116 protein-coding genes and 1 pseudogene (2 of these 117 cut by a window edge) are annotated in these 115,343 nt (G+C 47.2%); 7 read left to right on the top strand and 110 right to left on the bottom strand.

Going from position 1 to position 115,343, the window contains the following annotated elements:
• The 10 genes and pseudogenes from KNO86_RS01195 to KNO86_RS01150 form a co-directional block, all read right to left on the bottom strand.
• Positions 1–459: the 5' portion of a 5-bromo-4-chloroindolyl phosphate hydrolysis family protein gene (locus tag KNO86_RS01195; protein WP_214691961.1), read on the bottom strand. The gene continues 264 nt to the left of window position 1, outside the view; 459 of the gene's 723 nt are visible here — the first part of the coding sequence; its start codon is at positions 457–459; its stop codon lies off the left edge, out of view.
• Between the two features lie 197 nt (positions 460–656).
• Entirely contained in the window at positions 657–2,009 is a 1,353-nt protein-coding gene (locus KNO86_RS01190; RefSeq protein WP_214691959.1) for a sodium-dependent transporter, read from the bottom strand.
• A 122-nt stretch (positions 2,010–2,131) separates the two neighbouring features.
• Positions 2,132–3,004, bottom strand: coding sequence for a diacylglycerol/lipid kinase family protein (locus KNO86_RS01185; protein ID WP_214691957.1), 873 nt, complete (start codon positions 3,002–3,004; stop codon positions 2,132–2,134).
• On the bottom strand, positions 3,001–4,506 hold the full coding sequence (locus KNO86_RS01180) for an ABC transporter permease/substrate-binding protein (RefSeq protein WP_214691955.1): 1,506 nt from the start codon (positions 4,504–4,506) through the stop codon (positions 3,001–3,003). Before KNO86_RS01180 ends, KNO86_RS01185 begins: the two co-directional genes overlap by 4 nt.
• Before the next feature lie 10 nt (positions 4,507–4,516).
• Positions 4,517–5,233, bottom strand: a pseudogene (locus KNO86_RS01175) (ABC transporter ATP-binding protein); the annotation flags it as partial.
• A gap of 106 nt (positions 5,234–5,339) precedes the next feature.
• On the bottom strand, positions 5,340–6,065 hold the full coding sequence (locus KNO86_RS14725) for a 3D domain-containing protein (protein ID WP_285800655.1): 726 nt from the start codon (positions 6,063–6,065) through the stop codon (positions 5,340–5,342).
• A gap of 238 nt (positions 6,066–6,303) precedes the next feature.
• Positions 6,304–6,756: a GDYXXLXY domain-containing protein gene (locus KNO86_RS01165; RefSeq protein ID WP_214691951.1), complete on the bottom strand. Its 453-nt coding sequence runs from the start codon at positions 6,754–6,756 to the stop codon at positions 6,304–6,306.
• Positions 6,753–7,937, bottom strand: coding sequence for a DUF2157 domain-containing protein (locus KNO86_RS01160; protein WP_214691950.1), 1,185 nt, complete (start codon positions 7,935–7,937; stop codon positions 6,753–6,755). Before KNO86_RS01160 ends, KNO86_RS01165 begins: the two co-directional genes overlap by 4 nt.
• A gap of 17 nt (positions 7,938–7,954) precedes the next feature.
• On the bottom strand, positions 7,955–8,155 hold the full coding sequence (locus tag KNO86_RS01155) for a DUF2187 family protein (protein WP_012726121.1): 201 nt from the start codon (positions 8,153–8,155) through the stop codon (positions 7,955–7,957).
• 40 nt (positions 8,156–8,195) lie between these two features.
• Positions 8,196–8,819: an NUDIX hydrolase gene (locus KNO86_RS01150; protein ID WP_353047389.1), complete on the bottom strand. Its 624-nt coding sequence runs from the start codon at positions 8,817–8,819 to the stop codon at positions 8,196–8,198.
• A gap of 112 nt (positions 8,820–8,931) precedes the next feature.
• On the opposite strand from KNO86_RS01150, the gene KNO86_RS01145 reads away from it, so the two are divergent.
• Positions 8,932–10,470 (top strand): FAD-dependent monooxygenase, encoded by a 1,539-nt coding sequence (locus KNO86_RS01145; RefSeq protein WP_214691946.1) that lies wholly within the window; start codon positions 8,932–8,934, stop codon positions 10,468–10,470.
• Between the two features lie 50 nt (positions 10,471–10,520).
• Here KNO86_RS01145 and KNO86_RS01140 read toward each other — a convergent pair whose 3' ends face one another.
• Positions 10,521–10,772, bottom strand: a complete 252-nt coding sequence (locus KNO86_RS01140) for a hypothetical protein (protein ID WP_214691944.1) — start codon at positions 10,770–10,772, stop codon at positions 10,521–10,523.
• A 95-nt stretch (positions 10,773–10,867) separates the two neighbouring features.
• Here KNO86_RS01140 and KNO86_RS01135 point away from each other — a divergent pair, with 95 nt between their 5' ends.
• Positions 10,868–11,155: a hypothetical protein gene (locus tag KNO86_RS01135; protein ID WP_214691937.1), complete on the top strand. Its 288-nt coding sequence runs from the start codon at positions 10,868–10,870 to the stop codon at positions 11,153–11,155.
• 33 nt (positions 11,156–11,188) lie between these two features.
• Here KNO86_RS01135 and KNO86_RS01130 read toward each other — a convergent pair whose 3' ends face one another.
• From KNO86_RS01130 to recU, 8 genes are all read right to left on the bottom strand, one after another.
• Positions 11,189–11,764, bottom strand: coding sequence for an NERD domain-containing protein (locus KNO86_RS01130; protein ID WP_214691935.1), 576 nt, complete (start codon positions 11,762–11,764; stop codon positions 11,189–11,191).
• A 19-nt stretch (positions 11,765–11,783) separates the two neighbouring features.
• On the bottom strand, positions 11,784–12,080 hold the full coding sequence (gene gpsB / locus KNO86_RS01125) for a cell division regulator GpsB (RefSeq protein WP_214691933.1): 297 nt from the start codon (positions 12,078–12,080) through the stop codon (positions 11,784–11,786).
• A gap of 4 nt (positions 12,081–12,084) precedes the next feature.
• Positions 12,085–12,630: an SLOG family protein gene (locus KNO86_RS01120; RefSeq protein WP_214691931.1), complete on the bottom strand. Its 546-nt coding sequence runs from the start codon at positions 12,628–12,630 to the stop codon at positions 12,085–12,087.
• Positions 12,627–13,790, bottom strand: a complete 1,164-nt coding sequence (locus KNO86_RS01115; RefSeq protein ID WP_214691929.1) for a ribonuclease H-like domain-containing protein — start codon at positions 13,788–13,790, stop codon at positions 12,627–12,629. Before KNO86_RS01115 ends, KNO86_RS01120 begins: the two co-directional genes overlap by 4 nt.
• Positions 13,787–16,036, bottom strand: a complete 2,250-nt coding sequence (locus tag KNO86_RS01110; protein ID WP_214691927.1) for a DEAD/DEAH box helicase — start codon at positions 16,034–16,036, stop codon at positions 13,787–13,789. The genes KNO86_RS01115 and KNO86_RS01110 overlap by 4 nt, the downstream gene beginning before the upstream one ends.
• A gap of 16 nt (positions 16,037–16,052) precedes the next feature.
• Positions 16,053–16,613 (bottom strand): hypothetical protein, encoded by a 561-nt coding sequence (locus KNO86_RS01105; RefSeq protein ID WP_214691926.1) that lies wholly within the window; start codon positions 16,611–16,613, stop codon positions 16,053–16,055.
• Positions 16,614–16,693: 80 nt separating this feature from the next.
• On the bottom strand, positions 16,694–19,339 hold the full coding sequence (locus KNO86_RS01100; RefSeq protein WP_214691923.1) for a transglycosylase domain-containing protein: 2,646 nt from the start codon (positions 19,337–19,339) through the stop codon (positions 16,694–16,696).
• 20 nt (positions 19,340–19,359) lie between these two features.
• Complete coding sequence (recU, locus tag KNO86_RS01095) at positions 19,360–19,986, bottom strand: Holliday junction resolvase RecU (protein ID WP_214691921.1); 627 nt, start codon at positions 19,984–19,986, stop codon at positions 19,360–19,362.
• 357 nt (positions 19,987–20,343) lie between these two features.
• Here recU and KNO86_RS01090 point away from each other — a divergent pair, with 357 nt between their 5' ends.
• Complete coding sequence (locus KNO86_RS01090) at positions 20,344–21,195, top strand: DUF3800 domain-containing protein (RefSeq protein WP_198930015.1); 852 nt, start codon at positions 20,344–20,346, stop codon at positions 21,193–21,195.
• Positions 21,196–21,233: 38 nt separating this feature from the next.
• On the opposite strand, the gene nth is transcribed toward KNO86_RS01090, so the two are convergent.
• The 14 genes from nth to bshB1 all read right to left on the bottom strand — a co-directional run bounded on the left by nth (position 21,234) and on the right by bshB1 (position 34,867).
• Positions 21,234–21,893 carry an endonuclease III gene (gene nth / locus KNO86_RS01085; protein ID WP_214691920.1) on the bottom strand — a complete coding sequence of 220 codons (660 nt, stop codon included), beginning with the start codon at positions 21,891–21,893 and terminating at the stop codon, positions 21,234–21,236.
• Positions 21,893–22,477 carry a DnaD domain-containing protein gene (locus KNO86_RS01080; protein WP_074034606.1) on the bottom strand — a complete coding sequence of 195 codons (585 nt, stop codon included), beginning with the start codon at positions 22,475–22,477 and terminating at the stop codon, positions 21,893–21,895. The genes nth and KNO86_RS01080 overlap by 1 nt, the downstream gene beginning before the upstream one ends.
• A gap of 62 nt (positions 22,478–22,539) precedes the next feature.
• Complete coding sequence (asnS, locus tag KNO86_RS01075; protein WP_214691918.1) at positions 22,540–23,841, bottom strand: asparagine--tRNA ligase; 1,302 nt, start codon at positions 23,839–23,841, stop codon at positions 22,540–22,542.
• A gap of 20 nt (positions 23,842–23,861) precedes the next feature.
• Positions 23,862–25,049, bottom strand: coding sequence for a pyridoxal phosphate-dependent aminotransferase (locus KNO86_RS01070; RefSeq protein WP_214691916.1), 1,188 nt, complete (start codon positions 25,047–25,049; stop codon positions 23,862–23,864).
• A 20-nt stretch (positions 25,050–25,069) separates the two neighbouring features.
• A complete protein-coding gene (locus KNO86_RS01065; protein ID WP_214691914.1) occupies positions 25,070–25,555 on the bottom strand; it encodes a hypothetical protein in 486 nt (161 codons plus the stop codon).
• Complete coding sequence (locus KNO86_RS01060) at positions 25,552–25,737, bottom strand: YpmA family protein (RefSeq protein ID WP_015881492.1); 186 nt, start codon at positions 25,735–25,737, stop codon at positions 25,552–25,554. The genes KNO86_RS01065 and KNO86_RS01060 overlap by 4 nt, the downstream gene beginning before the upstream one ends.
• A 63-nt stretch (positions 25,738–25,800) precedes the next feature.
• Positions 25,801–28,611 (bottom strand): ATP-dependent DNA helicase DinG, encoded by a 2,811-nt coding sequence (gene dinG / locus KNO86_RS01055; RefSeq protein ID WP_214691912.1) that lies wholly within the window; start codon positions 28,609–28,611, stop codon positions 25,801–25,803.
• A 106-nt stretch (positions 28,612–28,717) separates the two neighbouring features.
• Complete coding sequence (panD, locus tag KNO86_RS01050) at positions 28,718–29,101, bottom strand: aspartate 1-decarboxylase (protein ID WP_015881490.1); 384 nt, start codon at positions 29,099–29,101, stop codon at positions 28,718–28,720.
• A gap of 5 nt (positions 29,102–29,106) precedes the next feature.
• Positions 29,107–29,937 carry a pantoate--beta-alanine ligase gene (gene panC, locus KNO86_RS01045; protein ID WP_214691910.1) on the bottom strand — a complete coding sequence of 277 codons (831 nt, stop codon included), beginning with the start codon at positions 29,935–29,937 and terminating at the stop codon, positions 29,107–29,109.
• Complete coding sequence (gene panB, locus KNO86_RS01040; protein ID WP_214691902.1) at positions 29,937–30,770, bottom strand: 3-methyl-2-oxobutanoate hydroxymethyltransferase; 834 nt, start codon at positions 30,768–30,770, stop codon at positions 29,937–29,939. Before panB ends, panC begins: the two co-directional genes overlap by 1 nt.
• A gap of 224 nt (positions 30,771–30,994) precedes the next feature.
• Entirely contained in the window at positions 30,995–31,957 is a 963-nt protein-coding gene (locus KNO86_RS01035; RefSeq protein WP_214691900.1) for a biotin--[acetyl-CoA-carboxylase] ligase, read from the bottom strand.
• Complete coding sequence (locus KNO86_RS01030) at positions 31,930–33,069, bottom strand: CCA tRNA nucleotidyltransferase (protein ID WP_214691899.1); 1,140 nt, start codon at positions 33,067–33,069, stop codon at positions 31,930–31,932. Before KNO86_RS01030 ends, KNO86_RS01035 begins: the two co-directional genes overlap by 28 nt.
• On the bottom strand, positions 33,066–34,187 hold the full coding sequence (bshA, locus tag KNO86_RS01025; protein ID WP_214691897.1) for an N-acetyl-alpha-D-glucosaminyl L-malate synthase BshA: 1,122 nt from the start codon (positions 34,185–34,187) through the stop codon (positions 33,066–33,068). Before bshA ends, KNO86_RS01030 begins: the two co-directional genes overlap by 4 nt.
• Positions 34,184–34,867, bottom strand: a complete 684-nt coding sequence (gene bshB1, locus KNO86_RS01020) for a bacillithiol biosynthesis deacetylase BshB1 (RefSeq protein ID WP_214691895.1) — start codon at positions 34,865–34,867, stop codon at positions 34,184–34,186. Before bshB1 ends, bshA begins: the two co-directional genes overlap by 4 nt.
• Before the next feature lie 112 nt (positions 34,868–34,979).
• On the opposite strand from bshB1, the gene KNO86_RS01015 reads away from it, so the two are divergent.
• Entirely contained in the window at positions 34,980–35,855 is an 876-nt protein-coding gene (locus KNO86_RS01015; protein WP_074034617.1) for a YitT family protein, read from the top strand.
• A gap of 41 nt (positions 35,856–35,896) precedes the next feature.
• Here the strand turns inward: KNO86_RS01015 and KNO86_RS01010 are convergent, their stop codons facing one another.
• The 27 genes from KNO86_RS01010 to prsW form a co-directional block, all read right to left on the bottom strand.
• Positions 35,897–36,352: a GreA/GreB family elongation factor gene (locus tag KNO86_RS01010; protein WP_214691893.1), complete on the bottom strand. Its 456-nt coding sequence runs from the start codon at positions 36,350–36,352 to the stop codon at positions 35,897–35,899.
• Positions 36,353–36,413: 61 nt separating this feature from the next.
• Positions 36,414–37,097 carry a zinc metallopeptidase gene (locus KNO86_RS01005; RefSeq protein WP_214691886.1) on the bottom strand — a complete coding sequence of 228 codons (684 nt, stop codon included), beginning with the start codon at positions 37,095–37,097 and terminating at the stop codon, positions 36,414–36,416.
• A gap of 38 nt (positions 37,098–37,135) precedes the next feature.
• Positions 37,136–37,753 carry a DUF1405 domain-containing protein gene (locus KNO86_RS01000; RefSeq protein ID WP_214691884.1) on the bottom strand — a complete coding sequence of 206 codons (618 nt, stop codon included), beginning with the start codon at positions 37,751–37,753 and terminating at the stop codon, positions 37,136–37,138.
• An 88-nt stretch (positions 37,754–37,841) separates the two neighbouring features.
• Positions 37,842–38,636 carry a menaquinol-cytochrome c reductase cytochrome b/c subunit gene (locus tag KNO86_RS00995; protein ID WP_074034621.1) on the bottom strand — a complete coding sequence of 265 codons (795 nt, stop codon included), beginning with the start codon at positions 38,634–38,636 and terminating at the stop codon, positions 37,842–37,844.
• A 33-nt stretch (positions 38,637–38,669) separates the two neighbouring features.
• Positions 38,670–39,341, bottom strand: a complete 672-nt coding sequence (qcrB, locus tag KNO86_RS00990) for a menaquinol-cytochrome c reductase cytochrome b subunit (protein WP_015881478.1) — start codon at positions 39,339–39,341, stop codon at positions 38,670–38,672.
• A gap of 15 nt (positions 39,342–39,356) precedes the next feature.
• On the bottom strand, positions 39,357–39,860 hold the full coding sequence (locus KNO86_RS00985; RefSeq protein ID WP_214691882.1) for a QcrA and Rieske domain-containing protein: 504 nt from the start codon (positions 39,858–39,860) through the stop codon (positions 39,357–39,359).
• Between the two features lie 110 nt (positions 39,861–39,970).
• Positions 39,971–40,411, bottom strand: a complete 441-nt coding sequence (locus KNO86_RS00980; RefSeq protein WP_214691880.1) for a DUF2487 family protein — start codon at positions 40,409–40,411, stop codon at positions 39,971–39,973.
• 160 nt (positions 40,412–40,571) lie between these two features.
• Entirely contained in the window at positions 40,572–41,105 is a 534-nt protein-coding gene (locus tag KNO86_RS00975) for a ReoY family proteolytic degradation factor (RefSeq protein WP_214691878.1), read from the bottom strand.
• Between the two features lie 23 nt (positions 41,106–41,128).
• Entirely contained in the window at positions 41,129–42,403 is a 1,275-nt protein-coding gene (locus tag KNO86_RS00970; protein ID WP_214691876.1) for a tetratricopeptide repeat protein, read from the bottom strand.
• Positions 42,404–42,432: 29 nt separating this feature from the next.
• Positions 42,433–43,683 (bottom strand): 3-phosphoshikimate 1-carboxyvinyltransferase, encoded by a 1,251-nt coding sequence (gene aroA / locus KNO86_RS00965; RefSeq protein WP_214691874.1) that lies wholly within the window; start codon positions 43,681–43,683, stop codon positions 42,433–42,435.
• Positions 43,683–44,735 carry a 3-dehydroquinate synthase gene (locus tag KNO86_RS00960; RefSeq protein WP_214691872.1) on the bottom strand — a complete coding sequence of 351 codons (1,053 nt, stop codon included), beginning with the start codon at positions 44,733–44,735 and terminating at the stop codon, positions 43,683–43,685. Before KNO86_RS00960 ends, aroA begins: the two co-directional genes overlap by 1 nt.
• The gene (aroC, locus tag KNO86_RS00955; protein WP_214691870.1) at positions 44,729–45,892 is read right to left on the bottom strand and encodes a chorismate synthase; all 1,164 of its coding nucleotides are present in this window, start codon (positions 45,890–45,892) and stop codon (positions 44,729–44,731) included. The genes KNO86_RS00960 and aroC overlap by 7 nt, the downstream gene beginning before the upstream one ends.
• Positions 45,893–45,901: 9 nt before the next feature.
• Positions 45,902–46,681, bottom strand: a complete 780-nt coding sequence (locus tag KNO86_RS00950) for a CheR family methyltransferase (protein ID WP_214691869.1) — start codon at positions 46,679–46,681, stop codon at positions 45,902–45,904.
• A gap of 103 nt (positions 46,682–46,784) precedes the next feature.
• The gene (ndk, locus tag KNO86_RS00945; protein WP_214691868.1) at positions 46,785–47,204 is read right to left on the bottom strand and encodes a nucleoside-diphosphate kinase; all 420 of its coding nucleotides are present in this window, start codon (positions 47,202–47,204) and stop codon (positions 46,785–46,787) included.
• Between the two features lie 91 nt (positions 47,205–47,295).
• Complete coding sequence (locus KNO86_RS00940) at positions 47,296–48,258, bottom strand: polyprenyl synthetase family protein (protein ID WP_214691867.1); 963 nt, start codon at positions 48,256–48,258, stop codon at positions 47,296–47,298.
• Between the two features lie 3 nt (positions 48,259–48,261).
• A complete protein-coding gene (locus KNO86_RS00935; protein ID WP_214691866.1) occupies positions 48,262–48,963 on the bottom strand; it encodes a demethylmenaquinone methyltransferase in 702 nt (233 codons plus the stop codon).
• A gap of 20 nt (positions 48,964–48,983) precedes the next feature.
• The gene (locus tag KNO86_RS00930; RefSeq protein ID WP_214691865.1) at positions 48,984–49,556 is read right to left on the bottom strand and encodes a heptaprenyl diphosphate synthase component 1; all 573 of its coding nucleotides are present in this window, start codon (positions 49,554–49,556) and stop codon (positions 48,984–48,986) included.
• A gap of 125 nt (positions 49,557–49,681) precedes the next feature.
• On the bottom strand, positions 49,682–49,954 hold the full coding sequence (locus KNO86_RS00925; RefSeq protein ID WP_074034634.1) for an HU family DNA-binding protein: 273 nt from the start codon (positions 49,952–49,954) through the stop codon (positions 49,682–49,684).
• Positions 49,955–50,063: 109 nt separating this feature from the next.
• Positions 50,064–50,774, bottom strand: a complete 711-nt coding sequence (locus KNO86_RS00920; protein WP_214691864.1) for a hypothetical protein — start codon at positions 50,772–50,774, stop codon at positions 50,064–50,066.
• Positions 50,775–50,777: 3 nt separating this feature from the next.
• Positions 50,778–50,978, bottom strand: a complete 201-nt coding sequence (locus tag KNO86_RS00915) for a DUF2768 family protein (RefSeq protein ID WP_074034636.1) — start codon at positions 50,976–50,978, stop codon at positions 50,778–50,780.
• Positions 50,979–51,071: 93 nt separating this feature from the next.
• Complete coding sequence (locus KNO86_RS00910; RefSeq protein ID WP_074034637.1) at positions 51,072–52,097, bottom strand: NAD(P)H-dependent glycerol-3-phosphate dehydrogenase; 1,026 nt, start codon at positions 52,095–52,097, stop codon at positions 51,072–51,074.
• 17 nt (positions 52,098–52,114) lie between these two features.
• A complete protein-coding gene (der, locus tag KNO86_RS00905; protein ID WP_214691863.1) occupies positions 52,115–53,425 on the bottom strand; it encodes a ribosome biogenesis GTPase Der in 1,311 nt (436 codons plus the stop codon).
• 138 nt (positions 53,426–53,563) lie between these two features.
• Positions 53,564–54,712: a 30S ribosomal protein S1 gene (gene rpsA, locus KNO86_RS00900; protein ID WP_214691862.1), complete on the bottom strand. Its 1,149-nt coding sequence runs from the start codon at positions 54,710–54,712 to the stop codon at positions 53,564–53,566.
• A gap of 155 nt (positions 54,713–54,867) precedes the next feature.
• Complete coding sequence (locus KNO86_RS00895) at positions 54,868–55,491, bottom strand: lysophospholipid acyltransferase family protein (RefSeq protein ID WP_251126859.1); 624 nt, start codon at positions 55,489–55,491, stop codon at positions 54,868–54,870.
• Positions 55,488–56,162, bottom strand: coding sequence for a (d)CMP kinase (gene cmk, locus KNO86_RS00890; RefSeq protein WP_214691861.1), 675 nt, complete (start codon positions 56,160–56,162; stop codon positions 55,488–55,490). Before cmk ends, KNO86_RS00895 begins: the two co-directional genes overlap by 4 nt.
• Positions 56,163–56,236: 74 nt before the next feature.
• The gene (locus tag KNO86_RS00885) at positions 56,237–56,902 is read right to left on the bottom strand and encodes a flagellar brake protein (protein ID WP_214691860.1); all 666 of its coding nucleotides are present in this window, start codon (positions 56,900–56,902) and stop codon (positions 56,237–56,239) included.
• Positions 56,903–56,916: 14 nt separating this feature from the next.
• The gene (prsW, locus tag KNO86_RS00880) at positions 56,917–57,573 is read right to left on the bottom strand and encodes a glutamic-type intramembrane protease PrsW (protein WP_214691859.1); all 657 of its coding nucleotides are present in this window, start codon (positions 57,571–57,573) and stop codon (positions 56,917–56,919) included.
• Positions 57,574–57,680: 107 nt separating this feature from the next.
• Between prsW and KNO86_RS00875 the strand changes: the two genes are divergently transcribed.
• Positions 57,681–58,652 (top strand): asparaginase, encoded by a 972-nt coding sequence (locus KNO86_RS00875; RefSeq protein ID WP_214691858.1) that lies wholly within the window; start codon positions 57,681–57,683, stop codon positions 58,650–58,652.
• Between the two features lie 51 nt (positions 58,653–58,703).
• The gene (locus KNO86_RS00870; protein WP_214691857.1) at positions 58,704–59,684 is read left to right on the top strand and encodes a YpdA family putative bacillithiol disulfide reductase; all 981 of its coding nucleotides are present in this window, start codon (positions 58,704–58,706) and stop codon (positions 59,682–59,684) included.
• Positions 59,685–59,722: 38 nt separating this feature from the next.
• Here the strand turns inward: KNO86_RS00870 and KNO86_RS00865 are convergent, their stop codons facing one another.
• The 7 genes from KNO86_RS00865 to KNO86_RS00835 form a co-directional block, all read right to left on the bottom strand.
• A complete protein-coding gene (locus KNO86_RS00865) occupies positions 59,723–60,991 on the bottom strand; it encodes a Glu/Leu/Phe/Val family dehydrogenase (protein WP_015881453.1) in 1,269 nt (422 codons plus the stop codon).
• Positions 60,992–61,137: 146 nt separating this feature from the next.
• On the bottom strand, positions 61,138–62,064 hold the full coding sequence (locus tag KNO86_RS00860; RefSeq protein ID WP_214691856.1) for a D-alanine--D-alanine ligase: 927 nt from the start codon (positions 62,062–62,064) through the stop codon (positions 61,138–61,140).
• A gap of 96 nt (positions 62,065–62,160) precedes the next feature.
• On the bottom strand, positions 62,161–62,739 hold the full coding sequence (locus KNO86_RS00855; RefSeq protein WP_074034646.1) for an adaptor protein MecA: 579 nt from the start codon (positions 62,737–62,739) through the stop codon (positions 62,161–62,163).
• Positions 62,740–62,799: 60 nt separating this feature from the next.
• A complete protein-coding gene (locus KNO86_RS00850; RefSeq protein WP_214691855.1) occupies positions 62,800–63,663 on the bottom strand; it encodes a MerR family transcriptional regulator in 864 nt (287 codons plus the stop codon).
• A 128-nt stretch (positions 63,664–63,791) separates the two neighbouring features.
• A complete protein-coding gene (locus KNO86_RS00845; protein WP_074034648.1) occupies positions 63,792–63,992 on the bottom strand; it encodes a hypothetical protein in 201 nt (66 codons plus the stop codon).
• A 41-nt stretch (positions 63,993–64,033) separates the two neighbouring features.
• Positions 64,034–65,461, bottom strand: coding sequence for a RecQ family ATP-dependent DNA helicase (locus tag KNO86_RS00840; protein ID WP_353047670.1), 1,428 nt, complete (start codon positions 65,459–65,461; stop codon positions 64,034–64,036).
• Positions 65,445–66,467 carry a YpbB family protein gene (locus tag KNO86_RS00835; RefSeq protein ID WP_214691854.1) on the bottom strand — a complete coding sequence of 341 codons (1,023 nt, stop codon included), beginning with the start codon at positions 66,465–66,467 and terminating at the stop codon, positions 65,445–65,447. The genes KNO86_RS00840 and KNO86_RS00835 overlap by 17 nt, the downstream gene beginning before the upstream one ends.
• Before the next feature lie 142 nt (positions 66,468–66,609).
• Between KNO86_RS00835 and KNO86_RS00830 the strand changes: the two genes are divergently transcribed.
• Positions 66,610–66,858, top strand: coding sequence for a ferredoxin (locus KNO86_RS00830; RefSeq protein WP_074034651.1), 249 nt, complete (start codon positions 66,610–66,612; stop codon positions 66,856–66,858).
• A 159-nt stretch (positions 66,859–67,017) separates the two neighbouring features.
• Here the strand turns inward: KNO86_RS00830 and KNO86_RS00825 are convergent, their stop codons facing one another.
• From KNO86_RS00825 to fliQ, 43 genes are all read right to left on the bottom strand, one after another.
• Entirely contained in the window at positions 67,018–67,977 is a 960-nt protein-coding gene (locus KNO86_RS00825) for an ABC transporter permease (RefSeq protein ID WP_074034652.1), read from the bottom strand.
• On the bottom strand, positions 67,974–69,038 hold the full coding sequence (locus tag KNO86_RS00820) for an ABC transporter permease (RefSeq protein ID WP_214691853.1): 1,065 nt from the start codon (positions 69,036–69,038) through the stop codon (positions 67,974–67,976). The genes KNO86_RS00825 and KNO86_RS00820 overlap by 4 nt, the downstream gene beginning before the upstream one ends.
• Positions 69,035–70,561, bottom strand: a complete 1,527-nt coding sequence (locus KNO86_RS00815; RefSeq protein ID WP_214691852.1) for an ABC transporter ATP-binding protein — start codon at positions 70,559–70,561, stop codon at positions 69,035–69,037. Before KNO86_RS00815 ends, KNO86_RS00820 begins: the two co-directional genes overlap by 4 nt.
• A 63-nt stretch (positions 70,562–70,624) precedes the next feature.
• The gene (locus KNO86_RS00810) at positions 70,625–71,713 is read right to left on the bottom strand and encodes a BMP family lipoprotein (RefSeq protein WP_214693960.1); all 1,089 of its coding nucleotides are present in this window, start codon (positions 71,711–71,713) and stop codon (positions 70,625–70,627) included.
• A gap of 130 nt (positions 71,714–71,843) precedes the next feature.
• The gene (locus KNO86_RS00805; protein ID WP_074034655.1) at positions 71,844–72,563 is read right to left on the bottom strand and encodes a GntR family transcriptional regulator; all 720 of its coding nucleotides are present in this window, start codon (positions 72,561–72,563) and stop codon (positions 71,844–71,846) included.
• A 402-nt stretch (positions 72,564–72,965) separates the two neighbouring features.
• Positions 72,966–75,170, bottom strand: coding sequence for an FtsK/SpoIIIE family DNA translocase (locus KNO86_RS00800; protein ID WP_214691851.1), 2,205 nt, complete (start codon positions 75,168–75,170; stop codon positions 72,966–72,968).
• 62 nt (positions 75,171–75,232) lie between these two features.
• A complete protein-coding gene (locus KNO86_RS00795) occupies positions 75,233–76,900 on the bottom strand; it encodes a ribonuclease J (RefSeq protein ID WP_074034657.1) in 1,668 nt (555 codons plus the stop codon).
• A gap of 94 nt (positions 76,901–76,994) precedes the next feature.
• Positions 76,995–77,633 carry a M15 family metallopeptidase gene (locus tag KNO86_RS00790; RefSeq protein ID WP_353047391.1) on the bottom strand — a complete coding sequence of 213 codons (639 nt, stop codon included), beginning with the start codon at positions 77,631–77,633 and terminating at the stop codon, positions 76,995–76,997.
• 11 nt (positions 77,634–77,644) lie between these two features.
• Positions 77,645–78,898: a lipid II:glycine glycyltransferase FemX gene (locus tag KNO86_RS00785; protein ID WP_214691849.1), complete on the bottom strand. Its 1,254-nt coding sequence runs from the start codon at positions 78,896–78,898 to the stop codon at positions 77,645–77,647.
• Between the two features lie 3 nt (positions 78,899–78,901).
• The gene (locus KNO86_RS00780) at positions 78,902–80,395 is read right to left on the bottom strand and encodes a UDP-N-acetylmuramoyl-L-alanyl-D-glutamate--2,6-diaminopimelate ligase (RefSeq protein ID WP_251126858.1); all 1,494 of its coding nucleotides are present in this window, start codon (positions 80,393–80,395) and stop codon (positions 78,902–78,904) included.
• 51 nt (positions 80,396–80,446) lie between these two features.
• Positions 80,447–81,664 carry a M16 family metallopeptidase gene (locus tag KNO86_RS00775; protein ID WP_214691848.1) on the bottom strand — a complete coding sequence of 406 codons (1,218 nt, stop codon included), beginning with the start codon at positions 81,662–81,664 and terminating at the stop codon, positions 80,447–80,449.
• Between the two features lie 51 nt (positions 81,665–81,715).
• On the bottom strand, positions 81,716–83,932 hold the full coding sequence (gene pnp / locus KNO86_RS00770; protein WP_214691847.1) for a polyribonucleotide nucleotidyltransferase: 2,217 nt from the start codon (positions 83,930–83,932) through the stop codon (positions 81,716–81,718).
• A gap of 130 nt (positions 83,933–84,062) precedes the next feature.
• Positions 84,063–84,332 (bottom strand): 30S ribosomal protein S15, encoded by a 270-nt coding sequence (gene rpsO / locus KNO86_RS00765; RefSeq protein ID WP_074034662.1) that lies wholly within the window; start codon positions 84,330–84,332, stop codon positions 84,063–84,065.
• A 124-nt stretch (positions 84,333–84,456) separates the two neighbouring features.
• Positions 84,457–85,383, bottom strand: coding sequence for a bifunctional riboflavin kinase/FAD synthetase (locus KNO86_RS00760; protein ID WP_214691846.1), 927 nt, complete (start codon positions 85,381–85,383; stop codon positions 84,457–84,459).
• A gap of 16 nt (positions 85,384–85,399) precedes the next feature.
• Positions 85,400–86,314, bottom strand: coding sequence for a tRNA pseudouridine(55) synthase TruB (truB, locus tag KNO86_RS00755; RefSeq protein WP_251126857.1), 915 nt, complete (start codon positions 86,312–86,314; stop codon positions 85,400–85,402).
• A 42-nt stretch (positions 86,315–86,356) separates the two neighbouring features.
• Positions 86,357–86,704: a 30S ribosome-binding factor RbfA gene (rbfA, locus tag KNO86_RS00750; RefSeq protein ID WP_015881430.1), complete on the bottom strand. Its 348-nt coding sequence runs from the start codon at positions 86,702–86,704 to the stop codon at positions 86,357–86,359.
• Positions 86,705–86,722: 18 nt separating this feature from the next.
• Entirely contained in the window at positions 86,723–88,924 is a 2,202-nt protein-coding gene (infB, locus tag KNO86_RS00745; protein WP_214691844.1) for a translation initiation factor IF-2, read from the bottom strand.
• Between the two features lie 21 nt (positions 88,925–88,945).
• Positions 88,946–89,242, bottom strand: a complete 297-nt coding sequence (locus KNO86_RS00740; protein WP_015881428.1) for a YlxQ family RNA-binding protein — start codon at positions 89,240–89,242, stop codon at positions 88,946–88,948.
• On the bottom strand, positions 89,239–89,514 hold the full coding sequence (rnpM, locus tag KNO86_RS00735; RefSeq protein ID WP_198930016.1) for an RNase P modulator RnpM: 276 nt from the start codon (positions 89,512–89,514) through the stop codon (positions 89,239–89,241). The genes KNO86_RS00740 and rnpM overlap by 4 nt, the downstream gene beginning before the upstream one ends.
• On the bottom strand, positions 89,511–90,674 hold the full coding sequence (gene nusA / locus KNO86_RS00730; protein ID WP_214691843.1) for a transcription termination factor NusA: 1,164 nt from the start codon (positions 90,672–90,674) through the stop codon (positions 89,511–89,513). The genes rnpM and nusA overlap by 4 nt, the downstream gene beginning before the upstream one ends.
• 14 nt (positions 90,675–90,688) lie before the next feature.
• Positions 90,689–91,165, bottom strand: coding sequence for a ribosome maturation factor RimP (gene rimP, locus KNO86_RS00725; protein WP_193343250.1), 477 nt, complete (start codon positions 91,163–91,165; stop codon positions 90,689–90,691).
• A gap of 113 nt (positions 91,166–91,278) precedes the next feature.
• Positions 91,279–95,553 (bottom strand): PolC-type DNA polymerase III, encoded by a 4,275-nt coding sequence (locus KNO86_RS00720; RefSeq protein ID WP_251126907.1) that lies wholly within the window; start codon positions 95,551–95,553, stop codon positions 91,279–91,281.
• 92 nt (positions 95,554–95,645) lie between these two features.
• The gene (locus KNO86_RS00715) at positions 95,646–97,346 is read right to left on the bottom strand and encodes a proline--tRNA ligase (RefSeq protein ID WP_214691841.1); all 1,701 of its coding nucleotides are present in this window, start codon (positions 97,344–97,346) and stop codon (positions 95,646–95,648) included.
• Positions 97,347–97,378: 32 nt separating this feature from the next.
• A complete protein-coding gene (gene rseP, locus KNO86_RS00710) occupies positions 97,379–98,629 on the bottom strand; it encodes an RIP metalloprotease RseP (RefSeq protein WP_214691840.1) in 1,251 nt (416 codons plus the stop codon).
• Between the two features lie 3 nt (positions 98,630–98,632).
• Positions 98,633–99,790: a 1-deoxy-D-xylulose-5-phosphate reductoisomerase gene (gene dxr / locus KNO86_RS00705; RefSeq protein ID WP_214691839.1), complete on the bottom strand. Its 1,158-nt coding sequence runs from the start codon at positions 99,788–99,790 to the stop codon at positions 98,633–98,635.
• Between the two features lie 14 nt (positions 99,791–99,804).
• A complete protein-coding gene (locus KNO86_RS00700) occupies positions 99,805–100,602 on the bottom strand; it encodes a phosphatidate cytidylyltransferase (protein WP_214691838.1) in 798 nt (265 codons plus the stop codon).
• 1 nt (position 100,603) lies between these two features.
• Positions 100,604–101,341, bottom strand: coding sequence for an undecaprenyl pyrophosphate synthase (locus KNO86_RS00695; protein WP_214691837.1), 738 nt, complete (start codon positions 101,339–101,341; stop codon positions 100,604–100,606).
• Positions 101,342–101,425: 84 nt separating this feature from the next.
• Positions 101,426–101,986, bottom strand: coding sequence for a ribosome recycling factor (gene frr / locus KNO86_RS00690; protein ID WP_074034674.1), 561 nt, complete (start codon positions 101,984–101,986; stop codon positions 101,426–101,428).
• Entirely contained in the window at positions 101,983–102,708 is a 726-nt protein-coding gene (gene pyrH / locus KNO86_RS00685) for a UMP kinase (protein ID WP_214691836.1), read from the bottom strand. The genes frr and pyrH overlap by 4 nt, the downstream gene beginning before the upstream one ends.
• Positions 102,709–102,818: 110 nt before the next feature.
• Entirely contained in the window at positions 102,819–103,700 is an 882-nt protein-coding gene (tsf, locus tag KNO86_RS00680) for a translation elongation factor Ts (protein WP_074034676.1), read from the bottom strand.
• A gap of 117 nt (positions 103,701–103,817) precedes the next feature.
• Complete coding sequence (gene rpsB, locus KNO86_RS00675) at positions 103,818–104,558, bottom strand: 30S ribosomal protein S2 (protein WP_015881415.1); 741 nt, start codon at positions 104,556–104,558, stop codon at positions 103,818–103,820.
• A gap of 152 nt (positions 104,559–104,710) precedes the next feature.
• A complete protein-coding gene (locus tag KNO86_RS00670) occupies positions 104,711–105,097 on the bottom strand; it encodes a hypothetical protein (RefSeq protein WP_214691835.1) in 387 nt (128 codons plus the stop codon).
• Between the two features lie 12 nt (positions 105,098–105,109).
• Positions 105,110–105,880 (bottom strand): FliA/WhiG family RNA polymerase sigma factor, encoded by a 771-nt coding sequence (locus KNO86_RS00665; protein WP_074034678.1) that lies wholly within the window; start codon positions 105,878–105,880, stop codon positions 105,110–105,112.
• 12 nt (positions 105,881–105,892) lie between these two features.
• Positions 105,893–106,378, bottom strand: a complete 486-nt coding sequence (locus KNO86_RS00660) for a chemotaxis protein CheD (protein WP_074034679.1) — start codon at positions 106,376–106,378, stop codon at positions 105,893–105,895.
• On the bottom strand, positions 106,371–106,970 hold the full coding sequence (locus KNO86_RS00655) for a chemotaxis protein CheC (RefSeq protein WP_214691834.1): 600 nt from the start codon (positions 106,968–106,970) through the stop codon (positions 106,371–106,373). Before KNO86_RS00655 ends, KNO86_RS00660 begins: the two co-directional genes overlap by 8 nt.
• Positions 106,960–107,391 (bottom strand): chemotaxis protein CheW, encoded by a 432-nt coding sequence (locus KNO86_RS00650; protein ID WP_214691833.1) that lies wholly within the window; start codon positions 107,389–107,391, stop codon positions 106,960–106,962. Before KNO86_RS00650 ends, KNO86_RS00655 begins: the two co-directional genes overlap by 11 nt.
• Positions 107,392–107,403: 12 nt before the next feature.
• A complete protein-coding gene (locus tag KNO86_RS00645; RefSeq protein ID WP_214691832.1) occupies positions 107,404–109,392 on the bottom strand; it encodes a chemotaxis protein CheA in 1,989 nt (662 codons plus the stop codon).
• A 19-nt stretch (positions 109,393–109,411) separates the two neighbouring features.
• Complete coding sequence (locus KNO86_RS00640) at positions 109,412–110,251, bottom strand: MinD/ParA family protein (RefSeq protein ID WP_214691831.1); 840 nt, start codon at positions 110,249–110,251, stop codon at positions 109,412–109,414.
• Positions 110,230–111,294, bottom strand: coding sequence for a flagellar biosynthesis protein FlhF (locus KNO86_RS00635; RefSeq protein WP_214691830.1), 1,065 nt, complete (start codon positions 111,292–111,294; stop codon positions 110,230–110,232). Before KNO86_RS00635 ends, KNO86_RS00640 begins: the two co-directional genes overlap by 22 nt.
• Complete coding sequence (flhA, locus tag KNO86_RS00630) at positions 111,295–113,316, bottom strand: flagellar biosynthesis protein FlhA (protein WP_285800654.1); 2,022 nt, start codon at positions 113,314–113,316, stop codon at positions 111,295–111,297.
• A gap of 13 nt (positions 113,317–113,329) precedes the next feature.
• A complete protein-coding gene (flhB, locus tag KNO86_RS00625) occupies positions 113,330–114,424 on the bottom strand; it encodes a flagellar biosynthesis protein FlhB (RefSeq protein ID WP_214691828.1) in 1,095 nt (364 codons plus the stop codon).
• Entirely contained in the window at positions 114,421–115,191 is a 771-nt protein-coding gene (gene fliR / locus KNO86_RS00620; RefSeq protein ID WP_214691827.1) for a flagellar biosynthetic protein FliR, read from the bottom strand. The genes flhB and fliR overlap by 4 nt, the downstream gene beginning before the upstream one ends.
• A protein-coding gene (gene fliQ / locus KNO86_RS00615) for a flagellar biosynthesis protein FliQ (protein WP_015881403.1) crosses the window boundary here: on the bottom strand, positions 115,188–115,343 show its 3' portion. 117 nt of this gene lie beyond the right edge of the window; the window shows 156 of its 273 coding nt (coding positions 118–273); its start codon lies beyond the right edge, outside the window — the gene reads right to left on this strand; its stop codon occupies positions 115,188–115,190. The genes fliR and fliQ overlap by 4 nt, the downstream gene beginning before the upstream one ends.

The following is a 115,343-nucleotide window of genomic DNA, read 5'->3' as shown; positions in this document are numbered from 1 at the left end:
AACATGTTTTGCGTCTTGTGGATTTTCGAAAAGTTCTTCGAACAATTCGTGTGCTTCTTTGGAGACAGCTTTCATCTCACGCCTTACTTCCACATCTTTGATTTCAGGAAGGACGCGGTCAATCTGTTGTAGCTTTTCATATCCTTGTTCAATCGTCCGTTGCAAAAATTGTAGTTCTAAATCGTCCGTTGCCTCGAATTGACGTGCCGGGACGGGTTCCTCAATCGGCTTGAGGATTCTTGAACCTGAGAACGGTTCGTCCTCATCGAGCAACAGTTTTTTCTTGGCACGTTTCGCGACCATTGTCGGTGTTCGTTGACGGTTTTTGCGCTTGTTCGTCGACCAGACTTCATTCAAGACGAGCGCCCCTACTATAATGAATAACCAGGAGAAATCGAATACGTTGATGGCAAAGTATATGACTGCCCCTGTCAGGGCCCATTTCATCCATGTTTTCATTCTTTTCACCTCATCTCATGTTACTTCTATTGTACATTACGAAACCTATCAAAAAAAGTTTCGTCATCCCTATCATTTTAGCATAATAAAATTCGTTGTTTCCTCCGTCCACAGGTGTAAAAACGAATATCTATATCGACTTCTTTCCCGTTGTGCGATGAAAAAAACCGTAGACCTATAAGCCTACGGTTTGTCCATTATGTTGTGACCCACGTTGAAACCATTACAATGGCTACTGTCACAGGAATGACGTAGCGAATGAGCGCATGCCAAATCGGATAAAGTTTCTTACCCGGTTCTGACGTTTGAATCTCATCTTTCAAAATACGTTGATCGACGACGTATCCGACAAAAATCGATGTTAAGAGTGCCCCGACCGGCATCAAAATATAGCTGACGAGGTAATCCATCGTATCGAAGAACGTCCGACCATTCCAAATCTGTAAATCACTCAATAGTCCGAATGACAAGGCAGATGGAACGCCTACGACAAACACGAGAATGGCTGCCGTCACGGTTACTTGCTTCTTCGTCCAAGTTGATTTCTTTTCGTTCAACCGATCTGTCACACCCGCGACAACTACTTCTAACATCGCGATTGACGACGTGATCGATGCGAACGCGAATAATAGGAAGAACAACACCATGAAGAAGCCGCCTAGTGGTACTTGATTAAAGACAGCCGGTAATACGACGAACAGTAACGCCGGACCTTCAGCCGGATCAAGTCCTGAAGCGAAAACTGCCGGGAAAATAGCAAGTCCAGCTAAGAGTGAAACCGTAATGTTCAACAAAACAATCATGTTCGCAGAACGGTTCAACGTTCCTTTCGTCTTTATATAAGACGCATATGTCAACATCGCCGCTACCCCTAACGATAAGGAGAAGAAAGCTTGTCCTAGGGCAAATAGTACCGACTCACCCGTCAATGCAGAGAAGTCAGGTTGTAAGAAGAAGCGAACCCCTTCCATCGCCCCATCGAGTGTCAATGAACGGACGACGAGTACAATGAAGCTGATGAACAAAAGCGGCATTAAAATCTTGCTCATCCGTTCAATCCCTGCTTCGACTCCGCGTAAGACAATCAATAGCGTGATCAACAAGAATAAGAATTGTCCGAGTACCGCGATGCCAGGTGTTGACACAACATTTCCAAATACATCTCCGAACTCGTCAGCTGTACGACCACTTAATGTCCCACTTAAACCGAGCCCGATATAAATAAGGACCCATCCTCCAATAACACTATAGAAGGAAAGCAACAAGAAACATGCGATGACACCTAAGTAACCGATAATGCTCCAACGACCATGTCCTAATTTTTTGAAGGCAAGAAGTGCCGTCTTTTGAGTTGAACGTCCAACGATGAATTCACCAATCAATAGTGGCAGACCAAGTAATAATGTGAACGCCAAAAACATGAGTAAAAAGGCACCGCCCCCACTAGTTCCAGTGACGTATGGAAATTTCCATATCGCACCTAAACCGATTGCCGACCCTGCGGCAGCTAGAATGAATCCAATTTTTGAGGCGAATGAGTTTTGCGCCATGATTACCCCTACTTCCTGTTTTTCATTTCATTTTCATAATAATAGTGAAATACTAACACGGTTCAAGGGTCAGAACAACATAAAAACAGAGAAAAGTCTGAATACTTTTCTCTGTTGATGCTTTATGGCGTTAAAAACGTGAGAGCCCGCTCTCGAATCTGGATTGCTAAGTGATCTGTTTCAAAATGTTCACCGTCGATATCGATGACTTGTGGCTCATTCAACTCAACTTCGACATATGAAATTTGAAAGTGATTCCACTCCTCTGATTTTTGATCGAGACCGAGCTGTTGGGCCAACAATTGTCGAATCATCGGAAGTCCAATTGACGAACTGTGAACGACTTCTAACATGCCATCCGAAAACGATTGCGTCTCCAATTTCGTCGGTACGGTTCCGAGATAACTCCCGTTCCCTACATATAAGAAGCTGACGTCTCCATCGTAAAGAAGTTCATCTCCTCGACGTAAGCGAATCTGAAACGGGTCAGCTTCACGAAATTGGCGGATAGTTGCAAGAAAGTAGCCGATTGAACCTAAAGATTCTTTCTCATCCGGGTCGATTTGGCGTGACGTATCTGCAATCAATCCGACTCCAACGAAATTGAGGGCATACATCTCATCTACTTGAATCACGTCCACATGTTGCTCATGATTCGATTTGATGATGCTCGCGGCTTGTGTTGGTTGAATGGGAAGTTCGAGCGCTCGTGCGAAGTCATTACACGTCCCTGCAGGAATGATTCCTACTGTCGGTCGCTCCTCAAGCTCTAACGTCATCAACCCATTGACTACTTCATTGAGTGTACCGTCTCCCCCGATGACAATCAGATGGTCGAACGATCCACTTTCTTTCGCAAATCGGAGTGCGTCGCCAATTTCTTGCGTTTTCTTGATGATGATTTCTTCATAGAGCGATTCAATCGTACCGATGACTTCCCCGAGCATCGTTTCGCTCGTACCAGACTTCGGATTCGAAATAATCAATGCTCTCATAATAACCCTTCCTGTTCTAAGAAGTCTTTCGCTACATCATAGGCGCGTTCATTTCCGTACGCGACACGACGGTTCAATTCAGACATTTGTTCGTCTGTGATTTTACCTGCGAGCTGATTGAGCGCATCCTCAATTTCTGGATACTCTTCAAGCGTCTCTTCTTTCAAGAGCGGTGCCCCTTGGTATGGCGGGAAAAACTGTCGATCGTCTTCTAGAACGACAAGGTCGTTCTCGGCGATATCAGGGTCTGTTGCATATGCGTCTACTAAATTGACATCTCCTCGTGAAATGGCACGATAGCGTAATTTTTGCTCCATCGAGACGACAGAAGGGAAATCAAATCCGTACTCGTTTTGAAGTCCTGGATATCCGTCTTCACGGTCGGTGAATTCAAGTGTAAAGCCTGCTTTAATATCTGACTGAACGTTTCGTAAATCTGAGATGGCCGAAATACCTTCTGCCTCGGCATAGTCACGTGGAATCGCGAGTGCGTACGTATTGTTAAACTGCATCGGTTCGAGCATGACGTACCCGTCTTCGGCAAGCGCCTCTCTCGCTTGTTCATAGACTTCACGGGCATCGTTTGATTCTGGCGTCTCCTTGACGAGACTCGCGAGTGCCGTTCCGGTGAATTCTGGATAAATGTCAACATCACCAGATTGGAGTGCGCCCCATACAAATGTCGTCTCCCCAAAGTTCGGCTTCACCGATACAGTCAAATCTGTTTCTTCTTCAATCAACAACTTATACATATTCATAAGAATTTCTGGCTCTGGACCGAGTTTCCCAGCTACGACAAGGTCTGTCTCTTGCGAGCGACCAAATGCGAGCGGTGTGATGATGATGAGTGCGAGTACAGTAGAGACTGCAATCAATTTCGTCTTATTACGGGTCGCTGTCGCACCTTCCATCTGACGTAACAAGAAGTCAAACAGGAGAGCTAAAATGGCGGCCGGGATGGCACCCAGTAGAATTAAGTAATTATCGTTACGGTTAATCCCGAGCAAGATCAGCGTACCGAGTCCGCCTGCCCCGACGAGTGCGGCAAGTGTCGCCGTACCGACGATGAGGACCATCGCTGTACGGATACCTGCCATGATAACAGGTAGGGCGAGCGGAAGTTCGACTTTCATCAAACTTTGATTCGGTTTCATCCCACAAGCTCGAGCTGCTTCAAGTAACGATTTGTCCACTTCGTTTAAACCAGTGAATGTGTTTCGTAAAATCGGTAGGAGCGCATATAAAACAAGCGCAATGATGGCAGGTAATGCCCCGATCCCGACGAGCGGAATCATCAATCCAAGCAAGGCAAGCGAAGGAATTGTTTGAATAATCGCAGTGACACCAATGGCGGTTTCGGCGATTTTCTTGCGACGCGTCAGCCAAATCCCTAATGGTACGGCAATTAAGACGGCAATCAAAAGTGATACGACAGAGAGCTGTAAGTGCTCAATCAGTGCCTCGACAAGCTGTCCTTGTCTATTTTGGAACGTCTCAAGCATCCAGCTCACCTCTTCCGCGTTGTGTAAATTCTAAGACGAATGGATCTTCACTCGCTAATATCTCTTCAGGTGTACCAACTAACATTAATTCACCATCCCTCATCAATGCGATGCGATCCCCGAGCTTCATCGCTTCTTGCATGTCGTGTGTGACAAACAGAATCGTCTTTCCGAGTTCGTCATTTAATCGTTTGATGTCATCTTGCAATTGGCCACGGCTAATCGGGTCAAGTGCAGAGAAAGGTTCATCCATGAGGATGACGTCCGGGTCAGCCGCTAAGGCGCGCAATACACCCACACGTTGCTGTTGACCCCCAGATAGTTCCGAAGGCTTCTTCGAACGTAGTTTTGGATCGAGACCGGCAATTTTCATCAATTCCGTCACCCGGTCTTTTGTTCGTTCTTTTTTCCATTTTAATAGTTCAGGTACGACAGAAATGTTTTCTTCCACTGTCAAATGGGGGAATAAAGCAATTTGTTGGAGCACGTAACCGATGTTACGACGCAATTCGAAAATATTGAACTGGTAGATTTCTTTTCCATCGATTAGAATCTTTCCATCCGTATGATCAATTAAACGATTCACCATTTTCATTGTTGTAGTCTTTCCACAACCGGAAGGTCCGATCAATACAAAGATTTCTCCTTTTTCCACTGTTAAGCTTAATTCTTTGACGGCTAACGTCCCGTCCTCATAACGTTTTGACACATCCCGAAACTCAATCAACCTGATCCCTCCTCGACTATTTCCAAAATGGAAATTCAAATAGTATTTTGCCCTATTTTCTGCTTTGTTAAACAAAAAAAGGCTCTCCTTCCGGAGAACCTCATCATTAATAAAGCGTAACTTGAATATGTCGACGCCCCCACTGGATGGCATCCTGTTTTGAATCGACGAGTAAATCGACGATATGTCCTTTGATTCTGCCGCCTGTATCAAGGGCAATCGCGTCACCGACACCTTGAATATGGACTTTAGAACCTAATGGAATAATGGCCGGATCGACGGCGATAATTCGCATCCCATTATAATAGATTGAATCTGTGACATCATGACCGGTTGCCGTTAAGACACGACCGCCATACGCCTTGTTATCAGCCACATCATTCGAGTATGCTGTCGATTCGACTGTAATGACTTTCTTATTCGGCGACGTAGACACCGGTGTTGCCGTTGTTTTCTTGCTCGAAGAAGCCGCTGCTTGTTGTGCTGCCGCACGTTCTGCTTCTTTACGCGCTTCTTCCGCTTTACGCTCTGCTTCGAGTTTAGCAAGTCTTGCTTTCTCTGCTTCCGCTTCTGCTTTCGCTTTTTCAGCAGCGAGACGTTCTGCTTCTAAACGCTTTTCTTCAGCGATGCGTTTTTCTTCAGCAATTTTCTTTTGACGAGCGATTTCTTTTTGTCGTTCTTCTTCGATCGCTTGTCGTTCAAGTTCAAGAGGATTTTGGACGATTTTCTGTTCTGTCCCGATTCCGATCTGAGCAGCATCTGCTTGATCGACAAATGTGAACATCCCCATCATCGCGGTTCCAAATAGAATCATATATTTAATGAATTTCATCGTAGTAAGGTCATCACCTTTCTCGTTATGTAACGAACAGATGTTAATTTACCACGACCCGTCACATTCGAGTAGCCATTTCAACGAAGTGAAACATTCCTGACATATGACTTCAAAAGTGGTTACAGATTGTAACAATTGCAAAAAACGTTGCTATTACTAGGTTTCACAAAAAAATTACAGATTCGTTACAATAAGTCTTGTAACAAACCTGTAATCTCCCTGTCATGCGGTTTACTTATTCAATTGGCTTTAAATCATGCAATCTGAGCATTCCCCACGGTGCAACATCGACTTCGACTATGAACGATTTTTCACCCTCGACCCTATCCACTTCATCTAGAGGGACACGATACGATCCCATTTCTTCTATATAAAGGTTTCGGTCATAATAGTTCGCGCGCACTCCTCCGAAAAATGGTTTTGACTCGACTCGGTCGATGACAGCAAATCCATCATCCCCTTGTTCGAACGAGACATAAACGGTGCCCGTCTCCACATTATGACGTCCTTCGAATTCATCGTATTCAAGGTAAATCGAGTCCCCAAAATACGGATCATACGGTTCGAACGAGGTACCCTTGAACGTGTATGTCTCCCCCACCCACGAGATGGCATAAACAAGGATGACAAACAAAATCGCAATCATAACTTGGACGGCAGGAATGATCCACGTAGACAACCGTTTCATGTCGTCACATCCCTTCTCGTACGATTACGCCACCATAATCCGAGTGACAAAGCAAAGACGATCAGTGCACCAATCAAGAAGAAGAGAGATATATCGAGACGGTCCCAAACGTAAATGAAATAAATCGTCATCTGGACGACTAAGAAATAGATGAAGGCAAAGATGGTTCGTTGTCTCGTCATGTCTTGACGAACGAGATAAGCCAATGCAATCACTTCAATTAATACCGCCAAAAGAACTCCAGAGTCCTCGAACAACGCGAAAGGGATGACTGCGAGCAAACTTACCCACATCAAATCGCTTCGACGATGAATCAAGTAGACGGAAACGAGCGCAATGGATAAAAGCGTAGCCTCTATAATCGAAGGCGGTCTTTGAGAGAGCCAGCTTTCCGTGACGTTCACTAAATAACCGATGGAGAGGATGGCTGCGACGAACAAATATACAGCTTGCCATGCAGCTTGTTTTCGATAAATGAGAAGCAGCACATGTAGAATAACAAGAGACCAAAGTGGCCATAGTCTACCTTCATAGTCGACATATTGTCCAAAGATATTAAGAATGCCGTAAAAGGTAAGCCAAGCGAACGTCCGGTCTAACGATTCCTCCACAAAATGGAACCATACCCAAGTCACGATGAGTGCAAATCCGATCAACGTCAATCCGAGACTTTCGAAACTGTTCGTAACGGCCATAAATGCGGTGATAGCGGAGATCACCGAAAAGATAATGTGCTCATATATGATTCGGTGAATGACTGCCATTGTGAACAGAATCCAAAATAGAAACGTCAACTGTCCGGACAGATTATACGTTGTAAAGATGACCGCCATGGTCGCCACAAAAAAGACGAATCCTAGTACTCGTAATAATGTCACGTACCTTGGGGTTTTCAATCTGACCCGTTCGGCAAACACATAAAATCCAACCATAAAAATAAGAAATAATCCAATCTTCAAAAGGTCGGGAATCGCCTGCCAATTGGCTGCGACGAAGCTGAATAGACTGAGTGCCAGTAAAATTGAACCGACAATGACCAAAACAGGCGGCTTGTGATCATGTTGCTCACTAGCCGCCCGTTGTTTATGTTCATAGTCGACTAGTCTTTTACCGGTCGCTTCATCTAACAAACCCGCCTCTTGCCATTCACGTACTTTTTTGTCAATGGACACCTGAATCATCCCTTTCGGAAAAAAGGTCAGCTGGCGCGTTCAATCAATTCTAATTCTGATTTTAGTAAAACTTGTTTCTCAAACTCGAGTCCAAGCTGTTGGAACTCTTCCATAATCGATACGTCTCCGATTACAGTATTGGTCAGTACGGCGGTCACTTCTGCGACCCATCCTTCACGAGTCGACTTCACGATATCACCTACGAGGAACTCTTCAGACACACCCATTCACTTCCAATCTAAATTTGTTTCTATCATTATAACGAAATTATGTCGGTTTGAATACGTTTTCTTTTATGCGTTGAATAAATTGTGTCAAAAATTTTCCAGTAAGTCCCCAAATGATGTAGTCATCATGTTCATAGAAAGGTTCTTTCATTTTAATTACCCGTTTTTTGTACGCTTTAGCATTCGCCAATCGGTCTAACGGAATATTTTGATCTGGGTTCATCGTCCACTCCATCTCCCCATGAAACGGGTCAATCATGAGCAAGGTGGATACCGGTACCGTAAACAAATGATCGACCTCATCTGTCTCTTTTACGGTCGGTAACTCCGACAACATGCCTACAAAGGGATAAATCAATTGTCGATGGGGCGTGGCGAGCGGCCTCAATTTACCGATGACTTCGACTTGATTGGAGTCAAGCTCGAGCTCCTCACATGTTTCTCGAACGGCTGCTTCGACAGGCGTCTCCCCTTTTTCAAGTCGTCCACCGGGAAATGAAATCTCTCCAGGTTGCTGTCGCATCGTATGAGCACGTACTTCAAAGACGACGTGCCATTCATTCTCTATTTCAACGAGCGGTATCAAAACCGCTGCCGTCTGCTCATAATCTTCTTCCATTGTAAAGCTATCTCGAATTTGCTTTTCTTTGATCCATGGCTGCACACTGTTCACTCACCTTCCGTCATCGAATTTCCTATACCGTTCTATACCCCACTTTTCGTTTAATCGCTGCCAATGTCGGAAATATCATTATTAATGATAGGAGTTGATCACTTTGGACGAACAAGTGGATGTACTAATCGTTGGAGCCGGACCGACCGGCCTAACACTCGGCCTCACCTTAGCCAGATATGGCGTATCATTTCAAATCATCGATCGAAAAACGACCCCGTCGGATAATTCTCGAGCCATCGGAATCCAACCGCGGACAATTGAAGTGTTTTCTCGTTTGGATGTCGCTCAAGAAGTGCTCGAACGGGCACGGACGATTGAGCGAGGGAATCTCTACTTCTCAGGTCAATGGACGGCAAAGCTCGAGTTTTCAAAACTTGTCACCCCATATCCGTTCGTGACATTACTTCGTCAAAATGAAACAGAAGAAATTTTAGAACGTGCCTTAAAAAAACATGGTCACTCGGTGAAGCGTGGAGAATCACTCTCTTCCATCACTCAATATCCGTCGCGTACAATCGCCCATTTGACTGCTGAAGGCGGAACTCATCGTTCGGTCGAAGCGAAGTATGTCGTTGCCGCTGATGGCGCCAATAGTTCGATTCGTCGAATGCTCGCCCTCCCATTCAGTGGGAAGTCGTTCAAAGAGGCGTGGGTATTGGCAGATTTGAAAGCCGATTGGCCGATTTCTCGCGAAGAGGTTCACATTTTCTTCTCGGACCAAGGGGTGCTCGAAGTATTTCCACTTACGGATGAAACGATTCGAATCACAGGAAACCTACGGACCGATGAGTCGTTCGTCGAATCAGACCTCCAACAATTCGTGGAGCAACGTAGTCATATGCCCGTTCACATACACAATGTCGAATGGTTCTCGCTCTTTCGGGTCCATAACCGGATGGTCGATACGTTCATCCATAATCGCGTCATTCTAATGGGTGATGCCGCCCATATCAATTCACCGGTCGGGGGGCAAGGAATGAATACCGGGATTGCGGATGCATTCAACTTGGGCTGGAAACTATGGCTCCATTTGAAGACGGGGGCACCGCATCAAGTCGTCTCGACGTATCGGAATGAGCGTGAACATGTTGCCAGAAATGTACTTCAGACGACAAATGTCGCGACTGTGATGCTTCAGACGACGTTGCCGATGCTATTACCGTTCCAAGCGATTGGGGCAGATGTCTTCACTCGCGTCAATCTCGTCAATCAAAAAATCACGGAACGGATCTCTCAGCTTCATCTATCCTATCCAAAAACGCTACGCATGCCGTTTCGCCGCGTCGCAGAAGGGAAGATTTTCCCAGAGACAGAAATTTTACGAACAGATGATGGATTCCGGACGAAGATTTCAGAGATTGCCGACGGTCGCTTCCAAGTACTCGTTTTCGACGATGGCAAACGTGATTTGACGTCAATCTATGAGTACTTAAATCAGCATCATCCGTTCATTCAGACCATCACCTTGTCGAAGACGAGTCGTCCATTTTTCGACCAAGGGAATGAACTCGCCAAGTCCCTGTTTATGAAACGTGGTATCCTAGTCATTCGTCCGGACGGTTATTTATTGCACAAGCAACATCACGTCCGTCTAAAACCGCTGCAAGAGAAGTTGGCCGTCTGGCTTCCATCATCTTAAAAGTTTATAAATGGAGAGCCTCACCGAATTGGTGAAGCTCTCCATGTCATTTACTCTTCAACATTTACATACAGAATACCTGGTTTTGAGAGCGTCAAGTCATAGAATGCTTCGAACGCTTCGATATCTTCTAGCTTGCGAAAGTCAATCTTGTCCGTCTCTTCGTTCGGGATGGCAACGATAATCCCTTCCTCTGTCGACTTGATCATGCCCGTTTGTCCATTGTGAATGCGAATATAGAGAACTTGTTGATCTTCAAGAAGCGAGATAGCCTCTCGTCTTGATTGAATCGGTTTTTTCATATAATCCCCTCTTTTCCATTTTAGTATAACGTTCAGTTCGTATTGCTTTCAACTCGCCACCCTATTAAACTTGTGTAAAGAAGGGGTTGAATGCGTTGGAAACATTATTCATCATTGTGCTTGCCATCTTGTTCGTCATTTTAGTGACGATTCGGACGATTCGGAACTTAAAATGGATTCGCTTCGGTGAAGCGTTCGGGAAACAAGGGGAAGAACTTCTAGGTGACTATCATTACCTGACAGAACAGGGAATCACTTGTCGCATCGAGCAAGGACTTCCGACCGGAAAGTTATTAAAGCCGCTCGCGAAAAACTTAGACGACCGTGTCGCACTATTCGTTCATCGAGATGATGCGGCAAAGGCAAGAGAACTCTTAAAATAAGAAGAAGGCCAAATCAAATATTTGGCCTTCTTCTTATTTATGTACTTGTCGTTCAGAACAATAGTAGGCAATTTGTTTAACGAGCGGTTCTGTCAACGTCTCAAGATTTGTTTTGCTGATGACCTGATTGACGAATGCGAATGAGTCACCACAATTTGCCTTGACCCGCTTAAGCTTCAACTGTTCCGTCTCGGGGAAGATCAAGAAAGAATAGACCGGAATCGCTTGCCCACACTCCTTTTTCAATCTTGCCCGCACTTGTTTCGTCATTCGCTCTAGCTCCGTGAGAGGATGTGGGTAGATATGCTTCCATCCCATAGACGTCTCCGTCCGACACTCGCGATTCGTTAAATGGACAGGGGCTGGAGTTCGATTTAATTGAATCAAGAATACACCTTTCGGCCCGACGAGCACGTAATGAACGAGGTCCTCGCCAAATTCGACTTGTTCAATCATCATCCAATCAAATCGACAGGTGTGCCTGATGTTTTCGACGAGATGATCTGTATAGCTTGTCGGTGCTTTCATCACTTCTTCTTTCGTTCGAAACAGCTTTCTTGTCTGTTGTTTAACGGGTTGTTTCTCCGTAGCCGTTAACACTTGCAACATTCACTCCACCCCCTATTCCTTATTCGCTTGGCCCCACTTGCTTTCCGAAGACTGCTTTTTCAAGATTTGAAATACGACGCAACATATCATAGTTCGACGCAACGGGTTGCGCTGGTTTTGTAGGTTCTGCCACTGGTGCCGATTCGCGACGCAATGAATCATTTTCTTTCTGAAGCCGTTCGATTTCTTTCGCCATCTTTTCATAATCGCGGATGACGACATCTAAAAATTGATCGACTTCTTCTTGCGAGTAGCCTCGTAATGCCGTTTTAAATTCTTGTTTATAAATTGCTTCTGCCGTTAATTCGGTTTGCATTGTATCACTCCCATTGTTGTTCCCATTGTTTTTCTTCCTCAATGACACGTAAATCTTCCTGTGTGATGAGGAAGACCTCCATATTCGGCTTTCGCCGAGCCCCTTCGACTAGAAAACGGGGACTTCCCTCCGTTTCTTCGTCATACAAGGTAATCAATCCTTCTGCTTTATCTAAAAAGAATGCAGTTTTTGCGCGTAATTGACTCGGATCCTCATATGGACGTTGCGTCAACGGTTCAAAGAAATCTGCTTCGAGTTGAAGTTGAACAAACAATTCTTGTTCGAACGGTTTATAGCGTTCGTCCATATTTAAGAACGGAGGAAATACCGCAATTTTAATCGGATATGTTTCTCTTAACTCTAACAATACTTGTCCGGCCCATAATTCACAACCGTTCGTTCCACTAAAGATGAACCATTCAGCACCTAATTCAATGACTTCCAGGATTTTTTTTCGGTAAGCTTCTTGAATGATGTCGATCCCCGGATGGTCCGCTTTGAAAATTCCAAGTTCATGGGGACGATATCCTGTGACGGCTACAACTTTCATAATCGCTTCCTTTCTAGACGGGCAAGCCGATGTTCGAGCTCTGCCTTCTCGCGATTAACGGTTTGACGCAAAACGGTGCGCTTTTGCTCGAGCAGTTCGATCGCACGTTCCGTGTAATCAATCGCAAGTGCGACGTCCTTCTGCTTATGCTCTGCGTACTTGGCGAGCTCCACGTACCCTTCAATCGTATGCAACGATTCAAAGAGCGGGATTGCTTGCTCCATACGACCTGTTCGTTTCAATAAGAGCGCTTGCCGCATGACCGCTCGCTTCGAAGGGTCAGATAGCTGTTCGAATTCTTTAAGCGCCTGCTCCTGCTCCCCTAGGTCATGCAACCAATGCGCACGCTCTTCTCCGAAATCGGTCTCAGGAGTCATGACGAGTTGACTGAGTCGCGTGTAAAGAGAGACGAGGCTCAAACAATCCGCATGATGGTGCTCAAGGACCGGCATGAGAATCTCAGGGTTGCGCTCTTTGACGTACTGAAAATAATGCATCGGAGCTAAAAATCCAGGTAGATCGTCCGTCCGTCCGTGACCGAAATACGTTTCGACCGCTTTGAGCGACACCGATTCTAACCTCGGTTTCAACAATCGTCTTGCCGCATGCAATAGATCGACATGACCGACGGAAGGCAATGCTCTTACCCGTGATTTGACAAACGTATGTCTCGTTTTGATTTGTGGCCAGTCAAAAGACTTTCCATTATAGGTGACGAACCGTACCTCATCCCCGATGTCCTGTAGAAAATGATAGTAAAAAGCAGTCTCAAAGGCAGGATGAGGCAAGACATACTGAATCATTTCAAGCTGTTCCGCACGAATCCGTGCAAATCCGATTAAGAAAATCGACGTCCCGGACCCACGTAATCCGGTCGTCTCTGTATCCATAAATAAGACTTGATCCGGTTTTAAGTCGACCGCGAAAAACGGATGTTCCGTTTTCTGCATCATTCGTCTGGCGTCTCCGAACGCATAGTCGTGATAAATCTCATCAAGCGGATAGGTGTTTCGGATTCGTACACACCATTCTCCTTCGAACGTTAAAATTTCCCCACCTTGTTCAGTCCATTTCTGTTGTTCCACTTCATCAGGTGAGGTGACGCGCGGGCGTTCGACAGGTTCTTTCGTTTTAATCAATCTTGATAATTTTGCTTTCATAACGATCCTTTCAAAGCTTGTAACTGACGGATGACTTGATGCTTGAAGTCTCCATATCCAATCATACCGACACAGCGAGGGCATCCACTCTCACAAGGACAATCCGATACCGTCCGCTCTGCTGCCTCGAGCACCATGTCTGCATCTTTATAGAGCGCCTCACTGAGACCGATGCCACCCGGATAACGGTCATATAAATAGACGGTCGGTTTATTCGTATGAGTCGACTTCATTTGAATGGTTGTAAATAAATCGAGCGTATCACACATGAGATAGAGTGGGGCAAGCCGTCTGAATAAGTCACTGACCGCTTCGAGTTGGTCTTCAAGATCTGCCTCTGAATAAGCAAAACGTTCATCTAATGTGAACCATGTCGCCGTCGTATGCAGTTCTCGTTCCGGAAGATGAATCGGGCCTGACCCAATATTCTCATGCGTACCGAATTTGATTTTTTTAAAGAGCGTGGCCATCGCTATGACCGACACTTCACCAAACGTTTTTGCACCATCCGTTTTGTTCTCTTCGAGCACTTTTAATTCTACTGCCAGATTCGCATCCGTATAGTAGTCGACATCGACGCGACGGACGAACGCCTTCTTCTCTTCAAAGTCTAATTTCTCGACTTGATACTGTTCAGCTCCGTGTAAATAAATGGCTTCATCGTGTAACAAAGTCATCGCGCTGAACGTATCCATTTCACCGATTACTTGATGCTTAGCGGTTTGGTCGACGATGACGACATTCTCTTGGTCGCTCGTCCGAAGGGAGATATCATGCGCCGGGAATGAATCGGTCATCCAATAGTATTTATTCGCTCGTTCGTGTAGCACTTGTGCGTCTGTCAGGAAATCTAAAATATCCTCCGTGTCGACCGTTCCGAAGCGCTCTCCTTTTTGAAAAGGTAGTTCAAATGCAGCACACTTCATGTGATCGACTAAAATGATCAAGTTGTTCGGGTCAAGACGAGCTGCTTCTGGCGAACGGTCTAAAATCATGTCCGGCTGTTCGACGACGAGCTGATCAAGAGAGGAAGACGATGCGACGAATACGACAAGTGATTCGGAATGACGACGACCGGCACGACCTGCTTGTTGCCAGAGTGAAGCGACGGTTCCAGGATATCCATTGAGGACACATGCTTGCAATTGACCGATATCGACGCCGAGTTCTAACGCGTTCGTCGATACGACTGCTTTGATTTCGCCATTTCGTAAGCGCCGTTCAATCTCGCGACGTTCAGACGGAAGATAACCTCCTCGATAACCGACGATTGACTTTGGTCCGAGTTCTCGTCGTGTCAGTTCTTGTAAATACGTCAGAAGCACCTCGACTCGGACACGTGAACGTGCGAAGACGATGGTCTGGATGTTCGCTTCCACGAGCTTCGACGCGATTCGTTTCGTCTCAAGCGTTGCACTTCTTCGGATTCCGAGCGCCTCATTGACGACAGGAGGATTGTAGAAGACGAGGTGTTTCTTCCCTTGTGGCGCCCCGTTCCGGTCAATCAACACGACTTCTTCTTCCGTCAATAACTCGGCGAGTTCTCGCGGGTTGGCAATCGTCGCAGAAGTCATAATCCATTTTGGGTGACTCCCATAATAGGCACAAATTCGTTTCAAGCGACGAAATACGTTGGCCACGTGACTGCCAAACACGCCACGATACGTGTGCAGCTCATCGACGACGATGTATTCTAAGTTTTCAAATAGACGAATCCATTTCGTATGGTGCGGTAAAATACCGGAATGTAACATATCCGGATTGGTGATGACGATATTCCCCGCATCCCTGACTTTCGTTCGGGCAGCGGGAGACGTATCCCCATCATACGTGAAGCATCGTAAATTCCCTTCAAGTGCCTCGACCATCTCCATCAAGTCACTATTTTGGTCCTGGGCGAGCGCTTTTGTCGGGTATAGATAAAGTGCACGAGCTGTCGGTTTTTCAATCATTTTTGAAAGTACCGGTAAGTTATAACACAATGTTTTCCCTGATGCGGTAGGGGTCACAATGACGGTCGAATGACCGGCAGCCGTTTGTTTCACAGCCTCAGCTTGGTGCGTATACAGTTGCTCAATTCCCCGATTTTTCAACACGTTCGTCAACTGTTCCGGTACTTGCTCTGGAATGGGTGCATATTGTGCCGGACGTGCATCGACTGTATGCCAGTGACGAACGTTTTTGGCAAAGCTCGGGTCTTCTTTTAATTCTTGAATCATCTCTTCGACGGAGCGTGATTTTCGCATCAGTTCACCTTCTTTTTTATGAGTTCGAAGGTGCAAGTTCGACTACGGTTTGTCGGATCGATTGAATCCGTTCATCTCGTATCATTCTCGATACAGCGGGCATTTTTAAAATGGTCATGTGTTGAAACGTATCAGCCACATGTGCATTCTCTTCTTCGAGGCGGATGAGCGCGTCTGAAAATAGACGTTGTGTCGATCGACCGAATAAGACAATGGTATGTAGCTTCGTACATTTCGAATGAACCGCTAATAGATGTTTGGCGTAGCGTTGCACCGTTTTATAATAATCTTCGTCTGTCGATAACTGTTGACGGTTGCCACGAAGTAAGTCTGGATAGTAGGATTCTTCACCCGTGAACATCGTTTCGACTCCGATTCGTTTTAAGTAAGAATGTCCAATCGCTTCAGCGACGGTTTGATCTTGGATGAGACGTCCGAGTGGAATCGACTCTTTTAATAACAGATGGGAAAGCTTTAATCCGAGATGTCCACTGAGCGGTACGCCGAAATCGTCGTCTTGCAGTCGATCCATAACAAATAACACTTTCATCTTTCGCTTTAAAGAGAGTTGAACCATGTGTCACCATCCTGTTCCCTTTCTTTTCATTATAACAAAGTCATACGAAAAACAGGGCGCACAATGTCGCCCTGCCTTCCTTAGTTATTTCCGTTATTCGAATTGCCGTTCCCACGTTCCGTGGCTGGCGATTCATTATTCGATTGACCTTCTAGCGGAGCACCTGGATCTTCTCCATCCGTCGGTTGGTCTGTTCCTTCATCCGTACCTTCATCGGTCGCTGGCTCATCAGGATTTTGTTCCTCAGTGGTATCTTCATCGTTTCCGTTGCCGTTTCCGTTACCATTGTTACTATTGTTCCCGTTACCGTTGTTCTCGTCCGATGGGTTGTCTTCGTTATTCTCTTCGTCAGAAGGACTTTCTTCTTCCTCATCCTTCGGTTCTTCTTTTGGTTCAATGGAGTAACTTGCTTGTGCCGGGGCAGATTGCTGTTCACCCGTCAATGGGTTTGTCGCCTTTGCGACGATGGTGAACGTTGTGTCCCCTTCAGCCAAGTTCGAAATATCAATACTCGTCTCTCCCGTCGTACCGACGACTTGTTCACCGCCTTCGGCTGACTGTTGCGTCACGGTGAATGAGATGTCTGAGTAACCATCTGCTTGTGCGCCATCAAAATCGTATGACCATGAGACAGATCCTGCTTGTGAATCTTCATCATAGTTGACGCTTGCGCCTGTTGGAGCAGTCAATTTCTCAGGTTGAAGATCTTTTGGCTTCGTCCCTTTGACATAAAGTTCATTCCCGAGAGACAAGACAGAGTCTGGACGTTGGAAGCGGTCTGGTTGACCTGAAACATTCGCTGCCTCTAGCATCATATAGTCAAAATAGTATTGGGCATAGTCAGGTTTAAACAGTGCTTCAGTCTCTTCATTTGATACGGATTTACCTGTCCAAACAGAAATTGAATAATCTGTTGAATACCCTGTGAACCATTTATCTTTCGGAATGACTCGTTCAGAACCTTTTACTTCTTCATTCGTTGTCCCTGTTTTTCCTGCGACATCGAAAGAGAATGGGTCTGGTACATACGTTCCGTCAGAGGCACTTACGACATCACGTAGCATATCTGTCAACATGTATGCCGTATAGTCTTCCATCGCCTGTTTCGCTTTGACTGGCGAGTTGATGCTCGAACCGTCATTGAACTCAATCTTTTGTATCAAATGCGGTTTCGTATACATCCCATTTGTACCGAGCGCCGCATAGGCTGCTGCCATTTGCGTCGTACTCGCCTCTGCTGTACCAAGCGTGTTTGATTCAAGTAATTCATCACCAGCATATACCGGTTCGATTCCAACATTCTTTACAAACGATTCAATCGCCTCTTGACCATACTCATCCCGAACTTCTTGGAAGGCACGAACTGCTGGCGTGTTCGCTGAAATCTTCAAATATTGACGCATCGTATTTGGTCCACGGAAACCTTGATAATAGTTATTCGGTTTAAATTTCCCTTCAAGTTGTGCATCAAGCAATACTTTTCCGGTCGACCATTGTCCGTTCTCAATTCCCGGACCGTAGTCGAAGAACGGCTTCGCCGTTGATCCAATTTGATACTTCTCGTTTGAATAGTCACGGTACGTCGTATCACCTTGTTTTGCTTGCTGACTATCAACAATCGCGACAATCTCGCCCGTCTTCGTATTCAGTACGGTCGCACCCATTCGGAGCTGTTCCGGGAAATTATCTACCATCGTACCGGTACTATTCGATTTGATTTCACTATTGATTTTCGTGTGCAATTCTTTATTGATTGACGTATATACTTTTAGACCTGTTCCGTAAATGTCTGACTGTTCAAGTCCGAAGTCATCTTCTAGCTCTTTAAGCACTCGTGAATAAATCGCACGTGTGAACGCCTCTTCTTCCGTCTCTTCACCAGGTGAAATGACGTCAGCGATGGCAACTTCGAGCGCTTCGTTATACTGTTCTTCCGAAATGTGGCCGTCTCGCTTCATCGCAGACAAGACTTGTTCTTGGCGATAACGCGTCAACTCTTGGTCACCATTGATTGGATCGTATGCACTTGGACGTTGCGGAAGACCTGCAAGGATTGCCGCTTCTTGATAGTTGACCTCAGAGACCGGCTTGTTGAAGTAGCGCTTCGATGCGGTTTGTACACCGTATCCACCACTACCATAGTAGTTTTTATTTAAATACATCTCTAAAATCTGTTCTTTCGTATACTCACGTTCAAGTTTGAGCGCGAGCCACTGCTCTTGAAGCTTACGCTTCAACTTCTTGTCTGTTGAAAGAAACGACTGTTTCACTAACTGCTGCGTGATGGTTGACCCACCTTCTGCACCGAAACCGTCAGTCAAGTTGGCCACGACTGCGCCACCGATCCGACGTAAGTCGATTCCGTTGTGCTCATAGAAACGACGGTCCTCAATCGAGACGACCGCTTGTTGCATTACTTCTGAAATATCGTCGATGGAGACGTATTCCCGAATTTGACCGGCTCCTTCGAGCGGTTCACCTTCAGCCGAGATTAGCTGAATCGGATACGTATCGACGAGTTTTTCTTCGTCAAGCTCCGGTGCCGTTGCAATCGCATATACGGTATATGCCCCGAATGCGATGACTGCTGCAATAAATAATAAGAAACCTAATAAAAAGATGCGTTTCCACATCGGCTTTTTACTCTTCGTCTTTGGTTGTTTGCCAGTTTTTTTGCGTTTATTCGTCGTCGAATCTTGTCGACGTGCGACCCTACTTCGCTCCATTCATGGTTCACTCCTTCTATTCAATCGAGCCATTGATCGAGCACCGCCAAATAGTCAATCGACGGCAAGGCTCTCGTCGGAACTTCAATCGCTTCCTCTTCGATAAAACGAAGTGGAATTGACTTGCGTCCCGTCAATCGTTGTTCCCACCACTGAACAAGTTGTTCCGTGGTCAATACATATTGCGTATTATAGCGACTAAAGCGGATGATGACAAAACAAATCCCTCCATGGCGTTCGCACTCGCGCATGTGTTCAATCTGGTGCTCGTGAAAGTTGCCGAGCGGAAACGATGTCTTATTATTCGTTTCTTTCGCTTCAAAGTCAATGTACTTACCGCGATACACCCCGTTATAGTCAGTCGTGGATGCCTGTTTGAAATAGGCTTCCGTCACTTTGGCTGCACTTCGCTTTGGGTAGTCGACTTTGACGATTTGTAACGGTGTCGGTTTTTTATGGATGACGGCTCGTTGATGGATTCGATAAAATTCATTCGTTTCATTCAACAATGTCTCCAAATTCATTCCGCGATTCGCATAGGTTGGAGAATTCGATGGTTGTTTCGAAATTCCTTCTTCCTTTGGTGCCTTTGTCACTTTTGCTTTTTTACCGTTTGGATAATGGAACAATGTCGTCACCCCATACATACATATTAACAGGTCGGTCCACTCGTTCCTTCCGTCTCAGGTCTGATTGTCGACTTCTGTCGGTCGACACTTGTGTGGATTTACCGCAACACATATCGTACCAAACTCCCGTATGTTAAACTAGTATGTAAGCGATTGTGTATCCAAATTGAAAAGCTCTCGTCACGTAAGACTTGATTGTTTTTCTATGATAATAGCACCTCTTCTGTTTAACCAAGATTGTACATCGATAAACCTAATTGATGTCATTCTTAAAAAAAGTGTGCAATACCTGTGCAATTGATTGACCGAATCATCATTCGGAAATAAAATAGAATGCTTAAAGACGTTACTGTTAAGCCGTTTTGGAGGGATTGGATGGAAAGTGGAAAGAAGTATGTCATGTTCGTCGACGAAACAGGTACACCGAAAGGAAACACACAGTTCAATTTGACTGGTGTTCTGATGGAGTACAAATATTCAATCGATGCGGATGAAACTGGAATGCCATGTGAATTGAAGCGACGTCTTCACGCGTTCAAGCGAGATGTTTTTAAAACCGAGCAAATCCCGCTTCATTTAAAAGAAATCTTAAAGGCCGAGCATCCTTATGGGAAAGAAGATGGCATCACGATCGACATGTTGCGTGATTTTTGGGACAAGTTACCTGATTTTTTGCGAGGAATCGATTGTACAATCGTCAGTGTTGAAGTCGATAAACAAAAACTACATGACTTTTATTCGACGCCAAAAGATCCGTATGTAGTCGCCTTCGCCCACTTGATGAAGTCGTTCTATGCGTTCTTAGAGGAAACAGAGGCGGTCAGTGCACGCGTCGTCCTCGAATCACGAGATGATTACCAGAACTTACTCATTCAAAAAGCATTTTTTGATATTTTCAACTCGGGCACGGTCCATCTAGATGTCGAAAAGAGTCGTCAAAAAATCAAAGGATTCATCTTCTCTGAGAAGCAGAACACGATGTATCAATCCGGTTTAGAAATCGCCGACCTCGTCTGTCTCCCACTTTCACGTGTCCGTCGAGGTGTGATTGAGGTAAAACCACGGTTCGTCCATTATGGGGACGAGAACCGAATCTTTAAAGCGATCAAGGACAAAATTTACATTCGTAAAGAAAGTCCAGACCAAGATTTCCGCAACTGGGGCTTCAAAAAGGTACCCATCACGAAAAAGCGTCGTGAGTGGAGCGACCATCCTTGGAATCATTAACACAAAAATGCATCGACACACATGTGCCGATGCATTTTTTATGTCGTGACTTTCGCGGATTTCATTCGTTTCTTTCCTTCCCGACACATATGAAGAAGCGGGCACGTCTCACAGGCAGGTCTCTGGGCTTTACAATGATAGCGTCCGAAGAAAATAAATTGATGATGGAGTTGTGACCACTCCTCGCGTGGGAACTTCTTCATCAACGTATCCTCGACTTGTCGAACGTTATCTTTCCAGCGGCAAATGCCAAGACGCTTCGACACCCGCTCGACGTGGGTATCGACCGCAAAGGCCGGTTCATGGAACGCGACCGACAGGACCACGTTGGCCGTTTTACGACCGACACCTGGAAGGGCCTCAAGTGATGCCCGGTCCGACGGCACGATGCCGCCATGCTCGTTCACGATTTTTTCAGAAAGTGCCTTCACGTTCTTCGCTTTGTTCCGATACAATCCAATGCGTTTGATTAACGCCTCAATCTCCGAAACGTCTGCCGCAGCCATTGCTTCGACTGTCGGAAACGCTTCAAATAAGCCCGGTGTCACCTTGTTGACGAGGGCATCCGTCGCTTGGGCAGAGAGCGCGACGGCGACCACTAATTCGAATGGATTTTGATGCGTCAATTCGCAATGCGCATCCGGGAACATTTGCCTCATCGTATCAGACACTTCTTGTAACTGGACTTTCGTCAACATCATTTATTCCTCCGTTGATATTCCACGACATCCTCAAGCGTCTCGACTTGATGGTCCTGCCAGACGCGTAAAATTTTATCCATGTATTTGAAGTTACGAACATTCCGAAGTTTCGCTTCGCGTAACGCGGCCATGATCAGTTCTTCGCTGAAATTATCTTCCGTCATCCATCCGACGATTTGTTCAATTTCAAACGGAGTGATTGTGCCAAATTCTCGTTCGAACGTATGGATGATATTTTCATTCAGCGTCTGTTGCGGTGCGATTTTTTCTTCTCCTTGTAACGCCTCAAATAACGGTAATAGACTATATCGCTCGCTATTCCCTGACGCGTCAATGGCAATCAATTCTTTTTGCAACAAGCCGAGTAACACAGAACGCGCCTCATTCTCAGAGACGTTCAACCGTTTCCCTAATTCGCTTGGGAGTGGCATGACGATGCCTTCCCCCGTCATTTCAAGAAGATGGACGATGAGACTGAATTCGACAGGCGATAAGTCGAGTCGTCTAGCGTCAGTGAACAGTTTGCGCGGAATAACGACCGGACTTTGCTCGAATAATTGAATCAATTGATGTGCATCCATGTCGCACTTCCTTTCTAAGACACATCAATCGGGGAGGACATGACGTCTTCCCCGATTAATCGTTAAGGGTGGATTCGGTTTAATAAACGTGGGAATGGAATGGCTTCACGGATATGCTCGATTCCACTGATCCATGCAACCGTACGCTCAAGTCCGAGTCCGAAACCAGAGTGCGGGACCGAACCGTATTGACGAAGTTCGAGATACCAGTCGTATGCATCCGTTTCATCAAGACCTTCTTTGATGATCTCTTCTTTTAGACGATCGTAATCATCTTCACGTTGTGATCCCCCGATGATTTCTCCATATCCTTCTGGTGCAATCAAGTCTGCACAAAGAACGAGCTCAGGATTCTCAGGGTCCACTTTCATGTAGAACGGTTTGATTTCTTTTGGCCAGTGCGTGATGAAGACTGGCTGGTCGTGTGCGTTAGCAATCGCCGTCTCATGCGGTGCACCGAAATCGTCGCCGTATTCGATATCGTCGAATCCTTCTGTTTTCAAGAATTTGATTGCATCTTCATAACGGACACGTGGGAAAGGTGCTTTCACTTGTGCCAACTTCTCAAGGTCACGTCCAAGGAATTCAAGTTCATCCTTACAGTTCTCAAGCGCGGATTGTGCGATGTATGAGACGTATTGCTCTTGAATCTCAAGGTTCATGTCGTGATCGAAGAATGCCATCTCTGGCTCGATCATCCAGAACTCAATCAAGTGACGACGTGTTTTTGATTTTTCTGCACGGAAAGTCGGTCCGAACGAGAATACTTTACCGAGTGCCATTGCAGCGGCTTCCATATACAACTGGCCCGTCTGTGAGAGGTAAGCGGATTGACCGAAGTAGTCAGTCTCGAACAACTCTGTCGTCCCCTCAGGTGCACTGCTCGTAAGGATTGGCGGATCGATTTTGACGAATCCTTCTTTATTAAAGAATTCATACGTCGCACGAATGATTTCGTTACGCACTTTCATAATCGCGTGTTGGCGACGTGAACGGAGCCATAAGTGACGGTTATCCATCAAGAATTCTGTTCCATGTTCTTTCGGTGTGATTGGGTAATCCACTGACTCTGCAATCACTTCTACATCTGTCACTTCTAATTCAAATCCGAGTGGTGTGCGTCCACCATCCGACTTGACGTTACCTGTCACCCAGACAGAAGTCTCTTGTGTCACACCTTTAGCAAGAGTGAACAATTCTTCAGAGACGTCAGCCTTTACGACGACCGCTTGTGCAAATCCGCTACCGTCACGTAGTTGAAGGAAGGCAATTTTCCCGCTAGAACGTTTGTTGGCAATCCAAGCTCCGACGCGGACCGTCTGTCCTTCGTAGTCTTTAAATTGGTTAATCGAAATTGTTGTCATGTTCATTTCCATCCTTTCGCTTATCGAGCGCGCTTCGTAATGAAGTCTTCTACTCGATCGAGCGCTTCTAATACGCGTTTTAATTCTGTTGCATATGATAATCGTACGTAGTCTTCCTGTCCAAAACCAGAACCTGGAACAAGTGCCACGTTTGCCTCTTCAAGTACTGCCTCGCACCAAGCATCGACTGTGTCGTATCCACTCTCAGTCGCGGCAACTTTCGCATTGGCATATAAGTAAAATGCACCTTGTGGCTTCAAGCAAGTGATTCCTGGAATTTGTTCGAGACGGTTGTAAACGATGTCGAGTCGCTCTTCAAATGACTGACGCATCATCTCTACATCATCCTGTGATCCATTGTATGCCTCAACCGCTGCCGCCTGAGCGACAGATGTCGGGTTTGATGTGGAGTGAGACGCTAAGTTTGTCATCGCGCTGATGATTGTCGCATCGCCCACGGCATATCCGATTCGCCACCCTGTCATCGCATGAGACTTTGAGACACCGTTGATGATGATCGTACGTTCACGCATATTCGGTAATGTCGCAATCGATACGAATTCAGCGTCACCGTAAATCAACTTCTCATAAATTTCATCGCTCACGACGAGAAGATTATATCGAAGAACAACATCAGCGAGTGCCTGTAACTCTTCTTTCGTGTAAATCATTCCTGTCGGGTTGGAAGGACTGTTCAAAATGACTGCCTTCGTACGATCTGTAATCGCACGTTCGAGCAGTTCAGGTGTCAATTTGAAGGATGTGTCTTCATTTGTATCGACATATACAGGTTCACCGTCAGCGAGTTTGATTTGCTCTGGATAACTGACCCAGTAAGGTGTCGGGACGATGACTTCGTCACCTTCATCTAAAATCGCTTGGAACAATGCGTAAAGCGCATGCTTTGCACCTGAAGCGACCATGACTTCATTGCGCTCAAACGTCAGTTGGCTGTCTCGCTTCGTTTTTTCGATAATCGCATCCTTCAACGCGACAGTTCCGCCCGAAGGTGTATATTTCGTATCGCCATCACGAGCCGCTTGACACGCAGCATCGATGATTCGTTCCGGTGTATTGAAATCAGGCTCACCTGCGCCGAGTCCAATGACATCTTTGCCCGACGCCTTGAGCGCCTTGGCTTTAGCTGTAATCGCTAATGTTGTCGATGGCGTGAGTTGTTTCACTCGTTTCGCTAATAGATGTTCCATCATTATCCCCCTCTAATTCGTCACATTTGATCGGTCAATTGGACGCGTCGAATAAACTCTCCAGTCTGTAACGTGTAATACGAATACGTATAAGATGCGTCTGCCTTTGTGACCACTTCGACGAGCGCTCTCTCGTCGAATCCGTACTTACAACTGATGAGTTGTCCGCCTGTATCTTCGACAGAACGAGCGCAGACGTCATTCGCATTCACTTCACCAATTTCACGTTGTTCAATTTCGAACTCGTCATCGAGTGGAACGAACCAAATCGAGTCTCCGTCCTCTTCCTGAAAAACGACGTATGCCTCTGTCCCATTGAACAGCTCTCCTTGTCCCACTTGAACGTCTGGCGATTCCTCGTTCAATCGAATCAAGGCTTCCTCGATGAGTTGTTCCTTTTGATTTTCTGTGTGTCCAATCGTGAATCGATACATCACGCTAAAGACAAGGACGACACCGAGCAGTGCCGCCAGTAACGAGACGATCCATTTTGTTTTTCTGGTCATTCTGTACGATAGATGGTGAAGACCATCTCTTCCTTCTTCGGATCATTCACTTTCTTCTCAAGCGAAAGGCCGAACATCAAATCTTGACTTTTTAACGTCCGATTCAATAAATCGACAATCTTATAAACGTCCGCCGTCGGTTCGATGCGCACACTCGCAAGCGTCTCAATATTCGAATTCATGTTGACTCCTCCTCCAAAACCTATACGTATCATTATAAAACGATAACATCATGATGCCTAGCGTTATCTATCATTTCTTGTCACAGAGTTTTCCTTTTCATCTAAGAACAATTCTAACTCGGATAAGGATGTCTCTAGCGTCCCTTCAATCCGGTCCACCTTCGGTAAGCTATTGATGAATTGTTTCCCGTAACGAGTCGTCTCGACACGGCGATCGAACACAAAAATCGCACCATAATCCGATTTCGATCGAATCAATCGACCGACACCTTGTTTGAAACGAATGACTGCTTGAGGAAGCGAAAGCTCGAAGAATGGGGATTTCCCCATCGATTCAATTTTTTCCGAACGGGCTTGCATGATTGGTTGATCAGGCGGCGCGAACGGAAGACGTACGATGACGAGGCACGTCAACGCCTCACCCGGAATATCGACACCTTCCCAAAAGCTGGCCGTCCCGAATAAAATCGACTGTTCCATCCGCTTGAACTGTTTCGTCAATCGGCTTCGCGATCCCCCACTGACCCCTTGAGCAAGTAGCGTATAAGAAGGGTCGAGATGATCTTTTACTTGTTCGTAAGTGAGACGTAACAATTCATTCGAGGTGAAGAGGACGAGCATTCGCCCTTTTGTCACGTTTGCAATTTGAACAATCGATTGAGCGGTCTGATCAACGAACTGAGGAAGCGGCACATCATTGATCAACGGGAAGTCTGACGGAACAAACAGTTTTGCCTGTTCCTTAAAGTTGAACGGTGAAGGCAATACGACTCGTCTGACCGGTTCTCCTTCAAGTCCGAGTCGTCGCTCCATAAAACTAAACTTCCCCGAGACCGTCATCGTCGCTGACGTCAAAATCGTCGGTCTCTTCTTAAATAATCGTTCGTGCAGCAACGGACCGATTTCAACCGGTTGCGTGTAGACCGATGTCAACTTACGGTTGCCTAAATTCAACTCGACCCAACTGACCGCATCATCATTACGTGTCAGCATCGTCTCATAAATGACACTTTCGAGCTCACGGACGTCGCTAATCAATGTTTTCAAATCACTCAAAAGTGCGCGTTGTTTGAACGTCATGTGCTCTTTACGCTCATCGAGCAGTCGATGGAGATGTCTGAGTGACGTCCGTAGTGTACGTAACTTGTCCTCTAATCGATTCGCCACTTCACGAATCGGTCTGAATGATGCGCCTTCTCGCTCGAATCGAACGGTTTGCCGGGGTTCTTTTTTCTTTCCCAGTGACTGTAGTGCCGTCAAGAGGTCTTCGAGCTCTTCTTCGACCCGTGCGAGCGCAGAATCAATCTGTTGACTGAACGCCTCTGCCTCTTCTGTCACAGACGTCAAATCGGCTAGCTGAATGATCCGAGAATGAAACTTCCCGTCCGCACCGTATCCGAACCATTTGAACAACCGATCAAATTGGATGGCGTCAAACGTCACACCGAAATGGTGAGAGGCCACTTCTTCGACTTGATGTGCCTCGTCTAAGACGAGTGGAGTATCGGTCGGTAAGATGCCTGCCTGATGTTGCAAATCAGAGAATAAGAGCGCGTGATTCGTCACAATCAAATCTGCTTCTTTCGAACGGAGGACTGCTTTTGTGAAAAAGTCTCGGCTATACCAAGGGTCGAACCGTCCGAATTCACTTGAAGCATCAGCTTGAATCAACCGTTTAAAAGAAGCTGGACCTTGCGTCGCAGATCCTGGGAATGAGAGTTCTTCCAAATCCCCCGTCTCAGTCTCGGTTAACCAGACGAGTACCATCGCCTTACACATCGAAACCAACAATCCATCATTCGACTCATCGAGTACCATTTCGAATTTACGTAAATCGATATAGTTCCGTCTTCCTTTCAACAAGGTGAATTCAATTTCCGGAAAGATTTGTCGAAGTACCGGCAAATCCCGGTTCAAGAGCTGTTCCTGTAATTGAATCGTATGCGTACTGATGACGACAGGGCGCTTCGTCTCAAGTGCATGATGGGCACTCGGGATTAAGTACGCCAACGTCTTCCCTGTTCCCGTCCCTGCTTCGACTAACAACGTTTCCTCGTCGTCTAACGCTTTATAGACGTGACGCATCATTTCAAATTGACTTTGTCTCGGCTCAAATTGATCAAAAATTGACGGGAGCGTTTCTTCAATCGTGCGAAGGAGAAACGGTTCAAAGGGCTCTCGTTCTTCTGCCGGAACGAACGTATCGCTTGGACGGTGTAACGCAATCTTCCGATGAATATCAAAACGCGTTTCGTCATCTGGTCGAATCCCAACCTCGAGGATGATTTCATCGAGCAACGGCTCGACGTGACTCGTCCACGATTCAGACAAATCGCGAAGTCGTTTCAATGTCACGACAGGTAAATCGCGCAAGCGCTCGAGCATTCGGATAAAAAGCTCGGCCGTTGCTTCCGCATCACTGAGTGCGCGGTGTGCGTCTGTATGTACGAGGTCGAATGTCTCAGATAACGCTTCTAAGGCATGACTCTCAAGTGTCGGGTAGAGGATGCGAGCGAGTTCAACCGTATCAATGGCCCTCCCCTGAAACGAAAGATATCCCGCTTGTTCAAGGCTTTCGTTTAAAAACGTTAAATCAAATGCGACGTTATGCGCGACAAATACCCGTCCATCTAGCATTTTCCAAATGTCGGGGATCACTTCTTCAAATGTTGGTGCATCACTTACGTCATCATCGCTAATCGTTGTTAATTGCGTAATAAAAGGTGGGATTGGTCGACCCGGTCGAATCAAGGTGCTGTAGCGCTCGATCACTTCACCATCTTGTACGACGACCGCCGCAAACTCAATCAGTTCATCACCGGACTTTACGGAATGACCCGTTGTCTCTATATCCACAATCACATACGTGTCCATAACATCCATCCCATCTTAGGCACGCTCGTGCTTTCTGTCTGTCTCATCTTACCATAGAACGAACGACGAAAAAACGAGGATGCCTTTGTCGACATCCCCGAATGTTTTATAAAATCGTGTGAGCGATTTCTTCGTAAAGAAGTTGATCGACCTCATTTTGCTCGTTCAATACGGCTACTTTTGGACGATGTGTTTTCGCTTCTTCTGCAGTCATTTGACCGTACGCCATGATGATGACAACATCACCAACCTGGAAATGACGTGCTGCCGCACCGTTTAAACAAATCACACCAGAACCACGTTCGCCTTTGATGACGTACGTCTCGATTCGAGCGCCATTGTGGTTGTTCGTGATGTGCACATGTTCATTTTCCATGATGCCTACTGCATCCATCAAATCCTCATCGATTGTAATCGAACCGACGTAGTGTAAGTTTGCTTCTGTCACCGTTGCTTTATGAAGCTTCGCGTGCATAAATGTACGAATCATTGGATTCATCCCTTCTTCCAAATCACATTATCAATCAATCGGGCTCGCTCAAACTGAACGGCCACTGCTATCAATATTTCCTTCGAATCGCTTGAAGCGTCAGCAAGCGTCGGATAGTCAACGAGTTCGACATAATCGATCTGACTGTTCGGAATCTCGTGTAATCGTTCGGTCAGTCGTTGCTTCACTTCTTCAAGATCATGACCTGCCTCAAGTGTTTCTCTCGCTGTCGTCAAAGCTTTAAAGATTTGACTCGCTTCTTCTTTTTCAATGTCTGACAAATATACGTTCCGAGAAGATTTGGCTAGTCCTGTCTCCTCACGAATAATCGGGCAGCGTCGAATCTCGACCGGGACAAAATAGTCTCGGACGTACCCTTCGATGAGTGCCACTTGCTGAGCATCTTTCAGACCGAAGTAAGCACGTGTCGGTTGAACAAGGTTAAATAATTTCGAGACGATTGTCAACACACCATCAAAATGGCCGGGACGACTCGCCCCACATAATACATTTGCCCCTTGGCGAACAGTGACGCGCGCCATATCAAGCGGGTACATCGTCTCCGTCGTCGGATAAAAGAGAAGATCGACACCGGCTTCTCGTGCCAATTTTTCATCTCGTTCGAAGTCACGAGGATATCGGTCGAGGTCTTCGTTCGGACCGAACTGAGTCGGATTGACGAAAATACTCATGACAACGACGTCATTCTCACGTCGTGCGTTCTCAACGAGACTTATGTGTCCTTCATGCAAATATCCCATCGTTGGCACAAAACCAATCGTTTGATCCGTTGGCAACGTTTGACGTAACTCTTCAACTGTTGATACGATTTTCATCATTTTCCTCCATACAGCGAGTCGAGCAATGACTCATCCATTGTGAACGTGTGACGTTCAAGCGGGAATTGTCCAGCTTTCGTCTCTTCCACATAAGAACGGATGGCATCTGTCGCCACTTCATTCACGTCGGCATATGCCTGAACGAATTTCGGTAAGCGGTCCACGCCATATTTCAATACGTCATGGTAGACGAGTACTTGTCCGTCGACCTCTGCCCCGGCACCGATTCCGATGACTGGAATCGTCAACTCTTCTGCGATTCGTTTCGCCAACTGATGCGGTACACACTCAAGGACGAGCATTTTCGCACCGGCGCGTTCGGCAGCCAAACTATCTTGAAGCAGTGTCTCTGCCGCCTCAAGGGATTTCCCTTGTACTTTATACCCTTCTAGTACACCGACCGATTGCGGGGTCAAACCTAGATGGGCAACACAAGGCATTCCGACTTGAGTGAGTCGTTCAATCGTCTGAAGGACTTCACCCGCGCCTTCTAGTTTGATCGCATCCGCATGTCCTTCTTGGAAGAGACGGGACGCAGCCTGAAGTGTTCGGTCAAAATCACCATGGTATGTCGCAAATGGCATATCCACCACGACGAATGTGTTTTTCGCTCCACGGCGAACAGCCTTCGAATGGTGAAGCATGTCTTCTGTCGTCACCGGGATTGTCGAGTCATAACCAAGGACGACCATTCCAAGAGAATCGCCGACCAAAATCAAATCGACCCCAGCCGCTTCGGCAAGTTTGGCTGACGGGTAATCATACGCCGTCAACATGACGAGCTTTTCCTGCTCGTTCATTTTTTTCAATAACGAAGTCATCGTGTGCATCTGTTTCTCCTCCTAAACGTGGAGACAGGAAAGAATAAACGCCTTCTTACACGGTTGGCAAGAAGGCGCACGAAAAACAATTTCATGGTTTTCATGAGTAGTGTCCTTCTGTCCCTGTCAAAATGATCAAGGCAGACAACTGATTGTGACAGTCTGCAAGCGCGGTACACTTCAAAAACTGATAGCGTCCGACACATTAAGTATAGTCGATGGTCTCGCTTTCATCAATCATTCCACACTGCAATCTCAGCAGAGTAGACCGGTTCAACCTTTCCTTCTTCTTCAAGAAGTAACGCACCCTCTTCTGATATCCCTCGCATGACCCCAGTACGAGAAGTACGAGAAGCGTTCAACGTGACTTTTTCATTCAAGTAGGCGGCATGTTGCATCCAATTGATCCGGATTGGATCAAAACCACTTTCGAGGAATCTGTCGTATTCGACTTCAAGTTCAGCCAGTAGTTCAGCCAACAGTTCACTTCGACGGAATCGCTTTCCGGTCTCTAGATAAAGAGAAGTGGCCCGATGAGCTAACTCGTCTGGAATCTCCTCACCATTGACGTTCATCCCGAATCCTAGGATGACAGCCTGAATCCGATCACCCTCCGTCTGCATCTCTGTCAAAATGCCACCGATTTTCTTCCCATTCAATAATAAATCATTCGGCCACTTGATCATGACATCAAGATTTTGATGGTTGAGCGCCCGTGCGAATGCACTCGCTGCCATCAACGTGAGTTTCGATGCGTCTCGAATCGGCAAATCCGGTCTTAAGATGATGCTCGCCGCAATATTGACATGTTTTGGGTTATGCCAATGACGACCGAGCTGTCCCCGTCCGGCAGTCTGTTCTTCACTGATGACAATCGTTCCTTCCGACACATGCTGTTGCGCCAATTCATGAGCAATTCGTTGTGTCGTATCGACTTGTTCATATGCATGGACCGTCTGACCGAATCGACCTTTCCGGAATGAGACAAATGCTGGTTCATCCAGACGGTCACTCTGTTCGATCAGTTGATATCCTTTACGGGGAATCGTATGAATCGCGTATCCGTCTTGCTTCAAGGTTTCAATATGCTTCCAAATAGCGGTACGTGAAATATTCAATTGGCGCGCCAATTCTTGTCCGCTCCACACTTCCCCATTTTGTAATAACGTCAAGACACGCCCGCGCGTTGAAGCCATCGTCTCGCCTCCTCTTTTAATACGGTCCCGTGATTCGGAATCTCTTGTGAAATGACACGTCGTTCGAGATCAAGCAATAGATGCTTGATTGCCTCGCCTGTCGCACCTAGTTCAAGCGCATCCCGTCCATTGAATTTCAGTTCTTGACGTGACTGGATCGGGAGTGACTCTTTCAGTTCACGACTGCGGTCTGGTTCACCATTCATTTTAAAGTAAGTCGAGAGAGTCCCCTCATCCGTCGTATAAACCGTCATCACATCGAGTCCGGTCTCACAGAGCTGCGCAAGCACTCGAGCTTCCCGCTTGATTGCATTCGATCGTTTCCATGGCAAGAGCCATGCCTCATCTTTTGCGTGATAGAGGAAGATGGCCCACCCACTGACCGCATTCACTGGAGTGCGATCATCTTGTTGCACCCGTTGCATCAGTTCGGTCGTCACGTTCGGTAGATGACGATGGATGCCGAGCTCGACCATCTCTGCTAACGCTTTTCGATAGGCCGGTCCCGTCAACAATTTCTCAAACTCGATTGCGATGCGTTCCATTGCGATTTGTTCAAGTTTGTGACTAAGTGCATTCGCTGCGTGACGCAATTCTTCGTGTAACGTGAAATCGAGCTGAGACATGAAGCGGAGCGCACGCATGATGCGAAGCGCATCCTCACCAAACCGCTCGAAAGGACTCCCGACCGTGCGAATGATACGTTCATCTAAATCGTGTTGCCCTCCGAATAAATCGACGACTTGTCCATCATGAAACGCCATCGCGTTCATCGTGAAGTCACGACGTAACATGTCCTCTTCGAGCGATACACCGAGTGCGACATGGTCCGGACGTCTTGAATCTGAATATGATCCTTCCGACCGAAATGTCGTCACCTCGAACGGATGATGATCGATGATGACCGTGACCGTTCCATGTTCGATACCGGTCGGGACCGATTTCGGGAACAACGTCATCACTTCTTCCGGGAAGAGGGACGTGGCTAAATCGATATCATCGGGCAAATTTCCAAGGACATAGTCTCGAACGGCTCCGCCAACGATGTACGCCTCGCCGCCATGTCGTTCAATCGTCTCAATGATCTGTTTTGCATACTCCCATTCTGTCATGATGTCACCACCTGTTCATACAAGCGTTCATATTGTGTCACGATGTCTTGTGAGGCGAATCGTTTCGATTTCACCAACCCGTTTTGTCTGAAACGCTCCTGTAACGTTGTATCTGTCAACAGCTGTTGCATCGCCAAAGCGGCTTTCGTTGCATCGCCTCGTGGAACGACGAACCCGTCCTCATCGTCCGTGATCACTTCAGGTAGTCCGCCTGCGTCACTGACGACCGACGGGACTCCCGTTGCCATCGCCTCGAGTGCGACGAGACCGAACGCCTCTTTGTCTGATAAGAGGACATGGACGTCACTAATGGAGAGCAGTGCAGCGACTTGCTCTTGTTTTCCGGCAAAGATGACTTGATCTTCAAGCCCCATCTCCGTCACGAGGCGGCGCATGGCACCCATGAGTGGGCCGTCTCCGACGAGTAATAACTTTTTGTGCGGGACATCCATCTGATCGAACGCCTCGAGGACGAGGTCGACGCGCTTGACGGGACGGAAGTTTGAAATATGGATGACGACTCGGTCGTCTGCCGTTAAGCCGTATCGTTCCCGTAAAGTTGGGTCGAATTGTGGGGTGTACACCGATTCATCAATAAAGTTGTGAATGACTTGAATCGGCAAATTGCTAGCAATCCGCTCTTCCGTCTCCCGTTTCAAACTGTGCGAGACAGCCGTAATCGCGTTAGATTGGCGCAACCCATATAAAATCGCCGGTTTCAATTCCTCATCCTCACCGAGAACGGTGATATCAGTCCCATGTAGCGTCGAGACGATCGGCGTCTTCACACCGGCCATCTCCCGCCCGAGCGCTGCACACACGGCATGTGGTACGGCATAATGCGCATGAATGACATCAAGACCGAATGACTGGATGACACTCGCAATTTTCGCGGAGAGTGTCATATCGTACGGCGGATAGCGAAAGACCGAATATTGGTTGATTTCGACTTGGTGGAACGTGATATTCGGATGATAGGCGTTCAAACGAAACGGCATACTGCTCGTAATGAAATGAACGTCATGTCCTCGGTCCGCAAGCTTCATACCGAGTTCCGTCGCTAAAATCCCCGAGCCACCGACAGATGGATAACAAAGAATTCCGATTCGATACGTCATGTGAGCTCACCTGCCCGTTTGACGACATACGGTCGCACCCGTTTCAACCCTTCCGCATAAGCGACGCCAATCAAGCTCCCGAAATGGCGTTCACGGGCAATGACCCGTTCCACGTATGCATCGGTGAGCGGTGTTTTCACCCCATCGACTGGAGTGAACTGGCTTGCGTAACATTGGAGTGCCCGTGTCTTCACTTCAATCGCATCACTAATATCCACGCACACATCCGGCTCGACATGAGCATTGATCATATATTGATACACACTTTCTGGTCGATATGCCGGAAGCTCCGGTAAATATTTTCGAATACCCGCGTTGAACAACGCCTCTGTCACGAGATAAGCACATGCCGCATGGTCCGGATGGCGGTCGACTTCATATGGATACAACAAGTGGGTTGGGCGCTCACGACGAATCAAGGAGACGATTGCCTCGAGCTGTTCTTCTCCCCCGTCAATTCCCCGGTCTTTAAATCCGAGATTGATTCGGCGGACACCAAGCACGTCATCTGCCACACTGGCTTCCTGTTGTCTCATTTCTACATCACCATTTGAAGAAAGTTCCGCTCTCGTCAAATCGACGTAAACGACCTCAATCTTCTCTTTCGTCCATTGGGCGGTCATCCCTGCAATCCCGATCTCGATATCATCTGGATGTGCCCCGATGGCTACTACTTTCATTTACATCACCTCTTCTTTGAAAAGTATAGCCGACTCGTTTCTGAATGTCATATGTTCAGGGTAGTCAATCGAACTGTTTTTCGAGTACTCTATCTAAGGGGAGGTGAACCTGATGACGGTACAATTACCGATTCGTGTTCGAAATATTATATTCATCTTGATAGGTTCTTTTATTTTTGCATTCGGCGTTTATCACTTCAACGTCCAAAACAACTTGGCAGAGGGTGGATTCACCGGGATCACCTTGATTCTACGTGGTCTCTTTGATATCTCGCCTTCCATCACGAACTTGGCGTTAAACATCCCGCTCTTTTTCATGAGTTATAAGTTGTTAGGGCGAACGACTTTCGTTTATACACTCATCGGGACGTTCTCATTTTCACTTTGGTATGCACTCATCGCTAAATATTCTACACTCGTCATCGACCTGACGGATGACATGGTGCTCGCAAGTTTGTTTGCCGGTCTCTTTATCGGAGTCGGACTCGGAATCATCTTTAACAATGGCGGAACGACGGGGGGCGTCGATATCATCGCGCGACTCGTACAACGCTATATCGGCTGGTCGATCGGAAAGACATTCCTCATCTTTGACTTCTTTGTCATCGTTCTCAGTTTGACGTATCTCGATATCCGCGAGGCGATGTATACGCTTCTCGCTGTCTATATCGGGGCACGTGTCATCGACTCGATGCAAGAAGGAACGTATGCCGGTAAGGCGGCGATGATCATCAGTGACCATCGGACTGCTATCGCCGACGGTATTCATGCGACGATGAACCGCGGCACGACAAGACTACTTGCCAAAGGTGGCTATTCGAACCGTGAACTTGAAGTGTTGTACGTCGTCGTCGGGCGAAATGAAGTGAATCGCTTGAAAACGATCGTCAAACAGATCGATCCTCATGCGTTCGTCACATTCCATCACGTCTATGAAGTGGGCGGAGAGGGCTTTACGTTCGATGAGAATCGAATGCCGCTAAAATAAGCAAAAAGTCGCCTCGTTCACAGGAATGAACGGGCGATTTTTTATGGCTCGATGCTGAGCACCTCGACTTGAATCGTACCTCCGGGCGTTTCGACTTGAATCGTTTGGCCAACACTCGCCCCCATCAAACACCGACCGAGTGGCGATGTCATCGAAATGCTTCCTCGTTCTAGATTCGCTTCTGCCTCACTCACGATTCGATAGCTCTCGGTCTCCTCGTCGCCTTCACGAATCACGACCCGATTCCCGAACGTCACGACTTCTGACTGTTCGGATTCGACGATCGTTGCGTCGTCAAGGAAATGTTCAAGCTCTAATATATCTGCTTCAATTCGCTCAACATCACGAACCGCCTCAGTGTAGGTGACATCTTCTCGAAAATCACAAAATTTCCGCGCCGTACGTATACGTTCACGAGCATCCGTCCTGTCTTGCTTTAACATGGCTAGTTTATTTTTCAATTGCTCATGACCGTTCTCTGTCAGTTGCAGTTTCATCAACAACATTTCCTTTCACCACAAAATAAAAAAATCCCGCCGATTATGACGGGATTTCGTTCTACTCCTCACGTGGCATAAACACGATGAGTGCCAAACGGATAAGTTCGGCAACCGCAACGAGCGTTGCAGCCACATACGTCCATGCTGCAGCATTCAATACTTTCCGTGCGCCAGACTCTTCTGTCGCCGTCACAATTCCGTGTGACGTCAACTGAGCCATCGCCCGTTTCGAAGCATCGAACTCGACTGGGAGCGTGATCAATTGGAACACAACCGCACCGAGCATCATGATGACACCGAGTTGTGCCAATCCGAGTGCACCGAACAAGAAACCACCGATTAATAATGGAAATGACAAGTTCGACGTAATATTGACGACTGGAACGAGACTATGTCGAACGCGCATCATCTTGTAGTCGGTCGCATCTTGAATGACGTGACCGATCTCGTGGGCCGCGATGGCTGCCGACGAAATCGTCGACCCTTGATACACTTCACGAGAGAGACGGACGACTTTATTGACCGGGTCATAGTGGTCGCTCATGAGTCCATCGACCATCTCGATTCGTACGTTGTGAACACCGTTTTGTTTCATGATGAAATCAGCGACTTGTGCGCCTGTGACACCGCTTTGAAGCGGTTGTTTTAAAAACTGTTTGTACGTGCTTTTCACTCGCATCTGGGCCCATAAGGGGATGAGCATAATCAGTGCAAGATAGAAAATATAGCCACCTAATGACATTTTCTATTTCACCTCTGCGTGTATTTGATAATTTGATTTTACATTCTTATGAACTTATTTTCAAGCGAAGGGCGCAGGACGAACGCATATCCCATAAAAAAACATAATCCCGTTAACCAAAACGAGCCGTAACCGATCCACATGATATGTTCCGCGAGTGACGGATAGCGCGGCCATTGACCAAGCACATAATCAACTACGTCATTATGAATTACCCAAATCAATGTACAGACAAACGATGTAATCGTCCATTTCATAAAAGGTGCGTAAATGAGTGCTTGAAGCGCCATCGCTCCATGAGAAACCATCAACATGACCGCCATTAAGATGGTGATGGTCGGTGCATCCACGGGTAACGTCCCTAAAAACATGATATTCATGATGACGGCCCAGACCCCGTATTTGATTAAGGTAATGAATGCAAGCGTCTCGAATAATGGGGAACGCTTATTCACAATCCATAATCCGAGGACGATTGTAAAGAAGAGCGATGCTGTCGGGCTGTCCGGGACAAACGGCCAATACACGTATGGGGTGTCACGAAGTTGAGGCTCATACCAAATATAACCGTAAATCGTACCGCCTAAGTTGATGACAAATAATAGCGTCAGTACGATTCGATTCATTAAGAAAGTGTTTAAAAACGTCGGGTTCATGTTCTCAATCCTTTTTTCTTCAGTTTATCGCAATACGAATACATAAGTAAAAAAGTGTAGCCTGGTTTCTCAGGCTACACTTTATGGCTTACTCGTTATTTTCGCCGCCTTCACCATATGAAGCGATGAATTCAGATAGTACTTGTAAATCTTCAGGTGAGCCGTCCCACTGACCAGCAGGCATCGTCCCAATCCCGTTTACAGCGATATCCGCAATCTCTTCAGCTGTGTACTGTGTTCCGACGAGTGCTGGAGCTGCTGCTCCACCTTCTAGGTTTTGACCGTGACAGTTCACACAAGATTGAGCTGAATAAATCTCATATCCTGGTGCAGCTGTATCAATTTCAGGACCTTCACCTGGAATTTGAAGTTCGCCTTGAGCGTGGACTTGATCCCAGTGTGTCGTTTGAACAGATTCCCAAGTCAAGTAGAAGACCGAGAGAATACCGAGCAACATGAAACTGATGGCGACTGGACGTTTCGCCGGACGACGCTCGAGACCTTGGTCAAGCCAAGGCGCGATGAGAAGTGCCGTGAACGCCAAACCTGGAATGATGACCGTACCAAGCAAGATCCAGTCTCCTGCAGCGAATTGATATTTGAGTAATTGATACAAGAACAAGAAATACCAGTCCGGTAATGGAATGTATGACGTGTTCGTTGGATCGGCGATATTTTGAAGCGGTGGTGCTTCGACGATTGTCAAAGCGATGAAGCCGATCAAGAAGACCGACCCTACCATCCACTCTTTAAGCAAGAAGTTCGGCCAAAACGCCTCTGTGCGTCCTGGGTATTCTGAATAGTCTTTTGCAATGTTCTGTTTCCGATTCGAGATTCCTACTCGAGAGTCGGTTACAAATTTCATCCCTTTACCGCGATGCATATCGTTTCTCCTCCTTTTTCTCCTCGAATCGGCTTATAGCGGTCCAGAAACCCCTTGTTTACGAATCATCAAGAAGTGGGCTCCCAATAGTCCGAACAATGCCGCCGGTAAGAAGAAGACGTGGATGGCGAAGAATCGTGCGAGCGTGCTCGCCCCGACAATCTCACCACCGGCGAGAAGTGTCTTCGCAATACCACCGATGACCGGTACACTTTCAGCGATTTGAAGCGTAACTTTCGTTGCGAACAATGCTTTCATGTCCCATGGAAGCAAGTATCCTGTGAGTCCAAGCGCCAAGACGACGAAGAACAAGAGAACACCGACGACCCAGTTAAGCTCACGTGGCTTCTTATACGATCCCGTGAAGAACACGCGGAGCGTATGTAAGAATAACATGACGATGGCAACGGATGCGCCCCAGTGGTGCATCCCACGAACGATTTGTCCGTGTGCGATTTCATTTTGCAAATAGTATACTGACGCGTGCGCGTTGATGATATCTGGTACATAGTACATCGTCAAGAACATCCCTGAAAGGATTTGGATGACAATTGTAAAGAACGTCAAACCACCAAAACAATAGACAAATGCAGAGAAGTGATGGGCAGGGTTGACGTGTTCTGGTACTTCGTGGTCTGCGATATCGCGCCAAAGTGGTGTGATGTCTACGCGCTCATCGACCCAATCATAAATTTTTTGTAACATCGACTAGTCCCCCTCTCACTTCTGTGAAATTGGGCTACCTAGGTATAGGAAGCCATCTTTTTCTTCTTTTTCATAACGTGCAAGTGGTGCTGTTGGTGGTGTACCCGGGATGTTCGTTCCATCTTTTTCGTAACGTCCTAAGTGACACGGACAGAAAAATTCTTGTGGACGAGTCGGATCACCCGCAAAAGCTACCTGACAGCCGAGGTGTGTACAAATCGGAGAGAGTGCGATGATTTCGCCACTTTCTGTTTTGTATACCCATGCTGAGAGTGTTTCTTCAAATTCGTACCAAGCATCTTGTGTTTGTTTCTTAAAGTCGACACGTTGCGGCTCAGTCGTGATGTCATCAAGACTCATTACTTTTACTTTGTCGCCTGCTCCAGATTTTTTCAAAACCGGATCAATCGCAAAGTTGACCATCGGACTGATCAATGTTGCCGCCATAAAGCCACCTACTCCAGTCAGTGTGTACGTTAAGAACTGACGGCGCGTGACTTTTGACCCATTTTGAGCCATTTCGTTCCCCCCTCATTCGTGTGCATAACCCCATAATTCTTTATGCATTCTTCACAAAAATTTCTCACTCAACAAAATAGTATATCAATAAAACCTCTACGTCAACCGCTTCATGTCGCCATCCAACGGCTCGAAAGTTCTGTGATAACTTGTGTCGCAAAATTTTGAACCATCGTGTGCGCCTGATCGCTCGACATCGCTCCTAGCGCGAGCGGTGGTACGAACAAAATCGGCAAATCATATGGCTTGAAACGGACGTCTGACGCAATAAACAAAACGTGAGAAAAACCGGATGATTCCGCTTTTGCCACCACATCTTTCGCTAGTTCCACACCAGCTTCCACATCGGTGTAACTGATTGTTGGGCTGAGCATCGTCCGACCAGATAATTGACGTTCTGTCTCAACCGTGACGGCATGAATGACTTCATAGCTTTCGGCTTTACGAACCATATCCTCACCAAACGCCAATTCTGCGAGCGGAACGATGAGCGTATCGACGTATTGTCGTTCGGCAATCGAGCGCAATGCCCCTTGACTATCGAACCTCATCTTTTCCCTCCTCTCCAACTTATCTCATCATGTCTATTGTATCGTACATGACTTCGTTCACGTTTCAAACTTATGAACGAACTGTGAAATAATTGTGTATTCCTACGTTATTAATATACCAAAAAACAAGCGCCAACCGGAACGGAAGCGCTTGTTTTTTTCAAAATAATTTAGATTCACGTACTTGGTGGAGTTGACTCGTCAAATTGCGGAATAAGTTCTCGTCCCGACGGTCGAGTGCTTTATCGATTTCAATCAATAAACGCTCTTCTTCGAATTGAGCAACGGAAGCTTGGATGACCGTCTGAGCAGAAGAAGATACTTCATCTTTCACTTCCGCCACCGGTTCAAACGGATTTTGCTCCACGATGTCAATCCAATTCTCATCAATCATCATGCCTTGAAAATTCAATTCTACATAAATCGGCCCATCGTGCAGACGGATGTCATGATAAGCCTTTTCAGGATTCATGGTCACAAGGTCTCCCCGTCGATATCGAAACGGTTCACCGTCAAATCCATACGCCGTCATCACAAGACTTCGTGGCGAGACCGAGGCGTTTGTTACGAAATGAACGTTGCCAAGCTTATCCGGATGTCTCAACCAGTAGTCAAGAATCCATTTCGCTTCACGTTTCCGAAGTGTATGATGAGCGACAAATCGCTTCAAAAAATTCCGTTTCCGCTCGACCATCTGACCTCATTCCCTTCCCTTTATCATTCTACGTCATCAGACAATTGTTCGAGCTGGTCTTCGAGCACTTGGCGATCTTCAAGATCGACCACTAGTGCAAGCGATTGCTCGACCACACGTCGCGCGTCTTGTCTACGACCTTCCTCTATCAACAGTGTAGCCCATTCTGTCACAAATGACACGTCCTCTTTCATCATCGGCTCAATCGAGGCATACAAACTGACAGCTTCGTCATATTCCTCGAGCTCATATTTCGCCTTCGCCTTGTACCAAGTCATGAGCGGGGACGTCGTATGATCTTCGAGTGCATCTATTGTTTCGAGCACGTCATCGATTTCTCCTGCTTCGAATAAAATCGATAATATTAATTCTGTCGCTTGTAGCGATTCCGGATTCAAGACGAGTGCTTCTCGAAGCTCTTTAACGGCGCCATCGCGATTACCGAGCTTGAGGAGCAATTTTGCTTTCACGTGACGAAGTTCGTCATTATAGTCGTCGCGCGTGATTCCTTGATCGACGATTTGAAGCGCTTCTTCCGTCTGACCATTCGCGTCCAGTGCTTCGGTGTAAGGAAGATAGAGCGAGGTAAAGTCCGGGTCCATCGCCTGAAGCTCTTTAAACTGCTTGATGGCAACTTCCTCTCGACCGATTCGATGCGCTGTCATCGCATGTCCGAAGACGGTATTTAAATTGCGATGTGTTGCTTTTTCATACTCATCGAGCGCTTCTTCGAACGACCCAACCATTGTGAGTGCTTCCGCATAGTCAGCTTGGTAATCGATCTCGGACGGCAAATTCATTTTAGGTAATCGTGCATAAAGCGGGATGGCTTGCTCGAACGATCCGGTCGAAGCGTACAATTCCGCCAACCCGTAAATGAGTAACGGCTCATCCGGATTCTTTTCAAGGGCTTCCATCAATTTTTTCACAGCTACCTCGTCGAGCCCTTGAGATTGATACAAATCAGCTAATAAGACGAGACTTCTCACTTGCGTCTCCGCGTCATCTGACTTGACCTTCTCTAATACAGCAATTGCCTCTTCTTCACGGTCACTGTCTAAATATGCTTCCGCGAGTGACAGAGCGACGTTTGGGTCACCTTCGTAATCCACGTACAATTTTGAAAGTACTTCTGTCGCTCGGTCGGCAAGACCAAGCTCTAAATACAAATCAGCAATCGCTAAGCGATCATCATCCGATCCGTCTTTTTCAAGTTCTTCTATATGCGCAAGAGCATGTTCAGTCTCTCCTGATTCAAGCATCTCGATAATATGTGTTAATGCTGCTTCATCTAGCATGTTTCGTCCTCCTGGCTTTCGCTTTGTCGTTATTCTATCTCACGTTGAATCTGTTGTAAATCTTGACGGAAGCCGGGATAGCTGACATCGGACGCATCAATGCCTTCAATTTGGATGGTTTCATCCGTGACGAGTGTAGCGACTTGTAACATCATCGACAGACGATGGTCACCATGAGCCGAGACGTGTCCGCCATGAAGACGACTCGGTTTTACGATAAACCCATCCTCTTTTCCGACGATGTCCACCCCTAATTTCCGCAACTCCGAGACGACCACGTCGATCCGGTCCGTCTCCTTCACTCTCAGTTCCGCTGCATCGTTCACGATTGACGGAGAATTCGCCTGTGAAGCGACGAGTGCGAATAACGGCAACTCATCGATTTGTGACGGAATCATATCCCTTTCTACGATCGTGCCAAACAGTTCACTTGTCGTCACCGTGACGTCCCCGATCAATTCCTCCCCGACGGCTCGTTCATTGGAGATGATGACGTTTGCTCCCATCCGTTCGAGCGTTCGCAAAAATCCGATTCGAGTCTCATTCAAACAGACGTCTGTCGTCGTGACAGAGCTATTCGGTACGATGGCTGCCCCTGCCCAGAAGAAGGCGGCCGACGAGGGGTCTGCCGGCACATCGACCGTCGCGCCGCTTAGTCGAGAAGGTTCGACACGAATCATGCGCTCTCCTTTTTCCTCATCCACAGAGAGACGAGCCCCAAAGAGTGGCAACATTCGCTCGGTATGGTCTCTAGACAATATCGGCTCACGAACAATCGTCGTCCCTTCCGCACGTAACCCGGCAAGGAGGACAGCCGATTTCACTTGGGCGCTCGCTACCGGTAACGTATAGTCGATGGATTGTAGCGTTTTCCCTTCAATCACGATCGGCGCCAAATCACCTTTCACGTCCGCTCCCATTTCACGGAGTGGTGCGTTGACACGTCGCATCGGACGTTTTGACAACGACTCATCTCCCACGAGTTCAAATGACCCATCATACCCCGATAAGATTCCAATCAACAAGCGCATCGTCGTCCCTGAGTTCCCGCAGTCTAATCGTGCCGAACGTGGTGACTCGACCCCCGTGATGAGGAGTTCGTCTTCTTTTTCGATCACTTCTGCTCCGAGTGAACGAATGATTTCGAGTGTCGAGCGACAATCGGCACCGAGAAGTGGATGCACGACGCGCGTCGTCCCAGTCGCCATCATGCCGAATAAAAGCGCACGATGAGTGATTGACTTATCACTTGGCACACGGATCGAACCGTTTAAACTCATCATTCCCACCATCCTTTCATCTGTTCAAATGTATCTTCAAGGTGCTCGAGCGGCATAGATTCAACGACAATCGTGTCACGGAGCAAGACGAACCGAATTTCGCCGTGACGATTCTTTTTATCCCGAATCATTTTTTCGACATATTGCTCGAACGGTTTCCAGTCAATCGGTGTGACATCGTTCAGACGAATCCATTCAAACAACCGTTTCGCCCGTGTCTCGTCACCCGATAACAAAAAGGCAAACACCATCCCATGTAACACCGCTTCTCCATGAGGGATACGGTACGCCTCGACGGACTCAAGCGCATGACCGAACGTATGCCCGAAGTTGAGCCAAGCGCGAATGTCTTGCTCTTGCTCATCTTTCTCGACAACTGCTCGTTTGACTTCAATGCCACGGGCGAGCCATGTGATCCAATTCAATTCCTCATGTTCAGAAAGAGCGGAAAACAAGTCGTCCTCGAAAGAGGATTCGAGGACGTAACGAGATAAATACGCATGTTTCAACAGTTCACCGAGACCGCTTCGCACTTCCTCGGTCGGCAAGGTACGAAGCCGCGAAACATTATAATAGACACCGATTGGTTGATAGAATGAACCGATCGCATTTTTCGCAAGTGGATGATTGACGGCCACTTTACCACCGACAGCCGAATCATGTGCCAAAATCGTTGTCGGGACTTGTATGTAAGGAACACCACGCATGTAGACACTCGCTAAAAACCCAGCCAAATCACCGATCATCCCGCCACCGAAAGCGACAATCAGAGTGTGACGGTCGCATCCGTGTCTCAATCCTTCTGTCACGAGCTGTTCGAGTTGCGATAACGACTTCGACGCATCACCCGCCTTGACGACAGATGAGACGACGCATGGGTGAACTTGCTCCAACTTTGCAAGGAACGATTCCCCGTAAAGCGCGTCGACCCGTTCATCCGTGACGACCCAGAGCATCGGGTAACGTGACCAATCATTTGTTTCCATCCAGCGGTCTTGATTGTCGACGACAACCTGATACGGGGTCGATGCCGCGATTGGAATGGTCACCATACTCGTAACTCCTCTCGATACTCATCGATTCGGTGTTTTATTCGGTCCATCGTATCATGACCGAACGTCTCACATACTTCCTTCGCCATTTCAAACGCAATGACCGCCTCGACGACGAGTGATGCTGCAGGGACAGCACACGAATCGCTCCGTTCGATTTGAGCGAGGAATGCCTCTTTCGTATCAATATCGACTGATTGAAGAGGCTTATAAAGTGTCGGGATTGGTTTCATGACGGCTGAACAGATAATCGGCATGCCCGTTGTCATCCCGCCCTCAAAACCACCGAGGTGATTACTGAGTCGGGTATATCCTTCGTCTCCGTATGCAATCGGGTCCATCACTTCAGAACCGGGACGGTATGCCATTTCAAAACCATCTCCAAACTCCACGCCTTTAAATGCGTTGACACTCAACACCGCCTGCGCAATTTTCGCATCCAATTTTCGGTCATACTGCACATATGAACCTAGACCTGGTACGACACCGTGCACTTCCGTACAGACGATGCCGCCAATCGAGTCTCCATTTGCCTTAGCTTCATCGATGCGACGCATCATCCGCTCAGCCGCTTCTTCGTCAAGCGTCCGAACGGGTGAGGCGTCAATCACTTCTTTTGCTTCTTGGAGCGATTCAAATGTACGTATCTCTGCCCGTTCTCCACCAATCACTTTGACGTAACTAAAGAGCGACACCCCAACTTGTTGAAGCAATTGTTTACAAAAGGCACCGACCGCGACGCGTGCCGCCGTCTCCCTTGCGCTCGAACGTTCCAAAACGTCACGTAAATCGCGATGGTCATACTTCATCCCACCGACCAAGTCGGCATGCCCTGGTCTCGGTCGCGAGACTCGGCGCTTGATTTCGACATCATCTTCGATTGGCTCGGCTTGCATGACGTGTTTCCAATGGGTATGGTCTTTATTCTCAATCCAGAATGTGATTGGTGCGCCTGTCGTTTTACCGTGACGTATACCAGAACGAACATCTACTTGATCTGACTCGATTTGCATGCGACGCCCTCGTCCATATCCCGACTGACGTTTTTTCAACTCTAGGTTAATTTGATTTAAATCTATAGCGAGACCGGCAGGGGCACCTTCAATGATGACCGTCAGGCCCGGACCGTGTGATTCACCAGCTGTCAAATAGCGCATCTGTTCACCTCATCCATCTATTTTTTCGTAAAAGAAGCTTTGTTTCATCGCATATCCATAACGCTTCGGCTGGAAGATTTGTTCGGTTCCTCCGACAAACAAGATTCCTCCTGGTCGAAGGGCACGTTGAAATGACGTATATACTTTTTCTTTCGCTTCTTCCGTAAAGTAAATCAAAACGTTTCGACAGACAATCAAATCAAAGTTCCGTTCATACACGTCTGCTAGTAAATTGTGTTTTTTAAACGTCACAAGTTGTTTGATTTCATCCGAAATGAAATAGTCGTCTCCACGACGTGTGAAGTATCGATTTTTAAACTCATCTGGCAAATCAATGAGTGCCCGCTCGTGATACTTCCCTTGTTTCGCCTTTTCGATGACAATATCATCTAAATCAGTGGCCATAATGGAAAATTGAGAAGGTGCCAGATGTTTAGACAATAGCATGGCGAGCGAGTAAGGTTCTTCTCCTGTCGAGCACGCTGCGCTCCACACGCGGAGCTTCCCTTGACTCGAACGGATCAAGTGAGGCAGGATATCCTCTTCAAGCTGCTGCCAACGGATCGGATTGCGATAAAATTCACTCACGTTAATCGTCATTCGGTCAAGGAATTCCTCATAGAGCTGACGATCCGTCTCCATCGCCTTTAAATACTCAATGAACGACGCATATCCCTTCTTTTCGCGTAAGGCGACCATCCGGCGCTTCATTTGCGCCTCTTTATATAAATTCAAGTCAATTCCGGACTTGTTATAAAACTTTTTTACGAAGATGGCATAATCATTCATCACCAATTTCAACCTCAATTCTTTCTCATTTCCTCTTTCTTCTGACCACAGGCTTTTAGAAGGGAATCAAAAAAAGGACAGGTTTCCCCGTCCCTTCGAAAAGTCATGAAACGTGTGAGGCAACTCCTGCGAACCAAAGTGCCAATTCGCGTTCCGCGCTGTCCACACTATCAGAACCATGAATTACGTTTTGTGACATCGTCGATGCAAAATCACCACGAATCGTTCCAGGTTGTGCATCGAGCGGCTTTGTCTTCCCGATCATGAGACGAGAGACGGCTACGATGTCTTCCCCTTCCCATTCCATCGCGACGACCGGACCAGAAGTCAAAAACTCTACCAATTCACCAAAGAACGGCTTTTCCTTATGCTCTGCGTAGTGTGCCTCTGCGACCTCAACTGACGGTGTCACCATTTCGAGACGGTTCAATGTATATCCTTTGTTTTCAAAACGTGAGATGATTTCCCCAATCAATCCACGTTTTACCCCATCCGGTTTAACCATTAAAAATGTCTTTTCCATTCCCCAAATCCCCCTAAGTCAATAAATGTGTACGTTGTACGTATTTAGTGTACACGCTCCTGAACATTTTTGAAAGGGGTTACATGGGCATTTACCATTTACGTTTCCCGATATATTGAGCGATTTCAATCAAAGATCGCTTGTCAGGCACATCCGGCAACCCGTCGAGTCTTCGAATGGCGCGTTCAACGTATCGGTCAATCGTGCGCTGGCTTCGTTCTAATGTCCCATTTCGTTGCACTTCACGAACGAGTGATTTCGTCATCTCCATGTCTGTCGATGCATTCACCTGGCGGAGACGCTCATAAAAAATCGGGTCTTCTGATGAATAGAGCAACGGCAACGTCTTATGACCATGCTTCAAATCTTCTCCAACGGGTTTCCCGAGTTGGAAACTCTTTGCCGTGAAATCGAGCAAATCATCGGTCATTTGGAATGCCATCCCGATGTCATAACCGAATAAGCTTAGTTGTTTGACGACTTGAGGTGACGCTCCTGAAATAACAGCGCCTGCCGCACAACTCGTTTCAATCAATAGGGCTGTCTTTCGTGCAATCCGATCTAAGTATCGTTTAGGTGATTGACCCCAGTCATATTGATCTTGGATTTGATTGATTTCGCCGACACAAATCCGTTCCATCGTGTCCGCCATGATTCGCATCACTTCCGGAGAATCGATTTCGGATACGAGACGAATCGCCTCTCCGAATAGCGTATTTCCGGTATACATCGCAACGGTCTCATCATAACGCTCCATGACGGTCGGTTTCCCCCGACGCAGCATCGCATCATCGATGACATCGTCATGAACGAGCGATGCCATATGAATCAACTCAAGACTTGAGGCAACTTTCGTCAAACGGATATCTTTCGTCTCACCGAATCCCGCGCTCAATAAAACGAAAGCTGGTCGGATGCGTTTACCACCAGCATCGAGTAGTTGGCGAGATGCCGATTCAATCACAGGGTGGTCCGTCCTGACTCGAGTTGATAAAAATTGATCGATTTGATCAATCTCTCGGTTCATGTGACGGTAAAGTCGCTTCAAAGACATGTTTCACCACTTCTTTCCTAGATGCATGGCACATGCACCTCCGGAGAATGTCTTCACTTCGACTTGTTCGAACCCGGCATCTTCAAACATGCGTTTGAGCGTCAGACGGTCAGGAAACTGATCGGTCGATTCTTGTAACCATTTGTATTGGTCGTATGACCCGGCAAACACTTTGCCGAACAAAGGCATGACGGTTCCAAAGTAAAATCGATACAATTCTTTAAAGACGGGTGCCGTCGGTTGACTCGTTTCAAGACAGACGACCGTTCCGCCCGGTTTTAAGACGCGATGCATTTCACGCAACACCGTCATATAATCCGGAACGTTCCGAAGTCCAAATCCGATTGTGACGTAATCGAATGAATGATCTCCAAACGGTAGCGCCATCGCATTTCCGTGTAGTAGTTCAATCGTCGGCATTGATTTTACTTTTTCTTCTCCCACTTTCAGCATATTCTCTGAAAAGTCGAGGCCTTTGACGACCCCCGTATTCCCTGCAGCTTCAGCCAATTGAATCGTCCAGTCAGCTGTGCCACAACAAACGTCTAGACATTTAGCCCCCGGAAAGACGTTCATTTTCTTCATCGTTGTCCGACGCCACCATTTGTGAAGTCGGAAGCTGATAATTGAGTTCATCGTATCGTAGCTCGGAGAAATGGACTGGAATACTTCGTATACTTTTTGCTCTTTTTCTATCGGTTGCAACGCGTAACATCCTTTCCGTTCTAAGCGACCGCGTGCGCGAGCAACGTGTTGAGTTGCTCCTTTTGGTCTTGTCTGAGCGCTGTCGCTTTCTTATCAATCATTCGTTTCCCACTTGTTGTCAAATAAGGTTGTTCAATCAGCTCGGAAAGTGTTTGAATCAATCCGACGTTTGCTTCGATCCAAATGTTCATCGAGACGTTTTTATCGAGCAGTAGTGTACACTTTGCAGCATTGACACGTTGTACAGACTGTCCGAATCGATCGCTATACGACGCTGGGAAAGCCGTCAAGATTTTATAGAACTGAGCCGAGGCAAAATCGCCCGCGAGCACTTTTAATTGGCGCTCTAGCGACCCTTTCGGACTACTGTTCACTTGATCATGTAATTCGAGCGCCTGATGAGCGAAATAAGTTGCCATCACGAGTTGTTGATGCTCAATCGATTCCAAATCAATCATCTCGACCATCCAACGAAGCAACAGCATGTCGACCGCTGGTACAACCTCGTGTTTCGTCAAATAGGGATGATTCATACGTTGTTGGATTTGACGAGCAAGGTCTGTGACAACGAATTCATTTGTCAACTGTTCCATGCTATCCCCCCTCGTCCACTTCATTGTCATTCTGACATAGTATAGCACATTTTTGTCACATTCACGTCATTCGAACTCGCAAACGAAACAAAAAAGCCGCCTTTCGGCGACTTATGTATTGCTGATTACTTGACCGCATCTTTGAGCGCTTTACCTGCTTTAAATGCAGGGACTTTGCTCGCTGGGATTTCGATATCTTCTTTTGTACGTGGGTTACGGCCTTTACGGGCAGCACGTTCACGAACTTCAAAAGTACCAAAACCGATCAATTGAATTTTTTCACCGTTTTGGAGTGCTTCAGTGATAGATTCGAAAGTAGCTTCTACAACTACTGTAGCTTCTTTTTTCGAAACATTTGCTTTCTCCGCTACTGCTTGGATCAATTCAGTTTTGTTCATCACGATTCACCTCCTCTCACTAGGAGTTTACGGGATTAATCATATCGTACAAACGTTGATATGACAACATTTTTTGCGTGAATTCACGACATTCGCCATCAAAACAAGCTCAGTTGTTTAAAAAAACAACTTCTCCTTGTTCATCTATTGTATAGCCTTGTGAATAAGCAGGGGCGAATGGAGCGTCTTCATATAGCAAATAACGAATGTCTTCACCGATTTCTGGCGACTCATCCGTATTTTGAAGCGCTTCCTTCACATCTTCTCGATAGTCTACAAATAGTTGTCCGGTACCGTCCACGTAGATCGGGAGTTCGCGATCCGAATACGGGCTCGGGATGACCGGCTCCTCTGTGACAAAAATCTTGTCGTAATCGAGCGTGAACTGATTTTTCCCAATCGATCCATCGAACGGAAACTTCCCTTCTTTCGCCCGAAACGCATTAATGTTTGTCTGAAGCTGTTGCAAACGTTCCGACACACGCAAGTCGATCAATTTGACGGTCGGTTCCGTTTCGACATCAACGAGAATATATTGGAACAACCCACCGCCCTCAAAACTATTCCCTGGAGGATCCGCTAAATACCCTGGCACGAGCCGGGCAAACTCGATTGGATAACGCTCCGTGAGCGGCGTTTCCGCTGGTTTTGTTTTAATGGGCAAGACGCCAGATTGTTCACGATATGCATCGACCGCACTTTGCACGGTATTCAATTGGTCTTCATACGGAATATTGTTAGCACGTTCCGACTCCGGGAACATACATCCTGCCAACAAAGTCGTTAACAGTAAGCTAGCAGCGATTATGCTCTTTTTCATGGCCTATCCTCCCGTCGGTCCTGAGACGACGACAAAAATCATAATTACTGTCCCAAATAAGAAAATGATGAACGCAATCAGGCGCACAAGCGTCGCGAACCATCCGGTCAGTTTCGTGTGACTGATGGCGACCATCAGTGCAGCGATGGCAAAAGCACCAATCCCCGCAAATGAAATCCACATTTTGATGAGTGACGGTGTCACGTCTACCCCCTACTTTCTCTATGTTCTCCAGACTTCAAGTGTAGCAAAAAAAAGCGAGGAACTGAACGAAAACGTCAGTTCCTCACAAAAGTATTATTCTTCAAAATGAAACACTTGTTCCATCTCGTGCTTTTGTGGACGTCTCATGAGTTTTTTCACTTCATCATGAGGACTCTTTCCTTCAAATAGCACGTTATAGAGTGCTTCCGTGATTGGCATCTCGACACCCGCCTCTTTCGCGAGCGAATGTGCTGCTTCACAGGCACGAACACCTTCGACGACCATTCCCATGTTTCCAAGTACGTCTTCGAGTTTTTCACCGCGTCCGATCGCATTGCCGGCCCGCCAGTTCCGGCTATGTTGCGACGTCGCCGTCACAATCAAATCCCCGATTCCTGTCAATCCAGAGAAAGAGGCCGGATTGGCTCCGAGCTTCACTCCAAGTCGGGCAATTTCCACAATCCCACGTGTCATGAGGGCAGCTTTTGCATTGTCCCCATAACCAAGTCCGTCGGTCATACCTGCAGCAAGGGCGATAATATTTTTGAGCGCCCCGCCATACTCGGCACCGACGACATCCGAGTTCAAGTAAACGCGGAATTGATCGTTTGTGAGCAGCTCCTGCACTTCGTCAGCGACATCGAGGTCCTCACAAGCAATCGTGATTGTCGTCGGTTTCCGTACTGCGACTTCTTCAGCGTGAGTCGGTCCGGTCAAGACACCAATGGCCCGACGTTTCGACGGGTCGATTTCTTCCGCAATGATTTCCGAGAGACGTTTGTGCGTTTTCGGTTCAATCCCTTTTGCGGCATGAACGATGGTGACCGGTTCCTTCAACATGGTGTTCAACTGTTTCGAGACAGGACGAATCGCCGAGCTCGGGACGACAAGGAAGACAATGTTGCGTCCGTCGAGCGCTTCCTTCAAATCTGTCGTGGCCCGAATCGATTCCGGTAACGGTGCGTCTTTCAAATAAAACGAGTTTGTATGAGACGAATTGATCTCGTCCACATGCTCTTGTTCACGTCCGTAGAGCAGGACGTCATGACCATTATCCGCTAATACGAGCGAGATGGCCGTTCCCCAACTTCCCGCTCCAATGACAGCTACATTTGCCATAAGTGGCACCCCCGTTATTAGTTTTTCTGACGAGCCACGATATGAATCGGCGTCCCGGTGAAGTCAAATGCTTTACGGATTTGATTATCTAAATAACGTTTATACGAGAAATGCAACAATTCAGGATCGTTGACGAACAAGACGAACGTTGGCGGCTCGATGGCAACTTGAGTCGCGTAGTTGATTTTCAAACGTTGTCCTTTATCTGTCGGTGTCGGGTTCATCGCGACCGCATCGACGATGACATCGTTCAATACGCTCGTCGAGATCCGACGACGATGTGTTTCTGCCACTTGCTTGATGACAGGCAACAATGTTTGCAACCGTTTCGACGTAAGTGCCGACAAGAAGACAATCGGTGCATAATCAAGGAACAAGAATTCTTTGCGAATTTCCTCTTCCATCTTCTTCATCGTCTTATCATCTTTTTCGACTGCATCCCACTTGTTGACGACGATGACAATCGCCTTCCCGGCTTCATGGGCGAGACCGGCAACACGTTTGTCTTGTTCGATGATTCCTTCTTCACCATCGAGGACGACGAGGACGACGTTTGAGCGTTCAATCGCTTTTTGCGCGCGCATGACGCTGTAACGTTCTGTCGATTCGTATACTTTGCCGCGTTTGCGCATACCAGCCGTATCGATGATGACGTACTCTTGTCCGTCACGTGTGAACGGTGTATCGATCGCATCGCGAGTCGTTCCAGCGATGTTTGACACGATGACACGATCTTCGCCAAGGATCGAGTTCGTCAAACTAGATTTCCCGACGTTTGGACGACCAATCAACGAGAACTGAATGACGTCTTCGTTATATTCAAATTCATCCTTTTCAGGAGCAAGTTCGAACACTTGGTCTAACAAGTCACCAAGTCCTAACCCATGTGTACCCGAAATTGGGAACGGATCGCCGAATCCAAGTGAGTAGAACTCATACATGAGATCTCTCATTTCAAAGTTATCCACTTTGTTGACGGCAAGGACAATCGGTTTGTTCGAACGGAACAACAAGTTCGCTACTTCTTCATCGGCTGCTGTGATGCCTTCGCGACCGTTCACCATGAAGATAATGACATCCGCCTCATCGATGGCAAGTTCAGCCTGATGACGCATTTGGACGAGCAACGGCTCGTCTCCTACTTCGATCCCACCTGTATCAATCAAATGGAACTTACGGTTGAGCCACTCTCCTGTACCATAAATACGGTCACGTGTGACACCTGGTTTATCATCGACGATTGAGACACGATCTCCGATGATGCGGTTAAAAATTGTGGATTTCCCGATATTCGGGCGGCCAACGATGGCCACTGCTGGAATTCCCATAACAACACCTCACTAATCTTTCTATCAAAATTTCATCATTTCAACATTTCGAAACGCAACTTACCTATCATATCACAGGCAAAATTAAGTGACCATACAAAAAGAAGCGGGAGCATGACTCCCGCTTGAACGATCATCTTATTTAGAGTCGTCCGAAGATTCATCACCTGTCAGTTCAGAGACAGAGAATCCTCCTTGGTCGCTGTATTCGTCGAGTAACGCTTGATCATCATCTTGACGAGTCGGTTCAGATGATTCGAGTGCACGCATCGACAATGAGATTTTCTTATCATCGAGATGAACGTCTAATACTTTGACTTTCACTTCTTGGCCTTCTGATAACACTTCAGATGGCGTTGCGATGTGACGGTTCGCGATTTGCGAGATATGAAGGAGCCCTTCCACTTGTGGTGCGACCTCAACGAAAGCACCGAACGTCACAAGACGTTTGACAGTTCCTTCGATCACATCACCCGGTTGAATTTTCCCTTCAATCGTTTCCCACGGACCTGGTTGTGTCTCTTTAATCGAGAGTTTCACTTTTTCGTTATCCAAGTCGAGACCAAGGACTTTCACTTTGACGCGGTCGCCTTCTGTTACGACATCGCTAGGCTTCTCAACACGGCTGTGCGCCATTTCTGAGATATGGACGAGACCGTCCACACCGCCGATATCAACGAACGCACCGAAGTCCGTCAAACGTTGAACCGTTCCTTCGATCACTTGACCGACTTCGAGCGATTCAAGCGTCTCTGATTTCTTGGCACTCATTTCTGCTTCGACAACTGCTTTATGTGACAAGATGACGCGATTTTTTTCGCGATCAATCTCGACGACTTTTACGGTAATTGGTTTGTTTAAATAAGACGAGAAGTCTTCGACAAAGTGACTTTCGACAAGAGATGCCGGGATAAATCCACGGATTCCGATATCGACGACAAGGCCACCTTTGACCTTATCTTTCACCATCACTTCAAACACTTCGCCCGATTCGAATTTCTCGACAATTCGATCCCATGCTGCTTCAGCATCGACGTCTTTTTTCGAAACGACCACTTCTTCGTCCGTGACTTTTTTAACTTTGACACGAATCTCGTCGTTCACTTGGAGTGATTCGTTTAAATCGTCTAGATGCATGCTTGATACTTCGCTAATTGGCAAAATCGCTTCGGTCTTATAACCGATATCGATCAGCGCTTGCTTGTCCTCGATTTTGACAACTGTTCCGGTCACAATTTGACCACGATTAATTTCAAAATCAGGCATATCTTTCATTTCTTCGACCATTCCAACACTACCCCCTCACGATGAGTACAAAAAGGAGCGCCCTGAGGCGCATACACCTAGTATAAATCTCTTATAATTCCGAGAATTTGTCAAGGCGTTATGAAGATTGTACCTCTATTGAAAGAAGTTTAAACCTCAATTCCTCAAACCTATAATTACTTCGTGAATGAATGTTTCAAATAGAGGTCGGCAATTGTATCCATGATTAAGTCAGCCGCCTCTTGTGCGTTTGCCTTTCGTTCCTTCAAAGGAGCCAAATCAATCGGCTTTCCAATGACGACACGCAATTTCGCACGAAACTTATATCTACCGATGATGGCAATCGGTAAAATGTGCGCGTCTGAACGCATCGCAAAGAAACCAACCCCGGCTTGCGCCTTTCCTAACGTCCCATCTTTTGAACGTGTACCCTCAGGGAAAATCGAGATGACCTCGTCTTCTTTTAGCTTTTGAAGAACAACTCGTAGCGCCTGACGGTCACCTTCCCCACGCGATACAGGAATTTGTCCCGCACGGTTCAAAATATGCTTCAATACAGGAACGCTGAAAAGCTCTTTTTTCGCAAAGAATCGTAATGGACGTTCTTTCGGAATCGCACATGCGAGGAGGACCGGGTCCCAGTTTGACTGGTGGTTCGAACAGACGAGAATCGATCCATCTTTTGGGACATGTTCGCGTCCGATGAATTCGACGCGAAACGATGCGATTTGAATGATGTTCACGACGGCCCTAGCCATCCGATACATTCCAAACGGACCATTGTTCAACGGTTTACTCATGCTTTCACCTCTTCAATTAATCGTTCAATCGCCGAGACGACCCCATCAATCGACAACGTCGTCGTATCGAGGTAATGAGCATCTTCAGCTTGACGGAGAGGCGCGACCTCGCGCTCTGAATCACGTTTGTCACGAAGAGCAATTTCTTCCTTCAATCGCTCGTAATCACTCGGGATTCCTTTTGACACATTTTCCTCATGACGACGGCGTGCCCGTTCTTCGACCGAGGCAGTCATAAACACTTTCAAATCTGCGTTCGGTAACACATGCGTGCCGATATCGCGCCCATCCATGACGACACCGCCATGCTTCGCCAAATCACGCTGTAAATCCATCAAGGCATCCCGTACTTCCGATTGACGGGCGACAAAACTCACATTATTCGTCACTTCACTAGAGCGAATGACATCTGTCACTTCTTGTTCGCCATCGAATACACGTTGCCCTTCTTCAGATGGCACGAGACGAATCGACATGTTCTCGATCATCTTTGCAAGTGCGGGACCATCTTCAAGATTAATCTCCTCGTTTAAAGCACGATATGTGACTGCTCGATAAATCGCACCTGTGTCTATATAGACATAGCCCAATTGTTTCGCCAACGACTTGGCGATTGTACTTTTCCCGGCACCAGCCGGTCCATCTAAAGCAATTTGTAACGATTTTTTCATACAAAACGGGTATCGAGTGTGCCCGATACCCTCCTCCTCTCGGTCTATAATCCCGAGAACATCATAACAGTTTTTTATCTTGAAGAAAATACAGACCCTGTCCGCTTGCGCGCTTCAAGTTGAACACGGAAACAGTATCGTAAAATCGTCTCCTGATCACGAGGGGTCAAATCTTCGAATGCCAAAGAAAGCTCTTGCTTCACTTCTTGTTTATGTATACGTACTAAACGACTCTTCACACGAAAGAGTTGCGGCGCACCCTGCTCATCTTCAATTCGGAACACAACGATGAGCGATTCGTTTACTTCAACGGGCACACGGTTCGCAATAATTTTCATACCGCCTGCCGATACGTCAAGCGACGTCGTTTCGAACGATTCGAAGTCTGCCCCATCTGCCGCAACAACTGTCACATCAATCATTTCAGGGACGCGCAAATATTCACGTCGTTGAATTCGTTTGATTTTCTTCTCATCCGGCATCTTGAAAGCATAGCGAATCGTCATCTGCGCATCACTGATTCGTTTCGCGACTTTCGTATCAAATGCGAACAATTGGTTATCCCCTTTGAAAAAGTAAACACGCATCTCTTCTTCTTCATGTAAGAAGAAGGTTTTAAGCGTCGTCATGTCACTTGGTGATTCAATCCAAACGATTTGATCCACAATGGCCGCAATCTTTGTTTTCCCCTCATTCCGTCCTTCTACTTCGATTCGTAATTCTTGTCCTTCTTTCAGCATATGCATGTTCCCCTTTATTTAAATTGACGACGATTGGACAGATTGGCTGCTCGTACAAGCAGAAGTGCAACCATCCATAAAATGACGATATAGAGCACGGCCGGCAACTTATGATTCGGTTCTAAAATCAAGATCAAATCAAACGTCCCGTGGATGACCGTTGCAGAAAAAATTGCCATAAACAGCCACACCCGCTCACGTGCCGAATGTTTAGCACGTCCCAAACAGTAGCCCATGACAACCGCAAACAATGCATGGCCGCTCACGGGTAAAATAGCGCGCCAAATCGCGATTTCTAATGAATCGTACACCCATAAGTATAAAAAATTCTCTAACGTCGCAAAGCCTAACGAGCAGGCGACCGCATAGAGAATCCCGTCGTAGTAATCATCAAAGACTTTATGTATATATATTGTATAATAAATCATAAACCACTTAAAAAACTCTTCGAGTAAGGCAGTGGTGACATATGCCTGCCAAAACGGACCAGTCAGCACCCCTTCTTCAACGAACGCATATTGGATAAACATGATCGGGAATACAAGAACGGCCCCGGCCACGAAAGAACGAATCACATATCCGAGCGGTTCTGCTTCCAATTCATGCCGAAGATAGAAGTAGGAAAGAAGGGCAAGCCCTGGTGCAACCGCAGACAAGGCGATTGCGATCATGACGCATCTCTCCTTTCTCTCATTAGCATACACTGAATTGTCTGAAAGAAAAAGTGTGTAACGCCTAGAAAATGGAAAAATCCATAAAAATAATTAGGAGGTCATTTATGAATCATTTATTACTTATTCATACAGGCGGTACAATCGCCATGTCCCAATCCGGTACAGGACACGTCGAACCGAGCGATGTGAACCCAATCGACGCTACACTTCCGAAGGCGACGGACATCGCCCACATTACTACGAAGCATTTCTCAAATATCCCATCTCCACATATGACACCCGATAAAATGCTTGAACTAGCACAATTCATTCAACATGAGTTGACACAGGACACGTATGACGGAGTCGTGATCACACATGGAACAGATACGCTTGAAGAAACGGCTTACTTCTTGCAGATTACGCTTGGTGCGCCTGTACCAATCGTCTTGACAGGAGCGATGCGTTCCTCGAATGAAGTCGGTTCAGACGGTGAATTCAATTTAATTACCGCTCTTCGGGTCGCAAAGAGTGAATCGGCTCGCGGAAAAGGCGTACTCGTCGTATTTAACGGAGAGATACACTCGGCCTTCAACGTCACAAAAACACATACATCATCCGTCGATACGTTCAAGTCAGTTCATTTCGGAAACGTGGGTATGGTCACAAAGGACCATGTACTCATCTATAGTCAACCGTCAACGAGACAGCCTAAAATGATTCCATCTATCTCAAAACGGGTAGCTGTGTTAAAAGTCGTTGCGGGAATGGAGCCTGATTTGCTCGAATCGGTGATGGAACTTGGATACGACGGACTCGTCCTCGAAGTATTAGGGCAAGGAAACGTCCCACCGACACTATTGTCGGCACTCGAGCGCTTGGTCAAGGAAATCCCCGTCGTGATTGTCAGCCGTTGCTTTAACGGAATCGTCCAAGACGTATACGGGTATGCCGGTGGTGGGAAACAATTGAAAGAGATGGGGATCATTTTCTCGAACGGGCTAAATTCGCAAAAAGCTCGCCTGCGTTTACTCGTGGAACTCGAATCCGGCTCTTCTCAATCCGTCATGGAGCATAGCTTTAGTTTCCAGCAATAACCTTGCGCTTCCGCAGTCCCTTCCCTACAATGAGCAAAGAGGTGATTTTCAGTGAATAAACAAGCGATTATTGTGGGTGCTGGACCATGTGGTCTATCAGCGGCCATCGAGTTAGAGAAGATTGGGGTTTCTTGTACGGTAATTGAGCGAGGAAATATCGTTGATGCAATCTATCGATATCCGACCCATCAAACGTTCTTTTCATCTGCAAACCTGTTAGAAATCGGGGACATCCCGTTTATATGTAAAGATTTAAAGCCACGTCGACAAGATGCACTCGTTTACTATCGGGAAGTCGTCACCCGTACTGGATTGAACGTCCATCCGTTCGAGAACGTCGAATCAGTAGAAAAAATCGACAATCGGTTTGTCGTGACGTCAAGTCATGAGCGTCGTGGGGAAATCGTTCGCGAGGCAGATTATGTGATTTTAGCCACAGGATATTATGGACGTCCTCGTATGCTCGATGTACCTGGTGAGGAGTTACCACACGTCCACCATTATTTCCACGAGGCCCATCCGTACTATCGACAACACGTCACCATTATCGGAGGAAAGAACTCTGCAGTCGATGCGGCAATCGAACTCGAAAAAGCCGGAGCGTACGTGACCGTGCTTTATCGCGGTGACTCCTATAGTCCTTCGGTGAAGCCATGGGTTCTGCCTAACTTCGATTCACTCGTCCGACATGAGAAAGTTCGGATGGAATTTGAGGCAACAATCGATCGCATTACCGAAGACGGTGTCTATTATTACCAACATGGGGAAGAGAAGCACGTGTATGCCGATCACGTCCTCGCGATGACAGGGTATCAACCAGATCATCATCTTTTTGAAAATGCGGGAATCACAATCGATGAGGAGAGCGGTGTTCCGACGTTTGATGAGGAATCGTTCGAAACGAATGTCGAGCATTTGTTCATTGCTGGCGTTGTCGCTGCCGGCAACGATGCGAATAAGATTTTTATCGAGAACGGTCGCTTTCATGGGAAAGCCATCGCAGACACGATTGCAAATCGTATTCAAGTATAAAAAAGTTCGGTCAACGCATGTTGACCGAACTTTTTTATTTAAACCCAACCGCGGAAACGTGACGCTTCCGCCATCTTACGTACACCGACCATATAGGCAGCGAGACGCATATCGACTTTGCGGGCTGAAGATGTGTTGTAAACAGTGTTGAACGAATGAACGAGTACTTTTTCAAGTTTTTCCTCGACTTCTTCTTCCGTCCAGTAATAACCTTGGTTGTTTTGTACCCATTCGAAGTAAGAGACCGTGACCCCGCCACTTGATGCCAATACGTCCGGAACGAGGAGAATCCCGCGCTCTGTCAAGATTTTCGTCGCTTCGTTCGTCGTCGGTCCGTTCGCCGCTTCCACTACGATGGAAGCTTTAATGGCATCGGCATTATCTTCCGTGATTTGATTCTCGATAGCAGCTGGCACGAGAATGTCACAGTCGAGTTCTAACATCTCTTTATTCGAAATCGTGTTTTTGAAGAGTGTCGAAATCGTACCGAATGAATCACGACGGTCTAACAAGTAAGGGATATCTAAGCCATTCTCGTCATGGATCGCACCATACGCGTCACTGACCGCAATCACTTTTGCTCCTGCGTCGTACATGAATTTCGAAAGGAAGCTACCCGCGTTCCCGAATCCTTGAACAACGACACGGGCGCCTTTTAGTTCGATCCCACGGCGGAGTGCCGCTTCTCGAATCATGATGGCTACACCCTTCGCAGTCGCAGTTTCACGGCCGTGCGAACCTCCAAGCACAAGCGGTTTACCTGTAATAAAACCTGGTGAGTTGAATTCATCGATTCGGCTATACTCATCCATCATCCATGCCATGATTTGCGAGTTCGTGAACACGTCCGGAGCAGGGATATCTTTTGTCGGACCAACAATTTGGCTAATGGCACGAACATAACCGCGGCTCAATCGTTCGATTTCACGGAAACTCATTTCGCGTGGGTCACAGACGATTCCGCCTTTCCCCCCACCGTATGGCAAGTCAACAATCCCCGCTTTTAAACTCATCCATACAGATAATGCTTTGACTTCTACTTCAGTTACGCTTGGGTGGAACCGAATTCCCCCTTTTGTCGGTCCGACCGCATCGTTATGTTGAGCGCGATAACCCGTAAAGATTTTCGTCGAGCCATCATCCATGCGAACTGGGATCCGAACGGTCAGCATGCGAAGCGGTTCTTTTAACAACTCGTACATCTCATCTGGATAGCCGAGTTTATCTAAAGCTTCGTGAATCACCTCTTGTGTCGATTCCAAGATGTTTTTTCGTTTTTGATGACCTTTTTCTTGATCCGTAATCATGAAGGTTTCCTCCCCTAAATTGTCAATTCTCCCCCAAGAATTAACCTCGTATTCGTTTAAAAGTATAGCTGATACGCGCTCAATTTGAAAGGGTTTTACAAAAATAATGAAAGCGTTTTCTTGAAGTGTGGAATGATCCAGATGTCTTACTTCAACTCACGTTCGAGTGCTAACTCCATAAAGCGCTCTAAAAGCTCACCGTACGAGATTCCGACTGTTTTTGCACTGTCAGGGAAGAGGCTTAATGGCGTCATTCCAGGCAGCGTGTTCGTTTCTAAAATATACGCTTCGCCCGTTTCCGATACGAGGAAATCAGAACGTGAGTAACCTGAGCAACCAAGCGCACGGTGAGCCATGACAGCCGCTTGTTGCACTTCCATCGTCAACTCATCCGAGATTTCGGCTGGACAAACGTGAATCGAACCACCTTCTGTATACTTCGACTCATAGTCGTAAAACTCATTTTTTGGAATGATTTCAATGACAGGAAGTGCTTCCTCTTTCCCAAAGTTCCCGATGACCGGTACCGTCAATTCTTTTCCTTTAATGTACTGCTCGACTAATACCGCTGAATCACATGCAAATGCTCGATCAATTCCCGCACGTAACATCGTCTCATCCATCGCGATTGTCAAACCGTTCGAAGAACCTTCTTGGGCAGGCTTGACGACACATGGAAACTCATTACCCCACTCAGCTACTTTCGCATCAATCGAATCCACAGATTCAATTAACACGTCGCGCGCCACACGGATGCCTGATGCTGCGAAGATGATTTTTGCTCTTGCCTTATCCATCGCAAGAGCAGATGCTAAGACACCTGACCCCGTGTACGGGATTCCCGCCATTTCTAGTAATGATTGGACGCGACCATCTTCGCCATACTTCCCATGTAATGCACTGACGACGACATCGACGTCTAACGTCAATAACTCGTTCGCGCGTTTTGGATGAAAATCGATTGCCGTGACCTCATGACCACGCTCCGTCAATGCCTCAATCATCCCTTGTCCACTTGTGAGGGATACCTCACGTTCTCCTGACACTCCACCATACAATACAGCGACCTTCATTCCAATCTCTCCTTCAACTAACTACTGAAAATTCATGTCTAATCATAACACGGACATGTTAAAAACAATAGAAACAGAAAAGTAAAAAAGCCGTACTTATGCGAATGCATCGTACAGCTCTTTCACGGCCTGTTCAGTTTGAATCGTTTTTCCATATTCCATCATGACGTACGGACTGACCGTGGTCGTCTTTCCATATTCGGATAAAATGGCAGCGAGACGTTCTTCCACTTTCTCAGGTAGTACTTCCACGAAGTGGAGATAGTACCGTCCCTCATAGTGATAAAGTGCTCCGCCCTGCTCAGTCTCATGTATATGTGGAAACAGTTGAATCGACGCGTTAATCACATCTTCAATATCATCAAACTGATAAATCAAATGATGAATGACATCAATTGTGAGTCGAATCTCAACTTGCTCGACATCAAGCTCTGCTATGGCCTCACCTTTTTGAACATCGATGACGAGACCATCACGAGGAAACATCGTCACATTCAAATCGACCGCTCCTTGTGGAGAGAATCCGTATTCACTCTCTGCTGTCTCAAGTAATTCTTTCCACAGCTGTTGACCGTTTTCCCCCACGATCGTATCGATAGCGATCCCACGTAACGAAAGCTCATTCGCAGTCACATATACACGAAGATGTTCTTTTGTTTGTTTTTCAAATCTCAATCGAAAACCTCCAGTGAATATTCAATCCTACTAATAAGCTACTCCCGTTTTAATCCCGTGTCAAATAGTTGATAACCATTTCGTCCACTCTTCTGGCGTATCGCCAAGAAATGCATCATCGAACCGACTACGTTCGAGGCTGACCGCGTATCCACCCGCCCCAATCTTTAATGTGGGATGCTCTTCTTGAATATATTCCATCGCCTCTAACAAGCTCGGGATATGGTCCGTCAATGTGCATGCGAAAATAAGGCACGATGTCTTGATGTCGTGCAGAGCCTTGCTTAAATCTTCTTTCGGGAAGCCCGCTCCTAAAAAGATGACGTCGTACCCATGTTGACGCAAATAAAGTGTGACGAACAGCAATCCGATTTCATGCATCTCACCCGGTGCACAGACACAAGTGACTCGTGGAAGAAACGGGTTCATCGGCATTTGAAGTGACAACGTAGAAAGACGTGCTCGTAAAAACGCCGTGGCGAAGTGCTCGTGGGCAATCGTAATCGTTCCTTGCTCCCACTTTGAACCAATATCCATCAGTAACGGTCCGATGATATCTTTTGTGACCTTTTCAAAACTGAACGTATTGAACGCACGATTAATTAGATCATGCGCGGTCCGCTCATCGAAAGAAAGCAGTGCCTGAAGCAGAGCATCCTTCAACTCTTCATCGTAAAGCTTCGCAGATGTCGGTTCTGGTTCAGGAGCTTGGTGGAGTTGTTGAATTGCTTGAGAGACCGTCAATCCCTCTTTTTGCTTGTCTACCACCCACTTAATTTTCTCGACATCTTGATCTGAATATAGGCGGTGACCTGATTCGGTTCGGCTCGGTACGATAAATTGATATCGCCGTTCCCAAGCTCGAATGGTCGTTGGATTGACACCGGTCAACGTCGCCACAGTCTTAATGGAGTATTTCGGCATCTCCGCCCTCCTCTCCTATTCGTTCTATGATATAAGTATATCCTCAATTGAAAAGGTTTACCCCTTTTATTGTGCAATCGAGTATTTTCCCAAAATAAAAAAAGGCACGGACCATGTCCGCACCCTTCTTAAAAAATGGCATCTCGCCCGATATATATGAAAATGAGAATAATCGCTAACATGGCGAAGGTTAGAGTCATCGCCAACGGGCGCTTCATCAAGTTATCATTCAACTTCCTCTTCCGTTCATGCTCTTGCCTCTCCGATCGAGACGGCAACGTATCCGCCAACTGCTCGCGTAAAGAATCTGCCTGATTCCGATGTCGCAACGTATGCCCTCCTTTACCTTTTTTATCATTTTACTATGATATTATTCAAAGGAAAAGATTTGCGTCAACCGTATTTTCCATTCTGTCACATTTTTTCGAACGATTTGCGGTGTCTCAGGAAACTCAATCGTCCCACACACATCACAACATTCCTCTTGGTCGATTGTCGGCTCCGAAAAATAACGGAGTAAATAATCGCGTCGGCACGTTCGGATAAGTGCATAATCCATCATCTGTCCGAGTTGACGATAGCGATTACGTTTTCTTTCTTTTACCCAATCGAGCGCCTCTTGAAGCGAGCGTTCAGACAGCATCTGCTTTAAAAGAAGGAATTTCGGGTCTTCTTCGTTCATCCTCAATAAGCGGGGTAATTGCGAAAGTGTCGTGCCATTTTCACACTCAAAGTATGCTAAGCGAATCTCTTCGTCTTTTGGATATTGACCATCAATCAAAAATTGTTGAATGCGTTCATCTCCATCCGCATAGAGGAGGACAGCAAACGCCGGCTCTCCATCACGACCTGCTCGTCCAATCTCCTGCATATACGCTTCCACCGTTGCAGGGATTTGATAGTGGATGACAGAACGGACGTTGTCTTTGTTCACACCCATCCCAAATGCACTTGTACACACCATGACCGACACTTCATTCCGTAAAAATTGAGATTGTACGAGTCGTCGGTCTTCCGTTGACATGCCGCCGTGATAAAACAACGCGTCCTCTAGTTCAAACGCCAATGCCTCGGCTTCTCGACGTGTCGCCGTATAGACGACTGCCGGTTTTGGAACATCTCGGACCAATTCTTTTAGCCGATCAAGTTTCTTCTCTTTTTCAAGTCGTTCGACCATCAATCGAATTTCTGGTCGATTCGCGGAATGGACGAACTGCTCAGGTGAAAAGAGTGCCAACTTTTCAATAATATCTTGCTTCACACTCTCCGGTGCCGTCGCCGTGACGGCCATGCACTGAGGACTCCCGATTTGTTTACGTAGTTCGCCTAAACGCGCATATTCCGGTCTGAACTCATGACCCCATTGTGAGATACAGTGCGCCTCGTCAATGACGAGCATTTGAATCTTCACGTTTGAGAGTGCGCGTGTAACGTACGGAACGGCCAACTGTTCGGGGGAGAGATATAAAAATCGATAACGTTTCAAGTGATTGATGATTTCTTGCTTTTCTTCAGAAGACTCCATCGACGTCAAACGTGCGACGCCACGTTCTCCCCGCTCTCGGATATGGAGCATTTGGTCTTCAATCAAGGAGAGGAGAGGCGAGACGATGACCGTCAATCCCCCGTTCTTGATGTACGAAGGGAGTTGAAACGTCAACGACTTCCCTGCCCCTGTCGGCATGACGGCTAATACATCTTGTCCCTCTACAACGGAGTGGATGATTTCATGCTGCCCAGGACGAAATGAATCATATCCGAACACGTGTTTCAATGTCGATTCATACAAATGTCTCACCTCGTTTCAACCTTGCGAACACAAGGCGTATTTGAAAGTAACTCACGTTGCCCATCTTTTCGAAGATAGGTTTCAAAGCCCAGCTCTCTGGGTCTCGCAGCTTCTCGATGGTGACGATATCGTCGCTCGGCACAAATTGATCGAGGGGAAAGGTGTCTAAATACATTGCCATCTCCACCACATGGTCCTCGATCGTACTCGTTCGTAGTCGTCGGCGAGACTGAACTTGTTGAAACGAATAGCCTTTGAGAAAGAGATCATACGATTCACGTGCCGAAAAGGTCATTCGCTCAGTCGACAACCCATAGGTGAAACCCCGAAGCTTCGCCTCTTTCGGTAATACCGTTAACAGTTCATTCCATCCTGCTAAAAAATAGAGGCGAGCCGTCTCTGCGTCGACATCAAGTAGACTGGCGATTTGTTCATAGGTCAGACCGGTCTCAAAGGCTCCCGTGAATCGATAGACGACCGCTGTCGCATATGGATCTCCAATAATGTCAAGTGCGTCCTCGATCTCATGATGGAATGTTTGCATAAGCACCTTCCAATCTCGATCAATCTGTAACAACTGTTTGACCCACTGTTCCGCGGGTCGATCGGCTTGAACGGGATAAAACGTCCTCTCATGTTCCCTTGACATGAATGTCTGGACAAAGAGGCTCAAACGTTTCCACGTCGTCGCATTATAATCACGGCGCTCTCCCCCTAAACGATTGAATAAATCCTTTACCGTTTCAGGTGAAGACAATAGGTTTCCCGCTTCTGTCAGTTTAAATTGTTTACGGTCCAACCATCCCCTCTTTTCAAACCCTTTTAACAAAGACTCATATGAGTACGTCGTTTGAGGAAATTGCCCAAAAACAGGCTCTAACTCATAAAAGAACGCGTCTTGTAACGTCGTGGCCGAGCGCTTTCCGTTCAAGACATGGAACAGGCTACGTTCACTCCGTTCCCCGTTTAATCGCTTAATGGCCAGCAGTAAAACTCCATCTGCTAAATGAACCAAGTCGTCACATCCTTAAAAAAATCATTATCCTACCAAAAAGACACTCGTTTCCTCATTGAAATAATTGGGTATGTAGACTACAATTACTCGTAGACAGTAGATTGATTTCTAAGAGAAACGAACCGTTTGGAGGGTTATTATCATGGCAAAATTTACTATCGTCGATAAAGATACATGTATCGCATGCGGAGCTTGTGGCGCAGCAGCACCAGATATTTATGATTACGATGATGAAGGTCTCGCATTCAACTTGATGGATGACAACACAGGTACTGTGGAAATCCCTGACGAGTTGTACGAAGACATGATGGATGCATTCGAAGGGTGCCCGACCGATTCAATCAAAGTGGCAGACGAATCGTTCGATGGCGATGCATTGAAGTACGAATAAACTTGCAAAGACATATTGGTCAAATGACCGATATGTCTTTTTTTGTTCACTTCTCCATCCTACTCTAATCATGACAGCTCTAGCCAAGTATAACAAAAAAGGTTGTTTGGCTTAAGTACCAAACAACCCTCCTAAAATGGACATATGTCCTATTCCGGATTAACGTTTTCCTTTAATATATGGAATACCGACCGACTTCGGTGCATCTGCACGACCGACGAGTCCAGCGAGTGCTAGAATCGTGAGTGCATAAGGTGCAATCAAAAGTAGAAGCTGCGGCACGTTATTGATGACAGGCAAATTGCTTCCGATAATCGATAACGCTTGGGCGAATCCAAAGAACAATCCAGCGCCGAGCGCTCCGAGTGGATTCCACTTCCCGAAGATCATTGCAGCAATCGCCAAGAACCCTTGACCAACGATTGTCGTTCCACTGAAGTTCGTCGTAACCGTGACGGCGTATACCGCTCCGGCAAGACCACCAAACGCACCAGAAAGCATGACGCCCATAAAGCGCATTTTCGTGACGTTGATCCCCATCGTGTCAGCTGCCATCGGGTGTTCTCCTACTGAGCGGAGACGAAGTCCGAACGGCGTCTTGAAGATAACGAACCAGACGACAAACGCTAAAGCGATGGCAACGAATGACGTGTATTGTACGTTAATGAAGAACATTTTTAATACCGGAATATCTGATAAAAACGGTACGTTCTCCTTCGCAATACGGTACTCGATAAAGTCAGTTTGACCTTTGTTGTAAAGCACACGCACAACGAAGATGGCGAGACCGATCGCAAGCATGTTGATCGCTACTCCAAGAACCGTTTGGTCTGCACGCCATAGGATGGCAGGGACAGCCAAGAAGAGCGAGAAGAGCGCACCGACTACCATCGCAACGAGCAAGGAGATCCATGGGCTAAATACACCGGCTCCTAAGTCTGTTAACGTGAGCGTAGTGATGATCCCTGTTGCGGCACCGATAATCATAATCCCTTCAAGGGCAATGTTAACGACACCAGAGCGCTCACTGAAGATTCCACCGAGTGCTGCGATAATGAGTGGAGTCGCATAGGCAAGTGCAACCGGTACGACGATATAGAGGACTTCTAAGAAGCTCATTTTTTCTCCACTCCTTTCTTACGATTTCCTTTAAGTTTCTCAATGACATAGTTGATGGCATAACCAGATGCCACAAAGATGACGATTGCTGCGATAATGACTTTGACAAGTTCAGACGGTACGTTCGCACCGAGCTGCATCGCCAATCCACCGATGTTCAATCCAGCAAATAGAATCGCTGCGAGAATGACACCGATCGCTGTGTTGGCACCAAGAAGGGCTACTGCGATCCCGTCAAAACCGACACCTGTGAACGATGCGGAAAGCGTCATACTACCGAACGTCCCGAGACCTTCCATCGCACCAGCGAGACCTGCAAACATCCCTGAGATGACAAACGAAAGGACGATGTTACGGTCAACGCTCATCCCTGCATATTGAGAGGCGTGTTTGTTGAATCCGACTGCACGCAACTCATAACCGAGTGTCGTACGTTGAAGAATGTAGTAGTACACAATTGCCGCGAGTACTGCAACGAGGACACCCCAGTGAAGACGTGAGTACGTCGTCAACTCTTGCAACCACGGTGACGCAAGCGATGCCGATTCATTGATTGAGTCAGTACGTTCGTTCGTTACGCCAATGACGCTACGCAAAATCGCGTTCGTCGTGTAAAGCGCGATATAGTTCATCATGATGGATGTGATGACTTCGTGGACGTAAAACTTCGCTTTCAAGAATCCAGGAACGAACGCCCAGAGTGCTGCCGCGACCATCGCCGCGAGAAGTGCAAGCGGTAAATGGATGAACATCGGCAAATCGAAGTTGATCCCTACATATACAGCTGCTACCCATCCGATCAATACTTGACCTTCTACCCCGATGTTGAATAGCCCCGTCCGGAATGCGAAGGCAACCGCGAGACCTGAGAAGATGAGAGGTGCTGCTGCTCGTAGCGTCTCCCCAACGGCATATGGGCTTCCAAACATCCCTTCAAACAAGGAGATAAAGCCTTGAATCGGGTCGTATCCACCAATCAACATGACGATGGCTCCGACGAGAAGTCCTAAAATGATGGATAGGAATGGAATGAGAAGTTGATTTAAACTTAATTTTTTCATTCTTTGTCGTCCCCTCTCTGACCGCCGGCCATCAAGAAGCCAAGCTCTTGTTCCGTCGTCTCTTTCGGATCACGAATTCCTACGATTTTTCCTTCATAAAGAACGGCGATCCGGTCGGATACGTGCAAAATCTCATCAAGTTCGAACGAAATAAGCAAGACGGCACGGCCTTTTTCACGTTCTTTGACGAGTTGTTCGTGAATGAATTCAATCGCACCGACATCAAGACCACGCGTCGGCTGTGCTGCGATGAGTAAATCAGGTGAACGATCGACCTCACGGGCAATGATTGCTTTCTGTTGGTTACCACCAGAAAGGGCACGAGCCGGAACGTCGATGGATGGAGTTCGGACGTCAAACTTCTCAATCAACGCCTTCGCTTTTTCTGCCACTGCTTTATAATTCATGAGTCCTCGTTTCGAGAACGGTTCTTTGTAGTACGTTTGAAGAACCATATTGTCACGAATCGAGTAGTCAAGGACGAGACCATGTTTATGACGGTCCTGTGGAATGTGTCCGATTCCAGCTTCCGTCATTTTACGCGGTGTATGACCCGTCACGTCTTTTCCGTTGAGCAAAACTTTACCCGACTCCGGTTTTTTAAGTCCCGAGATCGCTTCAATTAGTTCTGTCTGACCGTTGCCGTCGATTCCGGCAATCCCGAGTACTTCTCCAGCACGAATCTGAAGGTCCAATCCTTCGACGACCTTCAAACCACGGCTGTCTTTGACGACAAGTCCTTGAACGTCGAGAACGACTTGTTGCGGGTCGGCTTTCGAATACTCTGCATCGAAATTGACTTCTCGCCCGACCATCATTTCAGCAAGACTATCTTCGTTAACCGTCTCATCCACTTCAACGGTACCGATATAACGTCCACGGCGAATGACTGTGCAACGGTCTGCGACTTGCATAATTTCCTTCAGCTTGTGCGTGATCAAGATGATCGACTTACCTTCAGCAATCAGACGTTTCATAATTTGGATAAGTTCTTGAATCTCTTGTGGTGTCAACACTGCCGTCGGTTCATCGAAGATCAAAATATCTGCCCCGCGATAGAGCGTCTTCAAGATTTCTACACGCTGTTGCATGCCGACTGAAATATCTTCAATCTTGGCGTCTGGATCAATCTTAAGCCCATACTGTTCTGAAATATCCATGACCTTTTTACGGGCTGTCTCACGGTCAATCGTCACACCGCTCTTTGGCTCAAGTCCAAGGATGATGTTCTCAGTGACTGTGAATTTTTCAACAAGCATAAAGTGCTGGTGGACCATCCCGATCCCAAGTTCGTTGGCGATGTTCGGGTTTTCAATATCCACTTTTTTCCCATGCACACGAATCTCCCCGCCTTCAGGCTGATAGAGACCGAATAACACGTTCATGAGCGTCGACTTCCCCGCCCCGTTCTCTCCGAGAAGCGCATGGATTTCTCCTTTGCGCAATTGGAGTGTGATATTGTCGTTCGCAACGAACGTACCGAACTCTTTGCGAATATTTAGCATTTCAATTACATATTCCAAGGAAGTTCACCCCTAACTTTAAGTAAAGGGAGACCACATGGGTCCCCCCTTCACTCAAATGAATTATTTTACGTTTTTCATGAACTCTTCGAACTCAGCGTCAGTTGCTGGTGCAGTGAGTTCTCCGTCAACCAATTGTGTACGATATTCTTCAACTTTATCGAGAATTTCTTGTGAAACGTGCTTGTCAGAAGTTTCTGCGATACCGACACCGTCATCTTTCAAACCGAACTCGATGATTTCGCCGCCTGGGAATTCTCCGTCCATCGTCTGCTTCGATACGTCATAAGTAGCTGTATCTACACGTTTGACCATTGAAGTCAACGTAACGTCTTCTGGAAGACCTTCTTCGTACTGGTCACGGTCAACCCCGATTACCCAAACTTCTTCGCCGTTCTTCTTACGGTTTTTCGCTTCTGTGAATACCCCTACACCTGTACCACCAGCTGCGTGATAGATGATGTCCGATCCAGAACCGTACATACCTGAAGCGATTGCTGTTCCTTTTTCAGCCGAGTTGAAGTCTTCTGCATACTTCACGTCGATTGTTGCTTCTGGGTTAACAGCCATGACACCAGCTTTAAATCCATTTTCAAACTTCTTGATCAAGTCTGATTCTACTCCACCGATGAAACCAACTTTGTCAGTTGTTGTCGTGAGACCGGCAATGACACCAACGAGGAATGAACCTTCTTGCTCTTTGAACGTGATTGAAGCAACGTTCGGAGCGTCAACAACCATATCAACGATTGCGAAGTTGTTGTCAGGGAACTGCTCAGCTACTTTTTGTACGTCTTCAGCCATCAAGAAGCCGATACCGTAGATCAAGTTGAAGTTGTCACGAGCCAATTGTTGCAAGTTTGGCTGGTAGTCCGCTTGTTTAGCTGATTGAAGGTATTTGTATCCTTCGTTTTCAGTCAAGTTATTGTCTTCACCGAATTTCGTGAGACCTTCCCAAGCAGATTGGTTGAATGATTTGTCATCAACACCGCCAGTATCTGTAACCATTGCTACTTTAAAGTCGCCGCCCTCGCCGCCTTCGCCGTTTGAAGATGAGCCGCCTTCGTTGTCATCTCCACCGCATGCTGCGAGTACTGTAGAGAGTGTGAGTCCTGCTGCTAAAGCTGAGAGAATCGTTTTCTTTTTGTTCATCATCGTCGTGTTTCCCCTTTCGGTTCATAACAAATTTTGTTGTCATGTTATCAGTAGTCTTTACACCGGTATAAGAAAGCGCTTTCACGCTATTCCCCAAAAATAACTCTTCCGTTAAAAAACTGTTCGGTTACACTCGTTTACGTACGACATGGAAGTCGAATCGATCAGCTCGGAAAAAGTTGGCCGAATCGAGTAATGGTAAATCACTCTCATCGTAATGCAATTGTTTTAAAGCGAGTAACGGTTGGTCCGTCTGAAGTTGTGACGAAATTTCAGAGCTGACACTCGGTTCGATGTGCGTGATTGCGTATGCGACTCGACGTCCTACCTCTTTTTCGAGAGAGTCAAACAGAGACTTCCCTTCAGTCAATGCCTCAGGATTCGAGACGAGATGGGCCGGCACTTTGTCGACACAATAAACGACCGGTGTGTCATCCGCATATCGAATTCGAACAATCCGATAAATCGGTGAGTTCGGCTCAATCTTGAGACGCTCGGCTTCTCTCTCTGTTGCCAACACTTTCTCGGCCACCAATACTTTCGTTCCTGGTGTCATTTTTGCGCGTGTGATCATATCAGTGACACTGAACAATTCTTCAATTCCTGACGTGAATGGCGGTTTAGAACTAATAAATGTCCCTACTCCATGTTTTCGCACGACAAATTTCTCATCTTCGAGAATTCTTAACGCTTCACGAAGTGTCGCTCGACTTACTCCGAGTTGCTTTGAAAGCTCGAACTCTGAAGGTAACTTCTCACCTTCACGATAGACACCAGCGTCGATATCTTGCTTAATTTTCTCAATCACTCGAAGATAGAGCAATCGATGATCGAGCTTAATCGACATTGGCCTCACCACCTTTAATTTACTTACCAGTGCTCAGACATCTGACGTATGAATGTCCTTGCCAATATTAAGTATAGGGATTCGAGAATTAGAACGCAATAGTTTTTGTTCGGAATCAAGGAAATATTTTAAAAAACTATCTCCAACCGTACCTCTGAGTCCATTTTACCCATTTCGATTCAGTTTGAAAAACTTTTGTAAAATGTAAACGTTATTAAAAAATGTAAGCGTTTCAGTCGTTTTTAAAAGTATGTACTAATAAACGTTATAGGACATATGTGCTATATTACATTTATATTATAGCGAACCTCTCTGATTTGCGCGAATATTTCCATATCGTAGAAAAAGGAATAAAAAACGAACGATTGTATATCTATGTATACAATCGTTCGTTTTTTAAATTTATTCGTCTTGTTCATGAATTAATACTTTCCGTGGTTTCGAACCTTCTGACGGACCTACGTATCCCGCCTCTTCAAGCGAGTCAATCAAACGCGCTGCCCGATTATAACCAATTCGAAATCTTCGTTGAATCATCGAGGTCGAAGCCGTTTCCTGGGTAACGATGAATTGAATGACTTCTCCGAACAATGAATCGTCCGAGTCAATCGTCGTCACTTCTTCTTCTTTCGGCATCATCGCTTCTACGTACTGCGCACGTTGCTGTGCGATGACGTGATTGACGACCGTTTCGACCTCTTGATCGGAGACAAACGCTCCTTGGACACGCACCGGCTTGTTCATCCCATTAGCAAGCATGAGCATATCGCCACGCCCAAGCAGTTTTTCCGCTCCTCCTCCATCCAAAATCGTCCGGGAATCGGTTTGTGATGAGACTGCAAATGCGATGCGAGATGGTATGTTTGCTTTGATGACCCCTGTAATGACGTCAACCGACGGACGTTGTGTCGCCAGTACCATATGAATCCCGGCAGCCCGTGCCATTTGGGCGAGTCGCATGATGGCGTCCTCAACGTCATTTGAAGCGACCATCATCAAATCTGCCAACTCATCGACAATGACGACGATGAATGGTATACGTTTAGCATCCTCATCATCGGACTTGTCGACGAGTTCATTGTATCCTTCAATGTTACGGACACCATATCGACTGAACAGCTCATATCGTCTTTCCATCTCGGCGACGACTTGTTTCAATGCCTGAGCCGCCTTTTTCGGATCTGTGACAACCGGTGTCAACAGATGCGGCACACCATTATAAACATTGAGTTCGACCATTTTTGGGTCAATCATCATGAGACGGACCTCATCCGGTCGAGAACGCATCAAGATGGATACAATCATCCCGTTGATACAGACAGATTTACCGGAACCTGTCGATCCTGCCACGAGTAAGTGCGGCATTTTGTTTAGTGAGATGCCGACAGTCTCGCCACTAATGCTTCGTCCGAGTGCAACGAGCAGTTTTGAATCGTCTTGTTTCACTGGGTCTGCCTCAAGCACTTCACGTAGACAGACTGGAGCGACTTCCTGGTTCGGTACCTCGATACCAATCGCCGCCTTGCCTGGTATCGGTGCTTCGATTCGAATATCTTTCGCGGCAAGCGCAAGTGCGAGATCATCACTAAGCGATGTGATTCGACTGACCTTCACACCGATGTCCGGCTGTAACTCATACTTCGTGACCGTCGGACCAAGGTGAATTTTCAATACTTTCACCCCTACACCAAACGACTTTAACGTCTTCACTAACTTAGCTGCATTCTCTTTCAAACGCGCATTTTCCCCAGATAAATCGGTGATTACCGGTTCCTTCAGATTCGTGAAAGGCGGGAGCTCATACGTATCCGAGACGTCTTGCGCCGCGGTCATCATCATCTCCTCGGTCGAGATCGATTCATCCGTTTCCGTAGACGGCTCCGTTTTAGGCTCCTCTTTTTTCTCCGCGACAACTTTCTCACTGAATCCGACGATTGGGATGTCATTCATCGTGACCACATCTGATTCTGACTCCACCTCTAAATCGGCTTCTGCCAGCATCGGCTCAGGCGATGGTTTTCGCGACCGCTTCGGTTCTTGATTTTGCTTGTTGTCTTGTTTTTTTTCTGCTTTCGGTCTCGATTGCCATTCTTTTTTCACGGCCATTACGGATTCCTCTAGGCGATGATAGATGGTTCCCCAAATCGTTGGGACATAGAGGGAAACACCGAGGATAAAACAGACGATGCCTAAAAAGATGAGACCAAAATCAGAAAATAAGTATTGGTTTAAGCCATAAAGCGCACCGTTGACCCCACCGCGCTCATCTCCCCAAAGTAAATCTCCAAACAGTAGAAATGAGGCGGTCATACTGAGCAGTCCTGCTCGCTCCATCGGCTTCATCGGTTTTAATACAATCCATAACAAGATGGCAATCATCAAATAGGTGAGCGCACCCCAGCCACCAAACAGGTATTCCGACAAGTCAGATAGTTGCCGACCAATCCATCCAAAATCGAATAAGGCAAATACGAATGCGACGATGGAAAGAACGAAAATTCCCCATCCATATGTACGTGGCGCAATCGGCTGTTTTTTCCGTTTTCTCGTGTTGCGCGTTGTTGGTCGCTTCCGCTTCACGGGTGTTTTTCTCGTTTTTTGAGCCACTTTTAGTTCCTCCTAAAAAAAGAAGGCAAAAGTCAGATGACTTCTGCCTCACTCTCATTCCATTAAATCTCCATGATGATCGGCAAGATCATCGGACGACGTTTCGTCTGCTCGAATAAGAAGACGCTAAGTCGCTCGCGGATATTTGATTTCAATTCGGTCCAATCACTGCCAGCTTGCAGACTCTTTTCAATCTGTTTCGTGACAATACGGTTTGCCTCTGAAATCATTTCTTCCGACTCGCGCATATACACAAATCCACGTGAAATGAGTTCAGGTCCTGAAATCAATTTCTTCTGTTTCCGATTCAATGTGACCACGCAAAGCACGACCCCATCTTGTGACAACAAACGACGGTCTCGTAAGACGATGTTCCCGACGTCACCGACGCCAATCCCATCAATCAATACATTACCTGCAGGAACTTTTCGGCTCATCCGGGCTTTTCGACCAGTGAACTCGACGACATCTCCTTTTTCGACGATGAAGATGTTGTTCGGTTTGACACCTACTTGTTCAGCGAGTTTTGAGTGTGCCATTTGCATCCGGTATTCCCCGTGAATCGGTAAGAAGTATTTTGGTTTGACGAGGTTGAGCATTAACTTCAACTCTTCAGCCGACCCGTGTCCAGATACGTGGACTTTACGTTGGTTGTAAATGACGTTTGCCCCAGAACGGAACAATAGATCAATCGTTTTCGAAACCGACTTTTCATTCCCTGGAATCGGTGTCGCCGCAATGACAACTGTGTCATTCAAACGAATGTTCACTTGCTTATGCGCGTTACGTGCCATACGAGTCAACGCAGCCATCGGCTCACCTTGAGACCCTGTCGTCAAGATGACGACTTTGTTATCAGGAAGACGATTCACTTGCGACAACTCGACGAGCGTCTTCGCTTTGAAACGTAAGTAGTTTAATTTTTGTGCGACTTCGACGATATTGACCATACTGCGGCCAACGACCGCGACTTTACGGTCATTCGCTTCTGCGGCTGCAAAGACTTGCTGTAAGCGATGGACGTTCGACGCGAATGACGCTACGATGACACGACCTTCGGCTTGATAAATCACATCGTTCAATTCAGCACCGACAATCGATTCTGAACCAGTCTGACCCGGACGCTCTGCGTTTGTCGAATCAGAAAGTAACGCGAGTACACCGCGCTGTCCAATCGCTGCTAATTTATTGAAATCGGATTGTTTCCCATCGACTGGCGTATAATCAAACTTGAAATCTCCGGTATGGACGATCGCACCTTGAGATGTTTGAATACAAACACCGACACAGTCGGGAATCGAGTGATTGACGCGGAAGAACGTGACGAGATGATCAGCGATAGTCAATTTCGTTTTGGCATCAATCATGCGAAGGTCGACTTCTTTCAACAAACCGGCCTCTTTTAATTTCAGTTCAATTAACCCGAGAGTCAATTTTGTCCCGTATACCGGAACGTGTTTTAAATCGCGTAAGACGTAGCTGAGTCCACCAATGTGGTCTTCGTGACCGTGTGTGATGAAAATCGCTCGGACGCGATCCTTGTTTTCTTTTAAATAAGTGATGTCTGGGATGACGATATCAATCCCGAGCATCTCATCGCCTGGAAACATGAGACCGGCATCGATGACGAAGATGTCGTCGTCTAGCTCCACGACGTACATGTTCTTTCCGATTTCGCCTACGCCTCCAAGCGCAAAGACGCTAATATTCTCTGTCTTCTTTTTTGACACTAACAAAAACCTCCTAAATGTTTCATATTCTGTTTCGTCCCTTATCGCTACTGAATATTGTATCGGAAAACGGCTTCATTGCCAACATTTCCGTTCAATCTAGTAGAGGTTTTAGTGTATCCGCAAGCGGTGCGACCGCTTCTTTATCTGGGCGTTTCCCTGCGTCGAGTTGTCGGATGGACAAGCCAAAGTCCATCTGGAGGTGCGGATAGTCAGGGAATGAGTTCCAGTCCCCACCCCATTCGAAACCGAGCGCCTTCCCTAATTCTCCGAGCTCTTGCCAATCTGGTACATCATTGCGATTACGGTCCGTACTTAAATCGTAGTCCGTTTTGTTTTCATGGATGATGACAAAATCGACTGCAAGTCCATAATTATGATAGCTCTGACCCGCTTTTGCATTCGTCACGACTTGCCCGGGTTCAGACCGGCCTTGCGCATATAATGCATTTTGCTCTTTCGCTGAACGATATCCTGACGTCAGTCGAACTTCGAGACCGAGACAAGAATGTGCCAAGCGCACGAAGGTCGCTCCCCGTTCCGCAACTTGCGGATGAAGGCGGTCGAAGTCAATATTGGTTCTTGCCAAAATAGTACTTTCTGCCTCTACGTTTCGCACACACATGTCCGCTTCAAACGTCGGCTCATCCACCCACGGTACAGGTTGTGGTTGCATATAAAAGTAAGCCAGCACTATCCCAATCAAGAAGGCGACCATCGCAAGTGATAACACGCCGGTCCACCTCATCTTCTTAACCGTTTACGCAGTCCTTTAAGGATTGGTAATCCTTTTTCAAGTGCCATATAGAGTGGACGATTCATGACGAGGTCGAACTCTCCGACTTTCTCAATCATGTCACTCCCCCATCCGGACTTGAAGGCATAGAGACCCGCGTATTCATCATCTGGGTCTGTGCTGCCTGAGACACCGCCGAAGTCATATCGTTCGGCTCCACTCTCTTTCGCCGCTTGCATCATCGTCCACTGCATCAAATGGTTCGGCATGAACTCACGGAATTCATTCGATGAGGCACCATATAAGTAATATGAACGTCGTCCCGCAAGTGTCAATAGTCCACCTGACAACACAATCCCATCCGGATAAGTCTTGTTCAGTTCGATGAGCTCAGGTAACGCCTGCTCAGCTTTTTGAATTTGTGCCACCGTCTGTTCTTTACGATTAAGAAGGCTTGTCCGTTTCTTTTCGACCGTTTCCTTCTCTAATCCACGTTCAATCTTTTCCAACTCTTTTTTTGCTTTTTCAAGCGTCGCTTGTTGCTGCTCGAGCGCAATTTTCGGTTCGAGCTTTGTCAAAAAGAGTCGCGCATCGTTCGGTTGGAGACAATCATATAGATTCTCAAAATAATCGAGACCTCGAATGGCAAACCCATCACGTTCTCCCGTCACTTTCATGAGGTCGGCAAACGTTTTTAATCCGTCTCGCCCGACTTCTTTACAGACGATTCCTTTTTTCTCCGCTAACCGGACGTTATAACGGAATTTATGATGGAATTTCGCAAAGATTTCTTTTTCACTCGGACGTAAATCTGTCTCCATCGTGAAACGAGGTTGTGCATAGTCAAAGCCACCCCCGTACCCTTTATGACGGAATCCGACAGCTTCCATTTCCGTCAAGAGGCCCGGCATCTCATCGCGGTCGATGTTTGGATCGATTTTAACGACAATCGCCTTGTGATTCGCAGCGATTCGTTTTGCTTCTTTTACAAGTGCCTGGAGAGACGCCACGTCATCATAATCCACCACTAATCCGCGTGGCGCGTAACATAGCGTATACGGTAATTTCGGGACGCGCTTAAATAACAGTAACGCCGCACCGGTCGTTAAACCGTCACGGGCAACCGCAACGCGTTCCGACGTCCATCCATTCTGTCGTTTTACGTCTCCCCAACTTGATAGTTGTAATAAATCACCACGATCATGTGCTTTGACGAAGTCGTCATGTTCTTTTTCTGTCAACGTAACTGGTTGTACTGCCATAAATCATGCTTCCTCCGTATTCAAAATGGTCGATCGGACAATCGCCTCTTCGTCGAGTGGCAATTTTTCGTTTCCGATAATTTGATATTTTTCGTGCCCTTTTCCTGCTAACACGATGATATTATCCGATTTGGCTAAACTTGCCGCGTAACGGACCGCTTCTTCCCGGTCGCCGATCTCCACATAGTTATCATGCGTCATTCCGGCCGCAATCCCTTTAGTGATGGATTCATACGCTTCGAAACGCGGGTCGTCCGTTGTAATAATGACTGTCCCAGCGTAAGTCGATGCCATCTCACCCATTGCCGGACGTTTTGTCACGTCACGGTTCCCGCCCGTACCGATTAAAAAGACAATCTTCTCTTTCGGTACACCGACGAGCGATTTCAAACATTGTTCGATGCCATCCGGTGTATGTGCATAGTCTGCGTATACGTTGTACCCAGGCACGTCTAGGCGCTGCATGCGTCCTTTGGCCGGATGAATCATTTCAAGCGCTCTAGCGATTTGCTCCAATGAATATCCTGCTGCGAGGAGGCAACCTGTCGCCAACAATAAATTATACACGTTAAAACGACCGATAAACTGTACGGTCACCGGTAGGCGTGTGCCTTGATAGTTCAACACAAAGCTCGTTTGAGACAACGTCTGTTCAATCTCTGACGCCATCAAATCGGCCGCTGTGTCAATTCCATATGTCAACACTTTAGCGCCTGTCATCGTCTCATAGAGACCGCTCTGTGCATCATCCGCATTCAAGACGGCTACCTTCCCCCGTGATGCCATTTGACCGAGTTGAGCGAACAACAATCCCTTTGCGCGGGCATAATTTTCAAACGTCCCATGAAAATCGAGATGATCATGCGTCAAATTCGTAAATCCGACAATATCAAAATCCGTACCGATGACACGACCGAGTTCGAGACCGTGCGAAGAGACTTCCATCATGACGTCCGTCACACCTTCATCACGCATTTGTGCCAGTAGTTGTTGCAGTTCTGAGCTTTGAGGTGTCGTATTTTTGCTCGGTACGACCTTGTCATTGATTCGTACCTCGACGGTGCCAATCAGGCCAGTCGAGTGTCCGAGGACGTCTAGGACATCCCGTAAAATCGTGGTCGTCGTCGTTTTACCATTCGTTCCAGTGATTCCGAACAGTCGCATCTGTTCAGAAGGATACGCATAAAACGCCGAAGCTAAAAGACCGACCGAGCGAGAACTATCGCGCACAATCAAGTTCGGAACCGATAGTTCGAGCGGTCGTTCACTGACAACCGCTACTGCCCCTCGTTCCACTGCTTGAGTCGCATATTCATGTCCATCGACCGTGTAGCCTTTAATGGCGACAAACAACGTCCCCGGGACAACTTCCCGAGAATCGGTTGTCACGTGAGTCACCACGATGCCTTCAAGATTTGGTTGGTTAATGAGTTGTATCGTCTTCACTAAGTCCGTTAAGTTCAAGTCTTTCCCTTCTTTCACCTGTATCCTATCCAAACTAAAGAATACCTCTTAATCAGTGTAGAGAACTTACAATTCGGTTTCAAGTCACGCTTCGTTTGGGAGGACATATGACTTCGCTGGCTGATGTGTCAATACTTCACGAATCAACGCATTGACCTCATCACGCTTGATTTTCTCCACTTTTTGAATCACTTGTTCAATCGGCTCTACTTCATCAAGTAGTAACAAGTTCCGACCATTCCGATTCATCCGTGCGCTCGAGCTTTCATTCCCGAGAACGAGCGAACCTTTCAATTGGCGTTTCCCTTTATCGACTTCTTCATCCGTCAATCCTTCTTCGAACAAACGCTTCAATTCTCTTTCTAGAATGACTTCGACTTGATTCAACGTGTCTGGAGATGTTCCGACATAGATTGTAAACGTCCCATGATCGGCGAACGTCGTATAGTATGAGTAAATCGAGTAGGCCAATCCTTCTTCTTCACGAATCGATTGAAATAACCGTGAGGACATCGTTGCACCGATGGCGTTGTTCATCAGTGCTAAGTGCGGTAAACGATCATCCATTGCCGAGATGGCTTCATAGTTCCAACAGAGATGTGCTTGCTCTGTCTCCTTACGTTTCGTCAACGTATCATGGAACAGTTCTGGTTGATTGAGTTCTTTCGACGATTCCCTAGAAGGGATGTTGGCAAACCTACGTTTCACTGCCTCCATCAACTCTTCAGAGACATGTCCTGCGATGGAGACGACGATTTCTTCTGCCACGTAACGTTCTTGTAAATAATCGACGAGTTGGTCGCGTGTCAATCGATTGACGCTCTCCTCCGTTCCAAGGATTGGTTGTGCGAGGATATCGTCACGATATGCCGCAACTGCCAATAGCTCATGTACGAGATCTTCAGGCGTATCCTCATACATTTTGATTTCTTCCACGACGACACGTTTCTCTTTTTCGAGTTCTGTCTCATCGAGTACCGAGTCAAACAACATGTCTGTCAAGACGTCGAGCGCCATGACCGCATGTTCGTCGAGCGTCTTCACGTAAAAACAAGTATGGTCTTTTGAGGTGAAGGCATTGACGCTTCCACCAAGTTCATCGAAAAAGGAAGCGATTTCTTTCGCGTTTTTCGTCGATGTTCCTTTAAATAACATGTGTTCAATCAAATGACTGATTCCGATGTTTTCAAATGACTCTGTTCGTGTCCCTGCTTTAATAAATACACCGGTCGACGTACTGCGAGAACCTTCAATCGGTTCGATGATGACGCGGATACCGTTTTGTAGTGTCATCCATTCCATATTCTCACTCCTATGAAAAAGGCCATCGCACCAAGACGATGGCCAGAATAATTAATTTGTCGAGCGCGGCGGACGACGGTCCCCGTCACGACGTGGCGGACGGCCTTCACGAGGTGGACGGCTTTCACGTGCAGCCTTCCGTTTCGCTTCATACGCTTCACGCTCTTCAGGAGATAATCCTTCTAAGATGAGCGCTTTATGCGATGCGTTGACACGACCTTTATCATCGATTTCCGTGACTTTAACTTGAATCGTATCACCGAGCTTCACAACGTCTTCAACGTTTGCGACACGCTCGAGACTGAATTCTGAAACGTGTACGAGTGCATCTTTTCCTTTGAAAAGTTCGACGAACGCGCCAAACTTCTCGATGCGGCGTACCGTTGCATCAAATACTTCACCGACGACGACTTCGCGAACGATGTCCCCGATCATCTTCATGGCAAGATCAATGCCTTCTTGGTCTGTCGAGGCGATGAACACCGTACCATCTTGTTCGATGTCAATCTTGACGCCTGTTTGGTCGATGATGCTATTGATCATCTTACCACCTGGTCCAATCACATCGCGGATCTTGTCCGGATTGATTGTCATCGTCACAATCTTCGGTGCATATTTCGACAATTGTGTGCGTGGTGTGTCTAATGTTTCAAGCATATGGTCAAGGATGTGTAGACGACCGACACGTGCCTGTTCAAGCGCTTCTTCTAAGATTTCACGCGTGATTCCAGCAATCTTGATATCCATTTGAAGGGCCGTAATCCCATCTTTCGTTCCGGCAACTTTGAAGTCCATGTCACCGAGGTGATCTTCGAGTCCTTGAATATCTGTCAAGACCGTGTAATGCTCCCCTTCCATGATGAGACCCATGGCAATCCCAGCGACCGGCGCTTTGATTGGTACACCTGCATCCATCAAGGCAAGCGTCGAGCCACAGATTGAAGCTTGTGAACTTGAGCCGTTTGATTCAAGTACTTCCGAGACGAGACGAATCGTATACGGGAAGTCTGCTTCTTTCGGAATGATTGGCAAGAGTGCGCGCTCACCGAGTGCCCCGTGACCAATCTCGCGACGACCTGGTGCGCGGACTGGACGTGCTTCTCCGACCGAGAACGGTGGGAAGTTGTAATGGTGCATGAAGCGCTTGTTCTCTTCTAAGCCGATTCCGTCGATGATTTGCGCATCACCGATGACACCGAGTGTTGCGACCGACATGACTTGTGTTTGACCACGTGTGAAGAGACCGACACCGTGTGCGCGTGGAAGCAATCCGACTTCTGATGCGAGCGGACGGATGACATCCGGGCGACGACCGTCTGGACGGACTTTGTCGACCGTGATCAAGCGACGGACTTCATCTTTGACAAATTTGTTCAAGATGCCTGAAACTTCTCCAAGTTTCGACGGCTCATCAGCAAGGCGCTCTTCATACATCGCCACGTATTTCGCAATCACTTCGTTGATCGCTTCATCGCGGGCATGTTTCTCTTCCACTTGAACCGCTTCAACGATTTCAGGACGAGCTGCTTCAAGTTCTGCTGTGAGTGCCTCATCGTATTTCGAGACCGTATATTCAAACTTCGGTTTGCCGACTGCATCAACAATCTCTTGTTGGAACGCAATCAAACGTTTGATTTCTTCATGCCCAAACAAGATCGACTCAAGCATGACATCTTCTGGCACTTCATTCGCGCCAGCTTCAACCATGTTGATGGCAGTCGATGTACCTGCAACTTGAAGCTCAAGATCCGTTTTCTCCATTTGAGCCGTCGTTGGGTTAACAACGAATTCGCCGTCAACACGTCCGACCGTCACACCTGCGATTGGACCGTCAAATGGTACATCTGAAATCGAAAGTGCGATTGACGTTCCAAGCATACCCGCCATCTCCGCCGAGCAGTCTGGATCGTTCGACATGACATAAATCATGACTTGAATGTCATGACGGAATCCATCTGGGAAGAGTGGACGAATCGGACGGTCGATGAGACGTGATGTCAAAATCGCATTTTCCCCCGGACGTCCTTCACGGCGAAGGAATCCTCCTGGAATTTTACCTACCGAGTAAAGTTTCTCCTCATAGTTGACCGTCAATGGGAAAAAGTCTAAATCTTTTGGTGCTTTTGAAGCCGTTACTGTCGCAAGGACGACCGTGTCACCATAGCGAACGAGCGCCGAGCCATTTGCTTGCTTCGCAAGTTGACCGACCTCTACAGACAATGGGCGTCCGCCCCACTCTGTAGAGAATACTTGTTTCGTACCTAACATGTACATTCTCCTCTCAAACCTTATCTAGTTTATTATGTAACTCTATCTTACGAATGTCTAATCATTTTCCTCTTAACAAACAAGAAACGGACTAGGACGTTGTCCCAGCCCGTTAAACAGTCTCGATCGATTAACGACGGAGACCGAGGCGTTGAATCAATTCACGGTAGCGCGTAACGTCCTTGTTACGAAGGTACGTAAGCAAGTTACGACGACGTCCAACCATTTTCAAGAGACCGCGACGTGAGTGGTGGTCTTTCTTGTGTGTACGAAGGTGAGCGTTCAATGTGTTGATTTGTTCAGTCAACACTGCCACTTGTACTTCCGGTGAACCAGTGTCACCTTGTTTAGTCGCGTATTCCGCGATAATTTCGTTTTTACGTTCTTTTGAGAGTGCCATTGCCTCTCCACCTCCATTTAATTAAAAATTGCCGCGTTGCCGAGCCGGCGTTGGTGAATCGACCAGCCAAGCGAAACGGTGTACTTTGCGTACTTGACAAGGATAGCGTAACCGCAACCGAAAGTCAAGATAGGATTGAGCGTGCCGATACCTCATCCTGTTTCAGTTGAGCGACCAATGCATCTAACCCATCGAACGCTCGCTCGTTACGAATATACTGAACCCACTCGATCTCGATCACTTGCCCGTACAAATCCTCCGAAAAGTCAAAGAGATGACTTTCGACAGAGACTGCTCCCGTCTCATAGAACGTCGGACGACGCCCGACGTTGGTCATCGCCTCGAACGTCCGACCATCAGGGAGCGTGACACGTGTCGCATACACGCCGAGTCGTGGCATGACATATGAAGCGTCCATCAACACGTTTGCTGTCGGGAACCCGATTGTACGCCCTCTCGCATCTCCGTGAATGACTTCACCGCAGATGACATAAGGAGCACCGAGTAACTCTTGAGCCGCGTCGACGTGGCCTTCAGCTAATAATTTACGAATTCGCGTCGATGATACCTTTTCTCCATTCATCGTCTGTTCTGTAACAATGGACGTCGTGAACTGATCGCGAGAATGGTATGGGAGTGTCTCCATCGTCCCTTCACCGAACTTGCCGTACGAGTAATCAAATCCTGCCGTCACGTGTACGGCTCCAGCAGCAATCAAATAATCGTCGACAAACTGTTGAGGAGATAATCCAGCCAACTCCTTCGTAAAGGTCAAGACGAGACATCGCTCGACCCCGAGCGCTTCGATTCGTTTCAATTTTCGGGATAGCGGCGTGATATAACGGACCGCGTCGGATTTGTTTGAGAGTACTTGTTTCGGGTGTGGGTCGAACGTGACGACCGTCACCGGAAGGTTATGCTCCGCTGCAACACGCTTCGCATGATTGATCACGGCTTGATGCCCTTTATGAACACCGTCAAAAAAACCGAGTACCATGACCGATGGATACAGGTCAGGCGTTTCTGGATAGGTGAGATGTCTTGTTTCCATACTGTCAATTTCCCCCTTAGTCGATGGCCAGCATGACCTCGACTGTAGCGTCTGTCGTTCCATCTTGTCTTCGATATAAAGCAAGAGGGATTCCTTCTTCATTATAGACAGTAAATAACTCAAATTCGAGCGAAACGCCGTTCAGCTTGCCACCATTCCGAATATACCGCTCTCGATTCTTTGGAATCGTGATGGCTGGCCAACGTTTGATGACCTCTTCGAGTGGGATGACATGCGCCATTCGTTCTTCGACCGTCTCTAATGCCTGTAACTGTTCGAGGGATATAGCGTTCGCTTCTTCGAAAGAGCCGGAGCTCGTGCGTCTCAGTTCGCTCATATGGGCAGGGTAACCGAGCTTCTCACCGATTTGTACAGCGAGTGTACGAATGTACGTCCCTTTTCCGCAATCGATTTCCATTTGGAAACGACATACTCCTTCTTCAAACGTTAACTCGCTCGTCCGCTCCAGACGGTGAATCTCGACCATCCGACGGGGGCGTTCCACGGTTTGGCCTTTGCGGGCGTACTCATACAGTTTCTTCCCATTGACCTTGACCGCTGAATAATAAGGTGGAATCTGTTCAATCGTTCCGACCAATTGCCGCATCGCTTCATCAATCTGTGACTCGACCAACTCATTCGGTGTGACTGTCTTCTGTTCTACGACCTCGCCATGAGCGTCCTCGGTCATAGTGGCCGTCCCGATTGTCACCTCGGCCACGTAACACTTGCCCTCATCCGTGATAAAACGAGATAACTTCGTGGCACGTCCTAAACAGATTGGTAATACGCCTGTCACTTCCGGGTCAAGCGTGCCCGTATGACCCACTTTTTTCGTTTGAAACAACTTTCGTAACTTGAACACGCAGTCATGACTCGTCATGCCTCGGTCCTTATCGAGTACAAGCACTCCGTTCGGTTCCAACTTCATCCCTCCATACAAAAAAGGGAGAACGATGTCTCCCCTTTCAAATTATTGGTCTTTGTTCAAATCACGAATCAATGAATCGATATGGCTACCATATGCGACCGAAGAATCGTATTCAAACGAGATTTCTGGTGTTTTACGAAGACGGATGCGGTTCCCGATTTCGCGACGGATAAATCCTTTCGCTTTGTCGAGACCTGCTTGCGTTTCTGCTTTCACATCTTCCTCATCACCGAGCACCGTATAGTAGACCGTTGCTTGTTGTAAGTCCCCTGTCACATCAACGCTTGTAATTGTAGCGTTCTTTGTACGTGGGTCACTCACTTCCCGTAACAAGACGTCTGTAATCTCTTTACGCATTTGCTCGGCAACACGTTGGGCACGAATTTTCATACGTGATCCCTCCTCACATTATTTACGTTCGACTTCTTTCATGACGAACGCTTCAATAACATCTTCTACTTTGATGTCATCAAATTTCTCTACTTTAATCCCACACTCATAACCAGTCGCAACTTCTTTTACATCATCTTTGAAGCGGCGAAGCGTATCGAGCTTGCCTTCATATACGACGATTCCGTTACGAATGACACGGACACCAGCGTCACGTGTGATTTTACCTTCAGTCACATAACAACCTGCAATCGTACCGACTTTCGATACTTTGAAGACGTCACGGACTTCGACTTGACCAGTGATCTCTTCGACGAACTCAGGGTCAAGCATCCCTTTCATCGCGCTCTCGATTTCTTCGATCGCGTTGTAGATGATGCGGTGGAGACGCATTTCAACATTTTCCTGTTCAGCCATCGAACGAGCGTTACCGTCAGGACGTACGTTGAAACCGATGATGACGGCGTTCGCAGCTGATGCGAGAATGACGTCACCTTCTGTGATGGCACCGACACCTTGGTGAACGATGTTAACTTTGACGCCTTCGACATCAATCTTGCGGAGTGAACCAGCCAATGCTTCAGCTGAACCTTGTACGTCTGCTTTAATGATGACGTTCAAGTCTTTCACTTCACCTTCTTGAATACGGCTGAACAAATCGTCAAGGCTGACTTTCGCTGATTCACGGCGTTGTGACTCGAGGTAACGTTGGTAACGTTTTTCCCCGATTGCACGTGCTTTCTTCTCATCTTCAAACACGATGAACTGATCACCGGCTTGTGGAACATCGTTCAAACCTGTGATTTCAATCGGTGTAGATGGACCGACTTGTTTCACACGACGACCGATGTCGTTGACCATTGCACGGACGCGACCGAACGTGCTACCGACAACGATTGGGTCACCGATACGAAGCGTACCGTGTTGAACGAGAAGCGTTGCAACAGGTCCACGACCTTTGTCGAGTTTTGCTTCGATGACTGATCCACGAGCTGGCATGTCTGGCGTCGACTTGTATTCTTCGACTTCAGATACGAGAAGAATCATCTCGAGCAACTCATCGATTCCTTCACCTTTAATCGCAGAGATCGGAACGAAAATCGTTTCGCCGCCCCACTCTTCCGGAATGAGACCGAACTCAGTCAACTCTTGTTTGACACGGTCAGGGTTTGCCCCTTCTTTGTCCATTTTGTTGACCGCAACGATGATTGGAACGTTCGCTGCTTTTGCGTGCGAAATCGCTTCCTCTGTTTGTGGCATGACGCCATCGTCAGCCGCAACGACGATAATGGCGATATCTGTCACTTCCGCACCACGTGCACGCATCGTTGTGAACGCCGCGTGACCTGGCGTATCGAGGAATGTGATTTTCTTGTCGTTTACAGACACTTGGTACGCACCGATATGCTGCGTGATTCCACCCGCTTCTCCTGCAACGACTTTCGTGTTACGAATCGAGTCAAGAAGTGTCGTTTTACCGTGGTCAACGTGACCCATGATTGTAACGACCGCTGGGCGCTCTTCAAGATCATATTGTGAGAAGTCAATCTCAACTGTTTCGAAGTCTGTCTCATCGACGACGACTTCTTTTTCTACTTCAAAACCAAACTCTGAAGCGAGCAACTCGATTGTTTCGTCATCGAGTGTCTGGTTGATTGTCGCCATCACACCAAGGCCCATCAACTTCATGATGATTTCGTTTGGTTTTTTGTTCATTTTCTCTGCGAGGTCAGAGACACTGAGCACATCCTCATACTTGATGACGTTCCCCATCTCTGCTTCTTGAGCGAGACGAGCCGCTTTACGCTGACTTGTCTTCGAATTTGGATCGGCTTCTTGTGGCACGGCCGCTTTTACCGGCTTGCCTTTACCTTTCCCTTTTCCACGTTTTTTATTGCGTGGATCGTTGTTACGGTTGTCGTTACGATTTTGACCACCGCGGTTGTTTTGACCGCCACGGTTTTGTTGCGTCGCTTGCGGACGTGACTGTTCTTTTTTCTCTTGTTTCGGCTCGTTCGAAGTTGAAGTCGCTTTCGCTTCAGCTTGCTTCTCAGCACGATATTTTTCTGGATTGAACACACGGTCCAACTGTTTGACTGTCTCATCATCGAGGACGGCCATGTGGTTTTTCACCGGTTTGTTCAATTTTTCTAATTGAGTAATGACTTGCTTACTCGTTACATTCTGTTCTTTTGCAAATTCATAGACGCGTTTTCCCAAAGCATCCACCTCCGTTAATAGTTAAGAGAGAAGTTGCTTAAGCTTGTTCGCAAATCCGGATTCTGTCACCGATACGACGACACGCATATCTTTACCGAGTGCAGCACCAATTGTATAGCGATCGCTCACTTCAATCAGCGGCACTTGATAAGATGCACACTTGTCGGTGACTCGTTTTTTCGTCGAGGCACCTGCATCTCCGGCTAGAATGACGAGCTTGGCACGACCCGCTCGCACATCCTTTAATACAAACTCTTCTCCCATCGTTACTTTCCTTGCTCGAGCGGCAAGGCCTAACAATGATTCCCACTGACTCATGATTCGTCACCTGCGACAGCTTTCAACTGCTCATACAAGTCATCGCTCGTTTTCACTTTCAAATGATGATCGAGCGTCCGTTTTTTCTCTGCTTGACGAACAACATCGATATCTTTTGATAAGTAGGCACCGCGACCGTTCACTTTACCCGTCTGATCGATGACCACGTCACCTTCAGGCGTTCGAACGACACGAATCAATTCTTTCTTCGGGAGCATTTCTTGTGTGACCACACACTTACGCAAAGGAAGTTTCTTTTGCTTCATGGTCATTCCTCTTCTTTCACCACAGCTGTTTCAACTGAAGCATCTGATAAGTCTTGTTCAACTTCATTTTGAACAATTTCTGGTTCTGATTCAACTTTTTCAGCGAACGTATCGAACAAATCGAGTGCTTCCGCATCTGTCTCGCTCTTAATGTCGATTTTCCAACCAGTCAATTTCGCTGCGAGACGAGCGTTTTGACCACGTTTTCCAATCGCGAGTGACAATTGGTAGTCCGGTACGACGACTGTCGTCGACTTCGCAGGCTCATTGACATAGACGGCAACGACTTGTGCCGGGCTGAGTGCGTTTCGAACGAACTCTTTCGGGTCTTCAGACCAACGGACGATATCAATCTTCTCACCGTTCAACTCGTCGACGATCGTTTGAACACGTTGTCCTTTCGGTCCGACACATGCGCCGACCGGGTCAACGATATCCGAGTGCACAGCAATTTTCGAACGGTCACCTGCTTCACGCGATACAGACATGACATCGACTGTTCCGTTTGAAATCTCAGGTACTTCAAGCTCAAACAAACGGCGCAAAAGTCCCGGATGCGTACGCGACACTTGAATCGCAGCACCTGAACCTTTTGTCGTCGAATCAACTTTCGTCACGTATACCTTGATTCGGTCATGAATCTGATACGACTCGTTCGGCATTTGTTCGTTCGGAGTAAGGACTGCTTCGATGTTGTTCTCAAGACCGATGTACAAGTTGCGCGGGTCAAAACGCTCCACAATCCCTGTCATGATCTCGTCTTCTTTATCTGCGAAGTGGTTGTAGATGCGTTCACGCTCCGCTTCACGCATCTTCTGCGTCACGACTTGTTTCGCCGTCATCGCTGCGACACGTCCGAAATCACTTGGTGTGACTTCTTCTTTATGGAAATCACCGAGCTCATAGTTCGGGTCGATTTCATGTGCTTCCTCAAGCGAGAGCTGTTGGTCTGGTTGTGTGAGACGTTCGACGACTTCTAAAAGTGCGTAGACACGAATGTCTCCTGTCACCTGATCGAATTCGACTTTCACATGCTCGTTCGGGTTCGCGACGTTTCGGCGATATGCAGAAATGAGCGCTTGTTCGAGAGCGTCGATAATAATATTTTTGTCAATTCCTTTTTCTTTGGCAATCTGATCGATTGTAGTGAGTAATTGTGGACCCATCTTCTTCCCTCTCCTTAACTAAACGTGACCGCTAAGCGGGCTTGTGCAATTTTGTCTACCGGTAGCGATACCGCTTTTTTTCTCGTCTTGATGCGTGTCTCGATCACGACCGTTTCCCCATCATATGCCGTCAAAATTCCTTCAAACTCTTTGGCACCATCGATCGGAGCGAACGTTTTCATGTAGACGTTTTTGCCTACAGCACGTTCGAAATCACTCGGCTTTTTCAGCGGACGCTCCGCACCAGGACTCGAGACATCAAGATAATAAGCCTGTTCAATCGGATCGGTTTCGTTCAGTTTTTCCGAGAGTTGTTCATTGATATTGACGCAATCGTCTAAATCGACGCCCCCTGGTTTATCGATATAAACGCGCAAGAACCAGTCTGGACCTTCTTTTACGAATTCCACATCGACCAATTCCATGTTTTCTCGTTCGACGATTGGCAACGCAATCGATTCAACGACTTCTGTTATTTTGGACACTCTCATCCCTCCTTCTGGCTTTTACATACAAGAAAGGAGTAGGGTTCCCTACTCCTTTCCGTCGTAGTATCCAACTTTGTTCGATACCAATATATCATATTTTCCCGACAAATCGCAACTTACACCCCAAAATCAAAGAATGAGAGTTGGTTCTCATCAGGCAAGCCTTCAAGACATTTCATTGTATCAAGTGTCTCGATAACCGTTTTCGATAACTTCGCTCGTTTGCGTAAATCTTCTTTCGAAAGGAACTGTCCTTCCTCCCTCGCTTCGACAATCGCTTTTGCCGCATTCGTCCCGAGCCCATCGACCGCATTGAATGGAGGAATCAACGTATTGTCCTCAATCAAGAACTCTGTCGCGCTTGAACGATACAAGTCGATGTTTTGGAACTTCATGCCCCGCTCAAGCATCTCAAGGGCAAGTTCGAGGACCGTATGCAGTCCTTTATCTTTCGCTGTCGCGTCGAAACCTTTTTCCCGAATATCCGACATCGCTTTACGGACGGCTTGAGGGCCTTTGATCATTGCAGATAAGTCAAAGTCCCCGGCGCGCACGGTGAAGTATGTCGCATAGTACAAGATAGGATGATGCACTTTGAAATATGCGATACGAACGGCCATCAAGACGTATGCCGTCGCGTGCGCTTTCGGGAACATGTATTTGATCTTCTTACAAGAAGAGATATACCATTCCGGCACGTCGTTCTCTCGCATCTCTGACTCCATCTCGACTGTGAGACCTTTCCCTTTACGGACAGACTCCATGATTTTGAAGGCGAACGATGGTTCGAGCCCTGCGTAAATCAAATAGACCATGATGTCGTCACGACAACCGATAACGTCTTTCAGTTCACACGTCCCGTTGTAAATCAGTTCATTCGCGTTCCCAAGCCACACATCCGTCCCGTGAGACAGACCTGAGATCTGAACGAGCTCCGAGAACGTGGACGGTTTCGTCTCTTCAAGCATCTGACGGACGAACTTCGTCCCAAACTCAGGAATCCCGAGTGTGCCGGTCTTCGACTCGATCTGTTCCGGTGTCACTCCGAGCACTTCTGGCGAGGAGAAAATTTTCATGACGGTCGGATCGTCTGTCGGAATCGTTTTCGGATCGATCCCGGATAAGTCTTGGAGCATCCGAATGACGGTCGGGTCATCGTGCCCGAGAATATCGAGCTTCAATAAGTTGTCATGGATGGAATGGAAGTCGAAGTGTGTCGTCTTCCATTCAGACGAGTTGTCATCCGCCGGATATTGAATCGGTGAAATGTCCGCGATGTCCATATAGTCAGGAACAACGATGATTCCACCCGGGTGCTGCCCCGTCGTCCGTTTCACGCCGGTAACCCCGGAGACGAGACGATCGACCTCCGCGTTTCGATAAATCTTGTCGTTCTCGGTCGCATATCCTTTCACGTACCCATATGCCGTCTTATCCGCAATCGTTCCGATCGTGCCGGCACGATATACATATTCTTCTCCGAACAACACCTTTGTATAGGCGTGGGCATGCGGTTGATATTCACCCGAGAAGTTCAAATCGATATCTGGCACTTTGTCCCCTTTGAATCCGAGGAACGTTTCGAACGGAATATCATGTCCATCTTTTGTATACCACGTGCCACATTCCGGACACTCTTTGTCCGGTAAGTCATATCCCGAACCGACCGATCCGTCGTTGAAGAAGTGCGAATGTTGACAGTTTGGACATACATAGTGCGGCGGTAGCGGGTTGACCTCGGTGATCTCTGTCATCGTAGCGACGAGACTCGATCCGACCGACCCACGCGACCCGACCAAGTACCCGTCGTCTAGAGATTTCTTAACAAGTTTATGTGAGATCAAGTAAATGACCGCGAATCCATGACCGATGATTGACTTCAATTCTTTTTCTAGTCGCGCCTCCACAATCTCAGGAAGCTCTTCCCCATAAATCGAACGGGCCATGTCGTAGCTCATATTCCGAACCTCGTCATCCGCGCCTTCAATTTTTGGCGTATATAAGTCATCCGGGATGATTTGGATTGATTCGATTTGATCGGCGATCGCATTCGGGTTCGTGATGACAATTTCACGTGCCAAGTCGTCACCTAGAAACTTGAATTCTTCCATCATTTCCTTCGTTGTCCGGAAGTGGGCATGTGGCAACTCTTTACGTGTATTGATGAAGTTCGCCCCACCTTGGGTACGAATCAAGATCTCACGATACGAACGGTCGGACCGATCTAAATAGTGCACATTCCCTGTCGCACATACCGGCAACTCGGCTTTCTCCGCGACACGGATGATTCGTTTGATGATTTCACGGAGCTCCATCTCATTCGCGACAATCTCTTTATCGATCAAATGGTGATAGAGCGCCGGCGGGTGAATCTCGATAAAGTCGTAAAACGACATCATCTTCTCGAGCTCATCATCTGACTTGTTCAAAGCAGCGTCAAAAATCTCACCATTGTCACAAGCCGAACCAATCAATAGTCCTTCACGGCGCTTCACGAGCTCTGAACGTGGCATCCGTGCCATCCGATATAAATAATCGATATGAGAGAGTGAAATGAGTTCATATAAATGACGAAGTCCTGGCTTTTTATTTTTCGCATAAATCGTCGCATGGAACGGACGAATCTTCGACACGTCACTCCCGACTTTGGCGTTCAACGAGCGATGCGTCGTCATCTCAAACATCTGTTTGGCGAGGTCGAGAAGTTTCATCAACAAATACGCTGTCGCTTCCGCGTCATAAATCGCACGGTGATGCTGAGTCAATTCGATATCGAATCGCTTCGCAAGCGTGTTCAGTCGGTGATTTTTCAAGGTCGGCATCAACGTACGAGCCAGCTCGAGTGTATCGATGACCGGGTAATCATCCGGTTCATGACCTCCGCTCCGAAGTGTCGCCTCGAGGAAGCCCATGTCGAACGATGCGTTATGGGCGACGAGGATACTGTCACCACACCATTCGACGAACTGTTTCGTGATGACTTCTGGGTCAGGTTGTCCTTGCACCATGTCATCCGTGATTCCCGTCAACTCGATTGTCGTCGCCGACAACGCATGTTTCGGGTCAGCGAACGCCTCAAAGCGGTCGATAATCTCCCCGTCCTTGATTTTGACACCAGCGAGCTCGATGATTTTATTGTAGACGGCAGAAAGACCCGTCGTCTCGACGTCAAAGACGACGTATGTTGCATCGTCTAATGACACATCACTTGGATGATACGCGACCGGGACGCCATCATTGACGACATTCGCCTCGACTCCGTACAACACTTTGATGTCGTTTTTCTTCCCGGCATAATACGCTTCCGGGAACGCTTGAACACCAGCATGGTCGGTAATCGCAATCGCACGATGTCCCCACTTAGCAGCACGCGCGACAAGAGCGGACACGTTCGTGACTGCGTCCATTTGACTCATCTGTGTATGTGCGTGGAGTTCTACCCGCTTCTCACCTTCCCATTCATCTCGGGGTGGCTCGACTTTTACTTCTTGGAGTTGCGACGCCATCATGCATAGTTCACGCATGAACGAATCATCCTCGACTCGTCCTGCCGTTTGAATCCACATGCCCTTTTTGACGGCACTGAGCATCCGATCGTCATCGTCATCGCGCGCAAACACTTTCACGATGAGCGAATCGGTATAGTCCGTCATTTTGAAAGTGAATAGCTTTTTCCCACTCTTCAGCTCTTTTCGCTCCGCAGAGAAGACGAGACCACGAATGGCGACGCGGCGTTCTTCTTCGATAATCGTCTTGATTGGAACAATCTCATCTTTGATGAGAGCACCCATCCGAATCTCTGTGATGGGTTCATCGTTCGTTTCTGTCGCTTTAGCGAATTGTGCCGCAAGAGCCATTTTCGCTTGCTCAATGTCTTCCTGAACAACTTGTTCACGTAAAGCCTGACTTGCTTCGGCATCTTCAGAGAAGTGTGCCTGACACGGTTTTTTCGTGAACCCATATGCGCTATAGAGCGCTTGGACTTCTTGACAGAGCTCTTTGTCCACATAGCTCGCCTCAGGTCCAGAGCGTACCGGGATCAACAATTTATTCTGTTCAAATCGCGGTGAGACCGATCCGAAGTAGCTTCGCATCGCCCCGGACACTTGACTCAATTCACTGACGATTCGTGGCCAGTAGTCGATATAGTCCTGCTCGCTCCCACCTTTTGCCGTCGAGAACCGCGCGTACACTTCGTCAGCGAACGTCGCGTACCGATTTTCTAACCGACTCATGAACAATTGATGGACGTCGTACGGTAAGACTGTCGGAAATGTAAAATAAAACGTCCACGTGCGTCGTGTTTTATTGACGACGAGTCGTGAGAGTTCCGCTTCGTCGAACAGGTCTGTCTCAGTCGTGATCCCAAGATCACTTAATAATAGTTGCATCTTTTGATTTGCTTCCACGGGTCCGTCTTTCCCCCTTTATGCCAATTCGACAAATGAAGGTGACCGCTTACGCTGTCACCTTCATCCATTAATTAATGAACTTCGCTAAATTTTGAAGTAATGACTTGTTTCAATTCGTCGATTGAAGTTTCAATCACTTCGCCTGTGGCACGTACTTTTACTTCAACGATTCCTTCACCGGCTTTTTTCCCGACGTTGACGCGAATCGGAAGACCGATCAAGTCTGCATCGGCAAATTTGACGCCCGCTCGTTCTTTTCGATCATCGAACAAGACATCGTACGTTTGGCCGAGCTCTTCATAAAGACGATTTGCAAGTTCAACTTGCGCCTCATCTTTCGTGTTGATTGCAATCAAATGAAGATCGAACGGCGCCACGTTTCGTGGCCAGATGATTCCACGATCGTCATGATGTTGTTCGACGATGGCAGAAAGTGTCCGTGACACACCGATTCCATAGCAACCCATGATGAGTGGTTCAGCACGACCTTCTTCGTTTAAGAATGTCGCTCCCATCGCCTCTGAATAACGTGTCCCAAGTTTGAAGACTTGTCCGACTTCGATTCCGCGAGCGAAACGAACAGGACCCGACTCGTCAGGTGCTAAATCGCCTTCGACGACGAAACGTAAATCATGATAAGTCAATTCTCCTAAGTCACGCTCAGCATTTACGCCTGTGTAGTGCGTGTTTGCTTCGTTCGCTCCACAAACAGCGTCCACGAGATACTTGACCGCATAGTCGGCAACGACTTTAACTGGCGCATGGATTGGTCCGAGCGTACCTGGTGCACACTTGAACAACTCGACGATTTTTGCCTCATCTTCGAGTTGAATATCGAGTCCACCGAGTGCGTTCTTCACTTTGACCTCGTTCGCTTCGTGGTCGCCACGGACGATTGCCATCACCGTCTCTCCATCCACATTGAATAGGACAGATTTGATGGTCGTCTTCGGATCGACGTTCAAGAATTTCGCTACGTCTTCAATCGTGCGATTTTCTTCCGTGTCCACTTTTTCGAGTGGACGTACGTCAGCTTGTTGCATCTCATAACGGTCGAGTGTTTCTGCCATTTCAATGTTCGCCGCATAGTTCGATGAATCGGTATAAACGATCGTGTCTTCACCGATATCAGCGAGCGCTTGGAATTCGTGCGTATCTTTCCCGCCGATTGCTCCAGAGTCTGCGACGACCGGACGATACTTAAGACCTGTGCGGTCGAAGATGCGTGAGTACGCGTTATACATGTTTGTATATTCTTCGTCTAAGTCTTCTTGTGTCGCGTGGAATGAGTATGCATCCTTCATCAAGAACTCACGTCCGCGAAGCAATCCAAAGCGCGGACGACGTTCATCGCGATACTTCGTTTGAATCTGATACAAGTTCATCGGAAGTTTTTTATACGAGTTGAGCTCGTCTCGGACGATTGATGTGATCAATTCTTCGTGTGTCGCACCGAGTGCGAAGCGACGGTCATGGCGGTCAGTCAATCGCATCAATTCAGGACCATAAATGCCCCAACGTCCCGTCTCTTCCCATAGTTCTGCCGGTTGGATGGCCGGCATCAATAACTCTTGTGCACCCGCACGATTCATCTCTTCACGGATGATTGTTTGGATGTTGTGTAACACTTTATGTCCGAGTGGAAGATAAGAATAGATTCCTGCCGCATTTTGACGGATGAATCCTCCACGGACGAGAAGTTGATGGCTGACCGCTTCCGCGTCAGCCGGTACTTCTCTCAATGTAGGCATGAGCAATCTAGATTGTTTCATACAGTTCAACGTTTCCCTTCTCTACAAACAGCTTATTTAAAGAATGATTGAATGTCGTTCCAAGTGACAATCAACATTAAGATCATCAATAAAGCGAACCCGATAAAGTGGACGAATCCTTCCTTTTTCGGATCAATCGGACGCCCTCGCACCGCTTCGAATAAGAGGAAAATCAAACGTCCTCCATCCAAAGCAGGGAGTGGGAGCAAGTTGAAGATAGCAAGGTTGACAGAAAGGAGCGCTGTCCAGTTCAACAACATGATCAAACCGCTCGCTGCCACTTCGTCAGTCATCCGTACGATTCCAACAGGTCCTGCCAATTGATCGACACCAACTTGTCCCGTCACCAAATCACCGACGGCTGAGAAGATGAGGGTGGACATCGTCCACGTCGTCTCAGCACCTGTCGTCACGGCTTTGACCGGTGAACGTTCTAATGCGTTCGTGACACCTAGAATCCCAACCGTTTCGCCATTTTGTTCAACCGCTTGTGGTGTGACGGTGACGGTCGCCTCCTCACCATCACGGACGTACGTGACATCTGTTGGCGTATCGGCGCGGTCAGCTAGAGCCGTGCGCAAGTCGAGCCAATCCGTGACTGGTTCGCCTTCAATCGAAACAATTTCATCTCCACTCATCAACCCTGCCTCATCAGCGGCTGAATCAGGTTGAACGGTACCGATTTGACCATCGTTCGTCGGCGTTCCTTGAACGAGACCCACGATAATGAGCAAGATGAACGCTAACACGAAATTCATCGCTGGACCGGCTGCAATCGCCAAGACACGTTTCCATACCGATTGGGCACCGAACGTGCGATCATACGGTGCGATTTGAATTTCCATCCCTTGGTCGACAAGAAGTGTATCCCGTTCTAACGAATAGACACGCACTTCCTCATCGATGAGGAGCTGTACTTTTAATTCATGCGTCGCGTCAAATTTATCGACGGTACCGACGACTTGAACATCCGTAGCGGTGTCCGGCTGAAAGTAGACCCGATCCACTGTGCCTTGTTCGGTTAAACGAAGTCCCACGTGTTGACCTGCACGTACTTCAATCGGTTCGAAATCTTCCCCAGCCATTTTGACATAGCCACCGATTGGTAAGAGACGAATGGTATAGAGCGTTTCATTTTTACGGAATGAAACAATTTTTGGACCGAATCCGATTGCAAACTCGTGACAGAGAATGCCTGCCCGTTTCGCCATGACGAGGTGTCCCCATTCGTGTACCGAAATGAGAACCCCAAACATCAGAACGATGGCGATAAAAGTCGTCATGATTTATTCCCCACCTTCAATTCCTTGCTGAATCTGTTGACGTACTGCTCGGTCTACTTCTAGAATTTGTGCGAGCGTCGGTTCGGCAATCACTTCATGTTGAGCCATCGCCTCTTCCACGAGTCGTTCAATTTCTAAGAACGTAATCTGACCGTTTAAGAACAGGTCCACTGCCATCTCATTGGCCGCATTCAGGACTGTCGGCATCGAGCCGCCGATTCTTCCTGCTTCAAACGCTAACCGAAGTGCCGGATAACGGTTGAAATCAGCCTCTTGAAAATGTAGCTTACCGATTTCTTTCAAGTTTAACCGCTTATTCCCCTCAATTTCAAGCCGCTTCGGTTCCGAAAGCGCATAGAGAATCGGTCCCCGCATATCCGGGTTTCCGAGTTGTGCCATCACGGCTGCATCTTTAAATTCGACCATCGAGTGAATAATCGATTCACGATGCAAGATGACTTCAATATCATTATAATCGATATCGAACAGCCAGTGTGCCTCGATCACCTCGAGCCCTTTATTAAACATTGTCGCAGAGTCGATTGTGATCTTCGCCCCCATCGACCAGTTCGGATGATTCAATGCATCTTCAACCGTCACGTCGGCTAATTCTTCCCGCGAACGGTCACGGAAGCTTCCACCAGACGCTGTTAAAATAATTTTTGAAACATCTTCTCTTCGTTCCCCATTCAAACATTGGTAGATGGCAGAATGCTCGCTATCGACCGGTAAAAGTTTAACTCCATGTTCTTTCACGGCCGCCTTGACGAGGTGCCCTGCCGTAACGAGTGTTTCTTTGTTGGCGAGTGCAATATCTTTTCCTGCTTGAATCGCAGCAAGCGTCGGCTCGAGACCGACCGCTCCCACGACTGCTGTCACGACGATATCCGCGCGTTCTGCCGTCGCACACTCTTTGAGACCTTCAGGACCGATGAAATATAGAGGTTCATATGTAAGGCGCGGCTTCAATTGTTCGAGTACCTCGATACTTGTCGCCGACACATATTTTGGTCTGAGTCGATTGATCCATTCCGTGGCAACATCGACGTTCGTGCCGAACGCATACGCCTCTAATTCAAACAGGTCGGGGTGCTGTTCGATGACGTCACATGTCTGCACGCCAATCGAACCTGTCGCCCCAATTAAGCTAATTCGCTTCATCTCGACACTCCTTCTTATAGCAGATTAAACACCCAAATGACGGTAAAAACCGCAATCATACTGTCGAACCGGTCAAGGATTCCTCCGTGGCCAGGTAAGAGATGACCTGAATCTTTTACTCCGAACTGACGTTTATAAGCGGATTGTACCAAATCACCGAGCTGTCCGACGACGGCAACGACAATGGCTAAAATAATCACTTCTAATACCGGTAAAATCGGATCGATCCAGACGAAGATGATGCCGAGTATAATGGCCGATACAATTCCGCCGATTGCCCCTTCAATCGTCTTATTCGGGCTGATCGATGGCCATAATTTTGCCTTCCCGAACGCCTTTCCAGTGAAATAGGCTCCAGAATCCGTTGCCCAAATCATGAACAAGATGAGCAACACTTTCGACAACCCGTCTTCAGATAGGCGTACGAGTGCGAAACTTGAGAAACCGACGACCAAGTAGACAGCGGATACGAAATAGAATCCCGCATCTTCATAGGTGAATCGATTTTTTGTGACGACTGTCCAAAACAGTAATAACACAAGCCCTAACACGAGCCACTGTTCAATCGTGAACGGCATCTCGTCCGTGACGATTCGTGTTTCCAGTAACAACAAGACGAATGGGAAAGCAACGAGGAGCGATGTCACTAAAAATGGGAACGCCAACAGCTTATGTTTTCGCATCAACGTGAACTCGCTCAATCCAATGAGGGCGAGAATCCCCATTAAAGAAACAAATGCGTTACCACCGAGTGCGATGACGGTAATAAAGATTGCGCCTGCCCATAGGCCTGTAATAATTCGTGTCTTCATGTTACACCCCACCAAAACGTCGCGTGCGCGCGTTGTAAGATTCAATCGCTTCTACAAAATGCTCACGCTTAAATTCCGGCCACAATACTTCTGTGAAGTGGAGTTCAGCATATGCGCTTTGCCATAGTAAAAAGTTTGACAGTCGTTGTTCACCGCTCGTACGTATGATGAGGTCCACATCTTGAACGTGAGTCATGAGTCGTTCACCGATCAACTGATCATCCACTGCGTCTGGTACTAGCATACCAGACTGTACATCCTCGGCAATGCTACGCATCGCTTGGACGAGTTCATCTCGACCACCATAGTTGAGTGCAAAGACGAGTTTTAAACCTGTATTTGTAGCGGTCCGTTCTCTCGCCTGATCGACAGCCTCACGCGTCTCGCGTGGAAGTTTCGTCGTGTCACCAGCGACGAGCACCTGGACGTTTTGTTCATGAAGTTCTTTCAAATCGGTCTCTAAAAACTGTTTCGGCAACTTCATCAAGAACGAGACTTCCTCTTCCGGACGAGTCCAGTTTTCCGTAGAGAACGCGTAAAGCGTCAGTGACTGAATCCCGAGTTCTTGCGCTGTCCGAACCGCTTCACGGATTGACTTCATCCCTTCTCGGTGACCCATGATGCGAGGGAGACCACGTTTTTTGGCCCAACGTCCATTTCCATCCATGATGATGGCTACGTGCTCAGGAACACTTAATTCTGCCTCGATTTTTGTTTTAGGATTCACCCATTTAAACATTCTGTTATCCTCCTGATTGTATGAAAGAAGGACCCTCTCAGAAAAAGGGTCCCCACACAGCTTTTTGGTATACCACTTCCGTGATTACACTTCCATGATTTCTTTTTCTTTCGTTGCTGCAGATTCATCAATCTTCTTGATATACGAATCCGTCAACGTTTGAACGTCATCTGCATATCCGCGGAGATCGTCTTCTGTTAACTCGCCATCTTTTTCGAGTTTTTTCAAGTTTTCGTTAGCGTCACGGCGAACGTTACGGACAGCGACTTTCGCCTCTTCCGCATATTTTTTCGTGATTTTAACCAGTTCTTTACGACGTTCTTCCGTCAAGGCAGGAATCGCCAAACGGATGACTGTTCCGTCAGAAGATGGAGACAAGCCGAGGTCTGCCTTTTGAATCGCTTTTTCTACTTCTGAAACCATTGATTTATCCCATGGTTGAATCAAGAGCAAGCGCGCTTCTGGTGTATTGATGTTTGCCACTTGATTGAGTGGTGTTGGAACACCATAGTAATCAACTTGAACAGGATCCAAAATCGATGCGCTGGCACGGCCAGTGCGAAGCGTACCAAAATCACGTTTCAGTGACGTGTGCGCTTTTTCCATTTTTTCTTCAGCTGTTTGCAATACTTCTTTGACACTCATGAATTGACTCCTCCTACTACCGTCCCGATATGTTCCCCGAGTACGACACGTTTAATGTTACCTTCTTCAAGCAATGAGAATACAATCAATGGAATGTGATTGTCCATACAGAGTGATGTTGCCGTTGAGTCCATGACTTGAAGCCCGTCTTTTAAGACATCAAGGTATGACAACGACTCATATTTCACTGCAGTGGCATCCAATTTTGGATCGGCAGAGTAGACGCCGTCCACATTGTTTTTACCCATTAAAATGACATCGGCTTCGATTTCAGCAGCGCGAAGTGCAGCTGTCGTATCCGTTGAGAAATATGGGTTTCCTGTACCCGCTGCAAAGATGACGACGCGACCTTTTTCAAGGTGACGCATTGCCCGGCGACGAATGTATGGCTCAGCAACTTGTCGCATTTCAATTGATGTTTGGACGCGCGTTTGGACACCGTACGTTTCAAGGCTGTCTTGAAGGGCAAGTGAGTTTAAGACAGTCGCGAGCATTCCCATGTAGTCTGCATTTGCCCGGTCCATTCCAAGTTCACTACCCGTCTTTCCACGCCAAATGTTTCCGGCACCAACAACCACGGCCACTTCTACACCCAACTCGATCAATTCTTTAATTTGATTTGAGATTGAGTTTACAATGTTAGGGTCAATCCCATAACCTTGATCTCCAGCGAGCGCTTCTCCACTCAATTTTAACACAATTCGTTTATATTTCGGTTCCATAACTTTGCCTCCTCTTGCTTGAAAAAAGGGAACACGCTCCCTTAACGAACTAACTCAAGGTTATAAAGACGTGTTCCCAATTTTGATTGCATCATATACGATGACGCAGATTATTTTTTAAGTTGGTTCATAACTTCTTCAGCAAAGTTCTCTTCACGTTTCTCCATACCTTCTCCTACTTCGAAGCGTACGAATGAGTTGACTTTCCCGCCTTTAGATTCTACATACTTACCAACTTTGAAGTCGCCGTCTTTTACGAACGTTTGGTCTACGAGGCAGATTTCCTCGAAGTACTTGTTCATGCGACCAGCAATCATCTTCTCAACGATGTTAGCAGGTTTGCCTTCGTTAAGAGCTTGCTCAGTCAAGACTTTCTTCTCACGGTCGATTTCTTCAGCTGATACTTCATCGCGTGTCGCGTAAAGTGGACGTGCTGCTGCAACGTGCATTGCAACGTCTTTTGCAACTGTTTCGTCAGACGTGCCGTCGATTACGACTACAGAACCGATGCGACCACCCATGTGGAGGTACGTACCGAATACAGCGTCGTCAGCTTTTTCAAGAACAGCCACACGGCGGAGTGAGATTTTCTCTCCGATTGTAGAAGCTTCTTCTTGGATGTACGTTTCAAGCGTTTTGCCTGCTTCGTAATCAGCTGCGAGTGCTGCTTCTGCAGTTGTTGCGCCTGAAGCGAGTACTGCTTTTGCTACGTTGTTGACGAGTGTTTGGAACTTCTCGTTCTTCGCAACGAAGTCTGTTTCTGAGTTGATTTCGACGAGCACAGCTTTGTTGCCTTCAACTGCTACTGCTGTCAAACCTTCAGCGGCGATACGATCACCTTTTGCTGCTGCTTTAGCGATTCCTTTTTCGCGAAGGAAGTCGATTGCTGCTTGCATGTCACCGTCTGTTTCAACGAGTGCTTTTTTGCAATCGAGCATTCCTGCTCCTGTTTTTTCACGAAGTTCTTTTACCATTGCTGCTGTAACTGCCATCGGAAATTCCTCCTTGTAAAACTTACGAATTTTAAGAAAAAGCACGAGGCTTTTTGAATACTTGTCCTAAAAAAAGGTGATAAAAGGCTTTCCCTTTATCACCTATTGTCTCACTGATTACTCAGCTTCTGTAGCTTCAGCTTCTGTCGCTACAGCTTCTTCAGCAACTTCTTCTTCACCTTGCTTCGCTTCGATGATCGCATCTGCCATTTTCGAAGTGAGCAATTTAACTGCACGAATTGCATCGTCGTTCGCTGGGATAACGTAGTCGATTTCATCTGGGTCACAGTTTGTATCGACAATCGCAACGATTGGGATGTTCAATTTGTGAGCTTCCGCGATTGCGATACGCTCTTTACGTGGGTCAACGATGAAGAGGGCGTCAGGCACACCAGGCATATCCTTGATTCCGCCGAGGAACTTCTCAAGACGAGTCATTTCTTTTTTCAAGATGATGACTTCTTTCTTAGGAAGTACTTCGAACGTGCCGTCTTCTTCCATTTTTTCGAGTTGCTTCAAGCGGTTAATACGCTTTTTGATTGTTGAGAAGTTAGTGAGTGTTCCACCCAACCAACGCTCGTTAATGAAGAACATACCAGAACGGATTGCTTCTTCTTTGATTGTATCTTGAGCTTGTTTTTTCGTACCAACGAAGAGGACGTTTCCGCCTTCTGCCGCGAGTTCACGAACAAAGTTGTAAGCTTCGTCTACTTTTTTGACCGTTTTTTGAAGGTCGATGATGTAGATCCCGTTACGCTCTGTAAAGATGTATTTCGCCATTTTTGGGTTCCAACGGCGTGTTTGGTGACCGAAGTGTACACCAGCTTCAAGCAATTGCTTCATTGAAATTACTGCCATGATAAATTTCCTCCTTGTGGTTTAAAAAAGTCCTCCGCCTCGTTCATTGTTGTATTCCGACCTTTCGGCACCGAGGAATATCATCCCGAGACGTGTGTGATGTGTTTAACACCGAGAACTACTATAGCATATGTCACGAAATCCGGCAACTCTCACTTTTTGCGAAGTTTCGCATATAGCGCGAGTTCACCTTCCCCTTTTCCGAGGATGCGGGCCGCGTCTCGAACCGAATGGCGCAGTAACACATCGTCTACGTCAACCGACGTTGTTGAGTTCTCTTCATTCAACTCATCGGACACGGACTCAATGTTTGCTTCAACAAGTATCGAGTCTTCCTGATGAACGTCCGCTTTACGCTCTACCGGTTCTTTCGTGACAAGGTCGTTCATCGACTCCATGAACGAGAGAAGCAACGTCTCCGTTTCCTGTTTCTCTCGTTCGAGTCGCTCAACCCGTTCTTGTAACGCCTGGACTTGACGGTACCCGAATAAAAAACCGTAAGCACCCAAACAAGCCGTGATCACATATACAATATACACTTGTTCATCTCCTTACGATGTCTTTTCTTCTAAATACGACCGTCCGAGTGCCTGCTTTAACGTCTTCAACGCTTTTGAATGGATTTGAGAAATGCGGGAAGTCGATAATTCGAGCACTTCCCCAATCTCAGTCAATGTCAATTCATCAAAATAAAATAACGATACGACGAGCCGTTCTTTTTCCGATAGATGGTCTACTTCTGTCGCGAGCACATCAATCAACTCTCGTTGAAGGAGTGTGTCTTCCGGTTTTTCGGAGTCCGGGTCGAAGTACGTGACTGACATGACTTTGCCTTCCTCTTGTAACGTCACGGCCTCGTCGATCGACAACATGTTGGCGAAATACCCTTCTGCCATCGTTCGTTCGATTTCTGAAACAGGAAGATCACAAGCAAGCGCCAACTCATTCTTCGTCGGAGCGCGATGAAGTGATTGTTCAAGTTGTTCTGCCGCCTGATCGATTTTTTTCACTTTCTCACGAACCGATCGAGGCAACCAGTCTACTTTTCGCAACCCATCGATGATGGCTCCTCGAATTCGAAATGCAGCGTACGTATCAAATTTATTATTATGCTCTGGATCATATTTCATAAGGGCATCGTACAATCCCATGTAACCCAAACTTTTCAATTCGTCGCGTTCGACGCTCTTTGGAAGCGTCACGATCATCCGTTGTACGTGGTAGTGGATGAGAAACTCGTAATGTGCTAGTAATTCGTTTGCTGTATCCATATCACGGTCCGTATTCCAGCGATCCCACAACTGTGTAAGATGAGTCGTCATGTCGATCCCCCCTTATAGTTCTTTCGTACCTACGCTCACCGTCCGAATCGATAAGACCGATGTCGCAACATCGAATTCAATCGTCCGTCCGTTATGACCGCCACAATCTTCGGCCACGAGCGGAATCCGATGAACCTTTAATGCTTGACGAATCGCCTCGGCGTTCCGTTCGCCGATTCGCATCGCTTCATTCTCATATTTGAATTGAAACATTTGTGCCCCACCAGCCATTTTTGCTTGTAACCGTGTCGCTCCCTCTCGTTTGAGAGAACGGACGAGCGTATCGATGGCTGTGTCCGCATATTTTCCTACTTCAATCGCTTGATTCTTCCTCGCAATGGTCGAGTCGGGTAACATAACATGCGCCATTGCCGCCAATTGGAGGCGAGTGTCATATAAGATGACACCTACACACGAACCAAGTCCGGCTGTCCGTAACCGATTCGGTGCCGTCGTTTGCTTCCACTCGGCGATGCCAATTTTTAAAACGTCAGCCATGACCAATCAACCGTTCTTGAATGCGTTTGAGTGAACCATGTGTTGGTAGGAACAACACATGTCCTGCACTTACTTTTTGATCAATCATAAAGGTCGTATCGATATACAGTGCGGCGTCTTCCTCAGGTTGAACCGATGTGACGACAAACTCGACGATCGATCCCGCCATATCGATGGCGGTTGCCGGTACTTGGATCATGATTGGAGTCTGCAACCAATCACCAAGTGCCCGTGCATACGCACCGCTCATAATATTCCCGACTTCTTCCCAGGCCGATTGGCCGAGTTCATCACCAGATTGGAATGAGAACGGCATGCCGATCAAAGTCGAGACCATCTGTTCGGCGTCCTCAACGGCAAATAAAATAAGAATCATACCACGAATCTCACCGTCTAACTCGAGTAGCACCGAAGCGACATGTCGCTCCGGACCACCAACCCGATCCGGTAAATAGGAGATTGGCTCCATCTCGGCCGAAGAGACCGTGATGTTTACCGGTTTGGCTAACATGGCGGATAAAGCAGTTGCCGCATGTCCAGACCCTATATTTCCCAGTTCCTTTAACAGATCTTGCTCAAACTCACTCAGCATATTGTTCCTCAAACAACGCATTCGCATCGAGAAGCGAGAAGAGTTTGTCTTCCCCTTTGGCGATTGCTGTCAAGTGTGCTGAAATCATGTCGCGACTCGACTCCGGAATCGGTTCAATCCGCACTTCATCACTTTCGACAACTTCATTTGCCCGGTCAACGATAAAGCCTGCGTCCCCTTGATTCAATGACGCGATTAAAATACGTGTCTCATCCGTCGGTTCGACTTCTTCATAACCGAGACGTAAACGAAGGTCGATGACCGGTGTGACGACACCCCGAAGGTTGATGACCCCTTTCACGTGTGACGGGGCGTTCGGGACGCGTGTGATTGGCTGAAGCCGCTCGATTGAACGGACCGATTGCACATCGATCCCGTACGTATTTTCTTCAAGTGAAAAGACTACCCATTTCTGTTCCATCCAAATTCCTCCTTAAAAGAGATCGTTACTATCTACGATAAGGGCGACGCGACCGTCACCAAGTATGGTCGCTCCTGAGATAGCTGGAATCCCTTCAAGATACGTACCGAGCGGTTTCATGACAATTTCTTGTTGGCCAATCAAATCGTTGACGACGACGCCTACGAGTTTGTTGCCTTTTCGAACGACGACGACCGGAAATTGGGATTTCGTCTCTGATTCGATCCCGAACATTTCTTTCAAATAGACGAGTGGAACCAATTGCCCACGGAAATCAAAGACGCGCTCACGATGCGCCGTCAAAATGTCTGCCTCATCAAGTAAAGTCGTCTCAAGAATCGATGACAACGGAATCGCATACGATTCCTCGCCGACTTGTACGAGCATGGCCGAGATAATCGAGAGGGTGAGTGGCAAGCTGACTTGGAATTTTGTCCCTTGTCCCGCTACCGTCTCTAACGAAACGACACCACCGAGCGACTCGATTTTATTTTTGACGACATCGAGCCCGACACCACGACCTGAAAGGTCTGTCACCACGTCTGCTGTCGAGAAACCTGGGGCGAAGATCAACATCGCCAACTCATTCTCAGTCATCATGGTCGCCTCTTCATCTGAAATGACACCACGCTCCAACGCTTTAGCACGAACTTTGTCGACATTGATCCCTGCGCCATCATCTTCAATTTCGATAAAGACACGGTTCCCGCCGTGATAAGCACGAAGGGCGAGCATGCCTTGTTCCGGCTTTCCAGCTTGTACGCGAACTTCTGGACGTTCGATTCCATGGTCGATTGCATTCCGAATCAAGTGAACAAGTGGGTCGCCAATCTCATCGATGACTGTCCGATCAAGTTCTGTCTCGGCACCTGAAATATTCAATTGAACTTTCTTATGAATATCTTTTGCGACTGAACGCACCATACGTGGGAAACGATTGAACACTTGCTCGATTGGCATCATGCGAAGTGTCAAAACAAGAGATTGCAGTTCGTTCGTACCCCGCTTGATTTTTTCAACCGTTTCATTCAATTCTGGTTGCCCTACCTCGTCAGCAAGTCGTTCCAAACGTCCACGATCGATGATAAATTCTTCAAACAAGTTCATGAGACGATCAATTCGTTCCAAGTTGACGCGAATCGTCTTCGCCTGAGCCTGGGCCGCAACTTGTTCTTTCGTATCTTTTTCTTCTTGGTCTGAAGCTGTCTGCACTACTGGTTCCGGAACTACCGCTTCAGCTGTCACTGCGACTTCTGGTTCGCTTTCTGGCGCTCCTGTGAACACATTGACTTCGACACGTTCCACTTCCGATACTTGGGCGATGGCGTGTTCGATGACTTCCGCAGTCTCTTGTGAGAGGAACAAGACGTCAAACGACAAGTCGAATTGCTCTTGTTCAATTTCTTCTGTCTCCGGATGCGTTCGTACCACTTCGCCTAGTTCTTGAAGGCGATCAAACACCATGTACGCCCGAGCCGCTTTCAAGACGACAGCGTCTGAAAGTTTCACAGTAATCTGATACGCCTCAAACCCAGTTTGTTTCGCCTGGTCAATGACCGAGTTTGTGTAAAGGTCGACGTCGAATGTACTCGACTCTTTCGCTTCGGTGACCACGACCTCTTTTCCACCGATGAATGATTGGAAGGCGGCAACCGTTTCAGAAACATCCACGTTTGCTCCTTGTCCCCCGTTCTCGATATCGGCAATCATGTCTTCCATTTGTTCCATAGCGATGAACATCGTATCCAACAAAAGTTGGTTACTTTCTTTTTTACCGCCACGGACGAGGTCGAGTGCACTTTCCATCTCATGCGTTAAATTGGCGACGCGTTCGTACCCCATCGTCGAAGACATCCCTTTTAACGTATGCGCAGACCGGAAAATCTCTTGAACGACATCCGCCCCACCCGACTGTTCTAACTTAAGTAACTGTGTGTTGATCGATTGGATATGTTCTTGGGATTCATCTAAAAACAACCCTAAGTATTCGTTCACGTCCATCTTCTTTGCCTCCCTGTCATTATACTCGGTTCCATTGTTTCCGTAAGTTCCCCATCAAACGGTCCATCAAGTGACGTGGTTTTGGAGGCGTTCCCGTAAGCGTTGTCAAAATTCGTTCGAGCCGCCAGCTAATATCACTTTTTCGATTGTATTGATAAAACGGGACTTGTGCGATGACTGCCTTTCGGACTGAAGGGTCATCCGGTAAAAATCCGAGGAATCGAATCGTCATATTTAAGAACTGCTTGCATGCGACTTCCATCCGTTCGAAACATTGCAGTGCTTCCTCTCCAGACTGAGCTCGGTTCACGATGACGCCGAGTGGTAAGTCGGGATATTGATGATGCACTAGTTTTGTATATGCGTACCCGTCCATGAGCGAAGTCGGTTCCGGTGTTAAAATCAAAAACATTTCGTCACACCCCGCAATAAATTGTAGCGAGGTGTCCGTCGCCCCGGCGCCCATATCGAAGAGGACGTAATCATATGCGGTCAGTACTTCGAGTTCTCGCATGAGAAATTGCATGTCATCTTCTGAGAGATGGACGAGTTGGTCTTGTCCACTCCCTCCATGTAATATATCGACACCATATACATTTTTCTGAACAGCTGCAGCCAATGGAATACGAGCTTTTACAGACTCAATCATCGTTCTCGACTTCATAGCGTTCATTAAAATATGGACGTTGGCCATCCCGATATCAAAGTCGACGATTAACACCCGTTTCCCGAGTTCCGAAAGGGCGATGGCCGTGTTGACGCAAACGTTCGTCTTTCCAACGCCGCCTTTCCCGCTCGCAAAAGCGATGGTCGTCGGATGGACATCATTGATTGCTCTTAAACGCCTTGCTTGGTCCATCTGGCCCACCCTTCTTTCTCAAACAGTCGTTTCGTCAATGCCTCCGCATCTCCTCGAATCAAATCATCTGGCACTTCTTGACCGTCTGTCATCCATGCGACAGGCAAGCCGCTCTTTTTCACCATTCGATACATCGCGTGGATGTCACTCGTCTCATCCGCTTTAGTGAAGATGAGCGAACTGAGGGGGAGGGATTCGAACTGGGAATAAATCATATCCATATCTTTCATTTTGGATGTCAAACTCAATACAAGCGATAGACTCGTTTCCGTGAAGTCATGATGTTCGTGAAATTGTTCAACGTAGGCTGGGTCTCGGAAGTTTCGACCTGCCGTATCAATCAATACAATATCTTTTCGCGCAAATAATTGCTTCGCTCGCTTAAAGTCATGAAAGTCGTATGCCACTTCGACGGGGATACTCATAATTTCAGCGTACGTCTTCAACTGTTCGATAGCCGCGATTCGATACGTATCTGTCGTAATCAGCCCGACCGTTTTGCCTTCTGTCAATTTGAAATGTGCAGCTAGTTTGGCAAGTGTCGTCGTTTTTCCGACACCCGTCGGTCCGACGAGCATGACATAGCGCTTCGCTTCAGGTGGCTCGACGAAAGTCGATTTAACTTGCTCATACACGAATCGTTCGGCTACTTCCACAGACTTCGTCGTATAGTAAAGCTCATTTAACGTCTCTTCCCATGACTCTTCTGCGAACGACTCCGTCGAAAGTAACGCGTCGATGTGCTGTAGTGACGAGTGGAGCCTTGGTGCTGTCCCTCCTACCATACGAGGTGTTGACGGTACTTGAGGTGATGGCGTTGCTGTTGTCGGCTCTGGTCGAACCGATTCTGTTCGCCTCGGCTTCGTGACCGCCTTCTCTTTTTCGAGTGCGGCGATGACTTCCACTTGTTTCGAAGCGAATAAACCAAACCATCCGGTCTTCACTTGCCGCGAATTGAGGATGACCGCTTCATCACCTAGCTCTTGCTTCACTTTCGTCATCGCCTCAGCCATCGTTTTCGCTGTAATTTTTTTAATTTGCATTTAAATCACCCCAATACTTTTCACTTCGACGGAACTGAGTAACTCGTTATAGGCCAAAACAGGCACATCTGGATAATATCGTTCGAGCAATTGTCGAACAAATAGTCGAATCGTCGGTGAACATAAAATGACTGCCGATGCACCGTAGCGTTCGAACATCGACAATTGTTCGCCCGTACGTTCGATGATCTCACGTGCTTGCTCCGGGTCGAGCGCCAAATAGTTCCCAAACTCGGTCTTTTGTACGGCATCTTGAACGGTCTGTTCCGTCTGACCACCTAACGTGACCACATACAATGGACCTTCTGGTGGCTTGACTTGGTCGGTCAGCTGACGAGACAATCCTTGGCGACAATATTCCCCGAGGATTTCTGAATCTTTCGTTACCTTTCCGTAGTCTGCCATCGTCTCGAACAAGAGAGGCAAGTTTCGAATCGATACGCTCTCTTGTAATAAGTGACGTAGTACTTTTTGAATTTCACCGATCGAGAGGACTGAAGGCGTCACATCTTCTACAAGTACCGGATGAGTTTCCTTCAAGTGCTCGACGAGTTGTTTCGTTTCTTCACGACCGAGTAAATCAGCGGCATGCTTTTTCAGCGTTTCGGTCAAATGTGTCGCGACGACGGATGGTGGGTCTACGACAGTGTACCCACTCATTTCAGCTCGCGTCCGTGTCTCCTCATCAATCCAAAGGGCTGGAAGTCCGAATGCCGGTTCCGTCGTTTCAATTCCATATACTTCTGGGTCTTCAATCCCTGGACTCATCGCCAAGTAATGGTCGAGTAACAACTCCCCTTCTGCGACGACGTTTCCTTTCACCTTGATGCGATACGCGTTCGGCGAGAGTTGTAGGTGGTCGCGAATACGAACCGTCGGCAAGATGAAGCCAAGTTCGAGTGCAAGCTGACGACGAATCATGACGACACGATCTAACAAGTCACCGCCTTGTGACTCATCCGCAAGGGGGATCAAACCGTAGCCGAACTCGAATTCAATCGAATCGATTTGTAAGAGCGAGACGACAGATTCTGTCGGAGCCATCGAAGGTTCTTCTTCCATAATCGGTTCCTCCGTTGCCTGCCGGATGTTTCTTCGCATCGTATACGCTCCGAAGAACGCTGTACCTGCGATGATCATCGTCACCGGAATAAGTGGAGGTGACACGAAACCGAGCAAGAAGACGATGCCGCCTGCGATATAGAGAAGCGATGGGTTTTGACCGAGCTGGTCGATGACATCCTCCCCTAAATTGCCGTCTGAGACGGCACGGGTCACGATGATCCCGGTAGCCGTTGAAATCAAGAGTGCTGGGATTTGACTGACGAGTCCGTCCCCGATCGTCATAAGCGAGAATGTTTGGAATGCCTCCCCGACCGGTAGTCCCATTTGAACGACGCCGATAATGATTCCGAAAATCAAGTTAATCGTCACGATGATGATTCCGGCGATAGCATCCCCTTTGACGAACTTGGATGCCCCATCCATCGAACCGTAAAAGTCGGCCTCGCTTTGAATTTTACGGCGACGCATCTGCGCTTCCTTGTCATCAATCAATCCGGAGTTCAAGTCAGCATCGATGGCCATCTGTTTCCCTGGCATTGCATCGAGTGTGAAGCGGGCGGATACCTCAGACACACGCTCGGCACCTTTTGTAATGACGACGAACTGAATGATGACGAGGATCAGGAAGACGACGAATCCGACAAGGACATTTCCTCCGATGACGAAGTCACCAAACGTCGCAATAACTTCCCCTCCATACCCGTTCGAGAGAATCGAGCGGGTCGTCGATACGTTCAATCCGAGACGAAACAACGTCACGATCAATAAGAGAGAAGGAAATACGGAGAAGTCAAGCGCTTCTCTGGCATTCATCGCCACAAGTAAGATCATGAGGGCGATTAAAATATTTACGATGATTAAAAAGTCTAATAAAAAGCCCGGTAACGGGATGATCAGCATGATGACAATCATCAAGACACCAATCAAAACTGCAAAGTCTTTTGCTTTTACTGCCAACACATACTCCTCCTCAAGACGGTTGCTTCATTTGATAGACGAACGCGAGCACTTCCGCGATTGCTTGGTAGAATGATTCGTCCACCACTTCTCCAATATCGATTTGTGCGTAGAGCGCACGTGCGAGCGGCTTGTTCTCGACAATCGCCACATCGTGCTCTTTTGCGACATCTCGAATATGAAAGGCGACTCGGTCGACCCCTTTTGCGACAACGAGCGGCGCAAAATCTTTCGTGTCATCGTAGCGGATGACGACCGCGTAATGGGTCGGGTTTGTGATGACGACGTCGGCATTCGGAATTTCTTGCATCATCCGTCGCATCGCCATTTCCCGTTGTTGCTGCTTAATCTTGGATTTGATGAGTGGGTCACCTTCCGAGTTTTTATACTCGTCCTTAATGTCTTGCTTTGACATTCGAATCGATTTTTCGAAATCAAATCGTTGATAGAAAAAGTCGAGTAATGCGAGTGCGAGCAAGGCGACACTCACCCAGAGCCCAAGCTCAATCGTGATACCCGCGAGCGCGACGATGGATTCTCGAATCTGCTCGACGGCCATACGGGACAATTCTTTTTGGTTTTGCCAAAGGACAGCGACAGCGGTTGTCAGGATGATTAAAAATTTGAATAAGGACTTTAAAAATTCGACGACCGCTTTCATGCTGACGATCCGTTTCACCCCTTTAATCGGGTCGATACGTTCGAGCTTTGGCTGAATCGCTTCTAACGAAAATAGCGTTCCAACTTGTAGATAATTGATGAGAATCCCAAAGACGACAGCAACGATAAAGAACGGTGCCAAAATCAGTCCGACTCGAAGCATTAAGTCGATGACCATCCCCCACATGCCCTCAGATACATTGAATAGTAAATATTGCGGGCTAAGTAAATCTCCGATTAGTGAAAGTAGCTGTTGCCCGATGAATGGTCCGAAGAATGACAGCATGAGAAACATGGCAAAGAGTGCGAATGCCCCCGTCAAATCAGCAGATTTGGCGACTTGCCCTTTCTTTCGTGAGTCTTCTCGTTTACGTGGTGTCGCTTTTTCTGTTTTTTCACCTGCAAAAAACTGCAGATTGACCGATAAAGGATATAGAGGCTTCTTCATGAGGCATCTCCTAGCATGAGCATAAAGTCGCGCATCACTTCTTGTAACAATGGAATGAACTGACTAATTCCTGTCAATGTCAATCCCATTAACAACACCATGACGGCAAATCCAGCAATAAGTTTGAAGGAAAAGCCGATTGCAAAGATATTGAACTGTGGTGCTGATTTTGCTAAAAATCCAAGTGCCAAATCAACAAGCAGTAATGATGCCATCATCGGTAAGGCCAGCTGCAAGGCGACCATCATCGTCATCGTGACGACTTTCACCGCCATCATGAGTGAGGCTTCCGTGAAATTAATCATCGGTTGACCGGGTGGATAGATTTGAAAACTGTAATAAATGCCGTCAATCAGGAGTAAATGTAAATTACTCGTCAATAAAATAAACAAGGTAAATATATAATAAAATCGTCCAATGAGTGGAGACTGTCCGCCAAACATCGGATCATATGCGGAAGCCATCGCTAATCCGAGTTGAAGATCGATGACCCCTCCGGCAATTTGCGGAGCAAAAAAGAGAATGTTAATCAATAGTCCAAGCAACAGTCCGATCATGACCTCATAGACGACTTGCAGGACGAACGCATTCGTCATCACGATTGGCTCAGTCAATGTGAACATCGCGTAATACGCTAAGAATGCACTGAACCCGACGCGATGCATGACCGGCAACTGCCTCGTCGAGAATAACGGGACACTGACAAAAAAGCCAGAAAGTCGCGCAAACGTCAGACCGTACATACTGATGAAGTCGACCACATTCATTTCGAAGCGACCTCGACCATCAGCTCAAAAATCAATCGCGTAAATCCTTCAATTTGTTGAAGCATCCACGGTCCGAAGATGACAAGACCGATGAAGACCGAGATAATTTTTGGAACGAACGAAAGCGTTTGTTCTTGAATTTGAGTCGTGGC

The sequence above is a fragment of the Exiguobacterium sp. s160 genome (genome assembly GCF_018617575.1).
Lineage (GTDB): Bacteria > Bacillota > Bacilli > Exiguobacteriales > Exiguobacteriaceae > Exiguobacterium > Exiguobacterium aestuarii_A.
Note: the sequence above shows the minus strand (reverse complement) of the source record. Positions and strands in the feature narration are given on the sequence as shown.

Bases quoted from the DNA above. Each gene is read 5' to 3' on its own strand.
- KNO86_RS01130 (WP_214691935.1), bottom strand. From the start codon at position 11,764: ATGTTGCAAGTGTTAACGGCTACGGAGAAACAACCCGTTAAACAACAG.
- KNO86_RS00635 (WP_214691830.1), bottom strand. From the start codon at position 111,294: ATGCAAATTAAAAAAATTACAGCGAAAACGATGGCTGAGGCGATGACG.
- KNO86_RS00760 (WP_214691846.1), bottom strand. From the start codon at position 85,383: ATGGAAACAAGACATCTCACCTATCCAGAAACGCCTGACCTGTATCCA.
- dinG (WP_214691912.1), bottom strand. From the start codon at position 28,611: ATGGACACGTATGTGATTGTGGATATAGAGACAACGGGTCATTCCGTA.
- gpsB (WP_214691933.1), bottom strand. From the start codon at position 12,080: ATGCAAACCGAATTAACGGCAGAAGCAATTTATAAACAAGAATTTAAA.
- KNO86_RS01065 (WP_214691914.1), bottom strand. From the start codon at position 25,555: ATGACCAGAAAAACAAAATGGATCGTCTCGTTACTGGCGGCACTGCTC.
- KNO86_RS01115 (WP_214691929.1), bottom strand. From the start codon at position 13,790: ATGAAAGCAAAATTATCAAGATTGATTAAAACGAAAGAACCTGTCGAA.
- tsf (WP_074034676.1), bottom strand. From the start codon at position 103,700: ATGGCAGTTACAGCAGCAATGGTAAAAGAACTTCGTGAAAAAACAGGA.
- KNO86_RS01070 (WP_214691916.1), bottom strand. From the start codon at position 25,049: ATGGAACATCTATTAGCGAAACGAGTGAAACAACTCACGCCATCGACA.
- rseP (WP_214691840.1), bottom strand. From the start codon at position 98,629: ATGACGACTTTTATCGCCATCGTTCTGATGTTTGGGGTTCTCATTTCG.
- KNO86_RS00660 (WP_074034679.1), bottom strand. From the start codon at position 106,378: ATGGCTGACGTTTTAAAAATTGGCATCGCCGAGTGGAAGCAAACGACG.
- KNO86_RS00820 (WP_214691853.1), bottom strand. From the start codon at position 69,038: ATGAAAAAATTAAGTTTAAATCAACTTCTCATTCCATTCCTATCCATC.
- KNO86_RS01120 (WP_214691931.1), bottom strand. From the start codon at position 12,630: ATGAAAGTTGTAGCCGTCACAGGATATCGTCCCCATGAACTTGGAATT.
- cmk (WP_214691861.1), bottom strand. From the start codon at position 56,162: ATGAAAAAATCGTTACAAATTGCTTTAGATGGACCGGCTGGTGCCGGG.
- KNO86_RS01140 (WP_214691944.1), bottom strand. From the start codon at position 10,772: ATGAAAAAACCGATTCAATCAAGACGAGAGGCTATCTCGCTTCTTGAA.
- KNO86_RS00645 (WP_214691832.1), bottom strand. From the start codon at position 109,392: ATGGACGTGAACGAATACTTAGGGTTGTTTTTAGATGAATCCCAAGAA.
- KNO86_RS00925 (WP_074034634.1), bottom strand. From the start codon at position 49,954: ATGAACAAAACTGAATTGATCCAAGCAGTAGCGGAGAAAGCAAATGTT.
- KNO86_RS01100 (WP_214691923.1), bottom strand. From the start codon at position 19,339: ATGGAGCGAAGTAGGGTCGCACGTCGACAAGATTCGACGACGAATAAA.
- KNO86_RS01155 (WP_012726121.1), bottom strand. From the start codon at position 8,155: ATGGGTGTGTCTGAAGAGTTCCTCGTAGGTGATATCGTGAAGTCGACT.
- KNO86_RS00695 (WP_214691837.1), bottom strand. From the start codon at position 101,341: ATGTTTAAATGGGTGAATCCTAAAACAAAAATCGAGGCAGAATTAAGT.
- bshB1 (WP_214691895.1), bottom strand. From the start codon at position 34,867: ATGAAAGTAGTAGCCATCGGGGCACATCCAGATGATATCGAGATCGGG.
- pyrH (WP_214691836.1), bottom strand. From the start codon at position 102,708: ATGGAACCGAAATATAAACGAATTGTGTTAAAATTGAGTGGAGAAGCG.
- KNO86_RS00715 (WP_214691841.1), bottom strand. From the start codon at position 97,346: ATGAAACAATCTAGATTGCTCATGCCTACATTGAGAGAAGTACCGGCT.
- qcrB (WP_015881478.1), bottom strand. From the start codon at position 39,341: ATGTTACAAAAAATTTATGATTGGGTCGATGAGCGCGTAGACATCACA.
- KNO86_RS01035 (WP_214691900.1), bottom strand. From the start codon at position 31,957: ATGGCTTCAACGCGCGGGCGTGTCTTGACGTTATTACAAAATGGGGAA.
- KNO86_RS01160 (WP_214691950.1), bottom strand. From the start codon at position 7,937: ATGATTCAGGTGTCCATTGACAAAAAAGTACGTGAATGGCAAGAGGCG.
- fliR (WP_214691827.1), bottom strand. From the start codon at position 115,191: ATGAATGTGGTCGACTTCATCAGTATGTACGGTCTGACGTTTGCGCGA.
- KNO86_RS01030 (WP_214691899.1), bottom strand. From the start codon at position 33,069: ATGACAGAATGGGAGTATGCAAAACAGATCATTGAGACGATTGAACGA.
- rpsO (WP_074034662.1), bottom strand. From the start codon at position 84,332: ATGGCACTCTCAAAAGAACGTAAAAACGAAATTATCGCGGAATACGCG.
- KNO86_RS01165 (WP_214691951.1), bottom strand. From the start codon at position 6,756: ATGAAACGGTTGTCTACGTGGATCATTCCTGCCGTCCAAGTTATGATT.
- KNO86_RS00980 (WP_214691880.1), bottom strand. From the start codon at position 40,411: ATGAGGTTCGATAGTCAAGGGGCATTGCGCTCGATTGCCGAACGACAA.
- nth (WP_214691920.1), bottom strand. From the start codon at position 21,893: ATGTTGACGAAAGTCCAGTTACAAGAAGTGTCTGATACGATGAGGCAA.
- KNO86_RS14725 (WP_285800655.1), bottom strand. From the start codon at position 6,065: ATGAAATTCATTAAATATATGATTCTATTTGGAACCGCGATGATGGGG.
- panC (WP_214691910.1), bottom strand. From the start codon at position 29,937: ATGAAAATCGTATCAACAGTTGAAGAGTTACGTCAAACGTTGCCAACG.
- der (WP_214691863.1), bottom strand. From the start codon at position 53,425: ATGGGAATTCCAGCAGTGGCCATCGTTGGCCGCCCGAATATCGGGAAA.
- KNO86_RS01005 (WP_214691886.1), bottom strand. From the start codon at position 37,097: ATGTCATTAGGTGGCTATATTTTCTATCTTGCACTGATTATGCTCATC.
- KNO86_RS00640 (WP_214691831.1), bottom strand. From the start codon at position 110,251: ATGGACCAAGCAAGGCGTTTAAGAGCAATCAATGATGTCCATCCGACG.
- KNO86_RS01190 (WP_214691959.1), bottom strand. From the start codon at position 2,009: ATGGCGCAAAACTCATTCGCCTCAAAAATTGGATTCATTCTAGCTGCC.
- KNO86_RS00970 (WP_214691876.1), bottom strand. From the start codon at position 42,403: ATGCTAGATGAAGCAGCATTAACACATATTATCGAGATGCTTGAATCA.
- ndk (WP_214691868.1), bottom strand. From the start codon at position 47,204: ATGGAAAAGACATTTTTAATGGTTAAACCGGATGGGGTAAAACGTGGA.
- KNO86_RS00920 (WP_214691864.1), bottom strand. From the start codon at position 50,774: ATGAAAAAGAGCATAATCGCTGCTAGCTTACTGTTAACGACTTTGTTG.
- aroA (WP_214691874.1), bottom strand. From the start codon at position 43,683: ATGAGTTTAAACGGTTCGATCCGTGTGCCAAGTGATAAGTCAATCACT.
- KNO86_RS00655 (WP_214691834.1), bottom strand. From the start codon at position 106,970: ATGCTGAGTGAGTTTGAGCAAGATCTGTTAAAGGAACTGGGAAATATA.
- asnS (WP_214691918.1), bottom strand. From the start codon at position 23,841: ATGACAACAATTTCGATTAACCAATTTAAAGACTACGAAGGACAGACG.
- rpsA (WP_214691862.1), bottom strand. From the start codon at position 54,712: ATGGTCGAAGAAATGAAAGATATGCCTGATTTTGAAATTAATCGTGGT.
- KNO86_RS00775 (WP_214691848.1), bottom strand. From the start codon at position 81,664: ATGGAATGGATGACACTACAAAACGGTATCCGCGTCATCATCGAACCG.
- KNO86_RS00825 (WP_074034652.1), bottom strand. From the start codon at position 67,977: ATGAGCTTCTTAGAAGTCCTCTATATCGTCGTACCGGTTGCACTTGCC.
- KNO86_RS01105 (WP_214691926.1), bottom strand. From the start codon at position 16,613: ATGGTTCAACTCTCTTTAAAGCGAAAGATGAAAGTGTTATTTGTTATG.
- nusA (WP_214691843.1), bottom strand. From the start codon at position 90,674: ATGGGTCCACAATTACTCACTACAATCGATCAGATTGCCAAAGAAAAA.
- KNO86_RS01000 (WP_214691884.1), bottom strand. From the start codon at position 37,753: ATGAACCCGACGTTTTTAAACACTTTCTTAATGAATCGAATCGTACTG.
- KNO86_RS00960 (WP_214691872.1), bottom strand. From the start codon at position 44,735: ATGGTGACCATTCCAATCGCGGCATCGACCCCGTATCAGGTTGTCGTC.
- truB (WP_251126857.1), bottom strand. From the start codon at position 86,314: ATGAAGTTGGAACCGAACGGAGTGCTTGTACTCGATAAGGACCGAGGC.
- KNO86_RS00975 (WP_214691878.1), bottom strand. From the start codon at position 41,105: ATGGTCGAGCGGAAACGGAATTTTTTGAAGCGATTTGTCGCTCATCAT.
- KNO86_RS00910 (WP_074034637.1), bottom strand. From the start codon at position 52,097: ATGGCAAATGTAGCTGTCATTGGAGCGGGAAGTTGGGGAACGGCCATC.
- KNO86_RS01015 (WP_074034617.1), top strand. From the start codon at position 34,980: ATGACGGTACAATTACCGATTCGTGTTCGAAATATTATATTCATCTTG.
- KNO86_RS01080 (WP_074034606.1), bottom strand. From the start codon at position 22,477: ATGGATGCACATCAATTGATTCAATTATTCGAGCAAAGTCCGGTCGTT.
- dxr (WP_214691839.1), bottom strand. From the start codon at position 99,790: ATGAAGCGAATTAGCTTAATTGGGGCGACAGGTTCGATTGGCGTGCAG.
- pnp (WP_214691847.1), bottom strand. From the start codon at position 83,932: ATGTTAGGTACGAAACAAGTATTCTCTACAGAGTGGGGCGGACGCCCA.
- prsW (WP_214691859.1), bottom strand. From the start codon at position 57,573: ATGATCGCAATCGCCTTGTCTGCGGTTGCACCAGGGCTTGCCCTTCTT.
- KNO86_RS00700 (WP_214691838.1), bottom strand. From the start codon at position 100,602: ATGAAGACACGAATTATTACAGGCCTATGGGCAGGCGCAATCTTTATT.
- KNO86_RS00720 (WP_251126907.1), bottom strand. From the start codon at position 95,553: ATGCAACTATTATTAAGTGATCTTGGGATCACGACTGAGACAGACCTG.
- frr (WP_074034674.1), bottom strand. From the start codon at position 101,986: ATGAGTGTCAAAGAAGTATTGCAAACAGCTGAAGAAAAAATGGAAAAA.
- KNO86_RS00865 (WP_015881453.1), bottom strand. From the start codon at position 60,991: ATGATTACGGATCAAGAAAAAGGTCATCAAAAACGAAAAAACATCTTG.
- KNO86_RS00985 (WP_214691882.1), bottom strand. From the start codon at position 39,860: ATGGCTCAAAATGGGTCAAAAGTCACGCGCCGTCAGTTCTTAACGTAC.
- aroC (WP_214691870.1), bottom strand. From the start codon at position 45,892: ATGCGCTATTTGACAGCTGGTGAATCACACGGTCCGGGCCTGACGGTC.
- rpsB (WP_015881415.1), bottom strand. From the start codon at position 104,558: ATGGCAGTAATTTCAATGAAGCAATTGCTTGAAGCTGGTGTACACTTC.
- KNO86_RS01060 (WP_015881492.1), bottom strand. From the start codon at position 25,737: ATGAATTCGAATATTGAGACGCTTGCGAGTGTGCGCATCGAACCGACG.
- panD (WP_015881490.1), bottom strand. From the start codon at position 29,101: ATGATTCGTACATTTATGCACGCGAAGCTTCATAAAGCAACGGTGACA.
- KNO86_RS00785 (WP_214691849.1), bottom strand. From the start codon at position 78,898: ATGGCAGTACAACCAGTTACGTTGACAGAAAAAGAACATGACGACTTC.
- KNO86_RS01010 (WP_214691893.1), bottom strand. From the start codon at position 36,352: ATGAAACTGCAACTGACAGAGAACGGTCATGAGCAATTGAAAAATAAA.
- KNO86_RS00930 (WP_214691865.1), bottom strand. From the start codon at position 49,556: ATGGAACAGTTGACAAATGAATTCGTTGTCACAGACCTTGCTCGTCAA.
- KNO86_RS01110 (WP_214691927.1), bottom strand. From the start codon at position 16,036: ATGCGAAAATCACGCTCCGTCGAAGAGATGATTCAAGAATTAAAAGAA.
- KNO86_RS00850 (WP_214691855.1), bottom strand. From the start codon at position 63,663: ATGCCGAAATACTCCATTAAGACTGTGGCGACGTTGACCGGTGTCAAT.
- KNO86_RS00740 (WP_015881428.1), bottom strand. From the start codon at position 89,242: ATGAGTCAGTGGGAATCATTGTTAGGCCTTGCCGCTCGAGCAAGGAAA.
- KNO86_RS00650 (WP_214691833.1), bottom strand. From the start codon at position 107,391: ATGGAACAGAAATGGGTAGTCTTTTCACTTGAAGAAAATACGTACGGG.
- flhB (WP_214691828.1), bottom strand. From the start codon at position 114,424: ATGAAGAAGCCTCTATATCCTTTATCGGTCAATCTGCAGTTTTTTGCA.
- KNO86_RS00805 (WP_074034655.1), bottom strand. From the start codon at position 72,563: ATGTCGATTAAGCTCGATCATCGATTGCTCTATCTTCGAGTGATTGAG.
- KNO86_RS00830 (WP_074034651.1), top strand. From the start codon at position 66,610: ATGGCAAAATTTACTATCGTCGATAAAGATACATGTATCGCATGCGGA.
- bshA (WP_214691897.1), bottom strand. From the start codon at position 34,187: ATGACGTATCGAATCGGAATTCTTTGTTATCCATCTGTCGGTGGCTCG.
- KNO86_RS01090 (WP_198930015.1), top strand. From the start codon at position 20,344: ATGGAAAGTGGAAAGAAGTATGTCATGTTCGTCGACGAAACAGGTACA.
- KNO86_RS00885 (WP_214691860.1), bottom strand. From the start codon at position 56,902: ATGCTGAAAGAAGGACAAGAATTACGAATCGAAGTAGAAGGACGGAAT.
- KNO86_RS00810 (WP_214693960.1), bottom strand. From the start codon at position 71,713: ATGAACAAAAAGAAAACGATTCTCTCAGCTTTAGCAGCAGGACTCACA.
- rbfA (WP_015881430.1), bottom strand. From the start codon at position 86,704: ATGAAAATTCGTGCCCAACGTGTTGCCGAGCAAATGCGTAAAGAGATT.
- KNO86_RS00895 (WP_251126859.1), bottom strand. From the start codon at position 55,491: ATGAGTAAACCGTTGAACAATGGTCCGTTTGGAATGTATCGGATGGCT.
- KNO86_RS00950 (WP_214691869.1), bottom strand. From the start codon at position 46,681: ATGAATGATTATGCCATCTTCGTAAAAAAGTTTTATAACAAGTCCGGA.
- KNO86_RS00995 (WP_074034621.1), bottom strand. From the start codon at position 38,636: ATGCATCGCGGTAAAGGGATGAAATTTGTAACCGACTCTCGAGTAGGA.
- KNO86_RS00940 (WP_214691867.1), bottom strand. From the start codon at position 48,258: ATGTCTTTGAAGCGACTTTACCGTCACATGAACCGAGAGATTGATCAA.
- KNO86_RS00875 (WP_214691858.1), top strand. From the start codon at position 57,681: ATGAATCATTTATTACTTATTCATACAGGCGGTACAATCGCCATGTCC.
- rimP (WP_193343250.1), bottom strand. From the start codon at position 91,165: ATGAGAGTGTCCAAAATAACAGAAGTCGTTGAATCGATTGCGTTGCCA.
- recU (WP_214691921.1), bottom strand. From the start codon at position 19,986: ATGTATGGGGTGACGACATTGTTCCATTATCCAAACGGTAAAAAAGCA.
- rnpM (WP_198930016.1), bottom strand. From the start codon at position 89,514: ATGACCATGAAGCAAAAGAAACTTCCTTTGCGTAAGTGTGTGGTCACA.
- KNO86_RS00860 (WP_214691856.1), bottom strand. From the start codon at position 62,064: ATGAAGGTCGCTGTATTGTATGGTGGAGTGTCAGGAGAACGTGAGGTA.
- panB (WP_214691902.1), bottom strand. From the start codon at position 30,770: ATGCACACGATGACTTCGTTATTGAAAAAAATGAACGAGCAGGAAAAG.
- KNO86_RS01185 (WP_214691957.1), bottom strand. From the start codon at position 3,004: ATGAGAGCATTGATTATTTCGAATCCGAAGTCTGGTACGAGCGAAACG.
- KNO86_RS01180 (WP_214691955.1), bottom strand. From the start codon at position 4,506: ATGCTTGAGACGTTCCAAAATAGACAAGGACAGCTTGTCGAGGCACTG.
- KNO86_RS00665 (WP_074034678.1), bottom strand. From the start codon at position 105,880: ATGACGACTCATCTTACACAGTTGTGGGATCGCTGGAATACGGACCGT.